The 114,139-nt window shown below is 68.9% G+C and carries 97 protein-coding genes, 4 tRNA genes, 1 other RNA gene, 5 pseudogenes and 1 riboswitch (1 of these 108 running past the window's edge); of the genes and pseudogenes, 49 read left to right on the top strand and 58 right to left on the bottom strand.

Annotation, left to right across the window (positions count from 1 at the left end; all coding sequences use genetic code 11):
• The 6 genes from IAI58_RS09125 to IAI58_RS09100 form a co-directional block, all read right to left on the bottom strand.
• A protein-coding gene (locus IAI58_RS09125; RefSeq protein ID WP_207449566.1) for a branched-chain amino acid ABC transporter permease crosses the window boundary here: on the bottom strand, positions 1-178 show its beginning. 821 nt of this gene lie to the left of the window's left edge; only the first 178 of its 999 coding nucleotides appear in the window; its start codon is at positions 176-178; its stop codon lies off the left edge, out of view.
• A 4-nt stretch (positions 179-182) separates the two neighbouring features.
• On the bottom strand, positions 183-1,055 hold the full coding sequence (locus IAI58_RS09120; RefSeq protein WP_237182583.1) for a branched-chain amino acid ABC transporter permease: 873 nt from the start codon (positions 1,053-1,055) through the stop codon (positions 183-185).
• Between the two features lie 75 nt (positions 1,056-1,130).
• A complete protein-coding gene (locus IAI58_RS09115) occupies positions 1,131-2,369 on the bottom strand; it encodes an ABC transporter substrate-binding protein (protein WP_207449570.1) in 1,239 nt (412 codons plus the stop codon).
• A 31-nt stretch (positions 2,370-2,400) separates the two neighbouring features.
• Positions 2,401-3,105: an ABC transporter ATP-binding protein gene (locus IAI58_RS09110; protein ID WP_207449572.1), complete on the bottom strand. Its 705-nt coding sequence runs from the start codon at positions 3,103-3,105 to the stop codon at positions 2,401-2,403.
• On the bottom strand, positions 3,098-3,892 hold the full coding sequence (locus tag IAI58_RS09105) for an ABC transporter ATP-binding protein (protein ID WP_207449583.1): 795 nt from the start codon (positions 3,890-3,892) through the stop codon (positions 3,098-3,100). Before IAI58_RS09105 ends, IAI58_RS09110 begins: the two co-directional genes overlap by 8 nt.
• A 116-nt stretch (positions 3,893-4,008) precedes the next feature.
• Complete coding sequence (locus IAI58_RS09100) at positions 4,009-4,464, bottom strand: RrF2 family transcriptional regulator (RefSeq protein WP_208776078.1); 456 nt, start codon at positions 4,462-4,464, stop codon at positions 4,009-4,011.
• A 66-nt stretch (positions 4,465-4,530) separates the two neighbouring features.
• Here IAI58_RS09100 and cysK point away from each other — a divergent pair.
• The 3 genes and pseudogenes from cysK (at position 4,531) to IAI58_RS09085 (ending at position 7,454) form a co-directional block, all read left to right on the top strand.
• Positions 4,531-5,501 (top strand): annotated as a pseudogene (gene cysK, locus IAI58_RS09095) (cysteine synthase A).
• Positions 5,502-5,701: 200 nt separating this feature from the next.
• Positions 5,702-6,481, top strand: a complete 780-nt coding sequence (locus IAI58_RS09090; RefSeq protein ID WP_207449012.1) for a prephenate dehydrogenase — start codon at positions 5,702-5,704, stop codon at positions 6,479-6,481.
• 58 nt (positions 6,482-6,539) lie between these two features.
• Complete coding sequence (locus tag IAI58_RS09085; RefSeq protein WP_207449014.1) at positions 6,540-7,454, top strand: NAD(P)-dependent oxidoreductase; 915 nt, start codon at positions 6,540-6,542, stop codon at positions 7,452-7,454.
• 19 nt (positions 7,455-7,473) lie between these two features.
• On the opposite strand, the gene IAI58_RS09080 is transcribed toward IAI58_RS09085, so the two are convergent.
• The 8 genes from IAI58_RS09080 to IAI58_RS09045 form a co-directional block, all read right to left on the bottom strand.
• Positions 7,474-7,698: a hypothetical protein gene (locus IAI58_RS09080; RefSeq protein WP_208775919.1), complete on the bottom strand. Its 225-nt coding sequence runs from the start codon at positions 7,696-7,698 to the stop codon at positions 7,474-7,476.
• A 327-nt stretch (positions 7,699-8,025) separates the two neighbouring features.
• A tRNA-Pro gene (locus IAI58_RS09075) sits at positions 8,026-8,102 on the bottom strand.
• Positions 8,103-8,166: 64 nt separating this feature from the next.
• Positions 8,167-8,631 carry a MerR family transcriptional regulator gene (locus IAI58_RS23450; protein WP_207449017.1) on the bottom strand — a complete coding sequence of 155 codons (465 nt, stop codon included), beginning with the start codon at positions 8,629-8,631 and terminating at the stop codon, positions 8,167-8,169.
• Positions 8,624-8,932 carry an integration host factor subunit alpha gene (locus tag IAI58_RS09065; RefSeq protein WP_207449019.1) on the bottom strand — a complete coding sequence of 103 codons (309 nt, stop codon included), beginning with the start codon at positions 8,930-8,932 and terminating at the stop codon, positions 8,624-8,626. Before IAI58_RS09065 ends, IAI58_RS23450 begins: the two co-directional genes overlap by 8 nt.
• 190 nt (positions 8,933-9,122) lie before the next feature.
• Entirely contained in the window at positions 9,123-10,430 is a 1,308-nt protein-coding gene (locus IAI58_RS09060; RefSeq protein ID WP_207449021.1) for an RsmB/NOP family class I SAM-dependent RNA methyltransferase, read from the bottom strand.
• A gap of 7 nt (positions 10,431-10,437) precedes the next feature.
• Positions 10,438-11,943 (bottom strand): IMP dehydrogenase, encoded by a 1,506-nt coding sequence (guaB, locus tag IAI58_RS09055; protein ID WP_237182548.1) that lies wholly within the window; start codon positions 11,941-11,943, stop codon positions 10,438-10,440.
• 111 nt (positions 11,944-12,054) lie between these two features.
• A complete protein-coding gene (locus IAI58_RS09050; RefSeq protein ID WP_419555854.1) occupies positions 12,055-12,753 on the bottom strand; it encodes an RlmE family RNA methyltransferase in 699 nt (232 codons plus the stop codon).
• Positions 12,754-12,762: 9 nt separating this feature from the next.
• Positions 12,763-13,833: a Ppx/GppA phosphatase family protein gene (locus IAI58_RS09045; protein ID WP_237182549.1), complete on the bottom strand. Its 1,071-nt coding sequence runs from the start codon at positions 13,831-13,833 to the stop codon at positions 12,763-12,765.
• A 204-nt stretch (positions 13,834-14,037) separates the two neighbouring features.
• On the opposite strand from IAI58_RS09045, the gene IAI58_RS09040 reads away from it, so the two are divergent.
• Positions 14,038-14,111, top strand: a tRNA-Gln gene (locus IAI58_RS09040).
• 406 nt (positions 14,112-14,517) lie between these two features.
• Here the strand turns inward: IAI58_RS09040 and IAI58_RS09035 are convergent.
• The 7 genes and pseudogenes from IAI58_RS09035 to IAI58_RS09005 all read right to left on the bottom strand — a co-directional run.
• A pseudogene (locus IAI58_RS09035) lies at positions 14,518-14,691 on the bottom strand (transposase); the annotation flags it as partial.
• A gap of 549 nt (positions 14,692-15,240) precedes the next feature.
• Positions 15,241-15,316, bottom strand: a tRNA-Lys gene (locus IAI58_RS09030).
• Positions 15,317-15,394: 78 nt separating this feature from the next.
• Positions 15,395-16,552 carry a rod shape-determining protein RodA gene (rodA, locus tag IAI58_RS09025; RefSeq protein WP_207449025.1) on the bottom strand — a complete coding sequence of 386 codons (1,158 nt, stop codon included), beginning with the start codon at positions 16,550-16,552 and terminating at the stop codon, positions 15,395-15,397.
• Positions 16,549-18,459, bottom strand: a complete 1,911-nt coding sequence (gene mrdA / locus IAI58_RS09020; RefSeq protein WP_207449027.1) for a penicillin-binding protein 2 — start codon at positions 18,457-18,459, stop codon at positions 16,549-16,551. The genes rodA and mrdA overlap by 4 nt, the downstream gene beginning before the upstream one ends.
• 1 nt (position 18,460) lies before the next feature.
• Positions 18,461-19,000 (bottom strand): rod shape-determining protein MreD, encoded by a 540-nt coding sequence (gene mreD, locus IAI58_RS09015; protein ID WP_207449029.1) that lies wholly within the window; start codon positions 18,998-19,000, stop codon positions 18,461-18,463.
• A gap of 10 nt (positions 19,001-19,010) precedes the next feature.
• The gene (mreC, locus tag IAI58_RS09010; protein WP_207449031.1) at positions 19,011-19,874 is read right to left on the bottom strand and encodes a rod shape-determining protein MreC; all 864 of its coding nucleotides are present in this window, start codon (positions 19,872-19,874) and stop codon (positions 19,011-19,013) included.
• Positions 19,875-19,959: 85 nt separating this feature from the next.
• Complete coding sequence (locus IAI58_RS09005; RefSeq protein WP_208775918.1) at positions 19,960-21,003, bottom strand: rod shape-determining protein; 1,044 nt, start codon at positions 21,001-21,003, stop codon at positions 19,960-19,962.
• 166 nt (positions 21,004-21,169) lie between these two features.
• On the opposite strand from IAI58_RS09005, the gene IAI58_RS09000 reads away from it, so the two are divergent.
• On the top strand, positions 21,170-21,409 hold the full coding sequence (locus IAI58_RS09000; protein WP_207449035.1) for a YMGG-like glycine zipper-containing protein: 240 nt from the start codon (positions 21,170-21,172) through the stop codon (positions 21,407-21,409).
• A gap of 80 nt (positions 21,410-21,489) precedes the next feature.
• Here the strand turns inward: IAI58_RS09000 and IAI58_RS08995 are convergent, their stop codons facing one another.
• Entirely contained in the window at positions 21,490-23,082 is a 1,593-nt protein-coding gene (locus IAI58_RS08995) for a 2-isopropylmalate synthase (RefSeq protein ID WP_207449037.1), read from the bottom strand.
• Between the two features lie 293 nt (positions 23,083-23,375).
• Here IAI58_RS08995 and IAI58_RS08990 point away from each other — a divergent pair, with 293 nt between their 5' ends.
• Positions 23,376-24,503, top strand: coding sequence for an aminotransferase class V-fold PLP-dependent enzyme (locus IAI58_RS08990; RefSeq protein WP_207449039.1), 1,128 nt, complete (start codon positions 23,376-23,378; stop codon positions 24,501-24,503).
• 122 nt (positions 24,504-24,625) lie between these two features.
• Positions 24,626-24,802 (top strand): hypothetical protein, encoded by a 177-nt coding sequence (locus IAI58_RS08985; RefSeq protein WP_207449041.1) that lies wholly within the window; start codon positions 24,626-24,628, stop codon positions 24,800-24,802.
• 48 nt (positions 24,803-24,850) lie between these two features.
• Here the strand turns inward: IAI58_RS08985 and puuE are convergent, their stop codons facing one another.
• Entirely contained in the window at positions 24,851-25,774 is a 924-nt protein-coding gene (gene puuE / locus IAI58_RS08980) for an allantoinase PuuE (RefSeq protein WP_207449043.1), read from the bottom strand.
• A gap of 114 nt (positions 25,775-25,888) precedes the next feature.
• Here puuE and IAI58_RS08975 point away from each other — a divergent pair, with 114 nt between their 5' ends.
• On the top strand, positions 25,889-26,890 hold the full coding sequence (locus tag IAI58_RS08975; RefSeq protein WP_207449045.1) for an SDR family oxidoreductase: 1,002 nt from the start codon (positions 25,889-25,891) through the stop codon (positions 26,888-26,890).
• Positions 26,891-27,048: 158 nt separating this feature from the next.
• Positions 27,049-29,385, top strand: coding sequence for an FdhF/YdeP family oxidoreductase (locus IAI58_RS08970; RefSeq protein ID WP_207449046.1), 2,337 nt, complete (start codon positions 27,049-27,051; stop codon positions 29,383-29,385).
• 13 nt (positions 29,386-29,398) lie between these two features.
• Here IAI58_RS08970 and IAI58_RS08965 read toward each other — a convergent pair whose 3' ends face one another.
• From IAI58_RS08965 to IAI58_RS08955, 3 genes are all read right to left on the bottom strand, one after another.
• A complete protein-coding gene (locus IAI58_RS08965; protein WP_237182550.1) occupies positions 29,399-30,079 on the bottom strand; it encodes a phosphoribosyltransferase in 681 nt (226 codons plus the stop codon).
• 424 nt (positions 30,080-30,503) lie between these two features.
• Positions 30,504-31,427 (bottom strand): metallophosphoesterase, encoded by a 924-nt coding sequence (locus IAI58_RS08960; protein ID WP_207449047.1) that lies wholly within the window; start codon positions 31,425-31,427, stop codon positions 30,504-30,506.
• Entirely contained in the window at positions 31,405-32,475 is a 1,071-nt protein-coding gene (locus IAI58_RS08955; RefSeq protein ID WP_207449048.1) for a zinc-binding metallopeptidase family protein, read from the bottom strand. Before IAI58_RS08955 ends, IAI58_RS08960 begins: the two co-directional genes overlap by 23 nt.
• Before the next feature lie 144 nt (positions 32,476-32,619).
• Between IAI58_RS08955 and IAI58_RS08950 the strand changes: the two genes are divergently transcribed.
• Positions 32,620-34,212 carry an ABC transporter substrate-binding protein gene (locus IAI58_RS08950; protein ID WP_207449049.1) on the top strand — a complete coding sequence of 531 codons (1,593 nt, stop codon included), beginning with the start codon at positions 32,620-32,622 and terminating at the stop codon, positions 34,210-34,212.
• A gap of 54 nt (positions 34,213-34,266) precedes the next feature.
• Here the strand turns inward: IAI58_RS08950 and ilvC are convergent, their stop codons facing one another.
• The 4 genes from ilvC to miaA all read right to left on the bottom strand — a co-directional run bounded on the left by ilvC (position 34,267) and on the right by miaA (position 38,747).
• Positions 34,267-35,283 carry a ketol-acid reductoisomerase gene (ilvC, locus tag IAI58_RS08945; protein ID WP_207449051.1) on the bottom strand — a complete coding sequence of 339 codons (1,017 nt, stop codon included), beginning with the start codon at positions 35,281-35,283 and terminating at the stop codon, positions 34,267-34,269.
• A gap of 38 nt (positions 35,284-35,321) precedes the next feature.
• Complete coding sequence (ilvN, locus tag IAI58_RS08940; RefSeq protein WP_207449052.1) at positions 35,322-35,846, bottom strand: acetolactate synthase small subunit; 525 nt, start codon at positions 35,844-35,846, stop codon at positions 35,322-35,324.
• Between the two features lie 48 nt (positions 35,847-35,894).
• The gene (locus IAI58_RS08935; protein WP_207449054.1) at positions 35,895-37,691 is read right to left on the bottom strand and encodes an acetolactate synthase 3 large subunit; all 1,797 of its coding nucleotides are present in this window, start codon (positions 37,689-37,691) and stop codon (positions 35,895-35,897) included.
• Positions 37,692-37,781: 90 nt separating this feature from the next.
• Positions 37,782-38,747 carry a tRNA (adenosine(37)-N6)-dimethylallyltransferase MiaA gene (miaA, locus tag IAI58_RS08930; RefSeq protein ID WP_207449056.1) on the bottom strand — a complete coding sequence of 322 codons (966 nt, stop codon included), beginning with the start codon at positions 38,745-38,747 and terminating at the stop codon, positions 37,782-37,784.
• 26 nt (positions 38,748-38,773) lie between these two features.
• On the opposite strand from miaA, the gene serB reads away from it, so the two are divergent.
• On the top strand, positions 38,774-39,664 hold the full coding sequence (serB, locus tag IAI58_RS08925; protein WP_207449058.1) for a phosphoserine phosphatase SerB: 891 nt from the start codon (positions 38,774-38,776) through the stop codon (positions 39,662-39,664).
• A 58-nt stretch (positions 39,665-39,722) separates the two neighbouring features.
• Here the strand turns inward: serB and IAI58_RS08920 are convergent, their stop codons facing one another.
• The 3 genes from IAI58_RS08920 to hflK all read right to left on the bottom strand — a co-directional run bounded on the left by IAI58_RS08920 (position 39,723) and on the right by hflK (position 43,663).
• Positions 39,723-41,261 carry a DegQ family serine endoprotease gene (locus tag IAI58_RS08920; RefSeq protein WP_207449060.1) on the bottom strand — a complete coding sequence of 513 codons (1,539 nt, stop codon included), beginning with the start codon at positions 41,259-41,261 and terminating at the stop codon, positions 39,723-39,725.
• A 174-nt stretch (positions 41,262-41,435) separates the two neighbouring features.
• Positions 41,436-42,428 carry a protease modulator HflC gene (gene hflC / locus IAI58_RS08915; RefSeq protein WP_208775917.1) on the bottom strand — a complete coding sequence of 331 codons (993 nt, stop codon included), beginning with the start codon at positions 42,426-42,428 and terminating at the stop codon, positions 41,436-41,438.
• Positions 42,425-43,663: an FtsH protease activity modulator HflK gene (hflK, locus tag IAI58_RS08910; protein ID WP_207449064.1), complete on the bottom strand. Its 1,239-nt coding sequence runs from the start codon at positions 43,661-43,663 to the stop codon at positions 42,425-42,427. The genes hflC and hflK overlap by 4 nt, the downstream gene beginning before the upstream one ends.
• Positions 43,664-43,864: 201 nt before the next feature.
• On the opposite strand from hflK, the gene IAI58_RS08905 reads away from it, so the two are divergent.
• Positions 43,865-45,034, top strand: a complete 1,170-nt coding sequence (locus IAI58_RS08905) for an Mrp/NBP35 family ATP-binding protein (protein ID WP_207449066.1) — start codon at positions 43,865-43,867, stop codon at positions 45,032-45,034.
• Positions 45,035-45,059: 25 nt separating this feature from the next.
• Here IAI58_RS08905 and mbfA read toward each other — a convergent pair whose 3' ends face one another.
• The 6 genes from mbfA to thyX form a co-directional block, all read right to left on the bottom strand.
• Positions 45,060-46,016, bottom strand: coding sequence for an iron exporter MbfA (mbfA, locus tag IAI58_RS08900; protein WP_207449068.1), 957 nt, complete (start codon positions 46,014-46,016; stop codon positions 45,060-45,062).
• Positions 46,017-46,141: 125 nt separating this feature from the next.
• Positions 46,142-46,435: a Dabb family protein gene (locus IAI58_RS08895; RefSeq protein WP_207449070.1), complete on the bottom strand. Its 294-nt coding sequence runs from the start codon at positions 46,433-46,435 to the stop codon at positions 46,142-46,144.
• Positions 46,436-46,488: 53 nt separating this feature from the next.
• A complete protein-coding gene (locus IAI58_RS08890) occupies positions 46,489-47,382 on the bottom strand; it encodes a PfkB family carbohydrate kinase (protein WP_207449072.1) in 894 nt (297 codons plus the stop codon).
• Positions 47,379-47,597 carry a hypothetical protein gene (locus IAI58_RS08885; RefSeq protein ID WP_207449073.1) on the bottom strand — a complete coding sequence of 73 codons (219 nt, stop codon included), beginning with the start codon at positions 47,595-47,597 and terminating at the stop codon, positions 47,379-47,381. The genes IAI58_RS08890 and IAI58_RS08885 overlap by 4 nt, the downstream gene beginning before the upstream one ends.
• A complete protein-coding gene (locus IAI58_RS08880; protein WP_207449075.1) occupies positions 47,597-47,785 on the bottom strand; it encodes a hypothetical protein in 189 nt (62 codons plus the stop codon). The genes IAI58_RS08885 and IAI58_RS08880 overlap by 1 nt, the downstream gene beginning before the upstream one ends.
• 156 nt (positions 47,786-47,941) lie before the next feature.
• Positions 47,942-48,880, bottom strand: a complete 939-nt coding sequence (gene thyX, locus IAI58_RS08875; RefSeq protein ID WP_207449077.1) for an FAD-dependent thymidylate synthase — start codon at positions 48,878-48,880, stop codon at positions 47,942-47,944.
• A gap of 138 nt (positions 48,881-49,018) precedes the next feature.
• On the opposite strand from thyX, the gene IAI58_RS08870 reads away from it, so the two are divergent.
• The 13 genes from IAI58_RS08870 (at position 49,019) to larB (ending at position 60,208) form a co-directional block, all read left to right on the top strand.
• Positions 49,019-50,179 (top strand): M20 aminoacylase family protein, encoded by a 1,161-nt coding sequence (locus IAI58_RS08870; RefSeq protein WP_207449079.1) that lies wholly within the window; start codon positions 49,019-49,021, stop codon positions 50,177-50,179.
• 51 nt (positions 50,180-50,230) lie between these two features.
• Positions 50,231-50,580: a transfer-messenger RNA gene (ssrA, locus tag IAI58_RS08865) on the top strand.
• Positions 50,581-50,672: 92 nt separating this feature from the next.
• Complete coding sequence (locus IAI58_RS08860) at positions 50,673-51,188, top strand: SspB family protein (RefSeq protein WP_207449081.1); 516 nt, start codon at positions 50,673-50,675, stop codon at positions 51,186-51,188.
• A gap of 261 nt (positions 51,189-51,449) precedes the next feature.
• Positions 51,450-53,093 (top strand): fumarate hydratase, encoded by a 1,644-nt coding sequence (locus IAI58_RS08855; protein WP_207449138.1) that lies wholly within the window; start codon positions 51,450-51,452, stop codon positions 53,091-53,093.
• Between the two features lie 4 nt (positions 53,094-53,097).
• Positions 53,098-53,499 (top strand): RidA family protein, encoded by a 402-nt coding sequence (locus IAI58_RS08850; RefSeq protein ID WP_207449084.1) that lies wholly within the window; start codon positions 53,098-53,100, stop codon positions 53,497-53,499.
• Positions 53,499-53,897 carry a VOC family protein gene (locus IAI58_RS08845; protein WP_207449086.1) on the top strand — a complete coding sequence of 133 codons (399 nt, stop codon included), beginning with the start codon at positions 53,499-53,501 and terminating at the stop codon, positions 53,895-53,897. Before IAI58_RS08850 ends, IAI58_RS08845 begins: the two co-directional genes overlap by 1 nt.
• An 85-nt stretch (positions 53,898-53,982) precedes the next feature.
• On the top strand, positions 53,983-54,330 hold the full coding sequence (locus tag IAI58_RS08840; protein ID WP_207449088.1) for a hypothetical protein: 348 nt from the start codon (positions 53,983-53,985) through the stop codon (positions 54,328-54,330).
• A 220-nt stretch (positions 54,331-54,550) separates the two neighbouring features.
• On the top strand, positions 54,551-55,969 hold the full coding sequence (locus IAI58_RS08835) for a class II fumarate hydratase (RefSeq protein ID WP_207449089.1): 1,419 nt from the start codon (positions 54,551-54,553) through the stop codon (positions 55,967-55,969).
• Between the two features lie 7 nt (positions 55,970-55,976).
• On the top strand, positions 55,977-56,198 hold the full coding sequence (locus IAI58_RS08830; protein ID WP_207449091.1) for a ribbon-helix-helix domain-containing protein: 222 nt from the start codon (positions 55,977-55,979) through the stop codon (positions 56,196-56,198).
• Between the two features lie 66 nt (positions 56,199-56,264).
• Positions 56,265-57,563 (top strand): nickel-dependent lactate racemase family protein, encoded by a 1,299-nt coding sequence (locus IAI58_RS08825; protein ID WP_207449093.1) that lies wholly within the window; start codon positions 56,265-56,267, stop codon positions 57,561-57,563.
• Entirely contained in the window at positions 57,560-58,738 is a 1,179-nt protein-coding gene (gene larC, locus IAI58_RS08820; protein WP_207449095.1) for a nickel pincer cofactor biosynthesis protein LarC, read from the top strand. Before IAI58_RS08825 ends, larC begins: the two co-directional genes overlap by 4 nt.
• Entirely contained in the window at positions 58,735-59,535 is an 801-nt protein-coding gene (gene larE, locus IAI58_RS08815) for an ATP-dependent sacrificial sulfur transferase LarE (RefSeq protein WP_207449097.1), read from the top strand. Before larC ends, larE begins: the two co-directional genes overlap by 4 nt.
• Entirely contained in the window at positions 59,528-60,208 is a 681-nt protein-coding gene (larB, locus tag IAI58_RS08810) for a nickel pincer cofactor biosynthesis protein LarB (protein ID WP_207449098.1), read from the top strand. The genes larE and larB overlap by 8 nt, the downstream gene beginning before the upstream one ends.
• On the opposite strand, the gene IAI58_RS08805 is transcribed toward larB, so the two are convergent.
• Positions 60,205-63,102, bottom strand: coding sequence for an AsmA family protein (locus IAI58_RS08805; protein ID WP_207449100.1), 2,898 nt, complete (start codon positions 63,100-63,102; stop codon positions 60,205-60,207). The genes larB and IAI58_RS08805 overlap by 4 nt on opposite strands.
• Positions 63,102-66,761, bottom strand: a complete 3,660-nt coding sequence (locus IAI58_RS08800) for a hydantoinase B/oxoprolinase family protein (RefSeq protein WP_207449102.1) — start codon at positions 66,759-66,761, stop codon at positions 63,102-63,104. Before IAI58_RS08800 ends, IAI58_RS08805 begins: the two co-directional genes overlap by 1 nt.
• Positions 66,762-66,930: 169 nt before the next feature.
• Here IAI58_RS08800 and IAI58_RS08795 point away from each other — a divergent pair, with 169 nt between their 5' ends.
• From IAI58_RS08795 to IAI58_RS08785, 3 genes are all read left to right on the top strand, one after another.
• Positions 66,931-67,686: a TerB family tellurite resistance protein gene (locus IAI58_RS08795; RefSeq protein WP_207449104.1), complete on the top strand. Its 756-nt coding sequence runs from the start codon at positions 66,931-66,933 to the stop codon at positions 67,684-67,686.
• Positions 67,683-68,420, top strand: a complete 738-nt coding sequence (locus tag IAI58_RS08790) for an N-acetylmuramoyl-L-alanine amidase (RefSeq protein WP_272877174.1) — start codon at positions 67,683-67,685, stop codon at positions 68,418-68,420. Before IAI58_RS08795 ends, IAI58_RS08790 begins: the two co-directional genes overlap by 4 nt.
• A gap of 162 nt (positions 68,421-68,582) precedes the next feature.
• Positions 68,583-69,503, top strand: coding sequence for a dienelactone hydrolase family protein (locus IAI58_RS08785; RefSeq protein ID WP_207449106.1), 921 nt, complete (start codon positions 68,583-68,585; stop codon positions 69,501-69,503).
• Positions 69,504-69,516: 13 nt separating this feature from the next.
• On the opposite strand, the gene IAI58_RS08780 is transcribed toward IAI58_RS08785, so the two are convergent.
• Positions 69,517-70,017 (bottom strand): Lrp/AsnC ligand binding domain-containing protein, encoded by a 501-nt coding sequence (locus IAI58_RS08780; protein ID WP_237182552.1) that lies wholly within the window; start codon positions 70,015-70,017, stop codon positions 69,517-69,519.
• Between the two features lie 162 nt (positions 70,018-70,179).
• Between IAI58_RS08780 and putA the strand changes: the two genes are divergently transcribed.
• Positions 70,180-73,770, top strand: a complete 3,591-nt coding sequence (gene putA, locus IAI58_RS08775; protein ID WP_419555853.1) for a trifunctional transcriptional regulator/proline dehydrogenase/L-glutamate gamma-semialdehyde dehydrogenase — start codon at positions 70,180-70,182, stop codon at positions 73,768-73,770.
• Between the two features lie 81 nt (positions 73,771-73,851).
• Here putA and IAI58_RS08770 read toward each other — a convergent pair whose 3' ends face one another.
• Positions 73,852-74,823 (bottom strand): DMT family transporter, encoded by a 972-nt coding sequence (locus tag IAI58_RS08770; RefSeq protein WP_237182830.1) that lies wholly within the window; start codon positions 74,821-74,823, stop codon positions 73,852-73,854.
• Between the two features lie 347 nt (positions 74,824-75,170).
• Between IAI58_RS08770 and IAI58_RS08765 the strand changes: the two genes are divergently transcribed.
• The 5 genes from IAI58_RS08765 (at position 75,171) to IAI58_RS08745 (ending at position 81,092) form a co-directional block, all read left to right on the top strand.
• Complete coding sequence (locus IAI58_RS08765; RefSeq protein ID WP_207449112.1) at positions 75,171-76,751, top strand: aldehyde dehydrogenase (NADP(+)); 1,581 nt, start codon at positions 75,171-75,173, stop codon at positions 76,749-76,751.
• A gap of 157 nt (positions 76,752-76,908) precedes the next feature.
• On the top strand, positions 76,909-78,132 hold the full coding sequence (gene pobA, locus IAI58_RS08760; RefSeq protein WP_207449114.1) for a 4-hydroxybenzoate 3-monooxygenase: 1,224 nt from the start codon (positions 76,909-76,911) through the stop codon (positions 78,130-78,132).
• A 55-nt stretch (positions 78,133-78,187) separates the two neighbouring features.
• Positions 78,188-79,240, top strand: a complete 1,053-nt coding sequence (locus IAI58_RS08755; protein ID WP_207449116.1) for a TRAP transporter substrate-binding protein — start codon at positions 78,188-78,190, stop codon at positions 79,238-79,240.
• A 53-nt stretch (positions 79,241-79,293) separates the two neighbouring features.
• Positions 79,294-79,770, top strand: a complete 477-nt coding sequence (locus tag IAI58_RS08750; protein WP_237182829.1) for a TRAP transporter small permease — start codon at positions 79,294-79,296, stop codon at positions 79,768-79,770.
• On the top strand, positions 79,770-81,092 hold the full coding sequence (locus IAI58_RS08745) for a TRAP transporter large permease (protein ID WP_207449118.1): 1,323 nt from the start codon (positions 79,770-79,772) through the stop codon (positions 81,090-81,092). Before IAI58_RS08750 ends, IAI58_RS08745 begins: the two co-directional genes overlap by 1 nt.
• Before the next feature lie 36 nt (positions 81,093-81,128).
• Here the strand turns inward: IAI58_RS08745 and IAI58_RS08740 are convergent, their stop codons facing one another.
• Together IAI58_RS08740 and IAI58_RS08735 are read right to left on the bottom strand one after the other, a co-directional pair.
• Entirely contained in the window at positions 81,129-82,055 is a 927-nt protein-coding gene (locus tag IAI58_RS08740; protein ID WP_207449120.1) for a helix-turn-helix domain-containing protein, read from the bottom strand.
• Positions 82,056-82,090: 35 nt separating this feature from the next.
• Positions 82,091-83,035 carry a LysR substrate-binding domain-containing protein gene (locus tag IAI58_RS08735; RefSeq protein ID WP_207449122.1) on the bottom strand — a complete coding sequence of 315 codons (945 nt, stop codon included), beginning with the start codon at positions 83,033-83,035 and terminating at the stop codon, positions 82,091-82,093.
• Positions 83,036-83,149: 114 nt separating this feature from the next.
• Here IAI58_RS08735 and IAI58_RS08730 point away from each other — a divergent pair, with 114 nt between their 5' ends.
• From IAI58_RS08730 to IAI58_RS08715, 4 genes are all read left to right on the top strand, one after another.
• Positions 83,150-84,649: a catalase gene (locus IAI58_RS08730; RefSeq protein ID WP_207449124.1), complete on the top strand. Its 1,500-nt coding sequence runs from the start codon at positions 83,150-83,152 to the stop codon at positions 84,647-84,649.
• Between the two features lie 60 nt (positions 84,650-84,709).
• Positions 84,710-85,693, top strand: coding sequence for a hydroxymethylbilane synthase (gene hemC / locus IAI58_RS08725; protein WP_207449126.1), 984 nt, complete (start codon positions 84,710-84,712; stop codon positions 85,691-85,693).
• Positions 85,690-86,760: a ferrochelatase gene (gene hemH, locus IAI58_RS08720; protein WP_207449128.1), complete on the top strand. Its 1,071-nt coding sequence runs from the start codon at positions 85,690-85,692 to the stop codon at positions 86,758-86,760. The genes hemC and hemH overlap by 4 nt, the downstream gene beginning before the upstream one ends.
• Before the next feature lie 174 nt (positions 86,761-86,934).
• Positions 86,935-88,161, top strand: coding sequence for an MFS transporter (locus IAI58_RS08715; RefSeq protein WP_237182557.1), 1,227 nt, complete (start codon positions 86,935-86,937; stop codon positions 88,159-88,161).
• On the opposite strand, the gene IAI58_RS08710 is transcribed toward IAI58_RS08715, so the two are convergent.
• Positions 88,158-89,258: an IS630 family transposase gene (locus IAI58_RS08710; RefSeq protein WP_208775915.1), complete on the bottom strand. Its 1,101-nt coding sequence runs from the start codon at positions 89,256-89,258 to the stop codon at positions 88,158-88,160. The two genes, IAI58_RS08715 and IAI58_RS08710, sit on opposite strands and share 4 nt — an antisense overlap.
• A 218-nt stretch (positions 89,259-89,476) precedes the next feature.
• A riboswitch (glycine riboswitch) is annotated at positions 89,477-89,564 on the top strand.
• Positions 89,565-89,726: 162 nt separating this feature from the next.
• Here IAI58_RS08710 and IAI58_RS08705 point away from each other — a divergent pair.
• A complete protein-coding gene (locus tag IAI58_RS08705; RefSeq protein WP_208775914.1) occupies positions 89,727-90,368 on the top strand; it encodes a trimeric intracellular cation channel family protein in 642 nt (213 codons plus the stop codon).
• Positions 90,369-90,731: 363 nt separating this feature from the next.
• On the opposite strand, the gene IAI58_RS08700 is transcribed toward IAI58_RS08705, so the two are convergent.
• From IAI58_RS08700 to IAI58_RS08690, 4 genes and pseudogenes are all read right to left on the bottom strand, one after another.
• Complete coding sequence (locus IAI58_RS08700; RefSeq protein ID WP_207451453.1) at positions 90,732-91,886, bottom strand: amidohydrolase; 1,155 nt, start codon at positions 91,884-91,886, stop codon at positions 90,732-90,734.
• A gap of 63 nt (positions 91,887-91,949) precedes the next feature.
• Complete coding sequence (locus IAI58_RS08695; protein ID WP_208775913.1) at positions 91,950-93,479, bottom strand: MFS transporter; 1,530 nt, start codon at positions 93,477-93,479, stop codon at positions 91,950-91,952.
• Between the two features lie 127 nt (positions 93,480-93,606).
• Positions 93,607-93,788 (bottom strand): annotated as a pseudogene (locus tag IAI58_RS23445) (IS5/IS1182 family transposase); the annotation flags it as partial.
• Between the two features lie 19 nt (positions 93,789-93,807).
• Positions 93,808-95,137 (bottom strand): annotated as a pseudogene (locus IAI58_RS08690) (IS701 family transposase).
• Positions 95,138-95,254: 117 nt separating this feature from the next.
• On the opposite strand from IAI58_RS08690, the gene IAI58_RS08685 reads away from it, so the two are divergent.
• Positions 95,255-96,061, top strand: coding sequence for an IS5 family transposase (locus tag IAI58_RS08685; protein ID WP_208775912.1), 807 nt, complete (start codon positions 95,255-95,257; stop codon positions 96,059-96,061).
• A 6-nt stretch (positions 96,062-96,067) separates the two neighbouring features.
• Here IAI58_RS08685 and IAI58_RS08680 read toward each other — a convergent pair whose 3' ends face one another.
• Positions 96,068-97,168, bottom strand: a complete 1,101-nt coding sequence (locus IAI58_RS08680) for an IS630 family transposase (protein ID WP_208775911.1) — start codon at positions 97,166-97,168, stop codon at positions 96,068-96,070.
• Positions 97,169-97,228: 60 nt separating this feature from the next.
• Positions 97,229-97,456, bottom strand: a pseudogene (locus tag IAI58_RS23025) (IS5/IS1182 family transposase); the annotation flags it as partial.
• Positions 97,457-97,473: 17 nt separating this feature from the next.
• Between IAI58_RS23025 and IAI58_RS08675 the strand changes: the two are divergent.
• Positions 97,474-97,770: a hypothetical protein gene (locus tag IAI58_RS08675; protein WP_207446462.1), complete on the top strand. Its 297-nt coding sequence runs from the start codon at positions 97,474-97,476 to the stop codon at positions 97,768-97,770.
• Positions 97,771-97,946: 176 nt separating this feature from the next.
• Here the strand turns inward: IAI58_RS08675 and IAI58_RS08670 are convergent.
• Positions 97,947-98,022, bottom strand: a tRNA-Glu gene (locus tag IAI58_RS08670).
• Positions 98,023-98,131: 109 nt separating this feature from the next.
• Entirely contained in the window at positions 98,132-98,416 is a 285-nt protein-coding gene (locus tag IAI58_RS08665; RefSeq protein ID WP_237182828.1) for a DUF6476 family protein, read from the bottom strand.
• On the opposite strand from IAI58_RS08665, the gene IAI58_RS08660 reads away from it, so the two are divergent.
• Both IAI58_RS08660 and rpoH read left to right on the top strand, forming a co-directional pair.
• Positions 98,385-99,416, top strand: a complete 1,032-nt coding sequence (locus tag IAI58_RS08660) for an RluA family pseudouridine synthase (protein WP_207446463.1) — start codon at positions 98,385-98,387, stop codon at positions 99,414-99,416. The genes IAI58_RS08665 and IAI58_RS08660 overlap by 32 nt on opposite strands.
• Before the next feature lie 230 nt (positions 99,417-99,646).
• Entirely contained in the window at positions 99,647-100,537 is an 891-nt protein-coding gene (rpoH, locus tag IAI58_RS08655) for an RNA polymerase sigma factor RpoH (RefSeq protein ID WP_207446464.1), read from the top strand.
• Between the two features lie 72 nt (positions 100,538-100,609).
• Here the strand turns inward: rpoH and IAI58_RS08650 are convergent, their stop codons facing one another.
• A complete protein-coding gene (locus IAI58_RS08650) occupies positions 100,610-101,899 on the bottom strand; it encodes an adenylosuccinate synthase (protein ID WP_207446465.1) in 1,290 nt (429 codons plus the stop codon).
• A 2-nt stretch (positions 101,900-101,901) separates the two neighbouring features.
• Positions 101,902-103,047: an ATP phosphoribosyltransferase regulatory subunit gene (locus IAI58_RS08645; protein WP_207446466.1), complete on the bottom strand. Its 1,146-nt coding sequence runs from the start codon at positions 103,045-103,047 to the stop codon at positions 101,902-101,904.
• A gap of 171 nt (positions 103,048-103,218) precedes the next feature.
• On the opposite strand from IAI58_RS08645, the gene IAI58_RS08640 reads away from it, so the two are divergent.
• The 6 genes from IAI58_RS08640 to IAI58_RS08615 all read left to right on the top strand — a co-directional run bounded on the left by IAI58_RS08640 (position 103,219) and on the right by IAI58_RS08615 (position 112,664).
• Entirely contained in the window at positions 103,219-103,824 is a 606-nt protein-coding gene (locus tag IAI58_RS08640; protein WP_207446467.1) for a hypothetical protein, read from the top strand.
• A gap of 104 nt (positions 103,825-103,928) precedes the next feature.
• The gene (locus IAI58_RS08635; RefSeq protein ID WP_207446469.1) at positions 103,929-107,186 is read left to right on the top strand and encodes a transglutaminase family protein; all 3,258 of its coding nucleotides are present in this window, start codon (positions 103,929-103,931) and stop codon (positions 107,184-107,186) included.
• Between the two features lie 24 nt (positions 107,187-107,210).
• Complete coding sequence (locus tag IAI58_RS08630; RefSeq protein WP_207446470.1) at positions 107,211-109,682, top strand: circularly permuted type 2 ATP-grasp protein; 2,472 nt, start codon at positions 107,211-107,213, stop codon at positions 109,680-109,682.
• A 7-nt stretch (positions 109,683-109,689) separates the two neighbouring features.
• Entirely contained in the window at positions 109,690-110,544 is an 855-nt protein-coding gene (locus IAI58_RS08625; protein WP_208775910.1) for a transglutaminase family protein, read from the top strand.
• An 81-nt stretch (positions 110,545-110,625) separates the two neighbouring features.
• The gene (locus tag IAI58_RS08620; protein ID WP_207446474.1) at positions 110,626-111,810 is read left to right on the top strand and encodes an OpgC family protein; all 1,185 of its coding nucleotides are present in this window, start codon (positions 110,626-110,628) and stop codon (positions 111,808-111,810) included.
• Positions 111,810-112,664 carry an SGNH/GDSL hydrolase family protein gene (locus tag IAI58_RS08615; RefSeq protein WP_207446475.1) on the top strand — a complete coding sequence of 285 codons (855 nt, stop codon included), beginning with the start codon at positions 111,810-111,812 and terminating at the stop codon, positions 112,662-112,664. Before IAI58_RS08620 ends, IAI58_RS08615 begins: the two co-directional genes overlap by 1 nt.
• A 6-nt stretch (positions 112,665-112,670) precedes the next feature.
• On the opposite strand, the gene IAI58_RS08610 is transcribed toward IAI58_RS08615, so the two are convergent.
• Positions 112,671-112,991: a hypothetical protein gene (locus IAI58_RS08610; protein ID WP_207446476.1), complete on the bottom strand. Its 321-nt coding sequence runs from the start codon at positions 112,989-112,991 to the stop codon at positions 112,671-112,673.
• Between the two features lie 54 nt (positions 112,992-113,045).
• A complete protein-coding gene (locus IAI58_RS08605) occupies positions 113,046-114,098 on the bottom strand; it encodes a LacI family DNA-binding transcriptional regulator (protein ID WP_207446477.1) in 1,053 nt (350 codons plus the stop codon).
• Positions 114,099-114,139: the final 41 nt, after the last annotated feature.

The following is a 114,139-nucleotide window of genomic DNA, read 5'->3' as shown; positions in this document are numbered from 1 at the left end:
CGAAGCACAGCAGCTTCATCAGGAAGACCGGGTAGAGCACGAAAGGCCCGATCGCCAGGAAGGCCAGCAGCATCAGGAATGCGATGGACTGCGCCCGGTTGAACCCCAGCGCCTGCAGGCCGGGAAGGCCGCGGATGCGGGAGGTCTCGGGCGGCGCGGTCAGGCTTTCGCTCGGCATGAGGTCATGCCCTTCCGAAAAGGCCGGCGGGGCGCGCCAGCAGGACGACGGCCATGATGACGAAGATCACGGTGGAGGAGGCCTCGGGGTAGAAGACCTTGGTCAGCCCCTCGACCAGCCCCAGGCCGAAGCCGGTGACGACCGAGCCGAGGATGGAGCCCATGCCGCCGATCACCACCACGGCGAAGACAGTGATGATGAGGTTGGAGCCCATCTGCGGATTCACTGAGTAGATCGGCGCCGCCAGCACCCCCGCGAAGGCGGCCAGCGCCACGCCCGCGGCATAGGTCAGCGTGACCATGCGCGGCACGTTGACCCCGAAAGCCTGGACCAGCGCCGCATTCTCCGTCGCGGCGCGGAGATAGGCGCCGAGGCGGGTCTTCTCGATCACCAGCCAGGTGGCGAGGCTCATGACCACGGCGGCCACCACCACCCAGAGCCGGTACTTCGGCAGGAACATGAAGCCGAGATCGACCGGCGGTCCGCTCAGCAGCTCCGGCGGCGCGTAAGGCAGGCCGGAGGAGCCGAACTGGTTGCGGAAGAGCCCTTCGATGATCAGCGCCAGACCGAAGGTCAGCAGCAGGCCGTAGAGATGGTCCAGCTTGTAGAGCCGGCTGATCAGCCCTTTCTCCAGCACCACGCCGAAGGCGCCGACGATCAGCGGTGAGAGGATCAGCGCCGGCCAGTAGCCGATGCCGCCCCAGGCCAGCAGCATCCAGGCCACGAAGGCCCCCATCATGAACTGCGCGCCATGCGCGAAGTTGATGACGTTCAACATGCCGAAGATGACGGCCAGGCCCAGCGACAGCAGCGCGTAGAAGGCGCCATTCACCAGCCCCAGCACCACCTGCGGCAGGCCCAGTTCCAGTTGGAACAAGATATCTTCAAGCACCGGCTTGCGGCCCCGCGTGACAAGGAGAAGGCGGCGGGGCCCTATGGCCCCGCCGGGAGATCAGGCACGGATCAGGCTGCAGCCGCCTTCGGACACCGGGCGCCAGGCTTCCTCGGGCCCCGTGGTCTGCAACAGCTTGTAGTAATCCCAGGCCCCCTTCGATTCGCCCGGCGTCTTCACCTCGAAGAGATAGGCGGGGTGCAGCTTGCGGCCATCGGCGCGGATGGTGCCCTGGCCGAAGCAGTCGTCGTCCGTCGGCATCGCCTTCATGCGGGTCACGACATCTGCGCCGCTGGCCTTGGCGGCGGCGAAGCCCATGTCGTTCACCGCCTTCAGGTAATGCAGCACGGAGGCATAGCAGCCGGCGTGGGACATGGCCGGGTAGTTGCCGCCCAGGCTGCCCTTCACGCGGTTGGTGAAGGCACGGGTGCGGTCGTTCAGGTCCCAATAGAAGCTCTCGGTGCAGACCAGCCCCTGCGCGGCATTCAGGCCCAGCGCATGCACATCGTTGATGAACATCAGCATCACCGCGATCTTGGTGCCGCGGCGCGTGACGCCGAACTCGGCTGCCTGCTTCACGCTGTTGATGGTATCCGTGCCGGCATTGGCCAGGCCGATCACCTTCGCCCGGCTCTGCTGCGCCTGCAGCAGATAGGAGGAGAAATCGGTGGATTGCAGCGGATGCCGCACAGCACCCAGCACCTTGCCGCCGGCGGCCTGCACGAACTTCGTCGTGTTCTTCTCGAGGTCATGGCCGAAGGCGTAGTCGGCGGTGATGAAGAACCAGGAGTCTCCGCCTGTCTTCACCATGGCGGCGCCCGTGGACTTCGCCAGCATGTAGGTGTCGTAGGTCCAGTGGATGGTGTTCGGGCTGCACTGCCCGCCGGTCAGTTCCGTGGTGCCGCCGGTCGAGTTTAAATAAGCCTTGTTCTTCTCACGCACGATGCCGCTGATGGCCAGCGCGACGGCGGAATTCGGCACATCGATGATGACATCCACGCCGTCCCGGTCGATCCACTGGCGGGCGATGGTGGCGCCGACATCAGGCTTGTTCTGGTGGTCGGCCTGCACGACCTCCACATTGATACTCTTGGCGGCGATGCCGGAATCCAAGACGGCCTGCCGCACGCAAGCCGTCGAGGTCGGGCCCGAGACTTCCCGGTACACGCCGGACTGGTCGTTCAGAACGCCGATCTTCAGCGTATTGGACTGTGCCCGGGCACTGGCCGGCAGGCCCACGGCAGGCAGCAGCGAAGCAGCCGCCGCTGTCTTGAGAAGCGTGCGACGATCCTGGGTCATTCTGTTCTCTCCCGTGTTGGTCAGCAGCCGTTCAGACGCCGAGATACTGGTGCAGGCGCTCCGCCGAGCCGGCCAACTCGGCATTGGCGATCTGGTCCACCACCTGGCCGTGTTCGACGACGTAGTGGCGGTCGGCCACGGTCTGGGCGAAGCGGAAATTCTGCTCCACCAGCAGTACGGTGAATCCGCGCTGCTTGATCTGCCGGATGGTGTGCCCGATCTGCTGCACGATGACGGGGGCCAGGCCTTCCGTCGGCTCGTCCAGCATCAGAAGCTTCGCGCCGGTGCGGAGGATGCGGGCGATGGCCAGCATCTGCTGCTCGCCGCCCGAGAGCTTCGTGCCCGGGCTGCGGGCACGTTCCTTCAGGTTCGGAAAAAGCGTGTAGATCTCTTCCACGCTCATGCCACCCGGCCGCACCACCGGCGGCAGCATCAGATTCTCCGTCACGTCGAGGCTGGCGAAAATGCCGCGCTCCTCCGGGCAGAGGGCGATGCCGGCCCGAGCGATGACGTCGCTGCGGGCGGAGATCAGCTCCCTGCCCTCGAAGCGCACGCTGCCGCTGCGGCGGCCGATCAGCCCCATGATCGCGCGCAGCGTGCTGGTCTTGCCGGCGCCGTTGCGGCCCAGCAGCGTCACCACCTCGCCTTCGCGCACCTCGATATCAACGCCGTGCAGCACATGGCTTTCGCCATACCAGGCCTGAAGGCCCGCGACCTTGAGGAGTGGATCAGCCATGGGCGCTGGCCCCCGCGATGCTGGGATCGGTGCCGAGATAGGCTGCCACCACCTCCGGATTGCGCGAGACGGTGGCATAGTCCCCTTCCGCCAGGATACGGCCACGCGTCAGCACGGTGATGGTATCGCAAAGCCCTTCCACCACCTTCAGGTTATGCTCCACCATCAGCACGGTGCGTCCGGTGGCGACGCGGCGGATCAGGTTGACGATGCGGTCCACATCCTCGGCCGTCATGCCGGCGGTGGGCTCGTCCAGCAGCATCATCACGGGGTCCAGCGCCAGGGTGGTCGCGATCTCCAGCGCCCGCTTGCGGCCATAAGGCAGTTCCCCCGCCGGGCGGTGGGTGAAACCGATCAGCCCGACATCCTCCAGCAGTTCCATGGCACGCTCGTCATAGGCGCGCAGCACGCTGTCGGAGCGCCAGAAATCAAAGCTGCCGCCACGGCTGCGCTGGAGCGCGACACGCACATTCTCCAGCACCGTCAGATGCGGGAAGACCGCCGAGATCTGGAAGCTCCGCACCAGCCCCAACCGCGCCACCTCGGCCGGCCTCATACGGGTGATATCGCGACCATCGAACCGGATGCTGCCGCGCGTGGGCTGCAGGAACTTGGTCAGCAGATTGAAGCAGGTGGTCTTGCCGGCTCCGTTGGGGCCGATGAGCCCGTGGATGCTGCCACGGCGCACGCGCAGCGACACATCGCCCACGGCGACGAAGCCAAGGAATTCTTTCGTCAGGCCATCCGTCTGCAGGATGACGCCCGAATCGCGGTTGGTGTCCTGCACCCTTCGCACCCTGCCTTCCTGAACCCCTCACCAAGCCTTTTGCGGCCCGTTGAGGCGGAGCATGACGGTGGGTTGTCAGCGATGCAAGGGTGCTTTGCGGGAAGTGGGATGGTCTCTCAGATAGCGAAGTTGAGGGCTTCTGGTGTGGGGCGTCGCAGGCCCTGTGCGGCGGCGCGGCGCAGCAGTTCGGCCAGCGTCAGCTGCTCCAGGATGGCGGCGAGGCCCGCCTCCAGCTCCGCCCAGAGCGGCACCACCACCGCCTCATTCAGCGGCGAGCCCGCCGCCTCCGCCGCCTCGTCCTCCCCTACTCCGCCGCTCACCGCCGCCACCACCTCCGACAGCCGGATGTCGCGCGCCGCCCGCCCCAGCCGGTAGCCGCCCTTCGGCCCCCGCGTGCTGCCCAGCAGCCCCGCCCGCGACAGCGCCTGCAGCACCGGCTCGATGCCCCGCCGCGCCTCCCCCAGCCGCTCAGCGATGTCGCCCGCCGGCACCACCGACCCGCGTCCCGCGTGGAACCCCACATCCAGCATGATCGAGACCGCCACCATCGCCCGGTCCCGCCGCAACATCATCCCAACCACGCGCCTGCCTTCCCTTTCACCCTGATCCACGCCCCCTCCTCGTGGTATAGCCCTCCCATGCCCGCAGGTCACACCCCCAGCACCGCCCCCCGCCCCGGCCGCCTCCATGACAGCATCCTCGACACCATCGGCCATACCCCGCTGGTCCGCCTGCCCGCATCGAGGCCACTTGCGGCCTCTCCGCCCGCCTCGCGCTCAAGCTCGAATTCTTCAACCCGCTCGGCTCGCTGAAGGACCGCATCGGCCAGGCCATGATCGCCGAGGCCGAGGCCGCCGGCACCCTCACCCCCGGCGCCACCATCGTCGAGCCCACCTCCGGCAACACCGGCATCGCGCTGGCCTTCGCCGCCGCCGCCCGCGGCTACCGCCTCGTCGTCACCATGCCCGACGGCGCCTCCACCGAGCGGCGCAAGATGCTCCGCCTGCTCGGTGCCGAGGTCGTCCTCACCCCCGCCCGCCAGGGCATGGCCGGCGCCATCGCCGAGGCCGAGCGCATCGCCGCCCAGACCCCCGGCGCCTGGATGCCCCGCCAGTTCGACAACCCCGCCAACCCCGCCATCCACGCAGCCACCACCGCCGAGGAAATCTGGGCCGACAGCCACGGCCAGGCCGATGTCATCGTCGCCGGCCTCGGCACCGGCGGCACGCTGACCGGCATCGCCCGCGCCCTCAAGCCCCGCCGCCCCGGCCTCACCCTCGTCGGCGTCGAGCCGGCCGAATCCGCCGTCCTCTCCGGCGACGACCCCGGACCCCACGAAATCCAGGGCATCGGCGCCGGCTTCAGGCCCGGCGTCCTCGAACTCGAACGCATCGACCTCCTCCGCCGCGTCACCGAACGCGAGGCCTTCGCCGCCGCACGCCTCTGCGCCCGCACCGAAGGCATCCCCATCGGCATCTCCTCCGGCGCCGTCCTCCACGCCATGCTCGACCTCGCCGCCCAACCCCAGCACCACAACCAACTCATCATCGGCATCGCCGCCTCCTTCGCCGAACGTTACCTCTCCACCGAACTCTTCCACGGGTTGTGAAAAACGCCCTTGACGGCGGGCGAAATCGGGCGCCTCTCTAGGGCATGAACGCCATCCTTCCTGCCCTGAGCTGGTATTACCGCACGCTCCCATAGCGCGCGGCAGGATCGATCTTTACCGAAACCATGCCGCCGCGAGGCGGCATGTTCGTTTCTGGACCTCCCCCTCGCAGTAGCAGCGCCGCCTGGACGAGGGACTTCATGTTTGACCTGGCCGATATCGCCACGCTGCCGCGCCCCGATCGTGCCCGGCCCCGACCATCATTGGGGCTGATCGGATGCGGGGCCTTCGGCGCTTTCATCCTGCCGCATCTGGAACGCACCTTCGATGTGCTGGTGCATGACCCCGCGCGCGACGCCGCCGACCTGCCCGGCACCACCGCCGGCCTGGCCGGGGTCGGGAAGCAGGAGATCGTGGTGCTGGCGGTGCCGCTTGCGCAGATGCGGGCGGTCGCCACCGCCATCGCGCCGCATCTGCGGCCGGGCACGCTGGTCGTGGATGTCTGCTCGGTGAAGGTCGCGCCGCTGGCGGTGCTGGAGGAGGTCCTGCCGCCGCATGTCGATATCCTCGGCACCCATCCCCTGTTCGGCCCGCAGAGCGGGAAGAACGGCATCGCCGGGCTGCGGATCGCCCTCTGCCCCGGGCGCGACCGCGCGCGCGCGCGGCTGGCGAAGCGCTTCCTGCAACGGGCCTTCGGCCTGGAGGTGGTGGTCACGACGCCGGAGGAGCATGACCGGCAGATGGCCTATGTGCAGGGGCTGACGCACATCATCTCCCGCATCGTGCTGGCCATGGACGTGCCGCCGCTGGAGCTGCGCACCACCACCTTCGACCACCTGACGCGCATGGTGGATACGGTCCGGCATGATTCGGAGGCGCTGTTCCGCACCATCGCCCGCGACAATCCCTTCGCTGCGGAGGTGCGCGAGCGCTTCGCCGAGGCGACCGGCGAGGTGCTGGAGCGGCTGCGCCCGACTTGACGCGCGGCGCCGCCTGCCATCACGTCAGCATCAGCTGGACAGTGGGAGAGGAAGATCCATGCGCGCCGTATTTGTCGATGCCAACCCGACCCTGGGCGCCGTGGCGGAGCGGCTGCGCCGCGCCGATGACGTCGCGCTGCAGGTGAACCTGCAGCCGGACATCAAGCCACCGGCGATCCCGGCCGCAATGGGCGACGCGGAGATCGCCATCATCGACCACACCTACCTGCCGACCGATATCGCGCGGCAATGCGCGGGGCTGAAGCACGTGGTGTTCCTCGGCACCGGGGCGCGCAGCTACATGAGCCCGGAGGAACTGGCGGGGCTCGGCATCGAGGTGCACATCATCAAGGGCTATGGCGATACCGCCGTGGCCGAATGCGCCTTCGCGCTGATGTGGGCCTCAGCCAAGGGGCTGGCGCGGATGGACCGGGAGATGCGCGCCGGCAACTGGCTGCGCACGGACGGCATGCAGCTGACCGGCAAAACCGTGGGGCTGCTGGGCTTCGGCGGCATCGCGCAGGAGATGGCCCGGCTCTCGCTGGGCGCGGGCATGAAGGTGCTGGCCTGGAACCGTAGCCCGAAGACCTGCCCTGGCGTCGAATTCGTCCCGCTGGAGCGGCTGCTGGCGGAGAGCCACATCCTCTCCGTGCATCTGCTCCTGAACGACGAGACGCGGGGCTTCCTCTCCCGTGAGCGGATCGCGATGCTTCGCGACGGCGCCATCCTGATCAACACAGCCCGCGGCGCTGTGGTGGATGAGGCGGCGATGCTGGAGGCGCTGGCCTCCGGCAAGCTCGGGCATGCAGGGCTGGATGTGTTCGACATCGAGCCGCTGCCGGCGGATCACCCGCTGACGCGGATGCCGAATGTGACGCTTTCCGCCCATTCGGCCTTCCGCACGCCGGAAGCCGGCGACAACCTGATCGAGGCGGCGCTGGAACATTGCCGCCGGATCTCCCGCGCCGGGTAACGGCGCGGGCGGGCGGCCCTCAGTGCTCGCTGGCGTCCTGCAGCTCGGCCATCCGGAAGTGGCGGATCACCGCCACATCTTCCGGCGTGACCCGCGCCTCAGCGATGTAGGAGGCCAGCATATCCTCGGCGAGCTCCTGGAGGGGCCCTTCCGGGTAGCGCGAGACGACATAGGCCATCATGCACAGGGCGGTGATGCGCGAATGGAGGTCTCCCTCCTGAATCACACCACCGGTGATCTCCATGGCTTCGTTCAGCTCAGGTAACGATGGCGTGTGATGATAGGGAGACATCGGAAGAGCCTTGTTTTCGTTGGCCGCCCAAGACCAACTCACGTGCTTGTGATGTCGAGAATATGTGGCCCCTCGCGCCAGGTGCAAGACCCAGGAAACAGCCGGCATCATTTTTCATGGAAAAAAGCAGGCGTCGCGTAGCGTGCCGTCGCCAGAGGGGGCGCCGGTAGCGGGGCGAAGATGCGAAAGGGTTGATCCTCGGCAGCCAGGGATCGGCTGCGGCACAACACCCAGGCCCAGAAAGCCGACCGAAGGGGAAGGATCAGATTGTGCGAAAAATGGTCGGAATGGCGGGATTCGAACCCACGACCCCTTGTCCCCCAGACAAGTGCGCTACCAGGCTGCGCCACATTCCGTTGGCCGGGGCATAGCACCGGCCTTCTCCGGCCTCAAGCCCCCATGCCCGTAAATGGTGATGGCTTAGCTCGGAAGGTAAGTGCGGATCAGCGCATGGAGTTCCGCCGAGAGGACCTCCAGCTCCGCCATAGCCTCGCGGAGCGCCATCTGGCCCGGCTCTACGGGCAGGGACTCGGGGGCGGGAAGCTCGGCCTCGGCATCCTGGGGCTCGGCGGCATCGAGCCCGCCTTCGCGCAGCAGGCGCTGGACGCCCTTGATGGTGTAGCCCTGCGTATACAGAAGGTCGCCGATGCGGCGCAGCAGGGCGATATCCTCGGGGCGGTAATACCGACGGCCGCCACCCCGCTTCAGCGGCTTCAGCTGCGGGAACTTGGTTTCCCAGAAGCGCAGCACATGCTGAGGGATGTTCAGGTCCTCGGCCACCTCGCTGATGGTACGGAAGGCCGTCGGCGCCTTGCGAAGGCGCCCCGAGGCCTCGGCTGCGGGTTCCTGTTCCTCCCCCGGGCCGGGCAGGTCTTCGTCACTCATCACTGGCCGGGACCGTCTCGCCGTTCAGCCGGGCTTTCAGCACCTGGCTGGGACGGAAAGAAAGCACTCGCCGGGGCATGATGGGCACCTCGACTCCGGTTTTCGGATTACGGCCGACGCGCAGCCCCTTCTGGCGCACCGTGAAGGTGCCGAAGGCCGAGATCTTCACGGCCCGCCCGCTCTCCAGCGCGGCGGCCACGCGTTCCAGCACATCCTCCAGCAGCTCGGCGCTTTCGTTGCGGGAGAGGCCGACCTGGGCGTAGATCGCCTCGGCCAGCTGCGCGCGCGTGATGGTGTTCATGACCGGTCGCGGCCCATGCCAGAAATCCCTCGCAACCCACTCTACTGGAAAGAAAACCGGCAAGGGCTGCTGGCGTCAACCGCGTCGGGCCATCTGGGCGGTCCTGCCCAGGCTCCAGGCGCATGTAGTCGTTCACCGTGGCAGATTGGCCACAGCGTGTCCCACCCATCACGCTATCGGGATGCTGGAGTCAACTCCGCCTTTGCAGCACGGCGGTAAAGAATCCGTCCGTACCGTGCCGATGGGGCGAGAGCTGCATCCAGGGGCCGTCAACGGCCGGCGGCGGCGTGTCGGTGGCCTCGGCCCAGGCCTGGGCGAAAGGCACGGCCTCGAACTCCTGGTGGCGGGCCAGGAATCCCTCCACCTGCGTGACATTCTCCTCCGGCAGGACAGAGCATGTGGCGTAGACGAGGCGCCCGCCCTTCGCGACCAGGCTCGCGGTGCTCTCGAGGATGTCGTGCTGCTTGGCGGTAAGCTCCGCCACATCGCGCGGCGTGGTGCGGAGCCGGGCATCGGGATTGCGGCGCCAGGTGCCGGTGCCCGTGCAGGGCGCATCCACCAGCACGCGGTCGAACTGCCCGGCGCGGCGTTTCACCCAGCGGTCGCCGGGCGTCAGCAGATGGCGTTCGGCATTGTCCACGCCGGCACGGCGCAGGCGCTTGACCGCGCCTTCCAGCCGGGTCGCCGAAACGTCGCAGGCGACGATCCGGCCCTTGTTGGCCATGGTGGCCGCGACGGCCAAGGTCTTGCCGGCGGCACCGGCGCAGTAGTCGGCGACCCGCATGCCCGGCTTCGCCCCCGTCAGGAGGGCGATCAGCTGGCTGCCCTCATCCTGGATTTCCACCAGCCCATCCGCGAAAGCCTTGCTGGCCAGGATGGGGCGGCGGTCCGGCAGGCGCAGGCCCCAGGGCGAATATGGCGTGGGCTCAGTCTGGATTCTCTCGGCAGCCAGAGCGGCGGCGGCCTGTTCCCGCGTCGCACGCAGCAGATTGACGCGCAGGTCCAGCGGCGCCGCAGCATCCATCGCCTCGGCCTCCGCCGGAAGTTCCTCGCCGAAGCGGGCGCGGAAGGATTCCAGCGCCCAATCCGGCAGGTTTAGGCGGGTAGCCTCAGGCATCTCGGATGAGGCGAGCGGGCGCCCGGCCAGCGCGGCCACGGCCTTGCGCTCCCCTGGGTCCAACGGCGGCGGGTTGAAGCGGCCGCCGGGGAAGCCCTGCTCGACGCCGTCGGGCGTCCAGCCTTCGGCCAACAGCAGATGCGCCATGACGAGGTGGCGCGCATCCGCCGGCAGGCCGACCTTCTCCAGGTGCCAGGTGAGGCGCAGCCGCTGGCGCAGCACGCCCCAGGCCCGCTCCGCCACCGCGCGCCGGTCGCCGCTGCCGATATAGCGGCGGCCGCGGAAGAAGTCGTTGGCCGTGGCATCGGCGGGGCGTCGCGGCGAGGCATCGACATCCGCCACCAGAGCGATGGCGGCGGCGATACGGGCGGAGGGAGTCAAGGTCTGTTCAGCCTTCCTGGCGGTAGTTCGGCGCTTCCCGCGTGATGGCGACGTCATGCACGTGGCTCTCGCGCAGGCCGGCGCCGGTGATGCGGCGGAAGGTGCAGTTCTTCTGCATGTCGGTGATGGTGGCGTTGCCGGTATAGCCCATGGCCGACTTCAGCCCGCCCACCATCTGGTGGATGACATTGCCGACCGGACCCTTGTAGCCGACGCGGCCCTCGATACCTTCCGGCACCAGCTTGAGCTGGTCCTGCACATCGGCCTGGAAGTAGCGGTCGGCCGAGCCACGCGCCATGGCGCCGATCGAGCCCATGCCACGATAGGCCTTGTAGGAACGGCCCTGGTAGAGGAACACCTCGCCCGGCGCCTCGTCCGTGCCGGCGAACATGCTGCCCATCATGGCGCAGTCGGCGCCGCCGGCGATGGCCTTGGCGAGGTCGCCGGAGGAGCGGATGCCGCCATCGGCGATGGCCGGGATGCCCTTCTCATGCGCCGCGGCCGAGCATTCCATGATGGCCGTCAGCTGCGGTACGCCCACGCCCGCGACGACGCGGGTGGTGCAGATGGAGCCGGGGCCGATACCGATCTTGACCGCGTCGGCGCCGGCATCAGCCAGGGCGCGCACGGCGTCCGGCGTCGCCACGTTGCCGGCGATGACCTGCACGGTGTTGGACATGCGCTTCACGCGCTCCACCACCTTCATCACCCCCGCCGAATGACCATGGGCGGTATCGACCACCACCACATCGACCTCGGCCTCGATGAGCAGCTCGGCGCGGCGGATACCGTCCTCGCCCACGCCCGTCGCGGCGGCGGCGCGCAGCCGGCCCAGCGCGTCCTTGGCCGCGTTGGGGTTCGCCTGGGCCTTGTCCATGTCCTTGACGGTGATCAGGCCGATGCAGCGATACTGGTCATCGACCACCAGCAGCTTCTCGATCCGGTGCTTGTGCAGCAGGCCCCGGGCCTGCTCCGGCCGCACATCGGCGGTAACGGTGATCAGGTTCTCCCGCGTCATCAGCTCATAGACGCGGGTATTCGGATCGGTGGCGAAGCGGACATCGCGATAGGTCAGGATGCCGACAAGGCGGTTGCTGCCGGCCTCGACCACCGGAATGCCGCTGATGTGGTGGGCGGCCATCACCGCCTGCGCCTCGGCCAGGGTCTGGTCGGGGTGGATGGTAACGGGGTTCACCACCATGCCGCTCTCGAACTTCTTCACCTGCCGCACCTGGGCGGCCTGCTGCTCGGGCGTCAGGTTCTTGTGGATGACCGCGATGCCGCCGGCCTGGGCCATGGCGATGGCCATGCTGCCTTCGGACACCGTGTCCATGGCGGCGGCGACCAGCGGGATGTTCAGGGAGATATCGCGCGTCAACCGTGTGCGGACATCGGCCTGGGCCGGCAGCACGGTGGAATAGGCCGGCACCAGCAGCACGTCGTCGAAGGCGAAAGCCTCCTCGATCAAGCGCCGGTGCGGCGTCGTTTCAACAGGGGTGGAATCGAGTGCCATGGCGGGGGACCTTCTCGCAGAACCGGGGCGCGTTCCGCTGCCTTGGCGCTGCGTCCTACTCTGGATGGTCCCACCGCCGCAAGCGTCACGACCGTGACGCTTGCGCACCCCTCACCTGCTCCCGTCGCGTGCCCCCTGCCCGCGATAGCCCTGGGCGACCACATACATCTCCGCGCTGTCCTTGCGGCTGGCCGGCGGCTTGGCGTGCTTCACGCTGGAAAAGTCACGCTTCAGACGGTTCAGGATGTCGCGCTCCGTGCCGCCCTGGAAGACCTTGGCGACAAAGCCGCCACCGGGCACCAGCACCTTGCCCGCGAAGTCCAGCGCCAACTCGATCAACCCGAGGATACGCAGGTGGTCGGTGGCATTATGTCCGGTGGTATTGGGCGCCATGTCCGACAGCACCAGGTCAGCGGGCCCATCCAGCGCGTCCAGCACCGCCTGTTCCACCGCCTCGTCCTGGAAATCGCCCTCCAGCAGGATGGCGCCGGCGATCTCATCCATCGGCAGCAGGTCCAGGCCGACCACCTTGCCGGAGTCACCGACCCGCTGCACCGCCACCTGGGTCCAGCCGCCGGGCGCGGCGCCGAGGTCCGCCACCCGCTGTCCCGGGTGGAAGAGTTTGTACTTCTCGTCCAGCTCCAGGATCTTGAAGGCGGCGCGGGAGCGCCATCCGGCGGCCTTGGCGGCGCGGACATAGGGGTCGTTCAACTGCCGCTCCAGCCACTTCTGGCTGGCGGTGGTGCGGCCTTTGGCAGTGCGCAGGCGGGTGGAAAGGCCGCGCCCGGCCTCGATTGGCGGCTTCACAATAACGGTTCCTCAGGAAAGGGGGCGCTGGGCCTGGCGGTGCTGGAAGGAGGGGCGCGTCCGGCTGCCTTCTTCCCGCATCATCCGCTGCAGCATTCCCTCCCGCAGCCCGCGGTCGGCGACCGTGACGCAGGAAGAGGGCCAGACCCGGCGGATGGCGGCATAGATGGCGCAGCCCGGCAGCACGAAATCGGCACGCTCGGGGCCCACGCAGGGGTGGGCGCGCAGTCCTTCGCGGCCGAGCGAGAACAGGTCCCGCAGCGCCTGGTCGGCATCCGCGCAATCCAGCACGCGGCCATCGACCATGGGGCGGGAGTAACGCGGCAGGTCCAGGGCGACGCCGGCCAGGGTGGTGACGGTGCCGCTTGTGCCCATCAGCCGCACACCGCCGGCGCGCATTTCCTGCCCGATGCAATGCACGGCGTCGAAGCGCTGCAAAGCCTCAGCCACCTCATCCACCACGGCCTCGAAGCCCTGGCGGGTAAAGCAGCAGAGGCCGGCGCGCTCGGCCAGGGTGACCACCCCCAGGGGCAGCGAGACATAGCCGATGAGCGAGGCGCCGCCGCCGTCGCGGCGGATCCAGGCGATCTCGGTGCTGCCGCCGCCGATATCGAACAGAAGCGCCCGCCGGTCCCCGGCCCGCAGCAGGGGCATGCAGGACTCCATGGCCAGTTCCGCCTCCTCCCGCGCAGGGATGACGCGTAACGGCAGGCCCGTGGCCTCCCGTGCCCTGGCAACGAAATCGGCGCCGTTGCCGGCCTGGCGGCAGGCCTCGGTGGCCACGGCCAGCACCCGGCGCAGAGGCCGGCGCAACAGCTTCTGGGCACAGGCTTGCAGGGCGGTGATCGCCCGCTCCATCGCATCCTCGGAGAGCAGGCCGGTGGCAGCCAGCCCCTCCCCCAGCCTCACGACCCGGCTGTAGCTATCCACCACCCGCACCCCGCCCGAGGCTGTGGGCGTCCCGACCAGCAACCGGCAGTTATTGGTGCCAAGGTCGATGGCCGCGAATGCCCCCCCGTGATGCGCGGAGGAAGAGCAGGAGCGAAGCGCCGAACCGGCGCGAAGGAGGACAGGTTCTGACATGGCATTATGGTCCGGCGTTCTCCTCAGGCCATCCATCCGGGAGGACCGAGAGAGGCGCAGGCGTGTTCAATGATCCGGCCTGGGAGGCAATGGGGCAAGCGATTTCGCATACCCCTCGAAAATGGGCACTCGACCGGGTTGCATCCACCCCAGGCCGATGCTATTTGCCCGCCACGCAGACAGCAGCCGCCGCTAAGGCGCTGTTGGGGAATAGTTTAACGGTAGAACTCCCGACTCTGACTCGGGCAGTCTTGGTTCGAATCCAGGTTCCCCAGCCAACCTTCTCCTAGAGCATTGTAGTTGCTGGCATCAGTAGATCGGCTTTTGGTCGGAAGCCGCACTTGCCGTCTACAGTCCCACAAAAGTCCCACATCACTCGCAAAAGCGGTATCTACCGCTACCGGCGGCGCCTCCCCCAGCAGCTTGGGCTGGAGGTCGCAATCAGCCTCCGTACGCGCCATTCCGCGAGGCGGAGTTCCTGGCAGGAGTGATGGACCGTGCGTTTGATGGCGCGCGGGCAAGGTCAGCAGTGACAGCAGACAGCGGTGACCTGAACGCCATCTCCGGGCTTACCTGAAGGAGGCCGTGGAGAAGCATTCACTACCTCTATTGGCCCTTCCGGTGCGCTCCCCATGGGGCTGCGGCCCCTCGGCATGCTGGAGATGGAGGCAGCAGATACCGCGACGCCTTCAGCCGCTTGGCTGCCGACACACCAAGACCGCCGTGCTTGGCCTTCCAGGCATAGAAGGTCGCTTCCGGGATCCCGTGCTTGCGGCAGAGACCCGCCGTCTTCAGCCCAGCCTCCTGCTCCCGCAACACCCCGATGATCTGCTCTTCCGTGAACCGTCCGCGCCTCATCTCCGTCTCCAAACGGGTGACGGACTCTACCTCCACTTGGTAGAAATCTCGGGGTTCAGGTCAGCGCGGGTCCAGGTGCTGGCAGTCGCGGCCAAGTCCGAAGAGATGGAGATGCCAGCATAGGATTGGCCGTCCTGCCGGCCTACAAGCTCGGCCACCGGCAGGGCGATGTGCAGGGCCTGACTTTTGGATGGCACTGAACGAGGGCATGCGGGAGACAAGTAAGACACAGGCCGCGGTGCCGCTGGTGCCAGCCACATACCCGAGCTTGCCGCAGCCATCGCAAAGGCGCGCTGCCCGGCGGCTGGCGCCCCCGAACCACATACTGGTCTGCCTGACGGCAGGGCAGCCTTATGAGCACCCACACCCGTCACCTCGCGACGCAGGTTGCGCGGCGCCACACCCGACGCAGGGCTGGGCAGTTCGAGGGTGCCACGGAGAAGCGAGTCAAACCGTGGCGGGAACAGGGCAGGAATGCCTGACGGAACTCGCGGCGGAGCAACTGAACTCAACGTCGGGCGTCAGAAAAACCGAGGATTAAGAAAGAGATGGTGGGCGCTCACGGGCTCGAACCGTGGACCTACTGATTAAGAGTCAGCTGCTCTACCAACTGAGCTAAGCGCCCTTCTCTTCCTCTGGGGCAGCGTGGCCGCCCCGTCGGTGGAGGGGGCTTTTAACGCCTCTGGCGGGATTGGCAACCCCTTCAATCGCGTGCTGCGCCAAATTCTGCATCGCGATGCACATGCACGGACATCAGCAGCCCGAAGCCCAGCATGGTCGTCAGCATGGCGGAGCCACCATGGCTGATCAGCGGCAGCGGCACACCGCCCACGGGGATGCTGCCGCTGACCATGGCGATGTTGACGAAGATATAGAGGAAGAAGTTGACCCCCAGCCCGATGGCCACCAGCCGCCCGAACTGATGGCGGCAGCGGAGGGCCACCATCAGCGCGAAGGCCACCACCAGCGCCAGCAGCAACAGGGTGGTTAGCGCCCCTACCAGCCCGAATTCCTCCGAGATCATGGTGAAGATGAAGTCGGTCTGCTTTTCCGGCAGGAAGTTCAGGTGGCCCTGCGTGCCTTGCAGGAAGCCCTTGCCCCAAAGCCCGCCCGAGCCCAGCGCGATCTTGGACTGGATGATGTTGTAGCCCGCGCCCAGAGGGTCGCTCTCCGGGTCCAGGAAGGTGGTGATGCGGGCGCGCTGGTAGTCATGCAGATGCTCGTAGGCAATCGGCGCCGCCACGCCCGCCATGCCCAGGATGGCGGCGAATTTCCACCAGCGCACCCCCGCTGCCCAGAAAACGGCGCCAGCCACCATCAGCGTGATCAGCCCGGTGCCGAGATTGGGCTGCTTCAGGATCATCCCCACCGGCACCAGCGTCAGCAGAACCGGCGGGATCAGGAAGAGCGGGTTGCCCACCCGCTCCCAGGTCGCGCGGTGGAACCAGGCGGCCAGACCCAGCACCAGCATGATCTTCATCAGCTCGGAAGGCTGAAGCTGGACCGGTCCCAGCTCGATCCAACGCTGCGCCCCCTTCCCCACCTGGCCATGCAGGGCCACCAGCACCAGCAGCCCCACCCCGCCCGCGTAGCCGAGCCAGGAGAGCTTCGCGATCAGGCGGATATCGATCATGGCGATGGAGAGCATCATCACCAGCCCGAAGCCGAAGCGCAGGGCATGCTTGCTGGCATAGGGTTCCGGCGCCCCGCCACCGGCGGAATAGAGGGCGACATAGCCCACCGACGCGACGGCGCAGAGCAGCAGCACGAAGCTCCAGGGAATCAGCCAGAGCTTCTCCAGGATGCCCGCGCCACGGTCGCGGGTCAGCAGGCGGCGCTCGAAGAAGGTGCGGGTCATCATGGGCGGGGGGTTCCGGTGCCGCGCCGGGCCTCGGCGACCTGCGGTGGGGTGGCCTCGGCGGTGCGGCCCGCAGGGGTGGGCGTGGCGCCGGGGCGGAAGCGGTTCAGCACCTCGGCCATCACGTCCCGGGCCAGCGGCGCGGCGGCGCTACCGCCGCTGGTGCCATGCTCGACCACGACGGCGATGGCGTATTGCGGGTCGTCATACGGGGCGAAGGCCACGAAAAGCGCATGCGGCAGCCATTCGCGCGGCATGGTCTCCACCCGGAATCCGCGCTCACGCTGCTCACGGGACACGCGGCGCACCTGGACGGAGCCGGTCTTCCCGGCCAGCACGCCCACCGAACCGGGCAGCCTGCCACCCCGACCGGTGCCGCCCTCCTCGTTCACCACCGCCCACATGCCCTCCCGCATCAGCTTCAGGTCACGTTCGGGGATACCGAGTTCCGGCCAGTCCTCCGCCCTGACACCGCGCAGGGTGCGGCCCTCGATGCTGCGCGTCAGGTGCGGCTGCACCGCGCGGCCGGTGGCCAGGCGCGCCGCCATGGTGGCAAGGGAGAGCGGGGTGAACTGGTAGAAGCCCTGGCCGATGCCATGCACCACGGTATCGCCGAGGTTCCAGGGCTTGCCCTGCTTGATGCGCCAGTCCCGGGTGGGCGAGAAGCCGCTGCGGGTGCCGGGCAGCTCGATCTCCAGGTCCACGCCCATGCCGAAGCGCTTGGCCATGGCGGTGATCCGGTCGATGCCCGTGCGCTTGGCGACCTCGTAGAAATAGACATCGCAGGAATGCTTGAGCGCGCCCCGCATATCCAGGCCGCCATGGCCAAAGCGCCGCCAGCAATGGAAGCGGGTATCGCCGAGGTCGTAGTGGCCGGGGCAGAAGATGCGTTCGCCGGGGGTGATGGTCTTGGCCTCCAGCGCCGCCAACGCCACCACCATCTTGAAGGTGGAGCCCGGGGCATAAAGGCCGTTGGTGGTCTTGTTGATCAGCGGCGTGGAGCGGCTGCGCGTCCATTCCCGCCACTGCGCGGAGGAGATGCCGGAGCTGAAGAGATTGGGATCGAAGCTGGGCTGGCTGGCAAGCGCCAGCACCTCGCCATTGCGGGCATCCAGCACCACCACGCTGGTGCCTTCCTCGATCCTGTCTCGCACCACCTTCTGCAACTCGGCATCGATGGAAATGCCGACATCCTTGCCCCGCACGCCCTCACGCCTGTCCAGCTCCCGGATCACGCGGCCGACGGCGTTGACCTCGAACTCCACCGTGCCGGCATTGCCGCGCAGCGCCTTGTCGTGGAACTTCTCGATGCCGGAACGGCCGACACGGATGCCCGGCAGTTCCAGCAGGGGGTCGCCATCCATATCGGCTTCCGCCGGCGGGGCCACGTAGCCCACCACATGCGCCAGATGATCGGCCCAGGGGTACTGGCGGGTGGTGCCGACATCGATGCTGATGCCCGGCAGGTCCGGCGCATTCACCTCGATCCGCGCCATCTCCTCCCAGCTCAGGAACTCCCGCACCGTCACCGGCACGAAGCGGCGGCGGCGGCGGATCTCGCGCTCGATCCGCGCCCGTTCCTGTTCCGTCAGCGGGATGAGGTTGCTGAAGGTCTCCAGCGTGGCCGCGACATCCTGCGTCTGCTCAGCGGTCAGCAGGGCACGCCAGTTCAGGTCGTTGGCGGCGATGATCCGCCCGGCGCGGTCCAGCACCCGGCCGCGCGGCGGGGCGATCAGCCGGGCGGAGATGCGGTTCTCCTCGGCCATGGTGGCATAGCGCTCACCCTCCTCCAGCTGCAGCTTCTGCAGCCGGTAGCCCAGGAAGCCGAACAGCCCCGCCTGGCCTGCCCCCAGCAGCAGCGCCCGCCGCGTGAAGACGGCGCGACGGCGCTCTTCCTCTTTCTTGCTCATCTCAGGCCAGATCCTCGGCCCGCTGCATGGCCTTGTGCAAGCGTGTCAGCAATGCGGCGGTAGCAGGATAGAACCCCGCCGCCAGCGCCCAGAGGACCACCCCCGGCATCAGGGGCGGCAGCCGCCCCATCAACGCCGACTGCAGCACATAGCCCAGCACCGCCGCGCCCGCCGCGAAGCCCGCGAAACTGAGCCAGACGACCAGGAAGGACTGACGCGCCAACACCCTGCGGAGCCGCAGCACGAGACCATGCACCACCAGCAGCGTCAGGATGCCGCTTCCCAGGGGCGCGAAGCCCAGCAGGTCCTGCAACAGGCCCAGCAGGAAACAGACCGGCGGCGACATGGCCGCCGGGCGGAAGATCGACCAGAAGAAGACGCAGGCCAGCGCCAGGGCCGGCATGGCCGAGGGCAACCCGACCGGCGCCGCGGCCAGCACCATGACCAACGCCGTGGTCACCCCAGGAAATGCGGTGCGCGCCAGCGCATCCAGCCGGCGCAGCAGGCCGGGGGCGGGTTCGGGCCGTCCTTTGATTGACATGGGGCGAGGCTCAGCGCCGCCCGCGTGGCTCGGGCCGGGCCACGGATTCCGGGGGCAGGATGCCGGAGAGGCCGAAATCGAAGATCCGCAGAATGTCCAGACTCTCCAGCCGCGCGAAAAGCTCCACCTCGGCCGTACCGCCCTCAGTCCAGCGCACCACGCCCACCGGCAGGCCCGCGGGGAAGACCGAGGCCTCGGCGCTGGTCACGACCCGCTCGCCTTCCTGCGGTTTGGCGCCTTCGGGCCAGTGCTGCAGGCGCGGGCGGTTTCCATTGGTGCCGGCCATGATGGCGCGCGCGCGGCTGCCCTCCAGCGTCACGGGGATACGGCTGTTCATGTCGGTCACCAGCAGCACGCGGGCGGAGCGGTCGCCCACCTCCGTCACGCGCCCGGCCAGGCCGCGCTCGTCCAGCGCCACCTGGCCCTTGCGGATCTCGACCCCCGGGGCGAGCGCCAGCAGCACGGCGCGGGCATAGGTGCCGCCGGCATCGGCCACCACGCGCGCGGTACGCAGGTTCCAGGGCGCCTCCGGCATGACGTTCAGCTGGCGGCGCAGCAGGTCGTTCTCCGCCTCCAGGGAGAGGGCGGCGGCCTGCCAGCGGTGCAGGCGCTCGTTCTCCTCGCGCAGCCGGGCATTCTCTTCCCGCATGGCCCAGAGCATCCGGGCCTCCTGTGCCGCGTCGCGCACGGCATTCAGCGGCTGCGCCATGACGGCGTAGATGGGGGAGAGCGTGTCGGCCAGCGTCATCCTCGCCCGCTCGACCAGCGAGGTATCCGCCTTGCCGACCAGCATGGCGCCAAAGGCGAGCGCCACCAGCACCGGCAGGGACAAGCGCGACAGGGCCAGGCGCAGCGGGATGCTGAGACGGATCAAGCGCGGCCTTCCTCAGGGACAGGTTGTAGGAAGAACGTCCAGTATAAGGATTCGTCAGCGGGACCCGAGCCTGAGCCCCACTTTTTCAGTACATGGAGGAGAGGACGTGGCGAAGCCGCTTCATCTCATCCAGCGCCCGCCCGGTGCCGAGCGCCACGCAGGCCAGCGCATCCTCGGCCACCGAGACCGGCAGGCCCGTGGAATCCCGCAGCACCTGGTCCAGCCGCTGCAGCAGCGCGCCGCCGCCGGTCAGCACGATGCCCTTGTCCACGATATCGGCAGCCAGCTCCGGCGGCGTGTTCTCCAGCGCCACCTTCACCGCCTCGACGATCTGGCTGACCGGCTCCGCCAGGCTCTCGGCGATCTGGCGCTGGCTGACCACCACCTCGCGCGGCACGCCGTTCATCAGGTCGCGGCCGCGCACTTCCGTCACCGGGCCTTCCTCGCCCCAGTCCGGCAGGGCGGCGGCGCCGATCTCCATCTTGATCCGCTCGGCCGTGCTCTCGCCGATCAGCAGGTTAAACTGGCGGCGGATATAGCTGATGATGGCCTCATCCAGCTTGTCGCCACCCACGCGCACGCTGCGGGCATAGACGATGCCGCCCAGGCTGATCACCGCCACCTCGGTCGTGCCGCCGCCGATATCGACGATCATGGAACCGGAAGGCTCGGTCACCGGAAGGCCGGCACCGATGGCGGCGGCCATCGGCTCCTCGATCAGCAGCACCTTGCGGGCGCCGGCACTCTCCGCGCTCTCCTGAATCGCGCGCCGTTCCACGGCGGTCGAACCGGAGGGCACGCAGACGATGATCATCGGCGAGGTGAAACTGCGGCGGTTATGCACCTTGCGGATGAAGTGCTTGATCATCTCCTCCGCCACCTCGAAATCGGCGATGACGCCGTCCCGCAGCGGGCGGATGGCCGCGATATTGCCTGGGGTGCGGCCGAGCATCTGCTTGGCTTCCTCACCCACCGCCAGCACCTGCTTGCGGCCGCGGATATCGGCGATGGCGACCACGGAGGGCTCGTTCAGCACGATGCCCCGACCTTTCACATAGACCAGCGTATTGGCCGTGCCGAGGTCGATGGCCATGTCGGCGGAGAGGAAGCCGAACAGGCGAGAGAACATGCTAGGAACCTTCCGGGAGATGAAGCCGCACGTCAGGCGGGAAAAGGCGCCGTGGATTACCGCCCGCGGCGCTCTTGCTCAAGCTGCAATCCATGTATGGCTGCAACCCGCTGCTTAAGCCCGCGTTTAGCGGCCATAGATTCCACAACTCCGGGAAACCCAATCCATGCGCAAAACCACCATCGCCCTGCTCGCCATCGCCGGCCTCAGCCTGACGGCCTGCGGCTACTCGACCGGCGATCGTGCGGCCTCCGGCGGTCTGCTGGGCGCTGGCGCGGGCGCCGCGGTTGGCTCCCTCTCCGGCAATGCAGGCACTGGCGCGCTGATCGGTGGCGCGGCGGGTGCCCTGGGCGGTGCCGCGACCAGCCCGAACACCGTCAACCTCGGCCGCCCTGCCTGGCGCTGAACCCATCTGGCCGCCCCGGAAGGGCGGCCACCTGAAACGAAAGACGGCCGGCCCATCGGGACCGGCCGTTTTTCATGGCCTCACCCCGCCTGGGCGGGGGTCAGGATCTCCGGCGGCGCGGTGCGGACGCGCTTGGCCAGCAGCTTGTTCAGCGCATGCACATAGGCGCGGGCGGAAGCCACGATGGTGTCGGTATCGGCGCCCTGGCCGTCCACCAGCTTGCCGTCCTCCTCCAGCCGCACGGTCACGCGCGCCTGGGCATCGGTGCCGCCGGTGACGGACTGCACGGCATAGAGCTTCAGTTCCGCCTTATGCGGCACGACCTGCTGCAAGGCGTTGAAGGTGGCGTCCACGGCGCCATCGCCACCAGCCACGGCCTCGCAACGCTCGCCATCCACTTCCAGCACCAGGCTGGCGGTGGGACGGGTGCCCATGCCGGTGGCAACCGTCAGCGCCAGCAGCTTCACGCGGTCCTTGATGCGGACCACCTCGTCATCCACCAGCGCGACGATATCCTCGTCGTAGACGACCTTCTTGCGGTCAGCCAGGTCCTTGAAGCGGCGGAAGGCGTCGTTCAGCTGGTTGTCGCCCAGCGTGTAGCCCAGCATCGACAGCTTGTCGCGGAAGGCCGCGCGGCCGGAATGCTTGCCCATGACCAGGGAGTTGGTGGTCCAGCCGACGCTCTCCGGCGTCATGATCTCGTAGGTTGCCTTGTCCTTCAGCACGCCGTCCTGGTGGATGCCGCTCTCATGCGCGAAGGCGTTGCGGCCCACGATGGCCTTGTTCGGCTGCACGTCGAAGCTGGTGATCGTGGCCAGCAGGCGGCTGGTGCGCAGGATGTTCTGCGTCACGATGCCGGTGGAGAAGGGAATGACGTCCTGGCGCGTACGCAGCGCCATGGCCACCTCTTCCAGCGCCGCGTTGCCCGCGCGCTCGCCGATGCCGTTGATGGTGGCCTCCACCTGCCGCGCCCCGGCATGCAGCGCCGCGATGGTATTGGCTACCGCCAGGCCCAGGTCGTCGTGGTTATGGGCGGAGAAGATCACGCCATCGGCGCCCGGCACGCGCTCGCGCAGCATGGTGAAGATGCGGGCGATATCCTCCGGCACCGCGTAGCCGACGGTATCCGGGATGTTGATGGTGGTGGCGCCGGCCTTGATGGCGGCTTCGACGCAGCGGCACAGGAAGTCCGGGTCGGTGCGGCTGCCGTCCTCGGCGGACCATTCCACGTCGGCCACGTGGTTGCGCGCCAACTCGACGGACTTGGTGACCGCCTCCAGCACCGCCTCGGGCGTCATGCGCAGCTTGACGCGCATATGCAGGTCGGAGGTGGAGATGAAGGTGTGGATGCGCTGGCGGGCGGCGGGCTTCACGGCCTCCACGGCGCGCAGGATGTCGCCGGGCGCGGAGCGGGACAGGCCGCAGACCACCGGGCCATCCTTGGCGAAGCGCTGCGCGATGGACTGCACGCTCTCGAAATCGCCCTGGCTGGCGATGGGGAAGCCGGCTTCCATGACATCGACGCCCAGTTCCGCCAGGGCCTCGGCCATCCGCAGCTTCTCCTCCAGGTTCATGGAGAAGCCGGGGGACTGCTCGCCGTCGCGCAGCGTGGTGTCGAAGATGATGACGCGGTTGTCGGCGATGGTGCCGAAGCTGGGATGGTTGATGGCCATGATAACGCTCCTTCGATGACTTGCCGTGCAGCGCGGGGGCGCGCGGGCCCCCGGGGGTCCCCCTGAGCGATGCCGGCAGGTCAGCCGGGCGTCACGCCCAGGGGCGGCTAAGTCGAAGGAGGAGGCCGGAAAGCGCGCGTGCGCCGATGCCGGCGGGAAGGCCGGTCAGCAGCGGAGCGTGGCACGCGGCGATGGTCATGCCAGCGACGATAGGGACCCGCGCCGGGTGCCGCAAGGGCGGAATCGCCGGATCACGGCTGGACGATGTGGAAGGGATGTATTCTCATCCCGGAATGAGCCTGACCAGCCAACGCCACCTCTTCGATATCCCGCGCCGGATCGCCTATCTGGACGGGGCCGCCTATTCCCCCGTGCCGCGCAGCGTCCGCGCCGCGGGCGAGGCCGGGATGCTGACCAAGAGCGAGCCATGGGCGCATCCCTCCCGCGCCGCCGAATGGGCCGAGCGCACGCGCTCCGCCGCCGCCCGGCTGATCGGCGCCGAGGCGGGGGATATCGCCATCATCGGCTCCATCAGCCACGGCATGGCCACGGCGGCGCGCAACCTGGAACTGGCCGCCGGCACGCGCCTGTTGCGGGTTCAGGACGAGTTCCCCTCCGTCAGCATGATCTGGGACCGGATGGCGGCTGAGCGCGGCGCGGTGCTGGATGTCGTCCCCCGGCCCGCCGATGGCGACTGGACCAGCGCGGTGCTGGAGGCCATCGCCCGCCCCGGCGCCCCGCCTGTGGGCGTGGCCTGCCTGACGCCGCTGCACTGGTCCGATGGCGCCATCATCGACCTGGACCGCATCGCCCCGGCCCTGCGCGCCCAAGGCGCAGCGCTGGTGGTGGATGCCACCCAGGCCGTGGGCGCCATGCCGGTCGAAGTCGCGCGCTGGCGGCCGGATTTCCTGGCCTTCCCGACCTATAAATGGGTGCTGGGGCCCTACAGCCTCGCCTTCCTCTATGCCGCGCCGCACCGGCAGTCCGGCCTGCCTCTGGAGGAGAACAACGGCAACCGCCCTGGCGGAGACTTCGCCCCCGGCGCCCGCCGCTATGACAAGGGCGAGCGGAACGATCCGGTCAACCTCCCCATGGCCGCCACGGGGATGGAGCTGGTGGCCTCCTGGGGCACCGGGGCCGTGGCGGACAGGCTGCGCGCCCTGACCGACCAGTTGGCCGGGGCGGCGGAGGCGTTCGGCCTCGCCGCGCTGCCACGCCCGCTGCGTGCCCCGCATATCCTGGGCCTGCGTATCCCGGGCGGCATGCCCGCCGGGCTGATCGACGCCCTGGCCGCCGAGGGGGTCCATGCCAGCGACCGGTTGGGGGTGCTGCGGGTCAGCCCGCATGTCTGGGCGGATGCAGAAGATCTTGAGCTTTTCCAGGCGGCGCTAAGCCGCTGTCTGCCCACGCTTCTGGTGTAAAACACGGCAGGAATTCCCCGTTTCAGGCGATCATCACGCAGCTGTTACTACCGTGAGCCTGACACTTTAAGCTTGGGCGGAAGTTATCGAGCGGCATCCCATCCTCAAGGAGGTCCCCGAAGGTGCGTATTCTTCCGACCCTGGCTGTTCTGACCGCATCCATCGGCCTGGCGGCCTGCTCCGTGAACACGGCGCCCCCGACGGTCGTCTCCGCCCCGGCCCCGACGCCGCAGCCCACCACCGTGATGACAACCCCGGCCCCCATGACCACGGGCCCGAGCGTCACGGTCCGTCCGTGATCTGACGCGGGCGGCGGCCCCTCCCGCCGCCCGCAACTCCCGCCGGCCTCAGGCCGGTGGATGTGTGCTGAGCCAGTGCCGCGCTATCTCCTCCCGCGTCGCCACCCAGATGTCCGGGCAGGACTTCACGTAATCCAGCACGCGCGCCAGGGCCGCGGCACGGCCGGGACGGCCCACCAGGCGACAATGCAGCCCGACGCTCATCATCTTCGGTGCCGTCTTCCCCTCCTCCCGCAGCAGGTCCACGGCATCGCGCAGATGCTGCTCGAAACCGTCATTGCCGGAGAAGCCGGGCGGCACGGCGAATTTCATGTCGTTGTTGTCGAGGGTATAGGGAATGATCAGCAGGGGCTTGCCGGCGACAGTGACGTAATAGGGAAGATCGTCGTCATAGGCGTCGCTGTCGTAGAGAAAGCCGCCATGCTCGGCCACCAGCCGGCGCGTCCGCTCGCTGATGCGGCCCGTGTACCAGCCGACCGGGGGTTTTCCCACGGTGCGCGTGATGGTCTCCACGCATTTCGCGATATGCTCGCGTTCCGTCGCCTCATCGACATCCTGGTAGTTGATCCAGCGCCAGCCATGGCTGGCCACCTCATGCCCGGCCTCCGCGAAGGCTCTGCCCACCGCCGGGTTCAGTTCCAGCGCCCGGCCGACGCCATAGACCGTCAGCCTGAGGTCCCGCTGCGCGAACAGGCGTAGCACGCGCCAGACGCCGGCACGGGCACCGTAGTCGAACTGGCTCTCCTTGCCGATGTCCCGCGCCCCGAGCACGGGGTTCCCGCCCGGTGTCTCGTTCAGATAGATCTCGCTACCGGCGTCGCCGTTCAGCACGGTATTCTCGCCGCCCTCCTCGTAGTTCAGCACGAAGGACAGCGCGAGCCTCGCGCCGCCGGGCCATTGCGGGTCCGGCGGGTTGGGGCCGTAGCCCTGGAAGTCGCGGGGATAGCAGCTGTCTGGAGCCAGGATCGTCATGCGGCGAGCTTGGCGGGGCGGCGGCCAGGGCGTCAACGAAAGAGCAGCGGCCTTCGCGAACCTCCATGCTCCATGGCTGTTCAACCCGGGAACGCAGGTCCAGGGAACAGAGACATGGCCGAAGATCACTCCCCCTCTCGCCGGAACGTCTTCCGGGGGATCGCCGCCGCGGGCATCGCCTCGGCGGCGGCGGCCCCGGCCCTGGCGCAGGGGGCGCCGGATGCGGGCGCGGCCCCGGCGCTTTCGAACCCGCAGGACAAGTATCCCAGACCCCCCTTCCCCATGCAGTCCCAGCCCTGGCCAGGGCTACAATCGAGGATGACGCCTGTCCCCGATTGCGGCGAGGCCAGCTACAGGGGCTCAGGCCGGCTTGCGGGGCGCCGCGCGCTGATCACCGGCGGCGATTCCGGCATCGGGCGGGCCGCCGCCATCGCCTATGCGCGGGAGGGGGCGGATGTCGCGATCAACTATGTCCCCAGCGAGGAACCCGACGCGCAGGAGGTCGCGAAGCTGATCCGCGACGCCGGACGCAAGGCCGTGCTGATCCCCGGTGATATCCAGGACGAGGCCTTCTGCCGCAGCCTGGTCGAGCGGGCGGTGCGGGAACTCGGCGGTCTGGATACGCTGGTCAGCAATGCCGCCTATCAGCACGCGCAGACCTCGCTGCTGGATATCTCCACCGAGCAGCTCGACCGGACCATGAAGACCAATGTCTACGCCATGTTCTGGATCGTGAAGGCGGCGCTGCCGCATCTGCCGCCAGGATCGGCCATCATCTGCACTAGCTCGGTCAATGCGCAGACGCCTTCTCCACAGATCCTCGACTATGCCTGCACCAAGGGCGCGATCATGATCTTCGTGCGCGGGCTGGCGAAGCAGCTTGTGGACCAGGGCATCCGCGTGAACGGCGTCGCGCCCGGCCCCTTCTGGACGCCGTTGCAGGTCTCCGGCGGGCAGACGGAGGAAGGGCTGAAAAACTTCGGCAGCACCACGCCCATGAAGCGCCCGGGACAGCCGGTGGAGCTGGCCTCCGTCTATGTTGAGCTGGCCGCCGCTACCTCCAGCTACACAACCGGTCAGATCTACGGCGAGACCGGAGGCGTGGGCTGGCCCTGAGGCGTGAGCTGGACCATTGCTTCCTCAAGATCACGCAATCCCCGGCCATTCCCCGCAGCGCGGCCCCCGGCGGGGCCGCCGGCACGATAGGGCGCGCTGAAACCATCCTCCGCGCCCGGCGTAAGCCCGTGATCAGGGACAGCGACGGGGTCAGTGCCATGCCGAAGGAAAAAGGCACCGTTCACTACGATTCCCCGGCGGGCGGCTGGGGTTCCTTGCGCGGCATCAGCACGATCTTCGGCAAGGAATGGTCGACGCCGCTGGCGATCGAGACACTGATGCGGCAGAACAAGCCGCACGGCTTCATGTGCGTCTCCTGCTCCTGGGCCAAGCCAGCCAATCCCCACCCCTTCGAATTCTGCGAGAACGGTGCGAAGGCAACCCTGTGGGACCTGACCAGCCGCCGCTGCACGCCGGAATTCTTTGCCACGCATACGCTGGCCGAGCTGCGGGAATGGCGGGATTACGACCTGGAGCAGGAGGGGCGGCTGACCCACCCGTTGCGCTACGACGCCGCCACGGACCGCTACGTGCCCTGTGGCTGGGACGAGGCCTTTGCCGCCATCGGCAAGGAACTGCGCGCGCTGGAACCGAAATCCGCCGTCTTCTACTCCTCCGGCCGGGCGAGCCTGGAGACTTCCTACCTCTATGCGCTGTTCGCGCGGCTCTATGGCCACAACAACCTGCCTGACAGCTCGAACATGTGCCACGAGACCACCTCCGTCGCGCTGAAGCAGGTCATCGGGACGAGCGTCGGCACCGTGGTCTTCGACGATCTCTCCAACTGCGATGCGATGTTCTTCTTTGGGCAGAATACCGGCTCCAACAGCCCACGCTTCCTGCACCCGTTGCAGGAAGCCGCGAAGCGTGGCGTTAAGATCATCACCTTCAACCCGGTGCGGGAGCGGGGACTGGAGGTCTTCACCAATCCGCAAAACCCGGTGGAGATGCTGACGGGGCAGGAAACCGCCATCAGCAGCCAGTATCACCAGGTCCGGCCGGGCGGCGACATCGCCGTGATTCTCGGCATCTGCAAGCACGTCCTCGCCGCGGATGACGCCGCGCAGCAGCAGGGGCGGCGCGTGCTGGACGAGGACTTCATCCAGCAGCACACCCATGGCTTCAAGGCCTTCGAAGCAAAGGTGCGTGGGACCGGCTGGGAGGAGATCGAGGCGCAGTCCGGCCTGTCACGGCGGGATATCGAGGCAGCCGCCCAGGTCTATGTCGAAGCCGACCGCGTCACCGCCTTCTACGGCATGGGGCTGACCCAGCATGTCCATGGCTTCGAGAACGTGGCGATGCTGGTGAACATGCTGCTGCTGAAAGGCAATATCGGCCGCGATGGGACCGGCATTTCTCCTGTCCGGGGCCATTCCAACGTGCAGGGGCAGCGCACCGTCGGCATCGCGGAAAAGCCGGAGCTGGTGCCGCTCGACAGGCTGGCGAAGCAGTTCAACTTCAAGCCGCCGCGCGACAAGGGCCTGAACACCGTGGAGGCCTGCGAGGGTATCATCTCCGGCCAAGTGCGTGCCTTTATCGGCCTGGGTGGCAACTTCGTTCGCGCCATCCCGGAACGCGACCGGATGGAAAAGGCCTGGAGCGATATGCGCCTGACCGTACAGGTCGCCACGAAGCTCAACCGCAGCCACCTGGTGCATGGCCAGGTAGCCTATCTCCTGCCCTGCCTCAGCCGCACCGAGGAAGATATCCAGGCCAGCGGTCCGCAGGCCGTCAGCATGGAGGATACCTTCAGCTGCATCCATGGCTCGATCGCCCGCCGCAAGCCCGCCAGTGATCACCTGCGTTCGGAGGTCGCGATCGTCGCCGGTATCGCCAAGGCGACGCTGCCGGTCAACAACCGGGTGAAATGGGACGAATGGGTCGCTGATTACAGCCTGATCCGTGACCTGATCGCCGAGACCTACCTTGAGGAATTCCACGACTTCAATAACCGCATGTTCACTCCCGGCGGCTTCTATCGCGGGAATTCGGCGCGGGAGCGGATCTGGAAAACCAAGTCCGGCAAAGCCGAGTTCACCGTAGCCAAGCCGATGTCGGCGACCGGATTCGAGGATGCGCCGGGCCGCTTCCGCCTCATCACCCTGCGCAGCAACGACCAGTTCAACACGACGATCTATGGCTACAGCGACCGTATGCGCGGCATCGAAGGCACGCGCGACGTGGTGCTCATCAACCCCCTGGAAATGCGGCGCCACAACCTGCGGGAGGGCCAGGTTGTCTCCCTTGTCAGCGATGCAGGAGATGGGGTTGAGCGGAAGGTCAGCGGCCTGAGGGTGACGCCCTTCCGTCTGCCGGATGGCTGCCTCGGCGCTTATTACCCGGAGATGAACCCCCTCATCCCCCTCTCCCACCATGACGAGCAGTCCAAGACGCCAGCCGCCAAGTCGGTTCCGGTGAGGATCCTGCAGGAAGATGGCAGGGAAGATACCGGCAACGGGCGGGAACCCGTGGGCCACGCCACGCATCCGCTGTGACCGCCGCGCGGCGTCATCCGCCTTGCCGCGTGGCCGCGCGGTCGAGCAGGTCGATGACCACCGCGTCCTCGACCTGCGTGAAGTCCTCGTAGAACCGTCCGACAGCGCCGAACGGGTCCGGAAGCGCCAGAAAGACGGCGTCGTCGCAGAGGCCGCGCAGCATGGCGGCGACTTCCGGCGCGGCTACGGGAACCGCCAGCACCACGCGCCGCGCGAGGCCCGCCGCCCTCAGCATTCGCAGCGCGACCCTGGCCGTGGCACCGGTCGCGGCCCCGTCATCGACCACGATGACAGTCCGGTTCTCGACCGGCAGAGGCGGGCGGCCGCGCAGATAGGCGTCACTTCGCCGCGTGATCTCGGCACGCTGCCGGGCGGCTTCCCGCTCCAGATAAGCTTCGGAGATACCGAGTTCGCGGACCACCGCCTCATTAATCACCGTGCCGGGATGGGCACCACCCAGCACGGCACCAGCCGCCAGTTCCGGGAAGTGTGGCGCGCCGATCTTCCGCACCAGCAGGATGTCGAGCGGCGCGCCCAATGCCGCCGCCACCTCGAAGGCCACCGGCACCCCGCCGCGGGGCAGAGCCAGCACCACGGGCGCCGCATCGCGCAGATGCATGAGGCGCGCGGCCAGCGCGCGCCCCGCCGCAGCCCTGTCCTCGAGCATCACGAAGCCTGGTTCCGCATCAGCCATGGGCCCCTGTGGCCCGTGGGCGCCATGGCGCCCATCTCCGTCACCGGGGCTGGACCCGCGGAGAGCCTCCCGGCGAGCCGGGCAGCGGGACCACCGGCGTCGTCGTTCCGACGTCGTTATCCGGCGCGGCCTCCGGCATGTCCGGGTCCACGTCTCCGGGGGGCCGGATGACTCCGTCCCGGGGGCCTTCCGAAGGCAGGCCCGCTGGAGGAGCCGGCCTCTGCGGCTCGATCCGCTCCGGCACGGTAGGCCCAGGTGTATTGGGGGGCACGGGCTGAGCCACCGCCGGCAAGGCTGCGACGGCCGCGGAAAATGCCGTCAGAAAATACCGTTTCATGTGTCAGGAACCCCTTTACCAATCCTGAAAAAACAGCGCCCCCGGCATGAGGTTCCTCCCGGCACCTCACAGGCGGGACCGGCAGTGTCAGGAGAGCCGCACCAGCACCAGTTCCGGCGCCACGCCGAAGCGGATGGGAAAGACGCTGCAACCGAGGCCGCCGGAGACGATCAGCCGCCGCCCCGCCTCCTCCACCAGCCCATAGGCGAAGCGGTTGCCGTAGCGGGAGCCGACGACCGGCGACCAGCCGAGAATCCGCACCTGCCCGCCATGGGTATGGCCGGACAGCGTCAACGCCACCCGGCGCGGCACATTCACGAACTGGTCCGGCTCATGCGCCATCAGGATGGCGGGGGCATCGTCGGCGGCCAGCGGCGCCAGGGCGGCCTGCAGATTGTCGACACCGACGAAGCGGCGCCGCCCCAGGCGGAAGGCCAGCATGCTGTCCGTGCCGCAGAGCCAGACGCCGTCGCCATGCGGCAGCCGAACGGCGCCGTTGGCCAGCAGCGTGAAGCCCGCGCCGCGCAGCAGACCGAACAGCGCCGGCACGCCCCGCCGGGTCAGCTGCACCTCCGGGTCGTCCCACCATTCATGGTTGCCGGGCACGGCGAACTTGCCCAGCGGCGCATGCAGCCCGGCCAGGGCCTCCACCACCTCCGGCATCGGCAGGCGGCGGCGGACCCAGGGGAAATGGCCGGGAATGTCGCCCAGCAGCAGATGCGCGTCGGGCTGCAGCGCATTGGCCGTGGCGACGATGCGGCGGATGCGGTCCAGCGGCATCCAGGGCTCGTTGGCATGAAGATCGGTGATGACGCAGAGGGTCAGCGGCGGCCGCGCGCCCCATCCCGGCAGGGACAGCCGGTACTCCCGCACCGTCAGCAGCAGGCTCGGCTCGATCACCAGCCCGAAGCTGGCCACCGCCACGCCGCCCGCCAGCAATGCCGCGCTGCCTTCCAGCAGGGACCTGCGCGTCAGCAGCGGCCCGCGCTCAGCCGGCAGGGAGCTTGTCATGCACCAGGGACTGGATGAAGCCGAGCTTCGCCACGACGGCGGCGGAGAGCACGAAGGGATAGAGGTCCGGGATACCCATGCTGCGGTTCAGGCTGTTCACCGCCACTGTCAGCGGCACCCAGGCTTCCATCACCGCATGGATATCGGTGATGCGGTAGGGGTCGAAATCCACCCCGGCCGAGAGATCCCCTTCCCTGTCCAGGCGTGGCGCGATGCCGATGCCGAGGGCGCGGGCCATTTCCAGCGTATCGACGATGTGCAGGTAGTGCGCCCAGGTCTCCGCGAAATCCTCCCAGGGGTGGGCAGTGGCATAGGTGCTGACGAAGTTCTCCTGCCAGTCGGCGGGTGTACCATGCTGATAGTGGCGCTTCAGCGCTTCGCCATAGTCCTGGCGGTCGTCGCCGAAGGCCGCGCGGCATTCCTCCAGCCGCCCGCCGTCGCGCACCAGCCGGTCCCAGAAGTAATGGCCGGATTCATGACGGAAATGGCCGAGCAACGCGCGGTAAGGCTCACCCATCGCCGTGCGGCGGCGGGCACGCTCGGCATCATCTGCTTCGGCCAGGGCCAGCGTGATCAGTCCGTTGTCATGGCCTGTCATCACCTGCGGCCCCTGCGGCATATCGGCCAGGAAGTCGAAGGCCAAGCCTTTCTCCGGGTCCTCCGCGCGGGTCGGCATGGGCAGGCGCAGGCGAATGAAGCTGTAGATAGCGCGACGCTTGGCGATCTCGATCTTCTGCCAGTGCTCCTTGTTCACGGGGTCGGAAATATCGGGAATGGTGCGGTTATGGCGGCAGGCCAGGCAGAAGCGGTGCTCGCTCTCGCCGGGCACAAGCCAGTTGCAGGCCTGCTGCCGCGCATTGTCGCAGAAGCGGTATCCGCGCCCCGCCGCCGCGCGGGCGGACCAGAGCGCCTCCTCGCCGCCAACGGGGTCCAGCGCGGAGAGCGTGTTCTGCTCTGGCAGATAGCCCAGTGTCGTGTCGCATTTCACGCAGCGCGTATTCTCGAAATGCAGCACATTGCCGCAGACCTGACATTTGAAGAGGCGCATTGGGGGGAAAGTCCTTTTCAACCGGCGGTGCGGCGTCCGCTAGCAATGCCAGCCCAACTGGCAGGTTGCACTATCCCACGCCCGCCCGGCAGCTTCGTTACGGAGGTTGACGGGTATCGATAAGACATCCATCGTTCGTGTATTATGGGAATTTACGCTCCATCCCGCCGATCCGTCCTCGCCGCAGCACTGGCCAGCGGCATGGCCGCGCCGCGCCTGGGGCTGGCGCAGCGCGCCAAGCCCCTGCGCTTCGTGGCCCAGGCGGACCTGACCATCCTGGACCCGGTCTGGACCCCGGGAATCGTGACCCGCAATCACGCGCTGATGGTCTTCGACACGCTTTATGGCGTGGACACCGCGCTGCGTCCCCAGCCGCAGATGGCGGCGGGACATGAGGTCGAGGACGACGGCCGGCGCTGGACCATCACCCTGCGCCCCGGCCTGCGCTTCCATGACGGGGAACCTGTGCGGGCACGCGACGCGGCGGCCAGCATCCGCCGCTGGGGGGCGCGCGATACCTTCGGCATCGCCCTGATGCAGCTCGTGGACGAGATCTCCGCTGCCGACGACCAGCGGCTGGTCATCCGTCTGAAGCGCCCCTTCCCCATGTTGCCGGATGCGCTGGGCAAACCCGGCACCATGAATGCCTTCATCATGCCGGAGCGTCTGGCGCTGACAGACCCTGGCACGCAGGTGACGGAGATGGTGGGCAGCGGCCCCTATCGCTTCGTGGCCCGCGAATATGTCGTCGGCGCCCGCGCGGTCTATGAGAAGTTCGCCGGCTATGTGCCCCGCGAGGGCGGCGAGCCCAGCCTGCTGGCTGGCCCGAAGGTGGCGCATATCGAGCGCGTCGAATGGCTTTCCATGCCTGACCCCGCCACGGCCGCCGCCGCCCTGCAGCAGGGCGAGATCGACTGGTGGGAACAACCGCCAGCCGATCTCTCGGAGGCGCTGAAGCGCAACCGCAATATCCGGCAGGAGGTGCTGGATACCACCGGCTCCCCCGCCTTCCTGCGCTTCAACCAGCTCCACCCGCCCTTCGACCGGCCGGAGATGCGGCAGGCGCTGCTGGGCGCGGTGGCGCAGGCGGATTTCATGCAGGCGGTGGCCGGCGCCGACCGGTCGTTGTGGCGGGACGATCTCGGCTACTTCCTGCCAGGCTCGCCGATGGCCAGCGACGAGGGGATGGCGGCGCTGACCGGCCCGCGCGACCTCGATGCCGTGCGCCGCGCGCTCGAGGCCGCCGGCTACAAGGGCGAGCGGATCGTGCATCTCCAGCCCACCGACTATCCCTCCGTCAGCGCGCTGAACCTGGTGGCGGCGGATATGATGCGCCGCTGCGGCATCAACGTCGAATTGCAGGCGATGGATTTCGGCACCTTCATCCGCCGCATCGCCAACCAGGATCCGCCGGAGCGCGGCGGCTGGAACACGGTCTGCGTCAGCACGGCGGGGGCGAGCTGGGTCAACCCGGCGGCGCATAACTACCTGCGCGGCAATGGCCGCCGCAGCATCGTCGGCTGGCCGACCAGCGAGCGGCTGGAGGCGCTGCGCGACCAGTGGTTCGAAACCCCGCCCGAGCGCCAGGGAGAGATCGGCCGCGCCATGCAGGCCGCCGCCTTCCAGGACCTGCCCTTCATCCCCGTCGGGCTCTTCTACCAGAACACCGCCTATCGCAGCGACCTGACGGGCATGGTGAAGGGCGCGCCGGTCTTCTGGAACCTGCGGCGCGCATGAAAAAGGGGCGCGCCGGCCAAAGCCGGCGCGCCCCCTTCCCCTGGGCCTGAGGCCTTAGTTCTTGGCCTTGTCCACCAGCGCGCCCTTGGTGATCCAGGGCATCATGCCGCGCAGGCGGGCGCCGACTTCCTCGATGGAGTGGTCGGCCAGCTTGCGGCGGGTGGCCTTGAAACCGGCCTGGTTGACCTTGTTCTCCAGCATCCAGTCGCGGGTGAACTTGCCGGTCTGGATGTCGTTCAGCACGCGCTTCATCTCGGCCTTGGTCTCGGCGGTGATGATGCGGGGGCCGGTGACATACTCGCCGTATTCCGCGGTGTTGGAGATGGAGTAGTTCATGTTGGCGATGCCGCCCTCATAGATGAGGTCGACGATCAGCTTCACTTCGTGCAGGCACTCGAAATAGGCCATCTCCGGCGCATAGCCGGCCTCGACCAGCGTCTCGTAGCCAGCCTTGATCAGCTCGACCAGACCGCCGCAGAGGACGACCTGCTCGCCGAACAGATCGGTCTCGCACTCTTCCTTGAAGGTGGTCTCGATGATGCCGGAGCGGCCACCGCCGACGGCGCAGGCGTAGGAGAGCGCGATCTCCAGCGCATTGCCTGAGGGGTTCTGGTGCACGGCCACCAGGCAGGGCACGCCGCCGCCCTTCTGATACTCGCCGCGCACGGTATGGCCCGGGCCCTTCGGCGCGATCATGAAGACGTCGATGTCGCTGCGCGGCTCGATCAGGTTGAAGTGCACGTTCAGGCCATGCGCGAAGGCCAGCGCGGCGCCTTCCTTCATGTTCTCGTGCAGGTGGTCGCGATACAGGTCGCCCTGGCCCTCATCCGGGGTCAGCACCATCACGACATCGGCCCACTTCGCGGCCTCGGCCGGGGAGAGGACCTTGAAGCCGGCGGCCTCGGCCTTCTTGGCGGAAGGGCCGGGGCGCAGGCCGATGACCACGTCGGTCACGCCGGAGTCACGCATGTTCATGGCATGGGCATGGCCCTGGCTGCCGAAGCCGATGACCGCGACCTTCTTGGCCTTGATCAGGTTCACGTCGGCATCACGGTCGTAGTAGACGCGCATCTCTCGCGCACTCCCCAGTTCAGGACTCGAAAAAAAGCTCAGGGCCGCAGGCTGGCGGTGCCGCGCGCGATGGCGACGGCACCGGTCCGGCTGACTTCCGCCAGCCCGATCGGCCGCATCAGGTTGATGAAGGCATCCAGCTTCTCGCCGCTGCCTGTCATCTCGAAGACGAAGCTCTCGGTTGTGGCATCCACCACGCGGGCGCGGAAGGCATCGGCCAGGCGCAGCGCCTCCATCCGTGACTCGCCCCGGCCAACCACCTTGATCAGCGCCAGCTCCCGCACGAGGTGCGGGCCTTCCAGCGTCAGGTCGGCCACCTTGTGGACGGGCACCAGGCGGTCCAGCTGCGCCTTGATCTGCTCGATCACCATTTCCGTGCCGCTGGTGACGACGGTGATGCGGGAGAGCCGCCCCGCATCATCCACCGGTGCCACGGTCAGGCTGTCGATATTGTAGCCGCGGCCGGAGAAGAGGCCGATGACGCGCGCCAGCACGCCGGCCTCATTCTCCACCAGCACGGCGATGGTCGCCGCGCGCTGCAGGGTGTCGTTCTGGTCAGCCATGGGTCGTTCCAGTCGAAGGAAGAGGGAAAGGTCCGGAAGCCGGCCGGGTCAGACCAGCACCCTTCCCTCATCCGTGACGCCGGCGATGCCGCCTTCCTGACCCGGGGCCAGCAGCATCTCGTTATGCGCGGCGCCGGAGGGGATCATCGGGAAGACGTTCTCCTTCTCATCCACCGCGCAGTCCACGATCACGGGGCGGTCGATGGCGATCATCTCGCGGATCACGCGGTCCAGGTCATCCACGCCCTCGATCCGCATGCCGACGCCATGGAAGCTTTCCGCCAGCTTCACGAAGTCCGGCAGCGCGGAGCTGTAGCTTTCGGAATAGCGGCCACCATGCAGCAGCTCCTGCCACTGGCGCACCATGCCCATGTACTGGTTGTTCAGGATGAAGACCTTCACGGGCAGGCGGTACTGCGCCAGCGTCGCCATTTCCTGAATGTTCATCAGGATGCTCGCCTCGCCGGCCACATCGATCACCAGCGCGTCGGGATGCGCGACCTGCGTGCCCATGGCGGCGGGCAGGCCATAGCCCATGGTGCCCAGCCCGCCGGAGGTCATCCAGCGGTTCGGCTTCTCGAAGCCGAAATACTGGGCGGCCCACATCTGGTGCTGGCCGACCTCGGTGGTGATGAAGGTCTCGCGCCCGCTTTCCTTCGTCAGCTCATAGAGCCGGTGGATGGCGTGCTGCGGCTTGATGATCTTGCCTTCCTGGACATAGGACAGGCACTTCCGGCCGCGCCATTCGTCGATCTGGCGCCACCATGCGGCCAGGGCCTCGCGGTCCTGCTGCGCCGGCTCATCTTCCCAGGCGGCGATCATGGCGCGCAGCACGGCGGCGGCATCGCCCACCACCGGCACCTCGACCTTGACGTTCTTGTTGATGGAGGAAGGGTCGATATCCGCGTGGATCTTCAGCGAGGTCGGCGCGAAGGCATTCAAGCGGCCGGTCACCCGGTCGTCGAAGCGGGCGCCGATGTTGAACATCACGTCGCAGCCGTGCATGGCGAGATTCGCCTCGACGGTGCCGTGCATGCCCAGCATGCCCAGGAACTGCGGGTCGCTGGCGGGATAGGCGCCGAGGCCCATCAGCGTGTTGGTGCAGGGCAGGCCCGCCATGCGGACGAACTTCGTCAGCAGCTCGGAGGCCTCGGGGCCCGCATTGATCACGCCGCCGCCGCTATAGACCACCGGGCGCCTGGCCGATTTCAGCATGGCCACGGCCTTGCGGATGGCCGCCGCATCCGGCTCCACCTGCGGGCGGTAGCTGCGGTGCTCGGCCTTCGGCGCCTCGCGGTAGGGGGCCTTGCCGATCAGGATGTCCTTCGGCAGGTCGATCACGACCGGTCCAGGGCGGCCCGAGCGCGCGACGTAGAAGGCCTCGTGCACCGTCTCGGCCAGCTTGTCAGACTTCTTCACGAGGTAGTTGTGCTTGGTCGCCGGCCGGGTGATGCCGGTCGTATCGGCTTCCTGGAAGGCGTCGTTGCCGATCAGATGCGTCGGCACCTGCCCGGTCAGGCAGACGATGGGGATGCTGTCCATCAGCGCATCCACCAGCCCCGTCACGGCATTGGTGGCGCCGGGGCCGGAGGTCACGAGCACGCAGCCCACCTTGCCGGTGGAGCGGGCATAGCCCTCCGCCGCATGCACCGCCGCCTGCTCATGCCGCACCAGGATGTGACGGATGGCATTCTGGTTGAAGATGGCATCATAGATCGGCAGTACGGCGCCACCGGGATAGCCGAAGATAACCTCTACGCCCTGCTCCTTCAGCGCGCGCAGTACAACCTCGGCACCCGTCATGGACAGGGTGTCGGATGCAGCGGGAAGGGTCTGGGGGGACATGGTGGTTACGGGCTTCCTGACATGGTTGGCCGCGTGCGGCGCAAAAAAGCGCCGGCGGCAGGCCGGTCTAACGCGTCCACCCCAGGCCCGTCAACGGCAGCAATCAATAAAAGTGAAGATTTGGCTCTGCTCACTTTCTGAAAATTGCTCAAGTCCCGCCACACGCGCATGGATCGTATGCGTATGGCTCACATCCGCGAGCGGATGATGGCGGAACCAGGTGGCCTGCCGCTTGGTATATTGCCCGATGGCCAGGCAGGCGCGCCGCCCGGCTTCCTCAATCGGGATCTCGCCGCGCAGCACAGCGGAGATCTCGGGCACCCCATGCGCGCGCATGGCCGGCAGGGCCGGGTCCAGCCCACGCGCCACCAGCGCCCTCACCTCCTCCACCGCGCCGGCATCGATCATCGCCTGCCAGCGGGCGCCGATGGCGGCGCGCAGGGCGTCGCGCGGCGGGTCCAGCCGGATGGCGGCGAAGCGCCAGGGCACCCCGTTCCGCCGCGCCGGCCCCGTGCCTTCCTCCCGCTGCCAGGAGGCCAGCCCCCGCCCGGTGCCGCGCCAGACTTCCCAGGCGCGGGCCAGCCGCTGGCTGTCGCTGGGGCGAAGGCGGGCGGCGGTTTCGGGGTCGGCCTGCGTCAGACGGACATGCAGCGCGGCGGGGCCTTCCGCCGCCAGCAGGCCACGCGCCTCCTCTCGCGCCTCGGGCGGAACGGCCGGGATCTCGCTCAATCCTTCCGTCAGCGCGCGGAAATAAAGCCCCGTACCCCCGCAGAGGATCGGCAGCCGCGCCGCCGCCATCTCCTCCAGCGCCCTGCCCCGCCACCAGGCCACGCTGGCCGCCCGGTCGGGTGGGTGCACGCCATAGAGGCGGTGCGGCACGCGGCCCTCCTCCTCCTCACTGGGGCGCGCGGTCAGCACGCGCAGGCCGTCATAGACCTGCATGGAATCGGCATTGATGACGGTGCCGCCCAGCCTCTCGGCCAATGCCAGCGCCAGCGCTGACTTACCGGAGGCCGTCGGCCCCGCCAGCAACAGCGCGAAAGGTTGATCGCTCATGCCCATGCGGGCATGGTCCCGCCCCGATGTCTCATATTCTCACCCTGATCGCGCCGCCGGGAATCCTGCAGGCGCCTCTCGTCGCGCGGCTGCGCACGGCCCTTCTAGACCTCGGCGGGCAGGTTGGCACGCCGGACTGGCTGGCGGAGGCCGAGGCAGTGGACCTCCCCTTCTCCCTGCTGGCGCCGGAGCAGGCCAGCGCCATCGCCCGCGCCGCGCTGGACGGCGCGCCGGTGGACTGCATCGCGCTACCGGCCGAGGGGCGGCGCAAGAAGCTGCTGGTCGCCGATATGGACAGCACCATCGTCACGGCCGAGACGCTGGACGAACTGGCCGCCTATGCCGGGGTGCAGGACAAGATCGCCGCCATCACCCAGCGCAGCATGAACGGTGAGATCGACTTCGCGACCTCGCTGCGGGAGCGGGTGGCGATGATCCGGGGCCTGGCCCTGACCGCGCTCGAGGAGACCTGGGCGAAGATCGAGCTGATGCCGGGTGCCGAGGTGCTGGTCCGCACCATGGCCGGGCACGGCGCGCATTGCGCCATCGCCTCCGGCGGCTTCACCTGGTTCACCGCCCGCGTGGCGGAGAAGGTCGGCTTCCAGAGCCATCACGCCAATATCCTGCTGGATGATGGCAAGGCGCTGACCGGGCTGGTGCGGGAGCCGGTCTTCGACCGCGATGCCAAGCTGACGATCCTGAAGACGCTGGCGGCCGAGCTGGGCCTGCCGCTCTCCGCCACCGCCGCGGTGGGCGACGGCGCCAATGACCTGGCCATGCTGGGTGCCGCAGGGCTGGGCGTGGCCTTCCGTGCCAAGCCGGTCGTCGCGTCCAGCGCCCGCGCACGGATCGACCATGCCGATCTGCGGGCGCTGCTCTATGCCCAGGGCTATCGGAAGGCCGAATTCCTGGGCTGAGCACCCAAAGAAAAGGGGGGCCGAGGCCCCCCTTTCCGTTCCAGGCGAAGCCTGTGCGTCAGCCCGGGCTGCCGCTCTCCGGGCGCAGGCGCAGCGGCACGAAGCGCTGGCCCTGGCTGGTCTCGATCAGCAGCAGCGCGCTGGGGCGGTTCTGCCGGCGCAGGCGCTCCAGCTGGTCGCGCACCTCCTGCGGCGTGGAGACGCGGTTCTGCTGCACCTCCAGGATCAGGTCGCCAGGGCTGATGCCACGCTCGGCGGCGCTGCTGCCCGGGGCGACCTCGGTCACCACCACGCCACGGGCATCGTCACGCAAGCTGAAGCGCTCCCGCAGCTCCGGATTGACCGGCGAGACCTTCATGCCGAGGCCGGAGAGCTCCATTGCCGCGCCGGGCCGGGTCTGCTCGGGCGCCGCGGTGGCGGCGGCCTGCTGGTCGGCGGGCAGCTCAGCCACCGTCATCTTCAGCTGCTCTTCCTTGCCGCCGCGCCAGACGGTGACGGGCACCTCGGTGCCCACCGGCGTCTCGGCCACGATGCGCGGCAGGGTGCGCATCTCCCGGATGTCCTGGCCATTGAACTTGAGGATCACATCGCCGTTGCGGACGCCGGCCTTGGCGGCCGGGCCGCTCTCCTCGGCCCGCGCCACCAGGGCGCCATGGGCGCCACCCGGCAGTGCCAGGCTCTCGGCGATGTCGTCCGTCACCTGCTGGATGTTCACACCGATCCAGCCGCGCCGGACGCGGCCGCTGTCGCGCAGCTGCGCGACGATGTTCTTGGCCAGGTTCGACGGGATGGCGAAGCCGATGCCGATGGAGCCGCCGGACGGGGAGACGATGGCGGTGTTGATGCCGATCACCTCGCCCTGCAGGTTGAAGAGCGGGCCGCCGGAATTGCCGCGGTTGATTGCCGCATCCGTCTGGATGAAGTCGTCATAGGGGCCGGCGTTGATGTTGCGCCCGCGGGCCGAGACGATGCCGGCCGTGACGCTGCCGCCGAAGCCCAGCGGATTGCCGATGGCCAACACCCAGTCGCCGACCTCCGCCCGGTCGGAATCGCCCATGGACACGGTGGGAAGCGGCTTCTCGGGCTTCACGCGCAGCACGGCCAGGTCGGTGCGCTGGTCCACGCCCACCAGCTCGGCCTTCAGGGTCGTGTTGTCCTGCAGCACGACGTTGATCTCGTCGGCACCATCCACGACATGGTTGTTGGTGACGATGATGCCTGCGGCATCAATGATGAAGCCGGAGCCCTGGCTCTGCGCGCGCCGGGGCGGCTGTCCCGGACGCTGGCCAGGGCGCTGACGCTCCAGGAAATCGCGGAACAGCTCCTCGAAGGGGCTGCCCGGCGGGGCCTGCGGCATCTCCGGCGCATCCGGGCGGTTGGCACGCGCGCCGCCGATGGTCTGGGTGGTCTGGACATTGACCACCGCCGGCAGCAGGCCGCGGACCAGCGGCGCGAAGGTTCCCGGCAGGCTCGTCCGGCTGGCGGCGGGGGGCGTGGCGCTGGGTGCCTGGGCTGCCGCTTGCGCCAGCACCGGCAGGGGTGCCGCCAGCGGAGCAGCGGCCACCGCGGCGGCCAGCATCATGGGGGCGAGACGCATTGGCAGAACCTCGCTTTCGACCAGTATCGGCCGCGTGGACAGAGATTGCGATGGAAATGGGCTTATCGCCGCCCAATGCCAAGGTTGCGAAGGAGAACCATCACGAGAAAGCCCAACTCGGCACGGGCCGCAAGAGATGCGGCCCGCCTCGCAATAATTCGATACGCACCGGCATCAAGGTGCCGGCGTCGCCTCCGGGGCCGGAGCCGGAGCCGGAGCCGGAGCCGGAGCCGCCTGGGGCGCCACCGGGGTCGGCACGGCGGGAGTCGGCCGGACCGGCTCGCTCACCCCGGCCAGCGGGACACCCGGCTGGCTGGAGCGGAAGTAGCGGAAGAACTCCGAATCCGGCGTCAGCACCAGCCGGGCATCCCCTTCCGAGAAGGCCTCCCGGTAGGACTGCATGGTGCGCCAGAACTGGAAGAACTGCGGGTCGCGCTGGAAGGCCTCGGCGAAGATGCGGATCGCCTCCTCCTCGCCCTGGCCGCGCAGCACATCGGACTGCGCCTGGCTCTCAGCCAGCAGCACCGTCCGCTCGCGGTCGGCGCCGGCGCGGACGCGGGCGGCCACCTCGGCACCCTCGGCACGGGCCTCACGCGCCACGCGCTCACGCTCGGACTGCATGCGGTTCAGCACGGCCTGGGTATTCTCTTCCGGCAGGTCGGCGCGGCGGATGCGGACATCCTCCACCATGATACCGAACTGCGTGGCCTCGGCGTTCACCTGCCGCTTGATCTCGTCCATGATCTTCTGCCGTTCGGTGGAGAGAACGGCCAGCAGCGGCTGGTTGCCCAGCACGCGGCGCAGCGAGGACGAGACGATGGAGGACAGCCGGGCCCGGATGCCCGCCTCCTGCGCGCCCGAGGTCTGGAAGAAGCGCAGCGGGTCGGAAATGCGGAAGCGGGTGAAGCTGTCCACGATCAGCCGGCGCTGATCGCCCAGGATGATTTCCTCACCCGGGGCATCGAAGTCCAGCAGCCGCCGGTCGAAGGAGACGACGGACTGGACGAAGGGGATCTTGGCGTGCAGGCCCGGCGTGCTGATGATGCGGATCGGCTCGCCGAACTGGGTGATCATCACCTGTTCGGTCTGCTGCACGGTGAAGAGGGTGGAGGCGGCGGCGGCCACCGCCACGACGGCAACGCCCGCCAGCAGGAGCATACGGTTCATCGGGCGGCTCCCTGGTTCGGGGCAGGCGTGGGCGTGGCGGCCGGACGGGTCGGGCGGTCGATCAGGCCCGGCGGCGCCGGCGGGGCGGCGCGCGGCGTATTGCCGGCACCCTGGGCGGGCCCGCCATCCAGCGGCAGATAGGGCACGATGCCCTGGAGCCGGTCATCCACCACGATCTTCGGGTTGCGGCGCAGGATCTCCTCCATCGTCTCCAGATAGAGGCGGCGCACCGTCACGTCCTGCGCGGTCTGGTAGGCGGACAGCACACTGAGGAAGCGCGCGGCTTCACCGCGGGCGCGGGCGACCTGGGATTCCTTGAAGCCCTCGGCCTCCTGGATCAGGCGCTGCCCCTCACCGCGGGCGCGGGGGATGATGTCGTTGCGATAGGCCTCGGCCTCGTTGCGGGCGCGCTCGCGGTCCGCATTGGCGCGCTGCACGTCGCGGAAGGCGTCGATGACAGCCGGCGGCGGGTCGACCTTCAGCAACTGGATCTGCGTGATCTCGATGCCCGAGCCATACTGGTCCAGGATGAACTGCGTGCCCTGGCGGACCGCCTGCTCGATCTGCGCGCGCGCCTCGGTCAGCGCCGGCTGGATGGGGGTGCGGCCCACCACCTCACGCATCACACTCTCGGCTGCCGACTTCACCGTGGCATCGGGGCTGCGGGTATTGAACAGGTATTCGCCGGCATCACGGATGCGCCAGAAGACCGCGAAGTCGATGTCGATGATGTTTTCGTCACCCGTCAGCATCATGCTCTCCTCCAGCACGTCCCGGGCGGAGACCGGGCGCTGCAGGGGCGAATCATTCGGGGCGCGGAAGCCGATATCGATGCGGTTGATGCGCGTCACGCGGGGCGTCGTCACGCTCTCCACCGGCCAGGGGATGCGGTAGTTCAGGCCGGGCTGGGTGGTGCGGTTGAAGGCGCCGAAGCGCATCACCACGCCCTGCTCGTCCGGCTGAACGCGGTAGATGCCGCTGGCCGCCCAGACGGCGATCAGCGCGACGATGCCCAGGCCGATCCACTTGCCGTTGCCGCCACGGCCACCGCCCGGCAGGATCCGCCGTAGCGCGGCCTGCGCCTGGCGGATCGCGTCATCCAGGTCCGGGCCACTGCCGCCCCCCGGGCCACGTCCGCCGCCACCCTGCGGCGGCTGGCCCCAGGGACCACCTGGGCGCGGATTGCCCCAGGGGCTGCCTCCGGAGTTCGAACCACCATTATTGTTCCAGGGCATCGGCCGGCACATCTCCCGTAGGTGTCACCGCACCATAGCCCAGGCGCGGCAATTCATCTTCCAGCCGCTTGCGCCAGGCAGATGCATGGGCGACAGGGCCAGACCATATGTCGCCCTGTCCGGGCCATGGCGCAATGCGGTTGCATCACGCCGCGGCGAGGGCGTGGCCGATATTGTCCGGATAGAAGAGGTTTTCAAGCGATGTCGGAGACTCTGATTCAGGCCATCCGCGCCGCGCTGGCCGCGGTGCGCGACCCGGAGACCGGCAAGGACGTCGTTTCCTCCGGCATGTTGCAGAGCCTTTCGGCACGGGACGGACTGGTGCAGTTCGCGCTTTCCGTGCCGCGTGAGCGGGCCCGGTCGCTGGAACCGCTGCGAGCGGCGGCCGAGCGGGCGGCGATGGCGGTGCCGGGCGTGCTTTCCGCCACCTGCGTGCTGACCGCGCACCGGGACATCGGCACCGCGCCCGCCCCGCATGAACATGCCGGGCATGGCCATGCCGCACCGCCGCCCGGCGGCCCCGCGCCAGGCACCGCCCGGGCCAGCCGCCCGGCGCCGGGCCAGGGGCCGATGCTGCTGCCGGATGTGAAGGCCATCGTCGCCATCGCCTCCGGCAAAGGTGGCGTCGGCAAATCCACCACCGCCGTGAACCTGGCCGTCTCCCTGGCCGCCGATGGGCTGAAGGTCGGGCTGCTGGACGCGGATATCTATGGCCCCTCCCTGCCCCAGATGCTCGGCACGCGGGAGCGGCCGCGTGCCACCCAGGGCAGGATCATCCCCCTCTCCCGCTGGGGGCTGAAGGCCATGTCCATCGGCTTCCTGGTGGAGGAGGAGACGCCCATGGTCTGGCGTGGCCCGATGGTGATGGGCGCGCTGGAGCAGATGCTGGGCCAGGTGGAATGGGGTGAGCTGGATGTGATGGTGGTGGACATGCCCCCCGGCACCGGCGACGCGCAGCTGACCATGAGCCAGCGCGTGCCGCTGGCCGGCGCCGTCATCGTCTCCACGCCCCAGGACGTGGCGCTGATCGATGCCCGCCGCGGCATCCGCATGTTCGAGAAGGTCAATGTCCCCGTGCTCGGGCTGATCGAGAACATGTCCTACTTCTGCTGCCCCAACTGCAACCACCGGACCGAGATCTTCGGCCATGGCGGGGCGCGGGCGGAGGCGGAGCGGATGGGCGTGGAATTCCTGGGCGAGCTGCCGCTGAAGCTGGCCATCCGGGAGCTGGCCGATGCCGGCACCCCCATCTCCATCGCCCGGCCGGAGAGCGAGGAGGCGAAATCCTACCGCGCCATCGCCGCCCGGCTGCGGGAGAAGCTGCAGCAGGGCGGCGCCGCGCCCGCCGGGCCGCGCTTCGTGGTGGACTGACCCCTCCCGGCGCTGGCGGGCCGCTTCAGGAGCTGCCGATGAAGATGCCCGCCAGCAGCACCAGCACGCCACCCAGCACCACCTGCACCATGGCCGAGAAGATCGGCGTCTCCATGTAGCGCCAGCGCACCCAGGCGATCACGAAAAGCTCCACCGCCACGACCAGGGCGGCGATGGTGGTGGCCAGCCAGAAGTCGGTGATCAGATAGGGCAGCGTGTGCCCCAGCCCTCCCAGGGCCGTCATGACGCCGCAGACGGTACCGCGCAGCCAGGGGTGCCCGCGCCCGGTGATCGCGCCGTCGTCCGATAGCGCCTCGGTCAGCCCCATGCTGATGCCGGCGCCGATCGAGGCGGCGAGGCCCACCAGGAAGGCATCCTCCGAACGGTGAGTGGCGAAGGCGGCGGCGAAGATGGGCGCCAGGGTGGAGATGGAGCCGTCGATCAGCCCGGCGAGGCCCGGCTGCACCACCTGCAGCAGCAGGGCGCGGCGGGCCTCGGCATCCTCGGCGCCACGGGCCTCGGGGGTCAGGTAGGTGGCTTCCAGCTCCTCGGCGCGCTGCTCGTGCCTGGCCTCACTGGCGGCAAGGTCGCCCAGCAGGCGGCGGACCTCTGTGTCATGCACCCGCCCGGCCGCCTGGGCATAGAAGCGGCTGGCCTGCCGCTCCATCAGCGCCGCCTGGCCCCGCACCGTCTCGATCCGCAGGTCCTTCATCAGCCAGACCGGGCTGCGGCGCATGAAGCCGCGCACGTCCTGGCGGGTGATATAGGGCAGCTCCGTGCCGAACTTCTTCTCGTAGAGGCCGAGCAGGCGCTGCCGGTGCTCGTCCTCCTCCACCGCCATATCCTCGAACACCCTGGCCGAGGCGGGATAGGCGCCCCGCAGCCGCAGCGCGAAGTGGCGATAGATCCGGGAATCCTCCTCCTCGCTGGCGACGGCCAGGGCGAGAATCTCGGCTTCGCTCAGTTCCTCAAGGCGTCTCATACGGCAGACCTCCTGCCGCCTTCTTGCCCCGCGCGCCGGGGCGCGCAAGCCGATTCCCGAAAATGTTCCTTTATTTTCAAGAAGATATCGAGAATGAGCCGCGTTCGCAACAGGCCAGGTCTGGCTTACTCCGTCAGGACCTCATAATCGGCGGCCACGCGCAGGTCGCGCAGCGGGCGGACGCGGTCGATGGATTCCTGGTAGGTCGGGTGCGCCTTGAAGGCGGCCAGGGCCGCCGCATCGGCGAATTCGCCATAGACCACCACGTCCACATCATTGCCGATCTGGTCGAGCTTGCTGTTCAGCGTGACCTCGAAGCGGGTGGAATGCGGAATCGTCTTGAGGATGGAGAGTCCCTCCAGCACCGCCGGCACATCCTCGCGCCGCCGGGCGCGGAAGAAGACGATATGGCGGATCATGGCTCTCTCCTCGGCGGTACCGGCGGCGGGATAGAACCTGCCGGCGCCGCTGGCTAGCCGGCGGCGGCCAGCAGCGCCCCGGTCTCCGCCGCGCTGGGCATGGCGGCGGCCGCCCCTTCCCGTCCCACGGCGATGGCCGCCGCGGCCGCGGCCTGCCGCATGGCGGCCGCCAGATCCATCCCGGCATCCAGCCCGGCGGCCAGGGTGCCGCACCAGCAGTCGCCGGCGCCGGTGGTGTCCACGGCCGTAGCCTGGAAGGCCGGCTGGCGCAGCAGGCCGCCGGCGGTGGCGGCCTCCGCACCCTGCTCGCCCCGTGTCACGACCACGTCGATGCCCAGGGCGGAGCGCAGCGCCATGGCATCCGGCGCGGCGCCCGCCTCGGCGGCCAGCCAGGCGGCCTCATGCTCATTGACGATCAGCAGGTCCAGTTGCCCCAGCATGGCGGGCGGCACGGGGCCGGGCGGGGCCAGGTTCAGGATAACGCGAGCGCCGGCCTTCCGGGCACGCTCCACCAGGGGCGCCATTTCCGCCACCGGCACTTCCATCTGCAGCAGCAGCACGGTGGAGGGGCCAAGCGCCGCATCCTCCACCTGCGCGGCGCGCACGGCCATGTTGGCGCCGGAGGCGACGGCGATCTGATTGGCGCCCAGAGCATCGACGCAGATGGCCGCGGCGCCGGTCGGCCGGTCCACCCAGGCCAGCCCCGCCAGGTCCACCCCGGCGGCCCGCATGCCGGAGAGCGCGACCTCCGCCAGGGAATCCGTGCCGACGGCACCGATGAAGGCGGTCCCGGCACCCGCCAGCGCCGCCGCCGTGGCCTGGTTGGCCCCCTTGCCGCCCGGAAGGGCGCGCCACCCCTCACCCAGCACCGTCTCCCCGGAGGCCGGCAGCCTGGGGGTGGTGAAGACGAGGTCGGCATTGGCCGAGCCGAAGACCAGGACGCTCATGCCTGCTGCCGCCTCTTCCCCCAGCCGTAGCCGAGGGCCAGGGCGAGCACGACCAGCAGGGCCGTGCCGGCGTCATGGAACACGAAGGTCAGCACCGCCCAGACCAGCCCCAGCACCGCGCCCGCCAGCCAGAGGCCGAAGGAGAGCGCGGCAAAGAACATCATCAGCGGCAGGCCGAAGACCAGCAGGATCATCAGCATCAGAAACCAGAACATCACGCCTCCCCTTCCCGGCGTTTCGGCGCCTTCGCGCGCAGGGTCCGTCCGGGTATTTCGTGCCGCGCCGTGGCCCGGCCAAGAGCGAAGCCGCCGACTCCCACCAGCAGCAGCAGCGCGCCCAGGTCACCCACCAGCGCGACAGCCAGGGGGATGCCGACCAGCAGCACCGCCACGATCACCGCCACCGCCAGCCAATGCCGCGGCAGCAGGGCCAGCCACAGGCGGAAGCGCCGCCCGCCGCTGCCCGCCGCCTTCCTGGCCCGGCTGGCGCGGGAGGCCGGACGCGGCGTGGCGCGCGCGGCACCGGCCGCGCGGGTCGGGCGGGGCGCGGCGGCCAGGGTTCAGCCCTCCCGCCCCAGCACCGTCATCAGCTCGCGCCATTCGCGCTTGGACAGGCCGCTGCCGGCCTGCTCCACCGCCTCCCCAGCCAGCAGGCGGCGGGTGATCTCCAGCATCTGGGCGGAGAGGGTCACGGCGCCCAGGCGGTAGTCGCGGAAGGCCTCGGCCACCGCCGGCACCCAGGCCTCCAGCACCTTCAGCATGGCCTCCGCATAGACACGGATCTCATACTGCGCGTGGGCATCGGCCCGCAGGCGCAGGAAATGCATGAGGTTGTGGAGGTCGATCTTCCAGTACCACTGCGTATAGGTGTTGAGCGTCAGGTTCATCCGCGCCAGCTCACGCGCCAGTCCCTGGCGGGCCGGGTCGAGCGGGGCACCGGCCTCGTCCTCGTTCAGCATCTCGGCATAATGGTCATAGGCGGTGCCGGCATCCTGGCGCAGCAGGTGCAGCACACGCGCCGCCTCATCGCCCTCCAGCACCTCGCCCCGCCCCTGGCGGTTGCTGCTGGACTGGGCGGCCAGCTGCTCGGGCGCGGGGATGTAGAATTCCCGGTCCATGATGGAATAGCGGGCCGAGTATTCGTTCACATTCGCCATGCGGTGGCGGATCCACTGCCGCGCCACGAAGATCGGCAGCTTCACATGGAACTTGATCTCGCACATCTCGAAGGGCGTGGAGTGCCAGTGCCGCATCAGGTAGCGGATCAGGCCACGGTCCTCCGTGACGGCGCGGGTGCCGCGGCCATAGGAGACGCGCGCCGCCTGCACCACGGCCGAGTCGTCGCCCATGTAGTCGATGACGCGGATGAAGCCGTGGTCGAGCAGCGGAATCGGCTCGAAGAGCAGGGCTTCCAGGGCCGGCACGGTAGGGCGGCGCGTCTCGGCGCGGGCGGCCTTCGCCTCCGCCAGTTCCTGCTGCTGTGCGTCCGTCAGTGCCATCACTCTGCCCCCAAGCCCAAGTCGGCGCCCGTCCTAGCCTAGCCCGGCCCTGCCCGCCAGCGCGACTTCCGTTGGCTTTCCTCGGTGGCGGCGTGGTGCTTGCATAGCTCCAGCCGCCATCTCGCAGAGGATTCCCGCATGTCCGTGATCGACCACATCCGCCGCTATCAGGACGACCTCACCGCCATCCGCCACGACTTCCACATCCACCCCGAGCTGGGGATGGAGGAGCACCGCACCGCCGGCATCGTGGCCAAGAAGCTGGAATCCTGGGGCATCGAGGTGCATCGCGGCGTCGGCAGGACGGGCGTGGTGGGCGTGCTGCGCTCCGGCAAGGGCAACCGCGCCGTGGGGCTGCGGGCCGACATGGACGCCCTGCCCATGACGGAGAAGACGGGCCTGCCCTATGCCAGCCAGACGCCGGGCAAGATGCATGCCTGCGGCCATGACGGCCACACCACCATGCTGCTCGGCGCCGCCAGGTACCTGGCGGAGACGCGGAACTTCGATGGCACGGTGCATTTCATCTTTCAGCCTGGCGAGGAAGGCTGCGGCGGCGCGCTGGCGATGCTGGAGGACGGGCTTTTCGAGCGGTTCCCCTGCGATGCCATCTTCGGCATGCACAACCGCCCGGGCATGCCAGTGGGCGAATACGGCATCCGCCCCGGCCCCACGGCCGCCGGCGGCGCCTTCTTCGACATCACCGTGCGGGGCAAGGGCGCCCATGGCGCGCGGCCGGAGGTCAGCCAGGACCCGGTGCTGGCGGCCTGCCAGATCGCCACGGCCACGCAGTCCATCGTCGCCCGCAACATCTCGCCCTTCGAGCCGGCGGTGATCAGCATCACCAAGGTGCAGGGCGGCGATGCCTATAACGTCATCCCCGATACCGCCGTGCTCTCCGGCACCGCCCGCTTCTTCTCGCGCGAGGTCGCGCAGCAGATCGAGGCCGGGCTGAAGCGCGTGGCGGAGGGCGTGGCCGCCGGCATGGGCTGCGAGGCGGAGCTGGATTTCCGCCTGATCTTCGCCCCCACCGTCAACGACCCCGAGCTGACCACCGCCTATGCCGATGCCGCGGCCAGCCTGGTGGGCGAAGGCCAGGTAGCGCGGAACAAGGAGCCCGGCATGGGCTCGGAGGATTTCAGCTTCATGATGGAGAAGGTGCCCGGCGCCTATATCCATGTGGGCAACGGCCCCGGCGCCACGCCGCACAATCCCGCCTACAACTTCAACGACGAGGCGACGCCCTATGGCGCCGGGCTCTATGCGCGGATCGTCGAGACCATGCTGCCGAAGGGCTGATTCCACCCATAACCCCGGAAGGGAGGGAAATCGGCGTGGAAGGGGCTCACCCCCCTCGATTTCCTGCTGAGCTTCGCCTATATAGGCCGGGCTCACCTTCGGGTGGCTATGGCGATAAACGGTGCGTGAAATAAGCATTGCGGACCCGGGGGCAGTGCCCGGCGTCTCCACCAATCCGGCCCCGCGAGGGGCCATCCCGCCAGGGATCGTATGGCGGGGCGGTATGGGGACGACACAGCTTCGACGCGTGCGGTAAAGACGTATCTTTTGCCCGGCATTGTACCGCCGTTATCGGGCTATATCACAAGTGCCAACGATAACAGCCGCGAGGCTGTGGCGCTCGCTGCCTAAAAATAGGTAAGCGCGGCCCGGGGGGAGCCGGGCAACAGAATCCCCCCACTTCGCTCGAGGTAAGTTGGCGTTTTAATCCGCGCCCCTCTTTCCGCACTGCCGCACGATCTATTACTGTGGTCCCGCTGCGGGGATTGCATGAATGACGAATGAAATAAAGCAGGTCGAAAGCCTTCTACCTTACGACCGCTGGACGGAAGACGCGATGCGCGAGGTCGCCTTGCGCGCGCTGGATTACGCCGGCAGCCATGGCCTGCCAGGCGAGCACCATTTCTACCTGACCTTCCGCACCGACCATCCCGGCGTGGCCATCCCTGGCCATCTCAAGGCCCGCTACCCGGAAGAGATGACGATCGTCATCCAGCACCAGTTCTGGGACCTGAAGGTGGACCGGGTGGCGCAGACCATCTCGATCGGGCTTTCCTTCGGTGGCGTGCCGGCCAAGCTGATGATCCCCATCGCCGCCATGACAGCCTTCTGGGATCCTCATGTCCGTATCGGGCTGCGGTTCGGCCCTCCCGAGGATCAGCAGGAGCCGGAGGAGGCAGCCTCTGAGGCGACCGCTGCCACGGAGCCCGAGGCGCAGCAGGAGGAAGCCGAGGCACCTGCCCAGGTGGTCAGCCTCGACGCCTTCCGGCGCCGTCCCACCCGCGAATAAACCCAGGCGGACGAGCGCAGAGCGGGGCTGGCATGCCAGCCCGGGCATGGCCCGAGGTCCAGGCCCACCCCCTTTCCCCGTTGGCTTGGGGGCTCCTCTGCGCTACCTGCCTCGTAAGCGACGCCGTGACCTGCCGGTATGCGGCGCCGGGACCCCATCGCCCCGCCGGAGCGCCCGATGACCTCTGCTCTCGATAATCCCGCGGCCGCACAGGCCGCAGCGCCGCTGGCCGATACGCCCATCCAGGAAACGGATGCCGGCATGCCGGTTTCCCAGCGCAGCCAGGGCTTCACCTATTCCCCCATGCTGCCGCTTGGGGAGGACAGGACGGTCTGGCGCAAGCTGGACATCGATGGCATTCGCACGGTCGAGGTCGAGGGCAAGACCGTCCTGAAGATCTCCCCCAAGGCGCTGGAGGAACTGGCCTTCACCGCCTGCCGCGAGGTCTCCCACTACCTGCGCCCCGGCCATCTGGAGCAGCTGGCCAAGATCCTGAAGGACCCCGAGGCGAGCGCCAATGACCGCTTTGTGGCGCTGGACCTGCTGAAGAACGCCTCCATCGCCGCCGGCGGCGTGCTGCCGATGTGCCAGGACACCGGCACCGCAATCGTCTTCGGCAAGAAGGGCCAGCGCGTCTGGGTCGAGGGCGATGAGGAGGAGGCGCTCTCCTACGGCGTCCACCGCACCTATACCGAGACCAACCTGCGCTATTCGCAGATGGCGCCGCTGACCACCTTCGACGAGGTGAACACCGGCAACAACCTGCCGGTGCAGTTCGACATCTATGCCTCCCCCGGCGACCATCATGCGGATGAGTTCCACATGATGTTCGTGCTGAAGGGGGGCGGCTCGGCCAACAAGACCTTCCTGTTCCAGCAGACCCGCGCGGTGCTGAACAAGCCGAAGCTGCTGGCCTTCCTGGAAGACAAGATCAAGTCGCTGGGCACCAGCGCCTGCCCGCCCTACCACCTGGCCATCGTCATCGGCGGCACCTCGGCCGAGACGACGCTGAAGACGGTGAAGCTGGCCTCCACCCGCTACCTGGACGAGCTGCCGACCCAGGGCAGCAAGGCCGGCCACGGCATCCGCGACCCGGAGCTGGAAGCCGAGATCCACAAGCTGACGCAGAATATCGGCATCGGCGCCCAGTTCGGCGGCAAGTATTTCTGCCACGACGTGCGCGTCATCCGCCTGCCCCGCCATGGCGCCAGCCTGCCCATCGGCATCGGCGTCTCCTGCTCGGCCGACCGGCAGGTGAAGACCAAGATCACGCCCGAAGGCGTGTTCATCGAGGCGCTGGAGCACGACCCCGCCCGCTTCCTGCCCGAGGCGACGGATGAGATCCTGGGTGGCGAGGTGGTCAAGATCGACCTGAACCAGCCGATGGACGCCATCCGTGCCACGCTGAGCCAGCATCCGGTCAAGACCCGCGTCTCGCTGACCGGCACCATCGTGGTGGCGCGCGACATCGCCCATGCCAAGCTGCAGGAGCGGCTGGACCGTGGCGAGGGCCTGCCGCAATACATCAAGGACCACCCGGTCTATTACGCTGGCCCCGCCAAGACGCCGGAAGGCATGCCCACCGGCAGCTTCGGCCCCACCACGGCCGGGCGCATGGACAGCTATGTGGAGGCCTTCCAGGCGGCTGGCGGCAGCCTCGTGATGCTGGCCAAGGGCAACCGCAGCAAGGCCGTGCGGAATGCCTGCAAGACCTATGGCGGCTTCTATCTCGGCTCCGTCGGCGGCCCCGCCGCCCGGCTGGCGCAGGACTGCATCAAGAAGGTCGAGGTGCTGGAATATCCGGAACTCGGCATGGAAGCCGTCTGGCGTATCGAAGTGGAGGACTTCCCCGCCTTCATCGTGGTGGACGACAAGGGCAACGACTTCTACGACGGGCTGGAGTAGGCCCATGGCCCGCCGCCTGATCAGCTCCGGCAGCCCGTTCGAGGAGCAGATCGGCTATTCCCGCGCGGTGGTGGACGGGGACTGGGTCTTCGTCTCCGGCACCACCGGCTACGACTACGCCACCATGAGCATCGCCGATGACGTGGTGGCGCAGTGCGAGCAGTGCTTCCGTAATATCGACGCGGCGCTGCGGGAGGCCGGGAGCGGCATGGGTGACGTGGTGCGCGTCACCTATTTCCTGCCTCACAGGGCGGATTGGGAACCCTGCTGGCCCGTGACCCGCAAATGGCTGGGCGATGTCCGCCCGGCCGCCACGCTCATCCATGCCCAGTTGATGGATGATGCCATGAAGATCGAGATTCAGGTCACCGCCCGGCTGCGCCGGCCGCAGGGGGATGCTGTCTGATGCGCTTTTCGGTGGATCGGCTGGACCATCTGGTCATCACCTGCCGGGACGTGGAGATCTCGGCCTCCTGGTACCAGCGCGTGCTGGGCATGGACCGCGAGGCCTTCGGGGAGAAGCGGCGCACCGCCCTGCGCTTCGGCGGGCAGAAGATCAACCTGCGCCCGGCGGCCGCCGACCAGGAGGACTGGTCCAGCAGCCGCAACGCCCAGGTCGGCACGATGGACCTCTGCTTCGTGGTGGCCGTCTCGGGCGAGGATATCGTGACGCATCTGCGCGAATGCGGGGTGGCGATCGAGGACGGGCCGGCCCCGAAGGTTGGAGCGCTGGGGCCCATCATGTCCGTCTATTGCCGCGACCCTGACGGGAACCTGATCGAGATCTCGACCTACAGCCGGTGACACCGGTCACGGATTGACCTCGAGCTTGCCATAATCTGGCGCAAATCCCATCTATACTGGCGTCCAGAGAGCCCAGGAGGGTGACATGACGAAGAGCCTTCGTGCCTTGGCCCTGGCCGGCCTGACCGCCGTGGCGCTGATGTCCACCCCATCCGCCGCCGAGGCGAATGGCTGGCACCGCCACCGTGGCCCCAGCGGCGGCGCCGTTGCCGCCGGCATCATCGGTGGCCTGGCAGTGGGCGCCCTCGTGGCCGGCGCCGCCCAGGCGGCCCCGCCGCCGGTCTATTACGCACCGCCCCCGCCGCCCGTGGCTTATTACGCCCCGCCGCCGGTCTATTACGCGCCGCCCCCACCGGTGGCCTATTATGCTCCCCCGCCGCCGCGGCATTATTACGCGCCCCCGCCGCCACCGCGTCCATATTACGCCTGGTGAGACCAGAACCCCCGGAGGCACCCGCCCCGGGGGTTTTCACTATGGCCCGGGGCTGTCACTTTGGGATGACGCGGTTCTCTCCCCCTCGACGGCCCGCCCCAAATGCCCCACGACCGGGGTGCTGAGGCTCCGGCGCGCGATGGCGGCCGGAGACGCAGCCCTGCCTGCCCCACGGATCCGGCGTGGCCAGGCGCATCAGCCTCGGGGAGTTGCCTGTCCCATGACCACCGCCACCCGCACCGAAACCGACAGCCTCGGCACCATCGAGATCGAGGAAGGCCGCTACTGGGGCCCGCAGACGGAACGCGCCCGGCGGCTGTTCCGAATCGGCACCGAGCGCTTCCCGCCCGTGCTGATCCGCGCCGTGGGCCTGCAGAAGCAGGCCTCGGCCGAGGCCAACAAGGCGCTTGGGGAACTGCCGGCCGAGATCGCCGATCCCATCATCGCCGCCGCGGCCGAGATCGTGGCGGGCCGGCGGAATGACGATTTCCCCCTTCCCGTCTGGCAGACCGGCAGCGGCACGCAGACGAACATGAACGCGAACGAGGTCATCTCGAACCGCGCCAATGAGATGCTGGGCCAGCCGCTGGGCACGCGGAAGCCGGTGCATCCCAACGACCACGTGAACCGCGGCCAGTCCTCCAACGACAGCTTCCCCACCGCCATGCATATCGCGGCGGCCGAGGCCGTGACGGGCCGGCTGGTGCCGGCGCTGCGGGTGCTGCACGGCGCGCTGTCCAGGCGGGCGGAGGAATGGAGCGGCGTCGTCAAGGTCGGCCGCACCCATCTGATGGATGCGGTTCCGGTGACGCTGGGGCAGGAATTCCACGCCTGGGCCAGCCAGATCGCCCATGGCATCGAACGTGTCGAAAGCACCCTGCCCCGCCTGCTGCGGCTGCCCCAGGGCGGCACCGCCACCGGCACCGGCCTGAACACCCATGCCGGTTTCGACCGCGCCTTCTGCGAGCGGGTCAGCGCCCTCACCGGCCTCGCCTTCACCGCCAACCCCGACAAGTTCGAGGGGATGGGCGCGCACGACGCCTTCGTCGAGCTGCACGGGGCGCTGAACGTGCTGGCGGTCTCCTGCAACAAGATCGCCAATGACATCCGGCTGCTCGGCAGCGGCCCGCGCAGCGGCTTCGCGGAGCTGTTCATCCCGGCGGATGGCCTCTCCTCCTCCATCATGCCCGGCAAGACCAACCCGACGCAGTCGGAGGCGCTGACCATGGTCTGCGCCCAGGTGATGGGCAACCAGACCACCGTCACCGTCGCCGGAGCCCAGGGGCATCTGGAGCTGAATGTCTTCAAGCCCGTCATCATCCAGGCGGTGCTGCAATCCACCACGCTTCTGGCCGACGCGGCCGAGAGCTTCGCCCACAACATGGTGGAGAAGCTGGAGCCCAACCTGCCCCGCATCGCCGAGAACCTGGCGAAGTCGCTGATGCTGGTGACGGTGCTGAATCCCCGCATCGGCTATGACAAGGCCGTCGCCATCGGGAAGCTGGCGTTGCGCGAGAACCTGACCCTGCGCGACGCGGCCGCGCAGCTGGGTTACGTGAAGCCTGACGATTTCGATGCCTGGGTGAAGCCCGAGGAGATGGTCGCCCCCGGCGCCAGCCTGCCGGGCGGGGGCGGCTGATTCCGCGGTGACCGGCGCGCATCTGGAGAAGCGCTCCTTCACCCTGGCCGGGCACCGCACCAGCGTGGCGCTGGAGCCTGCCTTCTGGCGCGCGCTGGAAGCCCTGGCCAGTGCCGAGGGCCGCAGCCTGGCCGCGCTGGTGCAGGCGGTGGACGGGGCGAGGCTGGAGGCGGAGATGCCGCTGGCCAGCGCGCTGCGGGTGCATGCGCTGGAACACCGGCCGGGCTAGCCCCCAGGGCTGGAGGCGCCACCAAAGCGGGCTATAAGATTCGCTGGCGAGGAAACGAAAGGCGGAATGATGTCGGGCGAATCCATCAGCGTCGCATTCGGCCGCGGCCACCTGCCCCTCCGGCTTGACGAGGCGCGTGACGTGACGGTCATCCGCAAGGCCGTGCTGCCCAAGCTGCCGGACCAGAAGGCGGCCATCCTCCAGGCCTTCCGGAACCCCGTCGGCGCCGCGCCGCTGGCCGAGCTGGCGAAGGGCAGGCGCAGCGCCTGCATCCTGATCTGCGACATCACCCGCCCCGTGCCGAACCGGCTCTTCCTGCGGCCGATGATCGAGACGCTGGTGGAGGGCGGCATCCCGCTGGACCGCATCACCGTGCTGGTCGCGACCGGCCTGCACCGCCCGAATGAGGGCGAGGAACTGGCCGAGCTGATCGGCGACTCCTGGGTGCTGGCGGAGGTGCGGGTGGAGAACCACTTCGCCCGCGACGACGCCGCGCATGTCGATCTCGGCCATACCCCTACGCGCGGCACGCCGGTGAAGATCGACCGCCGCTTCGTCGAGGCTGATCTCCGCATCGCCACCGGCCTGGTGGAGCCGCATTTCATGGCCGGCTGGTCCGGCGGGCGAAAGGTGGTGGCACCGGGCGTGGCTGGGCATGAGACCATCCGCACCTTCCACTCCGCGCGCTTCATGGAAGATCCGCTGGCGGTGCAGTGCAACCTCGTCGGCAACCCGCTGCATGAGGAGCAGCTGGAGATCGTGCGGATGATCGGCGAGATCCACGCGCTGAACACCGTGCTGGATGAGGACCGCGACCTCGTCCATGTCACCTTCGGCGAGATCATCGGAAGCCATCTGGCGGCGGTGGATTTCATCAGCGGCGCCACGCGCATCCCGGTGCCGCGCCGCTTCAGCACTGTCGTCACCTCCTCCGCCGGTTATCCGCTGGACAAGACTTACTACCAGACCATCAAGGGCATGGTGACGCCGCTGGATATCCTGGAGCCCGGCGGCACGCTGATCATCGCCTCCGAATGCTCTGAGGGCTTCGGCTCGCCCGAGTTCCGCGAGGCGCAGACGCGGCTGGTGGAGATGGGGCCGCAGAAGTTCCTGGCCATGATCAGCGCCAAGACCCTGGCCGACGTGGACGAGTGGCAGACGGAGATGCAGCTGAAGCCCATGCGGGTCGGCAAGGTCGTGCTCTACACCACCGGGCTGGACACGCGGGAGCGTGAGATCACGGGCGTCGAGATTTCGACATCCATTGATGCCAGCATCGCCGAAAGCCTGCGCCGTGGCGGCGATGGCGCCGTCGCGGTGATCCCGGAAGGTCCCTATGTCGTGCCGGTCTACCAGCCGGCATGACGGTGCCGGGGCATATCCATCTCGACCCCGTCGGGGGCATCGCCGGGGACATGTTCGTCGCCGCGATGCTGGATGCCTTCCCGGAGATCCGGGACCGCGTGCTGGCCGATCTGGCCCGCATCCTGCCGCCCGAGGCCGGGCAGCCGCGCCTGAGCGAAGGCCGCAGCGGCGCGGTGCGGGCGCTGCGCCTCAGGCTGGAGCCGCCGCCTTCCGCGCATCGCCATCATCACGCCCATGGCAGCTACCGGGAGATGGTGGAGCGGATCGGCGCCGCCGGGCTCAGCGAAAGCACGGCGGAACATGCCGCCGCCATCCTCACGCATCTCGCCCGTGCCGAGGCGCGCATCCATGACGTGCCGCTGGACGAGGTGCATTTCCACGAGATCGCGGACTGGGATTCGCTGATGGATGTGGTAGCAGCCGGCTCCATCGCCGCCGCCCTGCCCGGCGCGGGCTGGAGCGTCGCGCCCCTGCCCCGTGGCCATGGGCTGCTCCGCACCGAGCATGGAATGCTGCCGGTGCCCGCGCCCGCCACCGTCGAGATCCTGCAAGGTTTTTCCTGGCGCGACGACGGAATCGGCGGGGAGCGCGTGACGCCGACCGGCGCCGCCATCCTGAAGCACCTGGTGACGCAGGATGCGAAGGCGGAGGGCCGCCTCCTCGCCTCCGGAACCGGGGCCGGGACGCGGGAGCTGAAGGGCATGCCGAATATCCTGCGCGTGCTGGCCTTCGAGACCGCGCATCAGGGGCGCGAGCGGATCGCCGCGCTCTCCTTCGACGTGGACGACATGACGGGCGAGGAGATCGGCATCGCCGCCGAGCGTCTCCGGGAGATGCCGGGCGTGCGTGACCTCGCCATCGCCACGCTGATGGGCAAGAAGGGCCGCCCCATGCAGGGCTTCCGCCTGCTGGTGGAGCCGCAGGCGCTGGAGGCGGTGAAGACCCGCTGCCTCATGGAAACCTCCACCATCGGCTTGCGCTGGCACCTGGAGGAACGCGAGGTGCTGGACCGCCACGGCGCGGAACGGCGCGACGGCGGGCGGACCCTGCGCGTGAAATATGCCGCCCGCCCCGGTGGTGCCACGGCCAAGGTGGAGAGCGACGACCTCGCCGGCCTCGGCAGCTTCCGCGAGCGCCGAGCGGCGGGGCGGCGGCTGGAGGAGGCGCCGGAATGACACCGCCGCCCGAGGACCGGCTGCGCGAGGCACTGGGCGCCTATCCCCGGCTGACCATCGCCATCTCCGGCGGGGTGGACAGCATGACGCTGGCCTTCCTGGCGCATCGCTGGAATCCGGCGGGCATCTCCATGTTCCATGCCGTCTCCCCCGCCGTTCCGGCCTCGGCCACCGAGCGGGTGCGGCGTCATGCCGCGCGCCATGGCTGGGTGCTGGAGGTCGGGGATGCCGGCGAGTTCCAGGATGGCCGCTACCGCGCCAACCCGGTGGACCGCTGCTATTTCTGCAAGACCAATCTCTATGACCGCATCCGCGGCATGGTCGCGGGCACCATCGCCTCCGGCGCCAATCTCGACGACCTCGGCGACTACCGCCCTGGGCTGAAGGCGGCGGCGGAGCGGCGGATCGTGCATCCCTTCATCGAGGCGGGGATCGGCAAGGCCGATGTCCGGGCCCTGGCGCGGCGGCACGGGCTGGAGGATCTGGCGGAACTGCCGGCCCAGCCCTGCCTCTCCAGCCGGATCGAGACCGGCATCGCCATCGACGCCGGGGACCTGGCCTTCGTCGAGCTGGCCGAGGCCATGCTGGCCCGCCTGCTGCCGCCGGGCGCCACGCTGCGCTGCCGCGTGCTGCGCGAGGGCATCGTGGTCGAGGTGGATGCGGCGCATCTGGCCCTGCCTGGATTGCGGACGCGGGCGGAACATGCCTGCGCCGAGGCCGGGCGCGTCTTCGCGGGGTTGCGGCCTTATGAGCGGGGCTCCGCCTTCATCGGCAAGCCGGCCGTGCTGCATGCCTGATTTCGTGCTCGATTTCGGGCGGCGCGCCCGGACCGGCACGGCGGAGGCTATCCTCTGCGGCCACAAGACACCGGCGCAGATCGACGCCATTCTCGCCGCCGCCGCTCAGGCCGGGCAATCTGTGCTGCTGACGCGGCTGGACCCAGCCTGCTTCTCGGCACTCGACCCCGCGCACCATGCGCGGCTTTCCTACGACCCGCTGTCGCGTACCGCCGTGCTCGACGAGCCGGCGGCACCCGCCGTCCCGCAGCCGGGCATCGGCATCGTCACCGCCGGCACCTCGGACCTCGCCGTGGCTGGGGAAGCAGCGCGGACGCTGCGCTTCCATGGCTTCGACGCCCCCGTCATCGCCGACATCGGCGTGGCCGGGCTCTGGCGCCTGATGGAGCGGATCGAGGAGATCCGCCGCTTCCGCGTGGTCATCGCCATCGCCGGCATGGAGGGCGCGCTGTTCAGCGTGCTGGGCGGGCTGCTGGCGGCGCCGGTCATCGCGGTGCCCAGCTCGGTCGGCTACGGCGTCTCGGCCGGCGGGCGCGCGGCGCTGGATTCGGCGCTGTCCACCTGTGCGCCCGGCGTGGTGGCGGTGAATATCGACAACGGCTTCGGCGCCGCCTGCGCCGCCATCCTGGTGCTGCGGGCCGGCGGGCCGGCGCCGCAGCCGCAGGCCCCCTAAGGCCGCTCCGCCCGCCAGCGCAGCCAGTCCGCGAGGTCCGGCACCAGCCGGGGCTGGCGCAGCGGCCCGGCCATGCGCAGGCCGAAGGGCGGCCCCTCCGGCGGCATCAGCGTCAGCACGAGGTCGACGCCGCCATGGGCCAGGTCGATCTCGCCCGCGACACCGGCCGCTGCCTGATCGTTCAGCATCAGGCTGCCTTGTTCCACTTCAGCCCGGCCGGCGCGCAGGCGCAGCATGGCCTCCAGCCGGTCGAAGCCCGTGGCGCCGTTCAGCAAGGCGTGGCGCAGCTCCTTCTCGGCGGCATCGGGCTGGGAGGCCACCCTCAGCGCCGAGGCCAGGTCAGCCCCGGTCATCACGCCATTCCGCACCCCCAGCCGCGCCGCGCCTTCCAGCGTGGAGAGCATGGCCGCCGGGCTATGTCCGGTGGCCTTCAGGGAAACGTCACCCTCCAGCTGGCCGGTGCTGATATCCAGCGGCGTCCCGGCCAGCGGTCCGCCAAGGCCGATGCCTCCCAGCCGCGATTGCAGGTCCAGCATGGGGGGCACCGCCGTACTGTCCAGCGTGGCCGCCCCTTCCCATTGGCCGCCCCGCAGCATGGCCTGTGCCTGGTCCAGTTGCAGCACGCCGCCATTCAGCCGCAGGCTGCCGGTGAACTGCTGCATCGGCGGCAACCACGGCGCCAGCAGCTGCGCCGCGGTCACGGTCAGGTCGGCGTCCACCCAGCTCAGCGGCCAGAGGGGCAGCGGCTCCTCCCCGCCCTTCGGGGCCGGCAGGGGCAGCCGCTCCGCCTGCAACCGCCCGGTCAGGCGCGGGCGGGCGGCGGGGGCCAGGGCCAGTGTCAGCTGCCCGCCCAGCCGCGCCTCGCCGGCCACCATGTCGAAATGATCGGCCTGCGCGCCGCCCCTGCCAATACTGATGCCGGAGATGACGGAGAAGGAACCCTCCCCCAGCCAGAGCGGCAGCGGCAGGCCCAGCATCTCCGAAATCAGGCGCTGCGCGCCTGGGTGGCGCAGGGTCAGGGAGCCGGCATAGCGCGGCGCCAGCGCATCCAGCGTGCCATTGGCTTCCAGCCGGGCCTCGCCCAGGTCCAGCCCCGTCCGCAGCGCCAGGGCGTTCAAGGGACCGTTGGCGGAGACGCGCAGCGCCAGCGGCTGGTTCGTGATGGGGGCCGTCTCGTCCCAGGTGCCGGGCATGAAGGCCAGCAGCGGCCGCGCCACCGGGGCCGTCGCCTCCAGCGCCATGTCGGTCAGGCGGGCGGGCGCGCCGGAGGCGCCGGGGGCCATCGTGCCGCTCAATGCCAGATCGGCGCCCGCGATCCGCGCCGCGACACGGCGCGCCGTCAGCCGCCCACCCTCCAGTGCCGCATCGACGGACAGCCGCTCCATGGAGACGCCGCGCCACTGGGCCTGTTCGGCGGCCAGCCGCAGATTCGCGTCCCAGCCAGGGTTGCCGGTGGCCAGGGACAGCAGGTTCACCTGCTCCGGCAGCCAGCCATCCAGGTCCAGGTGGTCGAAATTCAGCCCCAGGCCCAGGGCCGGCCTCGCGCCGAAGCGCAGCACGCCCGCGCCGGAGACACGCGCGCCATCGATGGTGGCGACGAACTCGGGCATGGCGGCCTGGCTTTCCTCCAGCACCAGCCGCATCCGCCCCTCGCCCTGCCGCAGCAGCGTCGGATCGGTGGCATCCAGCCGCAGGCCCAGCGCCAGCAGCGTGGCGCGCAGCGCCGTGCCGTGGAAGCGGATGGCCATCTCCAGCTTGCGTCCCGCACCGCCAGCAGCAGGCAATCCCACCGTGGTGACGCCGGACATCTCGACCTCGGTATCGCCGGGCAGGATGGCGCTGATATCGGACAGCGTCAGCCTTTCGCCCTCGACGAAGGCGGCGGCGCGCAGCCGGCGGAGGGTGATGCCATGCAGCGTCGCGGCCTCGGCCGAGAGGTCGATGCCGAAGGGCAGCCGGGGTGCCGAGGCATTGCGGAGCGCCGCCACCCAGGGGTCCAGCACCACCCGCCCCGTGACCAGCGCCACGTCCAGCCGCGGCACCGGGGCCAGCCGCAGCGTGGCCGCGCCGCGCACCGGGCTGCCGCCGAGGTCCATGGTGAGTTCGCTGGCCGTCAGCAGGTCGGCGGTGGCGGAGAGCTTGCCGCGCAGCCGGAAGCTGCCGCCCGGCCCTGGCAGCAGCGCCGCCAGATCACTGCCGCCGCCCTGGATGCTGCCCTCGAAGCCGCCCTCCGGCAGCAGCACGCCGCTGGCCGAGAGGGAGGCACTGGCGGCCGAGACCGTCAGGTTCAGCGGCGCCGCGTCATCCCAGCCCGGACGGCCGATGGTGGTGCGGAAACTGGTATCCAGCCCGCGCCAGCGGAAGCGGCCGTCGATATTCAGCGCATCGGTGGCGCTGCCGGCGGCCAGTTCCGCCGTCACGTCGTCCAGCATCACGGAGCCGATGGCGATGCGGCTGTCCTCGATCCGGCCGCGCAACTCGGTCAGCCAGGGCGGCGGACGGAAGGACTGGCCGGAGGTAGGAGGCCAGGGCAGCCGGATCTCGGCGCCGACCAGCACCACCTCGCGCGGCTCCAGTTGCAGCCGCAGCAGCGCGCCCAGGTCCAGCCGCAGCCGCAACGCCTCCGCCTGGATGGAGATGCCGCCATCCGGCGCGCTGCCCTGCGCGCCGCCGATCGTCACGCCGCCGGCTTCCAGCATGGGCTGCGGCAGCAGGGTCAGCTTGACCGGGCCGGTCAGCATCACCGGCTGGCCCAGCCGGCCGGCAGCCAGGATGGCCAGCCGGTCGCGGTGCTCGTTCCAGTCGGTCATGCGGGGCACGAACCACAGCGCCGCCGCCAGCAGCAGCGGCAGTGCCAGCAGAAGCCCGAGCGCGATGCGGCGAAGCCAGGACATCAGGCGCCGGAAGCCTTCCCGCGCGCGGAAGCGGGGCCCCAGCCACCGCCGCCGGGGGTCTCCAGACCCAGCACCTCGCCCGCCGCCAGTTCGGCCCGGTCGCGGCCGCCCATCTCATGGAGGCTGCCGTCCAGCCGCTCCACCCACTGCCGGCCCGGCGCGCCGGGGGCGCCGCCATGGAGCCCATGCGGCGGCACCTCGCGGCGGGAGGCGACGATGATCGCCTGCATCGGCCGCAGGAAGCGGATGCGCCGCCGCGCGCCATCCCCGCCCCGCCACTGGCCGGCGCCGCCGGAGCCGCGGCGGATGGAGAATTCCTCCAGCCGCACGGGGTAGCGCAGTTCCAGGATCTCCGGGTCGGTCATCCGGGTATTGGTCATATGCGTCTGCACGGCCGATGCGCCGTCGAAGCCCGGGCCGGCACCGGTGCCGCCGCAGACCGTCTCGTAATACTGGTAGCGGTCATCTCCGAAGAGCAGGTTGTTCATGGTGGCCTGGGCGCTGGCGCAGACATCCAACGCCGCCAGCAGGGCATTGCAGACGGCCTGCGAGACCTCGGTATTGCCCGCCACCACGGCGGCGCCGGGGCGCGGCGAGAGGAAGGTGCCTTCGGGCAGCACGATCGCCAGCGGCACCAGGCAGCCGTCGTTCAACGGAATGTCGCCGCCCACCAGGCAACGGAAGCAGTAGAGCACCACGGCGCGCAGCACCGCCGGGGGCGCGTTGAAATTGCCAGGGCTCTGCTCGCCGGTGCCGGTGAAGTCGATGGTGGCGCTGCGGCGGGCACGGTCCACCCGCACGGCGACCCGCAGGGGGCGGCCGTCATCCATGGTATAGGCGAAGCTGCCGTCGGAGAGCTTCTCGATGGCCGAGCGGACGCTTTCCTCCGCATTGTCCATCACGTGGCGCATATAGGCGCGCACCGTCTCCAGCCCGAAATCGCGCACGGCGCGCTGCAATTCCTGCACGCCGGTCTCGTTGGCGGCGATCTGCGCCTTGATGTCGGCGATGTTCACATCCGGGCTGCGCGCCGGATATGTCGCGCCTTCCAGCAGGGCACGGAACTCGGCCTCGCGGATCGTGCCACCATCCACCAGCAGGAAATCGTCGATGACGACGCCCTCCTCCTCCAGCGTTCTGGATTCGGGCGGGGTGGAGCCTGGAGTCAGCCCGCCGATATCGGCATGGTGGCCGCGCGAGCCGACGAAGAACAGGATTTCCTTTCCATCCTCGTCGAAGACCGGCGTGATGACGGTGATGTCAGGAAGATGCGTGCCGCCGTTATAGGGGTTGTTCAGCGCCACCACGTCGCCGGGCTTCAGGGTGTCGCCGCGCGTGCGGATGACGGTGCGGACGCTCTCCCCCATCGCGCCCAGATGCACGGGCACATGCGGCGCATTGGCCACCAGCCGGCCCTCGGCATCGAAGAGCGCGCAGGAAAAATCCAGCCGTTCCTTGATATTCACGGAAAGCGAGGTGTTCTGCAGCACCGTGCCGGTCTGCTCGGCGATGCTCATGAAGAGGTTGTTGAAGAGTTCCAGCAGCACCGGGTCCGGCTTGCTGGCATCGGCCACCACGGCATTGGCGCGGGCGGCGGTGCGGCGCAGCACCAGGTGGTTCAACGGCGTGACCTCGGCGGTCCAGCCGGGCTCCACCACCGTGGTGGCGATGGCCTCGCGGATCAGCGCCGGGCCGGGGATGCGGTCGCCGGCCAGCAGGGCGTCGCGGTCGAAGACCGGGGCGGCATGCTCGGCGCCCGCGGTGAAGAGCGGCACGGTGGCCAGGGGCGCGGGGCTCTCGCCCGCCGGGCGCGGCGGCAGCGCGGGCTCAGCCATGGCCTCCCCGGCCGCGATGCTTTCCACCACGCAGGCTTCCACCACCACCGGGCGTTCCGGCGTGGCGAATCCGAAGCGGCGGCGATGCGCTTCCGTGAAGGCCTCCAGCACCGCGTCATGCTCTCCGAAGGGCACGGGCAGGAAGCTGTCGGTGCCGGCGTAGCGCAAGTGCAGCCGGCGCTCGGCGCGCAGGCGGGCGGCGTCGTTGCCCTGCGCCAGCAGGTCGGCGCGGCCCTGCTCGGCCAGGGCGTCCAGCCTGACGGCCAGTTCCGCCATGCCCTCGGGCCGCAGCGGGGTTTCCACCGCCGCCTCGCCGATCACGCTCTGGTCCGCCAGCCCCATGCCATAGGCGGAGAGCACGCCGGCGAAGGGATGGATGAACACCGTCTCCATCCCCAGCTCATCCGCCACCAGGCAGGCATGCTGGCCGCCGGCGCCGCCGAAGCACTGCAAGGCGAAGCGGGTGGCGTCATGCCCCTTCTGGATCGAGACCTGCTTGATGGCATGCGCCATATTGGCCACGGCGATGCGCAGGAAGCCCTCGGCCACGGCGCGCGGGTCCTGCGGCGCCTCGCCGGTGGCGGCGGCGATCTCCGCCGCCATGGCGGTGAATTTCTCCCGCACCACATCGGCATCCAGCGGCTGGTCGCCGCCGGGGCCAAAGATGGCGGGGAACTGGGCGGGCTGGATCTTGCCCACCATCACATTGGCATCCGTCACCGTCAGCGGCCCGCCGCGGCGGTAGCTGGCGGGCCCCGGCACCGCGCCCGCGGAGTCGGGGCCGACACGGAAGCGGGCGCCGTCGAAATGCAGGATGGAACCGCCGCCGGCCGCGACGGTGTTGATGGCCATCATCGGCGCCCGCATGCGGATGCCGGCCACCACCGTCTCGAAGGCGCGCTCAAAGGCACCGGCATAGAGCGCCACGTCGGTGGAGGTGCCGCCCATGTCGAAGCCGATGATGCGGTCGAAGCCTGCCATGGCCGCTGTGCGCGCGGCGCCGACGATGCCGCCCGCCGGGCCGGAGAGGATGGCGTCCTTGCCCTGGAACTTCTCCGCCAGTGTCAGCCCGCCGGAGGACTGCATGAAATACAGCCGCGCGGCCTCGCCCCCGGCTTCCGGGCGCAACTCGCCCGCCACCTGCTCCACGTAGCGGCGCAGGATGGGAGAGAGGTAGGCATCCACCACCGCCGTGTCGCCGCGCGGCACGATGCGCGGCAGCGGGCTGGCCTCGTGGCTGAGGCTGACCTGGGTGAAGCCGACCTCGCGCGCGATCTCGCCCAGCCGCTGCTCATGCGCCGGGTTGGTCCAGGCATGCATCAGCACCACGGCCACGGCGCGGATGCCGGCGGCGAAGCCGGCCTCCAGCGCCGCGCGGGCGGCGGCCTCGTCCAGCGGCGCGATCTCGGCGCGATCGGGGCCGATGCGGCCGCCGATCTCGGCCACCCGCTCGTGCAGCAGCTCCGGCAGCTTGATGTCGAGGTCGAAGAGCCGGGGCCGCGCCTGGTTGCCGATGCGCGCCATGTCGGCGAAGCCCTGGTTGACCAGCATCAGCACCCGCTCGCCCTTGCGCTCCAGCAGCGCGTTGGTGGCGACGGTGGTGCCCATCTTCACGGCCTCCACCACCCCCGGCGGAATGGCGGCGCCTTCCGGCAGGCCGAGGCAGGCGCGGATGCCCGCCACCGCCGCGTCGCGGTAGCGCTCCGGGTTCTCGGAGAGCAGCTTGCGGGTGGAAAGACGACCCTCGGGGTCACGGGCCACGATATCCGTGAAGGTACCGCCCCGGTCGACCCAGAACTGCCAGCCAGCCGCGCCCATCGTCATCTCCCGCCGTCTCGGTGCTGCGGGTGTGGCGCCGCCCCGCCCGGCATGCAACCCGTTTCCGTGGAGCGTATGCACGGCTTTGCGAGCAGCGCGGCACAGCCCGCCATGGCAGGCGGGCACGCGGCATGGTAGGGGGCTTGGGAATGACGCGGCAGGGAGCGGTGCGGGCTTGAGCCTCTGGGGCAAGATCATCGGCGGCGTGGCGGGCTTCGCGATGGGCGGGCCTTTCGGGGCGGTCATGGGGGCGGCGCTGGGCCATGCGGCCGAGACCAGCAGCCGCGCCCCGGATCTGGACCCGCGGCCGGAGCTGGCGGCGCAGATCCGCAACAAGGACCAGCTCTTCTCCATCGGCGTCATCGTGCTCTCCGCGAAGCTGGCCAAGAGCGATGGGCCGGTGAAGCGAGTGGAGATCGACGCCTTCAAGCGCGTCTTCCGCATCCCCGATGAGAATATGCGCGATGTCGGCCTGCTCTTCGACCGGGCGCGGGAGGAAGTGGGCGGCTACGAGCCCTTCGCCGCGCGGATGGGCGCGGTCTTCGCCGACCAGCCGCAGATGCTGGAGGAAGTGCTGGCCGCCCTGCACCATATCGCCAGGGCCGACGGGCCTCTGACGCGGGGCGAGGCCAATTTCCTCGCCCGCGTGCGGAGCGCCTTCCGGCTGGACGAAGCCGCGGCCGAGCGTGCCAGCGCCGGACGCCCCCGCACCGCCGAGCCGATCGGGGTGGACCCCTATTCCGTGCTGGGCGTGCCCGAGGGCTCCAGCGATGAGGAGGTGCGCCTGGCCTGGCGTAAGCTGATGCGGGAGCACCACCCCGACAGCCTGGCCGCCCGCGGCGTGCCGGAGGAGCTGATGCGCGGCGCGACCCGCAAGGTGGCGGAGATCAATGCCGCCTGGGACCGCATCAAGCGGGCCCGCAACCTGTGAGGGCGCCCCCCGGCATCCGGGAGCGCCTGAGCCCCAACCTGGATGAGCGCCCGGCCGGCACGCCCATCGACATGCTGGTGCTGCATTACACGGGCATGCAGTCCGCCGGGGCGGCGCTGGACCGGCTGTGCGACATCGCCCCGCCCGCGCCCCTGCCCCGCGTCTCCTGCCACTACCTGGTGGAGGAGGATGGGCGGGTCTGGCGCCTGGTGCCGGAGGAGAAGCGCGCCTGGCATGCCGGCATCTCCTGCTGGCGGGGGCATGAGACGCTGAACGGCCGCAGCATCGGCATCGAGATCGTCAATCCCGGGCATGAATGGGGCTACCGCCCCTTCCCCGCGCTGCAGATGGCCGCCGTGGCCGATCTCTGCCTGGAGATCCTGGCGCGGCACCCGATTCCGGCCCGCAACATCGTGGCGCATAGCGACATCGCGCCCGACCGCAAGCAGGACCCGGGCGAGTTGTTCGATTGGGAAGGCCTGGCGGCCAATGGCATCGGCTTCTGGCCCAGGGACGTGGACGGCAGCGACAATGACTGCCCGCCCGGCGGCATGGAACGCGCCGCCGCGTTGATGGCGCGAATCGGCTATCCGGTGGACCCGGCGCGGCCGGATCTGGCGCTGGTCGCCTTCCAGCGCCGCTTCCGCCAGGAACGGGTGGATGGCCGGGCCGATTCCGGCACCCTGGCCCGGCTGGAGGCCGTGCTCCGGCTGGCGGAGAGCGCCCCGGCCTGAGCGCCGCCACGGCATCGGCAGCCCTGGCCCATGCGACAATTGCCCATGGGGCGGATCGCTGGATAGTCTCACCTCATCAGGCAGGTAACCGACGGCCGGCCGGATCCGGTGATGATGCGCTGCCAAGTCGGATGAACGCAGCTCCAGCGAGGGATGCCGAGGATGTCTGATCTCCAGGATGCCGGGACGCCGCCCCCTGAGCACGGGGTGCTGACGCAGATCGAGATCGACCAGCGGGTCTTCGATCTCTACGACGAATATTGTCATGGCCGGATCGACCGCCGCACCTTCCTGCAAAGGGCCACCGTGGTCACCGCCGGCGGGCTCGCCATGGCCCAGGCGCTGCTGCCACGCTACGTGCAGGCGCAGACCGTTTCCTTCACGGATGAGCGGATCAAGGCCAATTATGTGACCTACCCCTCGCCCGGCGGCAATTCCGGCACGATGCGGGGTTATCTCGTGCAGCCGAGCGGGGCCGGGCCCTTCCCGGCGGTGCTCGTCATCCATGAGAACCGGGGCCTCAACCCCTATATCGAGGATGTCGCCCGGCGCCTCGCCATCGCAGGCTTCCTGGCACTGGCGCCCGACGGGCTCTTCCCCGCCGGCGGCTATCCCGGCAATGACGATGACGGGCGGGAGCTTCAGGCGAAGCTGGACCAGGCCAAGCTCCGGACGGATATGCTCAACAGCGCCCGCTATCTGAAGGCGCATCCGCTTTCCACCGGCAAGCTGGGGGTCACGGGCTTCTGCTGGGGCGGCGGCACCACGAACTTCCTCGCCACGGCCATGGGAGCCGATCTGAACGCGGCGGTGCCCTTCTACGGCGCGGCGGCGGAGACGGCCTCGGTGCCCGCCATCAAGGCGCCGCTGCTGGTTCATTACGCCGATAATGACGAGCGGATCAACGCCATGTGGCCGGGCTATGAAGCGGCCCTGAAAGCCGCTGGCGTTCCCTACGAGATGCGCCGCTATCCCGACACGCAGCACGGGTTCCACAACAATTCCACGCCGCGCTACAACGAAGCCGCCGCGAAGGAAGCCTGGGACCGGAGCGTCGCTTTCTTCAGACAGAATATCTCATGACCGCCATTCCCGGTCAGGCCCGCTTCGGGTCTGACCGGAGCCTGGCACCATGGATCGGCAGGAGCCCGTCCGTCTTCACCTCTTCCATGACCGCGTAGGTGCGCGTCTCCCGCACCCCGGGCAGGCCGAGCAGCACGTCACCGAGGAAGCGGCGATAGGCCGCCATGTCCTGGACACGGGTCTTGACCAGATAGTCGAAGCCACCCGCCACCATGTAGCATTCCAGCACCTCGGGCGCCCGGCTCACGGCCTCGGCGAAGCGGTCGAAGACATCGGGGGTGGTCTTGTCCAGCAGCACCTCCACGAAGACCATCAGGCCGAAACCCAGCCGATGCGGGTCCAGCCGGGCCCCGAACCCCGTGACCAGCCCTTCCTTCAGCAGCCGCCGCATCCGCTCGCTGGTGGCGGTGGGGGAAAGGCCGATGCGATCGGCGAGTTCCAGGTTGGTAATCCGCCCCTCGCGCTGGAGAATGGCCAGGATCATCCGGTCTAACTGGTCTATACCCTGCATCATTCACTATCCAGCCTGCATTCCGCCGGGTTTTCCACGGCAACCCGGCCGGAATAGCCTATACTCATCGCCCAGGCCCATCCCTAGATTCCGGTTAACCGGCCCTGATGCCGTCCCCGCCCGGAACCTGCCACGATGAGCCTCGATACCCTTCCCGCCGCAACCATGCCGCAGCCATTCCAGGCCTTCGCCGACAGCCTGCATCCGCAGTCGCCGCTGCGCGCCGCCGTCACCGCGGCCTATCGCCGGCCGGAAGAGGAATGCCTCCCGCCCCTGCTCGAGGCCGCGACGCCGGCACCGCGGGAGGATGAGGCCGCCACCGCCCTCGCCCGCCGCCTGATCACCGCCCTGCGGGGCAAGCGTGCCGGCGGTGGGGTGGAGGCGCTGGTGCAGGAATTCTCCCTCTCCAGCCAGGAGGGCGTGGCCCTGATGTGCTTGGCCGAGGCCCTGCTGCGGATCCCCGACCGCGCGACGCGCGACGCGCTGATCCGCGACAAGATCGGCGGCAGCGACTGGCGCGCGCATCTCGGCCAGTCGCCCTCCCTCTTCGCCAATGCCGCGACTTGGGGGCTGGTGGTCACGGGCCGGCTCTCCTCCACCCGTAGCGAGGCCGGCCTGAGCGCCGCGCTGACGCGGCTGATCGCCCGCGTGGGGGAGCCGGTGATCCGTCGCGGCGTGGACCTGGCCATGCGGATGCTGGGCGAGCAGTTCGTCATGGGCGAGACGATCGAGAAAGCCCTGGCGCGCAGCCGGGTGATGGAGGCCAAGGGCTTCCGCTATTCCTACGACATGCTGGGCGAGGCGGCGGCCACGGCCGAGGATGCCGCGCGCTACCTGCGCGACTATGAGGCGGCCATCCATGCCATCGGCCGCGCCGCCGCCGGCCGGGGAATCCTCAACGGCCCGGGAATTTCCATCAAGCTTTCCGCCCTGCATCCCCGCTACGCCCGCGCGCAGCGGGAGCGGGTAATGGCGGAGCTGCTGCCGCGCCTGGTGGAACTCGCCGCCCTTGCCCGTCGCTACGACATCGGCCTGAACATCGATGCCGAGGAAGCGGACAGGCTGGAACTCTCCCTCGACCTGCTGGAAGCGCTTTGCCATGACGGGCGCCTGGCGGGCTGGGATGGTGTCGGCTTCGTCGTGCAGGCCTATCAGCGCCGTGCGCCTTTCGTGATCGACTTCGTGATCGACCTCGCCCGCCGCACGCGCCGGCGCATGATGGTGCGGCTGGTGAAGGGTGCCTATTGGGACAGCGAGATCAAGCGCGCCCAGATGGACGGCCTGCCGGACTTCCCGGTCTTCACCCGCAAGATCCACACGGATGTCTCCTACCTCGCCTGCGCGCGGAAGCTGCTGGCGGCGCCGGATGCGATCTTTCCGCAATTCGCCACGCATAATGCGCGAAGCCTGGCTTCCATCCACGCCATGGCCGATCCGGCCACCTGGGCGCCTGGCCAGTATGAGTTCCAGTGCCTGCACGGCATGGGCGAGCCGCTGTATGAGGAAGTCGTCGGCCCCGACCGGCTTGACCGCCCCTGCCGCATCTACGCGCCCGTGGGCACGCATGAGACGCTGCTGGCCTATCTGGTCCGCCGTCTGCTGGAGAACGGCGCGAATTCCTCCTTCGTCAATCGCATCAACGACCCCGACGTGCCGGTGGAGGAGCTGGTACGCGACCCCGTGGCGGAGGCGCGCGCCCTTTCCCCGCTTGGCCGGCCGCATGACGCCATCGCCCGGCCGCGCGCGATGTTCGGCGGCGAGCGGCCGAATTCCGCCGGGCTCGACCTGACGGACGAGAACCGCCTCGCCTCGCTGGCCGGGACGTTGCGTGAGGGCAGCGCGCCGCTGCCGGGCGCTGCCGCCGCGCGCGAGATCCGTAACCCCGCCGACCGCCGCGACCTCGCCGGTCATGTGGTCGAGGCCAGCGAGGCGGCGGTGGACGAGGCGCTCGCCGGGGCCGAGGCCGCCGCGCCGGGATGGGCCGCCGTTGCCCCTGCCGAACGTGCCGCCATGCTGGAGCGCGCCGCCGACCTGATGGAAGCACGCATGGATGCGCTGCTGGGCGGCATCGTGCGGGAGGCGGGCAAGTCCCTGCCCAATGCGGTCGGCGAGGTGCGGGAGGCCGTGGACTTCCTGCGCTACTACGCCACCCAGGCGCGCGGCTTCACCGCCGCGCACCGGCCGCTCGGCCCCGTGGTCTGCATCTCCCCCTGGAACTTCCCGCTGGCCATCTTCACCGGCCAGGTGGCGGCCGCGCTGGCGGCCGGCAATACCGTGCTGGCCAAGCCGGCCGAGGAAGTGCCGCTGATCGCCGCGCAGGCCGTGGCGCTGCTGCACGAGGCCGGGGTGCCGGCCGCCGTTCTCCGGCTTCTGCCCGGCGACGGCACGGTGGGCGCGCGGCTGGTGGGCGACGCGCGCAGCCAGGGCGTGATGTTCACCGGCTCCACCGAGGTGGCGCAGCTGATCCAGCGGCAGCTCGCGGGGCGCCTCAGCCCTGCGGGCAGGCCCATCCCGCTGGTCGCGGAGACGGGCGGGCAGAATGCGCTGGTGGTGGATAGTTCCGCGCTGGCGGAACAGGTGGTCGCGGATGTCATCGCCTCCGCCTTCGACAGCGCGGGCCAGCGCTGCTCTGCGCTGCGGCTGCTCTGCCTGCAGGAGGATGTGGCGGAGCGGGTGCTCACCATGCTCCGGGGCGCGCTGGCGGAACTCTCCGTGGGCAACCCGGACCGGCTTTCCACGGATATCGGCCCCGTCATCACGGAGGAAGCCGCGGCCGGCATCCAGCGCCATATCGAGGCCATGCGCGCGGCGGGCCGCCCGGTGCATGCCCTGCCCCTGCCCGCAGCCTGCCGCCATGGCAGCTTCGTCGCGCCCACCATCATCGAGATCCAGAGCGTCGCGGAGTTGAAGCAGGAGGTCTTCGGGCCCGTCCTGCATGTGCTGCGCTTCCGCCGCGAGGCGCTGGAAGCCCTGATGCGCGACATCGATGCCACCGGCTATGGCCTGACCTTCGGCGTCCATTCACGCATCGACGAGACCATCGACCGCCTGGCGGCCCTGTCCGGGGCCGGCAACATCTACGTCAACCGCAACCTGATCGGCGCGGTGGTGGGCGTGCAGCCCTTCGGCGGCCATGGCCTCTCCGGCACCGGCCCCAAGGCGGGCGGCCCGCTCTATCTGCGGCGCCTCCTCTCCGTCTCCCCCGCCGAACCGCCGTTGCCTGCCCAGCCGCTCGATCCCGCCGCGCAGGCCCTGGTGGACTGGCTGCGCGCGCAGGGCAGCACCGAACTGGCAGAACGTTGCGCCGCACAAGCCAAGGCCGGGCGCGTGGGGCTGGAGATCGACCTGCCGGGGCCGGTGGGCGAGTTGAACCGATACAGCCTGCACTCCCGCGGTACGGTGCTGTGCCGCGCGGATACGGCGGAAGAGTTGCTGGTGCAGGTCGCGGCCTGCCTGGCGACGGGGAACATGGCCTGTGTCCAGGGTCCCGCCATGCTGCCGGAGGGGCTGCCGCCCACGGTGACGGCCCGGATTGCCGGCGGCAAGGGCATCGATGACTGCGACGCGGCGCTGTTTCACGGCTCCCGGGAAGCACTGTTGCAACTGGCGCGGTCGCTCGCGGCTTCGGAAGGCCCGATCCGCCCGGCCATCACGACGCAGGAGGGCCTCTATCCGCCCGACATGCTGATGGCCGAGCGTTCCATCAGCATCAACACCGCCGCCGCGGGCGGCAATGCCAGCCTGATGAGCCTCTGACCGCCAGGGATGCGGGGCCATCCGGCAGGACGGACCCGCATCCCGTTCACGGCGCTGGCGGGCGGATCATGAAGCAGCCCTTCATGATGACGGCGCGGGGCGCGCCGCCAGGAGGAGCCCGAGGACGATGCCCCCGATGGCCAGGGCCTCCGTGGGCGAAGGCCATTCGCCGAGAGCGGGAATGGCCAGCAGCGATGCGGCGGCCGGCACCAGGGCGATCATGGCCGTCGCCGCGCCCGGGCCGAGCAGGGACACGGAGCGGTTGAAGGCGATGAGGGCGACGCCGCTCATCAGCGCACCCTGGTAGACGGCCTGGATGGCAATCTCGGCCGGTGGCGCCTGGGCAAGGCGGCCGAGCCCCAGCAGCAGGTAGGCGGGCAGGAAGAGTATCGCCGACCAGGCGCAGATGAGCGCCGCGGATTGCAGCGGGGTCAGCCCGCCACGGCGGAACAGCAGCGTATAGACGGCCCACATGGCCGCCGCGAGGATCAGGGCGCCGACGCCCAGCGGGCTGGCCGTGCCATGCGTGGCGGCGCCGGCCGCCACCAGGGCGCAGAGGCCGGCGACGATGAACAGATAGCCCGCCCAGCGCATCCGCCCCTGTCTTTGCCGCAGGAAAAGGGCTGCGAAGGCACCGGCGAAAACCGGCATCATGGTCGGCGTGATCGAGGCCGCCTGCGCCGCCGAGGTCAGTTGCAGGCCCAGCGCCACCAGCAGGACGAAGGGCAGCCCCCAGAGCAGGCTGAACAGCAGCCCTTCCCTCCAGGCCCTGGCACGCGGCCGGGAGCCCGGCAGGAACAGGATGGGGGAGAGCAGCACGGCGCCGACGCCGAAGCGCAGCAGCGCGACATCCCAGACGGTGAGCACGCGGGTCACGCTGAACCGCGTGACGACGAACCAGCCGGAAAAGATCGCCACCGCCAGGGCCGCCCAGGCGAAGCCGGCGAGGATGGCCCGCAGCCGCCCGGCCAGGGGCGCGCGGCGCTCCTCAGGAATCTGGACTGAGGGGGTCGGCTGCCTTGTCCGCGTCTTCGCCTCCTCTTTGCCGGGCACGGGTGCATCATGGCCGGCCGCTGGGAACCCCCGCATGCCTGGCGGCCGCGCCGGACGGCCCGATTGTCAGATACCACGGCGGCAGCCGCAATCCGCGTGGCAGCCGCGATGCTCCGGTGCCAGCCGGAAGGCCATTCCGGCTGGCACCGTGGATGCGCGTCATGCTGACGATCCCTTGATCCTCGCTCCCCGGCTTCGCATGCGACGCTGCGATGTCGGCCACCCCGGTCTTCCGGGCCGATGTTGATACGGTGGGAGAACCGTATCATGCTGACCGGCCGCCCCTGGCTCCCGGTCAGGCGGCGCGACGGTGGCTGCCGCAACAATAACGCCTTGAGGAAACACGCATGACCATTTCAGGCGAGATGCTGATCGGCGCCTCCGCGCTGCGGGGCAGTGAGCGCGAGATCCGCGCCGTCAATCCCGCGACCGGGGAGAAGATGGAGCCCGGCTATGCCGGGGGCGGCGCCGCTGAGGTGGACCGCGCCTGCGCCCTGGCCGCCGAGGCCTTCGACAGCTATCGCGAAACCACGCCCGAGCAGCGCGCCGGCTTCCTGGAGGCCTGCGCCCAGGCCATCATGGATATCGGAGACGAGCTGATCGAGCGCGCCTGCGCCGAAAGTGGCCTGCCACGCGGCCGGGTCGAGGGCGAGCGCGGCCGCACCGTCGGCCAGCTCCGCCTCTTCGCCGGCGTGGTGCGGGAGGGAAGCTGGCTGGAGGCGCGGATCGACCCCGCCATGCCGGAGCGCCAGCCGCTGCCGCGCTCCGACCTGCGGCAGCGCCATATCGCCCTTGGACCTGTCGCGGTCTTCGGCGCCAGCAACTTCCCCCTCGCCTTCTCGGTGGGCGGCGGCGACACGGCCTCGGCCTTCGCGGCGGGCTGCCCGGTGGTGGTGAAGGCGCATTCCGCGCATCCCGGCACCTCCGAACTGGTAGGCCGCGCCATCCAGTCGGCCGTCAGGACATGCGGGCTGCATGAAGGCGTGTTCAGCATGCTCTTCGGCAGCGGCGGCACGGTCGGCAGCGCGCTGGTGGCGGACCCCCGCATCAAGGCGGTGGGCTTCACCGGGTCCCGCAGCGGCGGCACGGCGCTGATGAAGATCGCGGCGAACCGGCCGGAGCCGATCCCCGTCCATGCGGAGATGAGCAGCATCAACCCCGTCTTCCTGCTGCCGGGCGCCATGGCCAGGCGGGCAGAGGGCATCGGCAAGGGCTTCGTCGGCTCCCTCACCATGGGCGCGGGACAGTTCTGCACCAATCCCGGCCTGGTGCTGGGTGTGGAGGGCGCGCAACTCGATGCCTTCCTCTCCTCCGCCAAGGCGGCGCTGGAGGCCAGTGGGGCACAGACCATGCTGACCCCCGGCATCTATGACGCCTATACCCAGGGCGTCTCCCGCCTCGCCAACAACAACCGGGTGGAGACGGTGGCGCAAGGCCAGACCGGCCCGGGCCCATATCAGGGCCGCCCCGCCCTCTTCACCACCACCGCCGCGCATTTCGCCGAGGACGAGACGCTTCTCGAGGAAGTCTTCGGTGCCTCCTCCCTGGTGGTGCGCTGCCCGGACGTGCAGACCATGCTGGCGGTGGCCGAGCGGCTGGAAGGCCAGCTGACCGCCACCATCCAGATGGAGCCTGACGACCTGGAGATGGCGCGGCAACTGGTGCCGGTGCTGGAGCGCAAGGTCGGGCGCATCCTGGTGAACGGCTATCCGACGGGCGTGGAGGTCGGGCATGCAATGGTGCATGGCGGCCCCTATCCCTCCACCTCGGACAGTCGCACCACCTCGGTCGGCAGCCTCGCCATCCGCCGTTTCCTGCGCCCTGTCTGCTACCAGGACTTCCCGCAGGAACTGCTGCCGGAGGCGCTGCGCGACGGCAATCCGCTCGGCCTCTGGCGGCGGACGGATGGGCAGCTCGGCCGGAACTGAGGCGGGCCTTGGGGTGCCGGGCCGCAAGGCTGGCCCGGCACCCCCGCCGCAGGCGCCACCGGGCGAAAAGTCCAGAACTCTGCGCTGTTTGTCTATTGAGGTCAGGAATTTCTGCGTGGTCTGATGCCCGGAAATGTCCAAGTGAAGATACGCTCTCATGCTGCATCGCACGCAGGTCGTCATCATCGGCGCGGGACCGGCCGGGTTGCTCCTGTCCCAGCTTCTCCATCGCGCCGGCATCGACTGCGTGGTGCTGGAACGGCGCAGCCGCGCCTATGTGGAGAGCCGCATCCGGGCCGGGGTGCTGGAGCATGGCACGGTGGCATTGCTGGAGCAGGCCGGCGCCGCCGAGCGGCTGCACCGCGAGGGCCTGCCCCATGACGGTTTCAGCCTGGCGCTGGATGGCGAGACCTTCCGCATCGACGTTCGTGCCCTGACGGGCGGCCGCACCATCACCGTCTATGGCCAGACGGAGGTCACTGCCGACCTGATCGGCCTGCATGTCGCCCGCGGTGCGCCGCTGATCTTCGAGGCTGAGGATGTCGCCCTGCATGGCGTCACCGGCAGCCAGCCGAGCGTCACCTACCGCCACCAGGGTCAGGCGCGGGAACTGGCCTGCGACTTCATCGCCGGCTGCGACGGCTTCCTCGGTGTCAGCCGCAGTGCCATCCCGGAAGAACGGCGGCAGGAATTCCAGCGTGTCTATCCCTTCGGCTGGCTCGGCATCCTGGCCGATACGCCGCCCTGCGACCATGAGCTGATCTATTCCAACCACGCGCGCGGCTTCGCGCTGGCCTCGATGCGCTCGCCCCAGCGCAGCCGCTACTATATCCAGGTTTCCATGCAGGAGCGGCTGGAGGAATGGCCGGATGAGCGGCTCTGGGACGAGCTGGCCATCCGCCTGGGGCCTGCCGCCGCCGCGCGCATGACCCGCGGCCCGGCGATCGAGAAGAGCATCGCCCCGCTGCGCTCCTTCGTGTCGGAGCCGATGCGCCATGGGCGGCTTTTCCTCGCCGGGGATGCCGCGCATATCGTGCCGCCCACGGGGGCCAAGGGCCTCAACCTCGCCGCCGCCGATGTCGGCCTGCTGGCCGAGGCACTGGCCGAGCATTACGCCGGTCACGGGGACAGCGGGCTGGATCACTACTCCGAACGGGCACTGGCGCGCGTCTGGAAGGCGGAGCGCTTCTCCTGGTGGTTCACCCACCTGACGCACCGCCTCCCCAATATGGACGGCTTCGCCCTGCGGATGCAGATCAGCGAGATGATCTATCTTCGCGAATCGCGCGCCGCGCAGACCGTGCTGGCCGAGAACTATGCCGGCCTGCCCATGGCCGCAGCCGGCCACGGGTATGGCGCCCCGCCCGCGGCGGCGTCATGAGGAGCCGCGCTTCCGCCCGGCCCGGCGACGATACGAACACAGGGAGAGAAGGTCCATGATCGCACGACGTCGCCTGCTCCAGGCCAGCCCCGGCCTGCTGGCCGCGCCAGCCCTGCTGCGCCCATCAACGGCGCGCGCGCAGGAGGTGACCCTGCGGCTGCACCACTTCCTGCCGCCGATGGCGAATGTGCCGCGCCATTTCCTGACGCCCTGGGCGCGGAAGGTGGAGAAGGATTCGGACAACCGCATCCGCGTGCAGATCTTCCCCTCCATGCAGCTCGGCGGCGCGCCGCCGCAGCTCTACGACCAGGCGCGGGATGGCGTGGCGGACCTGATCTGGACCCTGCCCGGCTATACGCCCAACCGCTTCCCCCGCCTGGAAGCCTTCGAGCTGCCTTTCGTGGCTGATTCCCGCGCGGCGGTGAATGCCCGCGCCGCCCAGGAATTCGCCGAGGCGCATCTGGCCGAGGAGCTGCGCGAGGTGCGTCCCATCGCCGTCTGGGCGCATGACGGCGGGTTGATCCATGCCAACCGCCCCGTGGCGACCATGGAGGATCTGCGCGGGTTGAAGCTGCGCTTCCCGACCCGCATGGCCGGCGAGGCGCTGACGGCGCTGGGTGCCTCCCCCATCGGCATGCCCGTGCCGCAGGTGCCGGAGGCGTTGAGCCAACGCGTGCTGGATGGTGCCGTGGTGCCCTGGGAAGTGGTGCCGAGCATCAAGCTGCAGGAGCTGGTGCGCTATCACACCGCCATCCCCGGCAGCCCCACCTTCTACAGCGCCACCAACATCCTGGCGATGAACCGGGCCAGATATGAATCCCTGCCCGCCGAGCTGCGTCAGGTGATCGACCGGAACAGCGGCATCGAGGCCGCCGCCGCCGCCGCACTGCCCTATGACGAGCAGGCGCGCAGCGTGGAGGAGATGGCCCGCAAGCGCGGCAATCAGATCGGCACCATCAGCGAGGCGGAGAAGAAGCGCTGGATGGAGGCCACGCAGCCCGTCACCGATTCCTGGATCAAGGGCATGGACGCGCGTGGCATCGACGGCGCGGCGCTGTTGGCCTCGGCCCGCGCCCTCATCGCCAAGCACGCCGCGGCGCTCGGGTGACGGCGGCGCCGCATCCGGAACCTCCCGGGTCCGCGCTTCCATCCGGCCAGCCGGTGCCGCGTGGCGCGGTGGTCCACCTGGCCACCGCGCTGGCGATGGCCGGCGGCGTCATCCTGCTGCTGGCCGCCGGGCTCAGCACGGCCAGCGTGCTCCGGCGCTGGCTGACGAGCCAGTCGATTCCAGGAGATTTCGAGCTGATCTCCATCGGCTCCGGCCTCGGCGCCTTCGGCTTCCTGGCCTATGGCACGCTGGCGCGCTCCAACATCCTGGTCGATACCGCCACAACCTGGCTGCCCCGGCGCGTCAACCGCGCCATCGACGGCTTCTGGACACTCATCTGGGCCGTGGTGCTGCTGGTACTGGCCGAGCGCATGGCGCAGGGCGCGCTGGAGACCCTGCGCTCCGGCACCACCACCATGGTGCTGGGCCTTTCCACCTGGTGGGCCATCGGCATCGGCGCCGCCTGCCTGGGTGCCACGGCGCTGGTGGCGCTGCGCTGGGTGGGCTGGCTCTGGCGGGGCCAGGGCTGATGGCGCCGGAGTTCCTCCTCGCCGGCACCGGCTTCCTCATCATGCTTGGGCTGATCGCGCTGCGGGCGCCGATCGGCATCGCCATGCTGCTGACGGGCGCGGGCGGCTATTACTCCATCGTCGGCCTGTCGCCGCTGCTGAACTACCTCAAGACCACGCCCTGGCATCTCTTCGCCAATTACACGCTCTCCGTCATTCCGCTCTTCATCCTCATGGGCAGCCTGGCGGAGCGCGGCGGGCTGGCGCGCGACCTCTTCGCCGCCGCCAATGCGGTGGTGGGGCAGCGGCGCGGCGGACTGGCCATGGCGGTGATCGGCGCCTGCGCGGCCTTCGGCGCAGTCTGCGGTTCCTCGGTCGCCACCACCGCCACCATGGGCCGCGCCGCCCTGCCGGAGCTGCGGCGCTTCGGCTACGAGCCCGGCTTCGCCACCGGGGCCATCGCCGTGGGCGGCACGCTGGGCGTGCTGATCCCGCCCAGCGTCATCCTCGTCGTCTATGGCATCAGCACGGAGCAGAATATCGCGAAGCTCTTCATGGCGGCCTTGCTGCCGGGGCTGATCGCGGTCGGACTCTATCTGCTGGCGGTGGCGGTCACCACGCGGCTGTGGCCCGCCCTGGCACCGCTGCATCCGCCGGCCCCGGCGGCCGATCGGCGGGCGGCGCTGATCTCCGTCCTGCCGGTGCTGCTGATCGCGGTGGTGGTGATCGGCGGCATCTATGGCGGCGTCTTCACGCCCACGGAAAGCGCCGCCGTGGGTGTCATCGCCACCCTCGCCGTCGGCCTCGCGCGCGGCACGCTGAACCTGCGCGCCATCGGCGAGAGCATCCGCGCCAGCGCCGAGACCAGCGCGATGATCTTCGTCATCCTGCTGGGGGCCGAGGTCTTCAATGCCTTCCTCGCCCTGTCCCAGGCGCCGGACCTGCTGGCGATGTGGATCACCGACCAGGGCTTCCCGCCCTACGGCGTGCTGGCGGCGATGCTGCTGGCCTATATCGCCCTGGGTGCGGTGATGGATGAGCTGGCGATGATCCTGCTGACCCTGCCGGTCTTCTTCCCCGTTGTCACGGCGCTGGATTTCGGGCTGGACAGCACGGAGACGGCGATCTGGTTCGGCATCCTCGTGCTGATCGTCGTCGGCATCGGCCTGACGGCGCCGCCGATCGGGCTGAATGTCTTCGTGGTCTCCTCCCTCGCGCCCGATACGCCCATCGCCCGCACCTATCGCGGAGTCATGCCCTTCCTGGCGACGGATCTGGTGCGGCTGGCCCTGTGCATGGCCTTCCCCGGCATCAGTCTCTGGCTGGTGCGGCTGTTGAGCTAAGGCTGAGGCGCATCAACCCGGCGGCAAAAATCCCGTTCATGGCTCCCCCTCCTCCCCATGCATGGCGCGGCGGAAGGCGATGGGGGAGACGCCCTCCCGCTTCGTGAAGAAGCGGGAGAAATAGGCGGGCTCGAAGCCCAGGGCATAGGCAACCTGGGAGATGCTCATCGAGCTGTAGCTGAGCATCCGCCGCGCCTCCAGCATCAGCCGTTCATGCGCCAGCTCCAGGGGCGAGCTGCCGGTCACGGCACGGCAGGCCCGCGCCAGGGTGCTGGGCGCGACGCCCAGATGCTGGCAATGCATCCGCAGGCTGCCATGCTCGGTGAAGCGATCCTCCAGATGCCGGCGGAAGCGGGCCACCAGCTCCGCCTGCGGGGAATGCGGACGGCGGGCGGAAGCCTCGGCCGCCGCGCCGCGCTGGAGCAGCGAGAGGATGAGCAGGACATGGCCGGTGATGGCCGTGTTGCGGCCCGCGCCGCTCCAGCGGAATTCCCGCTCCAACTGCGTGAAGACCATATCCAGCGCCTTGCACAGCGGCTCCCGCCGCCGAAGGCTGAGTTCCAGGCCATCGCGCGGATGCCAGGCCTCCTGCGTCAGCTTCCGGCAGCTGTCCAGGAAGGCATCGGTCAACGTCAGCACATAGCCGCTGCTGGGTGAGGCGTAGCGGAAGCCATGCACCGTGCCGGCCGGCATCAGCAGCAGGAAAGGCGCCTCGAAAGAGAATTCCCGCCGCTCCACCTGCATCTGGCCGCTGCCCTGCTGGACCCAGAAGACCTGGTGCAGGGTGCGGTGGCGGTGCGGGCGGATAGTCCAGTCATGCCGCTGGCTGCGCGTGAAGAGCGCTTCCAGATGCACCGGGTCCAGTCGGGCACGCGCCTGCGCCTCGCCGTAGAGGTCATAGGCGGGAATGCCGCTGGGGAAGAGCGGTATCTGCGCCGGCTTCGTGGCCCGGGTGGTGCCCAATATCCTCTCCGCTTCAAGCCTCCGGGCGCGCCATCCTAGGCGGGATCGGCCGTGACGGCACGTGTTCCCGGAGGCGTGGCGCCGCGCAGGAACTCCGCCAGCTCCCGGAAGGCCGGCGCCCGCGCATCGGTACGGCGCCAGGCCAGGCCGATGCGGCGCCCGACATCCTCGGCATGGGAGAGGTCACGCACCCGCACCAGCCCGTCCAGCTCCGCCCGCTCCTGCGTGGCCAGCAGCGGCAGCAGCGAATAGCCTTCCCCGGCGGCTATCATGTGCCGGAGCATCTCCAGGCTGCTGGCGAAGCGGGCGTCCCGCCCAGGGCGCGCGGCACTGCACAGGGACAGGGCCTGGTCGCGCAGGCAATGCCCCTCCTCCAGCAGCAGCAACCCCTCCCCGGCCAGGTCCTGCAGGCTGAGTTCCGGTTGCCGCGCCAGCGGATGGTCGGCTGGCAGGACGACGCGGAAGGGTTCGAAGAACAGCGGCTCCGCCACCAGGCCCTCGGCCGGCAGCGGCAGGGCCAGCAGCAGCAGGTCCAGCTCCCCGGCGCGGAGAGCGGCTGTCAGCGCGTCCGTCTGCCCTTCCTGCAAGCGCAGCTCCAGCTTTGGGTAGCGCGTCCGCACCTCCCAGAGCAGGCCGGGCAGGTAATAGGGGCCGAGCGTGGCGATCACCCCCAGGCGCAGCGGCCCGGCCAGGGGCTCGGCGCGGCTGCGGGCCATGGCCAGCAGCAGGCGCGCCCCGGCCAGCACCTCCCTCGCCTGCCGCAGCAGCACCTCTCCTGCCGGGGTCACGGTGATACGGCGCGTGGTGCGCTCGAAAAGCGCGGTGCCCAGCAGGCTCTCCAGTTTCCGCACCTGCTCCGACAATCCGGCCTGGCTGACGCCGCAGCGCTCCGCCGCGCGGCCGAAATGGCCAAGCTCGGCGACGGCGACGGCATATTCCAGGTCACGAAGGGAGAGGCCCGCGAGGCTGTTGGGGATCATGTTTGATAGGTAGGGTCGAATAATCTTCCCGAAAAGATCGATTTAACCTTAGGCGCCCAATAGGCCAAGTTCCGGCTGTGCCCTTCGGGGCGGATGCAGAGTGATGAGGAACCGATGGCAGAGACCATACGTCCGGTACTGACCAGCACGGCGGGCGCGCCGGTCGCGGATAACCAGAACAGCGTGACGGCAGGGCCGCGCGGGCCGGTCCTGCTGCAGGATTTCCAGCTGATCGAGAAGCTGGCGCACCAGAACCGCGAGCGCATCCCCGAGCGCGTGGTGCATGCCAAGGGCTCCGGCGCCTATGGCACGCTGACCATCACCGGCGACATCACCAAGTATACCCGCGCCAAGGTCTTCCAGCCCGGCAAGGTGACGGAGACGCTGCTGCGCTTCTCCACCGTGGCCGGTGAGCGTGGCGCGGCCGATGCCGAGCGCGACGTGCGCGGCTTCGCGCTGAAGTTCTACACGGAAGAAGGCAACTGGGACCTGGTGGGCAACAACACGCCCGTCTTCTTCATCCGCGATCCCATGAAGTTCCCTGATTTCATCCGCACCCAGAAGCGCCACCCGCGCACCAATATGCGCAGCGCGACGGCCATGTGGGACTTCTGGTCGCTCTCCCCCGAGAGCCTGCATCAGGTAACGATCCTGATGAGCGACCGTGGCCTGCCACAGGGCTACCGCTTCATGAACGGCTATGGCAGCCACACCTATTCGCTGTGGAACGATGCCGGCGAGCGCTACTGGGTGAAGTTCCACTTCAAGTCCATGCAGGGCATCAGGACCTGGACGAACGCGGAAGCGAATGCCGTGATCGCCGGGGATCGCGAGAGCGCCCAGCGCGATCTTTACGAAGCCATCGAGCGCGGCGAATGCCCGAAGTGGCGCGTCTGCGTGCAGATCATGCCGGAGGCCGATGCCGACAAGCACTGGTACAACCCCTTCGACCTGACCAAGGTCTGGCCGCATGGCGACTATCCGCTGATCGAAGTGGGCGTGCTGGAGCTGAACCGGAACCCCGAGCATTACTTCGCGGAGATCGAGCAGGCATCCTTCTCGCCGTCCAACGTCGTGCCGGGCATCGGCTATTCGCCGGACAAGGTGCTGCAGGGCCGGTTGTTCGCCTATGCGGACGCGCATCGCTACCGCGTCGGCACGCATTACGAGGTGCTGCCGGTGAACCGCCCGCGCTGCCCGGTGAACCACTACCACGCCGATGGCGCCATGCGCTTCGACGCGCCGCGCGGCACGGATGCCTATTACGAGCCGAATTCCTTCAACGGCCCGGTGGAAGCCTCCTTCGCCAAGGAGCCGCCGCTGCGCATCAGTGGTGACGCGGACCATTACAGCCACCGCGACGGCAACGACGACTACCGCCAGCCCGGCGACCTGTTCCGGCTGATGACGCCGGACCAGCAGAACCGGCTGTTCGAGAACATCGCCGGTGCCATGCAGGGCGTGCCGCGCTTCATCATCGACCGGCAGCTGGAGCACTTCCGCCGGGCTGACCCAGCCTATGCCGCCGGCGTGGAGGCCGCGATCCGGCGCATCCATACCGCACCGGCCTCGGCGCCCACCACGGCCGCCGACGTCGCGCCCGCGGCGGAATAACGACGGGACGGGGCCGGTGCAGGCCGGCCCCGCCACCACTCGCAGAGGGAAAGTTCAACGATGTCCGCCGTCCTGTCGCCACCACCCCTCCCCCGCCATCCGGCGGCGCGGCCCGCCGCGCTGCGCCTGGGCACGCGCGGCTCCGCCCTGGCGCGGGTGCAGGCGGGGATGGCGGCGGCGGCGCTGGCAGGATTGCGCCCGGACGTCCCCCTGCGCGAGACCGTCATCGCCACCGCCGGCGACCAGGTGCAGGACCGCCTCCTGGCCGATTTCGGGGGCAAAGGCCTCTTCGCCAAGGAAATCCACGAGGCGCTGCTGGATGGGCGCGTCGATCTCGCCGTCCATAGCCTGAAGGATCTGGAGACCGAGCTTCCCGCCGGCATTTCCATCGCCTGCGTCCTGCCGCGCGAGGACCCGCGCGATGCCCTCGTGCTCGCCCCCTGCTGCCCTCTGGCCGAGCGCGCCCTGCCCTTCCCGGTCCTGCCTGAAGCCGGACGCATCGGCACCGCCTCCGCGCGCCGTCAGGCGCAGCTTCTCCACGCGCGGCCGGATCTGCGCATGGGGTTGATGCGCGGCAATCTCCGCACGCGGCTGCAACGGCTGGAGAGCGGCGATTTCGTCGCCACGCTCCTGGCCGTCGCAGGATTGAAGCGGCTGGGGCTGACGGAGCGCATCGCCATGGTGCTGGAGCCGGAGGTCATGCTGCCCGCGGCTGGCCAGGGCATCCTTGCCGTTACCGCGCGCAGCGGCGATCACCGCATGCGCGCGCTGCTGGCGCAACTGGACGACCCCGCCGCCCGTGTCGCAGCCGAGGCCGAGCGTGCCGTGCTGCGCGCGCTGGATGGTTCTTGCCACACGCCGATCGGCGCCTTCGCGCGCATGCTGCCGGGCAACGAGCTTCTGCTGACCGGCATGGTCGCGCGCGGCGACGGCGCCTTCGTGCTGCGTCGCCAGCTTCGCGGGGCGCGCACCGATGCGGGCCGGCTCGGCGCGGAACTGGGCGCGGCCCTGCGCGCCGACACCCCCCGGGACATCCTGTCATGAGCCGCGTGAACCGCGAGAGCGAGCGGCCGGCGGAGAGGAACTGGTCCGCCCCGCAACGAAAGGAGCAGCGCATCGGCGTGCTGCTGGTGAATCTGGGCACGCCGGATGGCACGGGCTACCGGGCCATCCGCCGCTATCTCTCGGAATTCCTCTCGGACCGCCGGGTCATCGAGAGCAACCCGCTCTGGTGGCAGCCATTGCTGCAGGGCGTGATCCTGACCAGGCGCCCCTTCCGCACCGGCGCGGCCTATCGCGAGATCTGGAATCGCGAGGAGGATGAATCGCCGCTGCGCACCTATACGCGCGCCCAGTCGGAGAACCTCAGCACCCTCTGGCCCGAGGCGGAAACGGGCGTGGTGGTGGACTGGGCCATGCGCTACGGCCGCCCCTCCATCGCGGAGCGGATGCAGGCGCTGGCGGACCGTGGCTGCGACCGCATCCTGGTGGTGCCGCTCTATCCGCAATACAGCGCCACCACCACGGCCACGGTCAATGACGCCGCATTCCGCGCGCTGATGCGGATGCGCCGCCAGCCCGCGATCCGCACCGTGCCGAGCTTCCCGGACCACCTGGCCTATATCCGCGCCATGGCGGGGCAGATCCGCGACTCGCTCTCCGGCCTCGGCTGGCGGCCGGACCTGCTCATCGGCTCCTTCCACGGCCTGCCGCGCCGCTATGTGGAGGCCGGTGACCCCTATCCGCGTGAATGCGAGCGCAGCATGGCGGCCCTGCGGCGGGAACTCGGCCTGACCGAGCCGGACTTCCGCATGACCTTCCAGTCCCGCTTCGGCAGCGAACCATGGCTGGAGCCCTATACGGACGAATACGTGACCGCCCTGGCCCAGCAGGGCGTGGAAGGGATCGCCGTGGTGGCGCCAGGCTTCCTCTCCGACTGCGTGGAGACGCTGGAGGAACTGGGCAGCCAGCTGCGAGAGCAGTTCCTGAAGGCCGGGGGCAAGCACTTCCACCTCATCCCCTGTCTGAACGACAGCGCGGGGATAACGAATTTGCTGGACCAGATCCTCCGCGAGGAACTGGCCGGCTGGCTGGACGGCGCCGCGCGCTGATCCCTGAGCGCGGCCCGTACGCGCCCCCTGATCTTCCCCCGAGGGTCAGGGGGCGCTGCCTTGCCGGGCTTGACCCTGGCCGCTACCTTCCCAGGCATAAGGCTACGGTGAAACCGGGAGGGGACATGGCCCGCCAGAGCCATGGCTAAGGCGAGTGATCCTGCGCGCGTGCCGATGCTGGCACCCTTCCAGAGCCGCAGCTACCGCTTCCAATGGCCAGCCGACCTCGCGACCTCCTGGGCCTTCGAGATGGAGACCCTGGTCCTCAGCTGGTACATCCTGATCGAGACGCAGTCGGTCCTGCTGCTGACCCTGGTCGCATCCCTGCAATATCTCGGCACCCTGGTCGCGCCCGTCTTCGGGCTGATCGGCGACCGGATCGGGCACCGCAACACGCTCTGCGTGATGCGGGCCTCCTATATCGTGCTGGCCGCGCTGCTGATGCTGCTGGCCATGACGGATACGCTCAGCCCGGTGGCTGTGTTCGGCATCGCCGCGGTGGCCGGGATCGTGAAGCCCTCCGACCTGCAACTCCGCAACGTGCTGATCAGCGAGATGATGGCGCCCAGCCGGCTGCTCGGCGCCATCAGCCTCTCCCGCATCACCGCGGATACGGCCCGCGCCGCCGGCGCGCTGGCTGGCGCAGGCGTGGTGGCGGTGCTGGGCATCGGCTGGGCCTATCTCGTCATCCTCGGCCTTTACGCCGTCAGCTGCCTGCTGAGCCTCGGGATCGCGCAGCGGCCGGTGGAGGCCATGGCCCCCGGTACCCGCCGCGCCACCCCCTGGCAGGAGCTGCGCGAGGCTGCCTCGGCGGTCTGGACGATGCCGGAGCAGATGGCGGCGCTGAGCCTGGCCTTCCTGATCAACCTGACTGGCTATCCCTTCATCACGGGGCTGCTGCCCTACCTGGCACGGGACGTCTACCACACCGACCAGACGGGCCTGGGCTATCTGGTGGCCGGGGCGGCATCGGGCTGCATCGCGGCCTCCCTGCTGCTCAGCCGCCTCGGCGCCCGGATGCTGCCCGCGCGCGTGATGATCGGCGCCAGCCTGGTCTGGCACCTGATGATCCTGCTGCTGGCCCATAGCGGGTTCGTGGCCAGCGGCATGGCCATCCTGGTGGTGGCGGGCCTGTCGCAGGGGCTGTGCATCGTCCCCATGTCCGTCCTGCAACTGCGGAACGCCCCGGCCGCCCTGCGCGGCCGGATCATGGGCCTCCGCAGCATGGCCATCTATGGCCTGCCGCTGGGCCTGCTGATCTCCGGCAGCATGATCGACGTCATCGGCTTCACCGCCACGGCGACGGCCTTCGGCCTGGTGGGCGTGGGCGGCACGCTGCTGATCCTGCTTCACTGGCGTGACCATCTGTGGCCGGCGCATACGGCAGCGAACCGGCGCTAGTGTCCTGATTCTGTAGTTCCTCCGATCTGCTGGGTGCGCTGGCAGAAGCGCTGTATGGCACCGAGGATGTCGTCGGCGGACTTGGTCCAGCGGAACGGTCTGGGATCGACGTTATGGGCTTCGATGAAGGCACGGATGTCGCGCTCGAGCGCCTGGGTGGAACGATGGATGCCGCGCCGGATCTGCTTGTCGGTGATGAGGGCGAAGAAGCGTTCGACCTGGTTGATCCAGGAGGCGCCGGTGGGCGTGAAATGGACATGCCAGCGCGGGCGCTTGAGCAGCCAGTCGCGGATCGGCTTGGTCTTGTGGGTGGCGTAGTTGTCCATCACGAGATGGACGTCGAGATCCTGGGGCACGGCTTTCTCCACCTGATCCAGGAACTTCCGGAACTCGGTGGAGCGGTGCTTAGGGTAGCAGTGGCCGATCACTGTCCCGGTCGCGATGTCGAGCGCTGCGAACAGCGAGGTAGTGCCGTGGCGGGTATAGTCGTGCGTGCGCCGCTCCGCCTGGCCGGGACGCATCGGCAGCAGGGGCTGGGTGCGGTCGAGCGCCTGGATCTGGGACTTCTCATCCACGCACAGCACCAGCGCGCGGTCCGGCGGTGCCAGGTAGAGCCCGACGATGTCGCGCACCTTCTCGACAAAGAGCGGGTCATTGGAGAGCTTGAAGGTCTCGCTCCGGTGCGGCTGCAGCCCGAAGGCCCGCCAGATGCGGTGGATGGTCGATGGCGCATACCCGACGGTCCGGGCCATGGAGCGCAGCGACCAATGCGTCGCACCTGGCGGCGTTGTTTCCAGCGTCAGCCGGATGGTATCGGCGATCGCGTCATCGCCGATCGTGCGCGGCGTGCCTGGTCTGGGCTCATCGAGCAACCCGTCCAGGCGATGCACGGCGAAGCGCCGACGCCACTTTGAAACCGTGTTGGCGTCCGCGCCGACCTCAGCGCTGATCGCCTTGTTCTCCAGACCCGCGGCGGCGGCCAACACAATGCGGGCCCGGCGCGCCATCGCCTGTCCGGTCTTGTGAGCCCGAGCCAGGGATTCCAGTTCCCGACGTTCGGCCTCACTCAGCCTAATCGTCACCGCCGGTTTGCCCATCGCGGCTCTCCCTACGATTACCTGCATGATCGTAGGAATTTCGCGATCAGGATACTAGAGCAATTTCCGTTCGCCCTGGCTCACTTCAACTGCTCTAGGCTTTTGTTTTTGTGAGCATCTTCACCCGATCAGGTGATTCCACCTGATCGGGATCTGCTCTAGGCCCTGGGCCGCGCCGGCCGGCGGTTGACAGGCCGGCGAGCACCAACCGATAAATACCCTCCTCTGCGGGAGAGAGAGGCACCTGCCTCCGCCGAAGGCGCAAACTCCCATAATCGCTCAGGCATACTGAACCGCAGGGAAATTGTGTGCCGTCTGGAGAGAGACCGGAGCGCCTGCTTCGCGCGTTCAGGTCCACCGAAGGGGCAGGCTCCTGCCGGGGCCGAAACTCTCAGGTAAAAGGACAGCGGGAGAGGCACACCAGGATCCGCAAGGGAGCGTGTTCTGGCTTTAACCGGAGCATCTCCCATGTACCCGTTCCTGCCTTCGGAATCCCTGCTGTTCGTCATCTATCTGATCGCTATCACCGCCGAGGCGATGTCCGGTGCGCTCGCGGCCGGTCGCCGCAACATGGATATTTTCGGCGTGGTCGTCATTGCCTTCGTCACCGCGCTGGGTGGTGGCACCATCCGGGACCTGACCCTCGGCCGTTTTCCCATCGGCTGGACCCAACACCCGGAATACGTCTACCTCGTGATCTCCGCCGGGCTGCTGACCACGGTGATCGCGCCGTTCCTGCATAATCTGAAGCGGCTTTTCCTCGTGCTCGACGCCATGGGGCTGGTCGCCTTCTCGCTGATCGGCTGCAGCGTCGCATTGACGATGGATTACCCGACCATCGTCGTCATCATGTCCGGCATGATCACGGGAATCTGCGGCGGCATCCTGCGTGATGTGCTCTGCAACCAGGCGCCTGTGGTGTTCCGCCGAGAACTCTATGCGAGCGTCTCATTAGCCGTCTGCGCCCTTTTCCTCAGCCTGCGCGCGCTTGGCATCGATGCCGACCTGAATACCGCGGTCAGTTTCACGGCCGGCCTGATGCTGCGCCTGCTGGCTATCTGGAGAGAATGGAAGCTGCCGACCTTCTCCTACGGGCAGCACTGGGAATAGGGTGGCAGGTGACCCTTGTCCCGCGGACAGTCATCCCGCCGGGCAGCAGCGGCCTGCACCGACGTCCCGGCAGGAGGGTCCGATCCAGGTGAGCTGTCAGGATGCGCCCGCGCACCCACTCGGCGACTGCGTTGATCCTGGCTTCTGGTGGACTACGCCGCGGTATCCTCATCGCCCCGCTCCACCGCAAGCATGGCAAGCAACTCGCCGACCGAGATTCTGATCGTCGCTTCGTCATCCGAAGGCGGTGAACGGCTACCGATGCTGTCCAGCACGATAGCCGCAGCTGTCAGGCCCTTCTGGATCCCAAGAATACCGCCAGCCGCGCGGCTTGCCCGCCCGGTCCCGCTCACATTTGGCGGGTCAGCGCAGATAGCCTTCCACCAGCGCGACCCAATAGGCCGCACCGACGGGCAAGATTTCCTCGTCGAAGGCATATTCGGGATGGTGCACCATCTTGCCGGGACCGCTACCAAGGAAGCAATAGGTGCCCTTCTTCTTCTGCAGCATGAATGCGAAATCCTCAGACGCAAGGAGGGACGGGCCGGGATTGACAACCTGATCCTCGCCGAAGGCTGCTTGCGCAATCTTCGCGGCCTTGTCGGTCTCACCCGCGTCATTTACCAGCACCGCGCCGGGAATGCCCTCGCGGATTTCCGAAGTGCAGCCGAAGGACTCTGCCTGGTGGCTGACGATGCGACGGATGTTGCCCAGGATCATCTCGCGGTCCTCAGGCGTGGTCGAGCGAATGGAAAAGCGCAAGATAGCCTTTTCAGCCACCACATTGCCTGCGTTGCCCGATAGGAAGGCGCCGATGGTCACCACCGCGCGATGGGCTGGGGCGACATTGCGCGATATGATCGACTGAATCGCCATGACGACGGACGAGCCCGCCACCACTGGGTCAATGGTAAGTTCGGGGATTCCGCCATGGCCACCCTTGCCGATGATCTCGACTTCCCAGTTATCGACGGCCGACATCATCTCACCCGAGTGGAAATAGAACTTGCCCTTCTCGAGACCGGGGAGGTTGTGCATGCCAAAGACGGCATCGACGGGGAAGCGCTCGAACAGGCCATCCTTGATCATCGCCGGACCGCCCTCCATGGTTTCCTCGGCGGGCTGGAAGATCAGCCGGACGGTGCCATTGAAATTCCGGGTTTCCGCCAGATACTTTGCCGCGCCAAGCAGCATGGCGGTATGGCCATCATGCCCGCACAGATGCGCAACCCCCTTGACCGTGGATTTATAGGGCAGGTTGTTTTCTTCCTGGATCGGCAGGGCGTCGAAATCGGCGCGCAGGCCGATCACCTTGTCTCCGTCACCCACCTTGAGCGTGGCGACGATCCCATGCTTGCCGATGCCGGTCGCGATCTCAAAGCCGCCGATGGCGCGAAGCTGCTCGGCGATGTACTGGGCGGTGCGTTCCTCGTGCATGGACAGTTCGGGGTGGCGATGCATATGCTCGAACCATCCCTTCATCGCGATGCTATCCACATGCTTCACGATGGCGTTCATGTCATTTCTCCTGAGGATCAATGGATGCCGCCCCGCCATGTGGCAGGGCGGTAGCCGCCAAAGTCAACGGTCGCCGGTCTGCTTGCCCTTAGGGACCGTCATGACGATGGACAGGATGGCGACCGCCACCATCACCAGATTGGCCATGAAGGCGACCAGGGCCGCCTGGCGTGTGGCAAGGTTTTCCTGATTGCCGATGAAGGTGATCACGCCCGCGATCCATTCCACGCCGCCGGCGGTACCCGCGATCGCCGTATAGATCGTGGCGGAAATCGCGATGCCGAAGGACCCGCCCAGGGACGAGGCCATCTTGTAAATCCCCGCGCCCGCACCGGCCTGATCTTCGGGCAGGTTCGACAGCGCCGCATCGGTCGAAGGCGTGGCATAGAAGGCCAGCCCGATCCCGAACAGCGAGAAGGCGATCACGGTCAGCACCGTATAGGTGCCCAGCAGGAGGTTGGTGGGCATCAGCAGCAGGATGGACAGCCCGACAATAAGGCAGCCCCAGATCATCGGCTTGCGCGGGCCGAAGCGTTGCAGCAGCTTCTCGCCCACCCGGATGAAGGCAAGGATGGTAACGGCATAGCCGATGGTCAGAAGGCCGGCTCTCTGCGCCGTCATGTTGCCGCCCTGCTGCAGCACCAGCATGGCGACCATGATGATCCCCGCCGTGCCGTTCAGCAGCAGGTTCGAGATCGTTGCTCCGGTGAAGGTCAGGTTCCTGAACAGCCGGAACTGAACGAAGGCGTTCGGGTTGTTGCTTTCCAGCCGATAGAAGATGAAGCCGAAGACCACCGCCACTGCCAGCAGCACCAGCGAGGGCAGGCTGGTCCAGCCCATCTTGGATCCCTGGGTCGCGAAGATCTGCAAGGCGACCATGGCGATCATGAAGGTCAGCACGCCCGCGAGGTCGAACCTGTAGCCGGGCCTTGGCGGAGCCTTGCTCTCCGGGGTGCCGCGCACCAGCATCATGCCGATGAACGAAACCACCGCGGCGATAATGAAGATCGAGCGCCAGCCGACGTTCTGGGCCATCAGCCCACCGAATAACGCCGCGAAACCCGAACCGCCCCAGGAGCCCATGGACCACAGCGAGATCGCCCGCTGACGCCCGGCGCCCTCCCAATAGGCTTTCACCAGAGCCAGCGAGGACGGCATGATGAAGGCCGCCGAAAGACCCTGGCAGATGCGGCCCAGAATCAGGAACAAGCCGCCATTGCCCCCTGCAGGGGCCAGCCCGATCAGCAGCGACCCCACAATGGAGAACACGAAGCCGAACATCATGATCTTCACCCGCCCGACCCGATCAGCCAGGCCGCCGATGACGACGATGAAGATGCCGGAAAACAGCGCCGTGATTGACACGGCGATATTCATGAAGGTCTGTTCGACCTGAAGATCGGCGGCCATGGTTGGCGCGATGTTCAGTGTCGTCATGGCAAATAGCCAGAACGCCAGGACCCCCAGAATAATCCCGAACAACAGCCGGTCATTACCGCGATAGGTTTCGGCTGTAGCTGCTCTTTCCATGACCGCCTCTTTCGTTGACAACCGCCTGATTGTGACGCTAAAGAAAGGAAAAGGTTTCGTCATGGAAATCAAGAAAGATCAAGATAGTTTCAGAGGCATAATACACGACGTCTACTTAAGCTTTGCATTAAAACCAGTGACGACAACTTTCTGATCCGGCGCGGGAAGATGACGGTATCAGCGAGTGTTGTCAGGCGGGGTTGAGGTCAGCAAGACGTTCATAGCGGATGGTCAGGCGCCGGACTGGTTCAACCTGGCGAAGCTGCGCTCCACAACCCAGCGAAGACGGCCCAGCGGTGCACTGCTCTCAATACCTCGCCGAGCAATACGTGGGATGCGCGCACGACGCTCACTTCGGCAGCAGCGATGATCCTATCACTACCTGGGCATTTTATGATGAGGTGACAGGAACCTGCGTCGGCAGTGCGGACATCGGATCGGCGTGACGAGATGGCTGAACAGGCGGTCGAGAATGGCGCGTCGCACGGCGGGCAGGCTTGGTGAGGGTGGCGGGCCCGGCATTGGGGGCCGCATTTTCCCCCCGCCTCGTCCGGCGGTGCGCGGCGAGGCGGAGGTGCTGCAGGTAGGCACAGGCGATGCAGCTCATCAACGCGTGTCGGTGCAGGCCTGTCCAGGACCGTCCCTCGAAGTGGCCGAGCCCGAGTTCCTGCTTCAGCTGCTGGTGCGCCTGTTCGCAGATCCAGCGTCCTTTGATGGTGGCCGCCAGCGCCCGCAGCGGTGTGTCGGCGGACAGGTTGCTCAGATAGTACTTCCGCTCGCCGCTAGAGCGCCATTCGCCGACCAGCCAGGCTTCATCACCCGGCAGATGCCGGTTGTTGCCCCAAACCGCGCCGTCGCCCACCCGGATGCGCGCCGCGGCGAACCGGGCCGCCAATGCGCCCTTGGTACCCTGCCGCCAGGCGATGCGGCGCCAGGTTTGCGAGGCCAACACCCTCTCCGCCTCTGCTGGCTCTTCGTTCGGCACTGGCTTACGAGCCCGTCCCTGCGGCGGCACCAGCTGCACGGCGGCGCTGTAGACCTTCTGGTTGCGCGGGATGCCCACCGCCCAGCGCAGATCCCGAGCATCCAGGCCCTGCCGGAACGCCGCACTTGCGCCATAGCCCGCATCGGCCAGCACAGTGCCGAACCGCACGCCCGCCGCCCTCACGGTCGAGTTCGTCCAGTGCGATTTCGGCCTTGGTTCGCGGCGCCATCGCCGCCTCCGGCACGCCTGCCTGGGCACAGCGTGCAGGGTCATCGGTCCACTTCTCCGGCAGGAACAGCCGTAGACCGACCGGAACAGGCACCTCGCCCTGTGCCAGGGTGAGCGACACCAGCGATTGGCAATTGGCCTTCTTGCCGAGTTGGCCGCAGTACTGCGGCAGCACGCCGACTGACATCGTGCCTTTCTTAGGCAGCGCCGTGTCATCGATCACCAGCCAAGCCTGCGGACCGCCGACCAGCTTGTCGGCCTGCTGCGCCAGCACCGACCACAGCGGCGCATCATCCCAGGCGGGGCTGGCGATGAAGTGCTGCAGCTGGTCGTGGCCGCCCAAGCCAAGCCGGGCGGCCATCGGCTGCAGGCTCTTGCGCTCGCCGGGTCCGAGCAGACCCCGCAGGTAGAGCGGTGCCCAGGTGCGGCGGGTCTTGCGCCCCAGAACCTCCAGGAACGGCGCTAGCCAGCGATCCAGATCTGCTCCACCACCAAGGATGCTCGTCATCATCGTCGCCTCCAGCAGGAGGCGTCGCACACCATCAGATCATACGCAAACAAAATGCCCAGGTAGTGATAGAGGTTGTTATGGACCTCTGGGCTGGTAACGACCAGGTTGCGGGGCATGAGTTCCCGCAAGCCGTATCCATCCGATGTATCTGATGAAGAATGGGCGCTGGTCGCGCCCTATCTGACGCTCTTGCCGGAGCAGGCTGGGCAGCGGGAGCATCCCCTGCGCGAAGTGTTCAACGGCTTGCGCTACGTGGTGAAGACCGGCGCGCCCTGGCGCTGGATGCCGAATGACCTGCCACCCTGGGCGGCGGTGTACCAGCAGACGCAGCGCTGGCTGACGGCAGGCTGCTTCGAGGCACTGGCCGAGGACCTCCGCACCGTGCTGCGGCTAGCTGCCGGACGGAAGGCGCAGCCCACCGCTGCCATCCTGGACAGCCGGACCTTGCGCTCCACGCCAGAGAGCGGCGAGCGGGCGGGCTACGATGGCGCCAAGCGCAAGAAGGGTTCCAAGCTGCACCTGGCGGTGGACACGCTGGGGCATCTGCTGGCGCTGCACGTTACGCCTGCCAGTGCCGACGACCGCGCTGAGGTTGGGCGGCTTGCCCAAGCCGTGCAGGCCTCGACGGGCCAGAGCGTCGATCTGGCCTATGTCGACCAGGGCTATACCGGCCAGAAGGCGGCCGACGCTGCCAAGGCGCATGGCATCGAGTTGGAGGTGATCAAGCTGCCGGAGGCCAAGCGCGGCTTTGTGCTGCTGCCGCGACGCTGGGTGGTGGAACGCTCCTTTGCTTGGGCTACTCGCTTCCGCCGTTTGGTGAAGGACTATGAGCGCTATGCCAGCACCCTTGCCGACCTGCACCTCGTCGCCTTCACGTGCATCATGCTCAAGCAGGCTGCTCAACTGGCCGCAGGTCCATAACAACCTCTATTGTCCTGATTCTGTAGTTCCTCCGATCTGCTGGGTGCGCTGGCAGAAGCGCTGTATGGCACCGAGGATGTCGTCGGCGGACTTGGTCCAGCGGAACGGTCTGGGATCGACGTTATGGGCTTCGATGAAGGCACGGATGTCGCGCTCGAGCGCCTGGGTGGAACGATGGATGCCGCGCCGGATCTGCTTGTCGGTGATGAGGGCGAAGAAGCGTTCGACCTGGTTGATCCAGGAGGCGCCGGTGGGCGTGAAATGGACATGCCAGCGCGGGCGCTTGAGCAGCCAGTCGCGGATCGGCTTGGTCTTGTGGGTGGCGTAGTTGTCCATCACGAGATGGACGTCGAGATCCTGGGGCACGGCTTTCTCCACCTGATCCAGGAACTTCCGGAACTCGGTGGAGCGGTGCTTAGGGTAGCAGTGGCCGATCACTGTCCCGGTCGCGATGTCGAGCGCTGCGAACAGCGAGGTAGTGCCGTGGCGGGTATAGTCGTGCGTGCGCCGCTCCGCCTGGCCGGGACGCATCGGCAGCAGGGGCTGGGTGCGGTCGAGCGCCTGGATCTGGGACTTCTCATCCACGCACAGCACCAGCGCGCGGTCCGGCGGTGCCAGGTAGAGCCCGACGATGTCGCGCACCTTCTCGACAAAGAGCGGGTCATTGGAGAGCTTGAAGGTCTCGCTCCGGTGCGGCTGCAGCCCGAAGGCCCGCCAGATGCGGTGGATGGTCGATGGCGCATACCCGACGGTCCGGGCCATGGAGCGCAGCGACCAATGCGTCGCACCTGGCGGCGTTGTTTCCAGCGTCAGCCGGATGGTATCGGCGATCGCGTCATCGCCGATCGTGCGCGGCGTGCCTGGTCTGGGCTCATCGAGCAACCCGTCCAGGCGATGCACGGCGAAGCGCCGACGCCACTTTGAAACCGTGTTGGCGTCCGCGCCGACCTCAGCGCTGATCGCCTTGTTCTCCAGACCCGCGGCGGCGGCCAACACAATGCGGGCCCGGCGCGCCATCGCCTGTCCGGTCTTGTGAGCCCGAGCCAGGGATTCCAGTTCCCGACGTTCGGCCTCACTCAGCCTAATCGTCACCGCCGGTTTGCCCATCGCGGCTCTCCCTACGATTACCTGCATGATCGTAGGAATTTCGCGATCAGGATACTAGGCTTTGTCGGCGTGCAGCTTGCCTGGTCCGCGGTGTGGCCGCGCTTGATGCTTGGCCCGCACATTCGGCAAAGCGTCGGACATCGGAAGGAGCAGGCGGCTGTCAGGGCAATTGGCTCCGCTCAGCGTCAGGCCAAGCGGCGGGCCTTGCACATCCGTGGCGAGATCTCGCTTCGTGCCGGGCCTGTCGCGGTCCGTCGGGTTCGGGCCAACCGCCACACCTCCCTTTCGCAGCCACGCCGCTTACCGTGCTCAGCCAGGGCAAGAAATTCGCCTTCCGGTATGACGCCGGCCACGCCGGCAACATCGTCGGCGGCAGAGCCGTCCGCTTCATGGACCAGGGCGAGTGGGCCGCCACGCATTCCTCGGCCACCCGCCACAAGCTGTCGCAGGACGGCCATGGGCGCCGGCTGATGTTCCTCGAAGCGAGCATCATCACGCAGGCCACGGAAGAAAAGTTCGCAAACTGCGGGGTTTTGCGCCCCCAATGCACGACGGGCCGGTTCTCCTCACCTCAGCAGAGAACGCCGCCACGGCCGCAATAACCGCAGCCGGCTGGCTTATTGCTGGCCTGGAGCTTGGGCTGAAGGTGGACGCCCCATAGGGCGCTTCTGATCAGAAGCAGGGCAGCCAGAGCGGGTCTTTTCCGCCTCGTAATACTGCCACGATCAGCCTGTCTGGGACGCATCCAACGTGCTGAAAGCGTTCGCTTTCAGTCCAATGGCGTCCCCTAGGGGATTCGAACCCCTGTTACCGCCGTGAGAGGGCGGTGTCCTAGGCCTCTAGACGAAGGGGACTTCGTTGGGCGTGGCGGGCTTCTAACCGCGCTGCCTCCGCCGATCAAGGCACCTTTGGCAGGTTAGAGAAGAAAATTTCATTTTGCTTCTCCTGCCCGCCCTCAGGGGCCTACTGGCCCAGGCGCAGCTCTCCGGTCTGGCGCAGGTTGCGGGGGTCCAGCAGCAGCACGCGGCCACCATCGGGCCGCTCCACCCAGACGGCCAGCTGACCGTTCAACGCAGCGATGCCGGCGATGCGGCTGCCGGCGGGCTGCGTCAGCACCATTTCCGTGTTAGCAACCGCCACACCCTGGGCGGCTTCCCCCATGCGCTGGATCAACAGCACCACCAGCGCCACCGTGGCCACCACGATGAGCGCGCCCATGACGGACACCAGGATCTTGAGCGCGCGCACCGACACCTCCGAAGCAAATCAGTTACCAGCCGAGACCTTCACCCTGCCCGCCGGCCCGGCCGAGGCGGGGCAGCGGGTGGATCGGTTCCTGGCGGCGGCGATAGGCACGCTCTCCCGCTCCCGCGTCAAGGCGCTGATCGAGACCGGGCGGGTCTGGCGGGACGCAGCGCCGGTCGCCGACCCGTCGGAGACCGTGCGTGCCGGCGCCACCTACCGGGTGGAGGTACCGCAGGCCGTGCCCGCCACGCCGGTCGCGCAGGATATTCCGTTGACCATCCTCTTCGAGGACAAGCACCTGATCGTGCTCGACAAGCCCGCCGGGCTGGTGGTCCATCCCGCGCCGGGCAACCAGGACGGCACGCTGGTCAATGCCCTGCTGGCCCATGCGGGGGACGACCTGGCCGGCATCGGCGGCGAGAAGCGCCCCGGCATCGTCCACCGGCTGGACAAGGACACCTCCGGCGTCATGGTTGTGGCCAAGACGGAGCGGGCTCATCAGGCCCTCTCCGCGACCTTCGCCAGCCGGGAAGCGCTGGAACGCTCCTACCTCGCCCTCGCCTGGGGCGTGCCAAGCCCCCCCCGCGGCGAGATCTCGGCCGCCATCGGCCGGCATCCGACCGACCGCAAGCGCATGGCCGTCGTCACCCGCAACGGCAAGGATGCGCTGACCCGCTATGGTACCGAGCGTGCCTGGGGCACCGCCTGCGCCCTCCTGCGCTGCCGCCTCGCCACCGGCCGGACGCATCAGATCCGCGTGCATCTGGCGCATATCGGGCATCCGATCGTGGGCGATCCGGTTTACCTGAAACGCATGCCTGCCAGCGCGCGATCCCTGCCGACCCTTGCGCGGGATGCATTGCTGGCCTTCCCCAGACAGGCGCTACATGCCGAATCGCTCGGCTTCCCCCACCCCGTCACGGGAGAAATATTGCGTTTCACCGCGCCGTTGCCGGAGGATTTCAGGATGCTTCTTGGGTTGCTCGACGGTAACGGGAGGTAACCCGACTATTACAGTCGGGATTTCCTTGCGCAACTCCGCGCCCCTTGATAACGTTGGTTCAGTCGCCAACGCCGGGTGCCACAGCAACGGCGCAGCCACCCAGACCGTCCTGTCGTGACGGCGGGGCGGGTGGCGCGTCAGGGCCCGTGCGGGGGGCGACCCGGACCGTTTGGCCGTCCGGGGCTCGCCGTCACAGGGGCGCCCGGAAGGTGCAGGAGGCAGATGCGACCATGGCTTCCACTACGTCTTCGATGATCCCGATTGCCCCGGAGGGCAATCTCTCCCGCTACCTGCAGGAGATTCGTAAATTCCCCATGTTGACGCCGGAGGAGGAGTTCCGGCTTGCCAAGGCATGGAAGGATGCCGGCGACCAGAAGGCCGCCCACCGCCTTGTTACATCTCACCTGCGCCTCGTTGCCAAGATCGCCATGGGCTACCGCGGCTACGGCCTGCCGGTGGGCGAGCTGATCAGCGAGGGCAATGTCGGCATGATGCAGGCAGTGCGCCGCTTTGATCCCGACCGGGGCTTCCGCCTGGCCACATACGCCATGTGGTGGATCCGCGCCGCGATCCAAGAGTACATTCTGCATTCCTGGTCCCTGGTAAAGATGGGCACCACGGCGGCGCAGAAGAAGCTGTTCTTCAACCTGCGCCGGCTGAAGGGCCAGATGGCCGCCCTCGAGGAGGGCGACCTGCAGCCTGAGCAGGTGCAAAAGATCGCCCATGTGCTGCAGGTGCCGGAACAGGACGTCGTGTCCATGAACCGTCGCCTCGCCTCGCCCGACAATTCGCTGAACGCGCCTGTTCGCGCCGACAGCGAGGGTGAGTGGCAGGACTGGCTGGTGGATGAGAGCGAGAGCCAGGAAACCGAGATCGCCGAGCGGCAGGACATGTCCAACCGCCGTGAGCTGCTCGGTGAGGCGCTAAAGACGCTCAATGAGCGTGAGCGCCACATCCTGATCGAGCGCCGCCTGAAGGACGAGCCGACGACGCTGGAGGAACTCTCCCAGCAGTACAACATCAGCCGCGAGCGTGTGCGGCAGATCGAGGTCCGCGCCTTCGAGAAGCTCCAGAAGAGCATGAAGGCGCAGATCGCCGAGCGCCGGCTGACGGTGGACTGACCCACCGCGCCGCGGACATGAAAAAAGGGGCGCGGCCTGCGAAGGCCGCGCCCCTTCTCTTTTCAGGCCGCCTCAGCCCGCGAAGGGGTCGCTGACCAGGATGGTGTCGTCACGCTCCGGGCTGGTGGAGAGCAGCGTCACCGGCGCCTCCACCAGTTCCTCGATGCGCTTCACATACTTGATCGCGGTAGCCGGCAGCTCGGCCCAGCTCCGCGCGCCCTGGGTGGACTGGGACCAGCCCTCCAGCACCTCATAGACAGGCTCGGCCTTGGCCTGGGCGCCCAGGGCGGCCGGCAGGCGCTTCACGATCTCGCCGTCGATACGGTAGCTCGTGCAGATCTTCAGCTCGGTCAGGCCGTCCAGCACGTCCAGCTTGGTCAGGGCCAGGCCCTGCACGCCACCGACCTTCACTGCCTGCCGCACCAGGCAGGCATCGAACCATCCACAGCGGCGCGGGCGGCCGGTCACGGTGCCGAACTCGCGGCCCCGCTCGCCCAGGCGCTTGCCGACGTCATCGAACAGCTCGGTCGGGAAAGGGCCGGAGCCGACGCGGGTGGTATAGGCCTTGGCGATGCCCAGCACCGTACCGATCTGGTGCGGCCCGACCCCCGCCCCCGCCGCCGCATTGCCGGCCACGGTGTTGGAGGAGGTGACGAAGGGATAGGTGCCGTGGTCCACGTCCAGCATCACGGCCTGTGCGCCCTCGAAGAGCACGCGCTTGTTGCTGTGGCGGGCCTCGTCCAGCCGCTCCCACACCGCCTCGGCATAGGGCAGCAGCTTGGGCGCCAGGGCGACCAGCTTGTCCAGCAGCACCTGCTTCTCGAAGGTCTCGGCACCCAGGCCCTTCAGCAGGGTATTGTGGTGCAGCAGCAGCTCGTCGAGCTTGGTCGAGAGCGTCTCTGGCTCGGCGAGATCGCAGAGGCGGATGGCGCGGCGCGCCACCTTGTCCTCATAGGCCGGGCCGATGCCGCGGCCGGTGGTGCCGATCTTGTTCTCGCCGCGCGCAACCTCGCGCGCCTTGTCGATGGCGGAGTGCAGCGGCAGGATCAGCGGCGTGTTCTCGGCGATCCGCAGGTTGTGCGGGCCGACATCCAGCCCCTGCTCCCGCACGCGGGAGATCTCGGCCAGCAGCGCGTCCGGGTCCAGCACCACGCCATTGCCGATGACGCCCAGCTTGCCGCGCACGATGCCGGAAGGCAGCAGCGACAGCTTGTAGGTCTGGTTGCCCACCACCAGCGTATGGCCGGCATTATGGCCACCCTGGAAGCGCACAACGATATCGGCCCGGCTGGCCAGCCAGTCGACGACCTTGCCCTTGCCCTCGTCGCCCCACTGGGCGCCGATGATGGCGACATTGGCCATGGCTACGCGTTCTCCTCGATCGGCGCGGCTGCGGCCCCGCGCAGGATGTGGCTGCACCGCAGGCTCTGCGGTGTATCGGTGGCGGACAGCGCCGCCACGGTGAAGAAACCCCGGGCCCGCAACGCGGCGGCGGCGGCGGCATCGGCGCCGCGCGGGATGAAGACCCGGGCGGGCAGCGGGCGCACCGGCGCGGCGCGGCCTACGGCATCGGGGTAGAGGGTCATGCCGGTCGCCGGCTCCTCCCCGCTCATGTAGCGGCCGCCGCGTGCCAGCTCCCCGGTATGGCCGGGACCATAGAGCGTGAAAGCCACACCAACATGGTACTGCAGGCCCCGGAACTCCACGGGGTCAAGCGTAATACGCAGTCCCGGCGCGCGGGCGCGGATGGCGGCGATGATGGCGGCGGCATTGTCGGCAATCGCACGGGCGGCCTGCGGCAGGTCGGCCGCCTTCAGCGCGGCCAGGGCGCCATCGGCCGGGCCGGCCGCGGTCAGCAGCGCCGTCAGCCCGACGGCGGGCGGGCCGGCGATGGCGGCCAGCTCCGTCACGGCAGCGGCGTCCTTGCGGTCCAGCGCGCGGGCCAGCTTGCGACGCAACTCGCCTTCCACCCCGGCGGCATCCAGCAGCGCGGGCGCCATGGTCGGCAGTGTGATGTCCAGGCTGGGCGCGGCGATGCCGGCGGCGGCCAGGGCCTCGACGCCCAGCAGCGCCACCTCGGCATCGGCTTCGGCGCAATCGGTGCCGATCAACTCGATGCCGACCTGCGGGATCTGCCGCTCCGGCGCCAGCTGGGTGCCGCGCACCCGCAGCACCTGCCCGGAATAGGAAAGCCGCAGCGGGCGCGGCACGGCGCCCAGCCGGGTCGCGGCGATGCGCGCCACCTGGGGGGTGATGTCGGCGCGCAGGCCCATCATGCGCTGGCTGTCGGGGTCCATCAGCCGGAAGGTCTGCTCCGCCACGGCGGCGCCGGAACCCGCCAGCAGCGAATCCTCGAATTCCAGCAGCGGCGGCTTCACGCGCTCATAGCCATGCGCGGCGAAGACGGCATGCATCGCCTCGACCAGCGCAGCCTCCTGCGCTGCCTCGGGGGGCAGCAGGTCGCTCAGGCCGGAGGGCAACAGGGCGGGGCTTGGCAGATCTTCGGTCATGATCCCAGGCAAAGAGGCACGTGGCGGCGGCTGTGTGGCAGCGCGAGGCGGCGGGGGCAAGGGCGGATCGCGCTATGCTGTCCTTCATAGCACCCCTTCGTGGTCCGGACGGGCGCTTGTATCGACACCGTCACAACCCAGATGCTCCATATCAGCTTTCTGGTGCGAGCCATGACAAAGCGCTTATTCCTCCTCTCCGCCCTGGTCGCCCTGCCGGTGCTGGCGGGCTGCAACCAGCCCGGCACGAACACGGGCATGTGGGACGGCTATATCGGGCAGCAGCCCTATCTGGCCGGCGCCGGGGACCCCCTGCGTGCCGCCGCGCTGGAGGCCCCCTTCACCTTCGGCGACCTGAACGCCCAGCGCGGCCAGCCCGCGCGGGTTGCCCTCTCCCTCGCGCAGCTGGAATACCTGACCTGGCGCCTGGAGAATGACCCCGGACGCGCGAGCAACTTCCCCGGCACCACCCTGCTTCAATTGCAGGCCGGCCGGGCGGAGGCGCGGCGCGCCTTCGGCATTGCCCCCAATGCGCCAGCGCCGCAGGTCATGGACGCGCTGCAGCGCGCCGCGCGGGAGCTCCAGAGGGGTAACACCGCCGCCGCCCAGGCCGCGCTCTCGGGCCCCGATTTCCCGCTGGGGGGTGCCGAGACGCTGCGACGGCTGTCCAACCCACCCTCCCCGCTCCTGCAGGTCCAGGCAGCGGCCGGAGCCATCAATAACAACGTGATGGACGACAGCGGCTTCCAGCAGCCCAGCGGCGCGCCTTTCATACGCTGAGCCAGACTGCCTGACCGTGGCGCGATACGTCCTGAGGCAGGGCGTATCGCGCCACGGCATGCGGAGGCTATGCTGCTCCCCGAACGAGGTCGTCGGGAACCCGCATGTCGATTCACGCCGCGGTGACGCATCATACCCGCTACCAATACGACCGGCCCGTGTCGCTGGGACCGCAGACCATCCGGCTCCGGCCCGCGCCACATGCGCGCACCCCGATCCTCGCCTACACGCTGACGATCGATCCCCACCCGCATTTCCTGAACTGGCAGCAGGACCCGCAGGGCAATTTCCAGGCCCGCGTGGTGTTTCCCGGGCCTGTGACGCATTTCGACATCACCGTGGACCTCGTGGCCGATATGGCCACCATCAATCCCTTCGACTTCTTCCTGGAACCTGAGGCCGAGACCTGGCCCTTCAGCTACGACCCCGTGCTGGAACATGAGCTGGCGCCCTTCCGCCGCGCCGACCCGCCGGGACCGCTGCTCTCCGGCCTGATGGAGCAGGTGCCGAAGCCGCCGGCGGAGGGTGGGCTGGGCACGGTGTCCATGCTGCTGGACATCAACACCCTGGTGAACCGCAGCATTCCCTACGTCGTGCGGATGGAGCCGGGCGTCTGGTCGCCGGAGGAGACGCTGGAGCAGGGGAAAGGTTCCTGCCGCGACAGCGCCTGGCTGCTGGTGCAGCTGCTGCGGAACCTCGGCTTCGCCGCGCGCTTCGTCTCCGGCTACCTGATCCAGCTGGTGGCGGATGAGAAGCCGCTGGAAGGCCCGCAGGGCCCCGGCGCCGATTTCACGGACCTCCATGCCTGGGCGGAAGTCTATCTGCCCGGCGCCGGCTGGGTGGGGCTCGACGTCACCTCAGGCCTCCTGGTGGGCGAAGGCCATATCCCCCTGGCCGCGACGCCCGAGCCGCAGTCGGCCGCCCCGATCAGCGGGCGGATGAGCGAGGCCGGGGTGGAGTTCGACTTCGGCATGTCCATCCAGCGGGTGCGCCAGACACCGCGCGTCACCAAGCCCTATGAGGACGCCGCCTGGCAGGAGATTCTGGCCTCCGGACAAGCGGTGGACCAGCAGTTGGAAACGGGCGCCGTGCGCCTGACCATGGGAGGGGAGCCGACCTTCGTCTCGGCCAGGGACCAGGATGCGCCGGAATGGAATACCGCCGCGCTGGGGCCCACCAAGCGCAGTCTCGCCGGCCGGCTGCTGAAGCGGCTGATGCCACTTTGGGCACCGGGCGGCGTGGTGCAATACGCCATGGGCAGGCATTATCCGGGCGAGCAACTGCCGCGCTGGCAGCTGAATGCCCATTGGCGCGCCGATGGGCAGCCGGTCTGGCGGGATGCCGCCCTGCTTTCGGACGACGACCATACCGATACCGCCGATGCCGGGGATGCCGCCGATTTCGCCGCCGCGCTGGCGGCGCGGCTGGGCGTGGACCCCGCGCTGGTGAACCCGGCTTTCGAGGACAGCCACTACTACCTCTGGAAGGAAAAGCGCCTGCCGGCAACCGGGCCGGACGAGGATGCCAGACCGGGCGACCCGCTGGAGCGGGCAAGGCTGGCCAGGATCTTCGCCCAGGGCCTGGGTTCCAGCGTCGGCTCGGTGCTGCCGCTACGCCATGGCCGGGATGGCTGGGAATCCGGCAGGTGGTTCTTCCGGGATGACGCGCTGTTCCTGGTCCCCGGCGATTCCCCCATCGGCCTCCGCCTGCCGTTGGACAGCCTGCCCTGGGCCGACCCCGCCGCCGCGCACGGCGCCTTGTTCCCCGGCGGGAGTCTGCATGCCGCCACGGGGGGCGGTGACGGCGTCCTCCTGCGGCACCAGCGGATGCCGGAAGCACGGGGAGAGGCGCCCGATCCGATCCGTACGGCCCTGACGGTCGAGGCGCGGGAGGGGAAGCTGACTGTCTTCTTCCCGCCCCTGGCGGAGATCGGGCATTGGCTCGAACTCTGCGCCGCCGTTGAGGACACCGCCGCACAGGCCGGCCGCCGCGTGGTGCTGGAAGGCTATGCCCCGCCGCGCGACCCGTGCGTGCCAGGCTTCTCCATCACCCCCGCCCCTGGCGTGATCGAGGTGCTTCTCCATCCCGCCACCAACTGGGAGCAGCAGGTGGAGCGGACGGAGCAGCTCTACGAGGCCGCCCGCCAGGAAGGACTGGCGGCCCAGAAGTTCATGCTGGATGGCCGCCATGCCGGCACGGGCGGCGGCAACCATGTGGTGATGGGCGCGGCCAGGCCGGCCGACAGCCCCTTCCTGCGGCGCCCGGATCTGCTGAAGTCGCTGCTGGGCTTCTGGCACAACCATCCCAGCCTCAGCTTCCTCTTCGCCGGGCAGCTCATCGGCCCCGCCAGCCAGCACCCGCGCATCGATGAGGGGCGGCAGGATGTGCTGAACGAGCTGGAGATCGCCTTCCAGCAGATCAGCCCCTTCGAGGAGAAGGCGCCCTGGGTCACCGACCGGCTCTTCCGCAACATCCTCGCGGACATGACCGGCGATACCCACCGCGCCGAATTCTCCATCGACAGGCTCTATCCGCCGGACAGCGGCAGCGGACGGCTGGGGCTGGTGGAGTTCCGTGCCTTCGAGATGCCGCCAAACCCGCGCATGGCCGCTGCCCAGATGCTGCTGATGCGTGCCGCCGTCGCCGCCTTCTGGAACCGGCCCTACGAACGGCGGCTGGTGCGCTGGGGCACCCGGCTGCATGACGATTTCATGCTGCCCCACTATGCCGTGCAGGACCTGCGCGACGCCATCCGGGAACTTCGCGAGCTCGGCGCCCCGCTGCGGGTGGAATGGTTCGAACCCCATGTCGAATTCCGCTTCCCCCAGGTGGGTGAGGTGACGCTGGAGGGCATCCGGCTGGAGCTGCGGCAGGCGCTGGAGCCCTGGCATGTGCCGGGCGGGGAAAGAACGGGCACCGGCGCCGCCCGCTCCGTCGACAGCAGCACCGAGCGGTTGCAGGTGAAGGCGCAGGGCTTCGTGCCGGAACGCTTCATCCTCGCCGCCAATGGCAAGGCGCTGCCGATGTGGGCCACCGGCAACACCGGCGAGTTCGTGGCGGGGCTTCGCTTCAAGGCCCGGGCGACGCCCTCCGCCCTGCACCCGATGATCCCGGTCCAGGCCCCGTTGACCTTCGACCTCTGGGACAGGTGGACCGGCCGCAGCCTGGGCGGCTTCACCCATCATGTCGCGCAGCCCGGCGGCCGGAACTACGAGCACTTCCCGGTCAATGCCAATGAGGCCGAGGCCCGGCGCCGCGCCCGCTTCCTCCCCTTCGGACATACGCCCGGCCCGATGCCGGAGCCTCTCCGGGTGGAAAGCACGGAACTCAGCCGCACCCTCGACCTGCGCCGCTTTGCGTGATAGCGGGCGCCGCGTGAGACGCCCGTGAGTACTCAACCCCCACGCGATGAGATGGCCGACGGCAGCGGCCATCTTCGCCCCCATTGGCGGAGTGTCATGGCCGGGCTGGCGGAGCTTTCCGCCATGGGCATGGGAGAAGCTGCGCGGCGGGTGGAGCGGGTGGCCGAGGAGGGCATGACCTCCCTGCTGCCCGGGGAGATGCCAAGCGCCCAGGCCGGATGGCGCTGCGATCCCATACCCCTGGTGCTGCCGGATGAGGAGTTCAGCCACCTCGCCGCCGGGCTGGCCCAGCGGGCGCGGCTGATGGAAGCCATCCTGGCCGACCTCTACGGCCCGCAGCATCTGCTGACGGAAGGCCTGGTCCCACCCGCCCTGGTCTATGCCAACCCCGCCTTCCTGCGCCCCTGCCGGGATGCCGGCCCGGCCGCCACGCGGCACCCTTTCCTGCACTGTTATGCCGCGGACCTGCTGCGCGCGCCGGATGGCCGCTGGCATGTGGTGGCGGACCGCACCAGCCGTGCCGGCGGCATCGGCCAGACGCAGGAGAACCGGCGGATCCTGGCCCGTGCCCTGCCGGGCCTGTTCCGGGGCCATGCGCTGCGCCCGCTGCGCCCGTTCTTCGAACTGTGGCAGGACGCGCTGCAACGCCTCGCCCCGCCGCGCGCCGCGCCGGGGCAGGATGGGCCCAGCGTGGCGCTGCTGACCCCCGGCGTGCATCACCGCCTCTGGTTCGAGCATGTGCTGCTGGCGCGCGAACTCTCCTGCGCGCTGGTGGAACCGGGCGACCTGTCCGTGCGCGGCGGCGCCGTCTTCATCAAGACGCTGAAGGGCCTGCGGCCCGTGGATGTGCTGCTGCGCCGCGTGCCCGGCCGGGGCCTGGACCCGCTGGAGATGGACGGGCCGGGCCAGGGGGTGCCGGGCCTGCTGGATGCCGCGCGGCACGGCACGGTCAAGATCGTCAACGAGCCAGGCGCCGGGCTGGCCGAGACGCCGGGCCTGATGGCCTTCCTGCCCGCCCTGGCCCGCCGGCTGCTGGGGGAGGAGCTGCTGCTGCCGCAGCCGGAGCCGCGCTGGCTGGCCGATCCCGCCGCCCTCTCCATGGTGCTGGCGGAGCGGCCGGGCTGGACCATCCGCCCCGCCATCGGCGGGCATCCCGGCCGCCCGCCGGATGCCGCCGGGCTGGACGCGCGCATCGCCGCCCGCCCGGGCGAGTACATGGCCAGCCGGGTGCTGACTGGCTCCGTCGCGCCCTGCCTGCAAGGCGAGCGGCTGGAGCCCCTGCCGGTGCGGCTGCGGATGTTCCTGGTGCAGGACGGCGCCCGCTGGCACGCCCTGCCCGGCGGCCTGGCGCGGGTGGAGGCGGGTGGAACCACCCTGACCAAGGATGTCTGGGTGCTGCATCAGGAGGATGCCCGCATCGCCGGCCCGCCGGCGCAGCAGCAGCCGCCGCTGGCCATCCGCCGCGCGGCCGGTGAGCTGCCTTCCCGCGTGGCCGACAACCTCTTCTGGCTCGGCCGCTATGCCGAGCGGCTGGAAGGCGCGGCACGGCTGATGCGCGCCACTCTCGGCCGGCTGGACCGCGGCCCGCTGCTGCCGCGCGAGGTGGCGGAACTCTCCGCCCTCGCCCTCTGCCTCCGCCATGCCAGGCTGGTCGGCGCGGAGGACCTGCCCAGCGGCGGCGCCACCGCCACGCTGCGCGATGCCCTGCTCCGCACCACCCAGCCGGAAGGCGAGGTGCTGGTGCTGCTCAGCCAGGTGTCGCGGCTGGTGGAGGCCCTCCGGGACCGGCTGACCGCCGATATGTACGCCGCCTTCGCCCAGCCACTGCGAACCCTGCGGGCCGAGGCCGCGCAGCCGCGCGAGCCGGCCCGGCCCTTGCAGGAGCTGGAGCGGCTGCTGGGCGGCGTGCTGCGCTATGTCGCCGGGATGGCCGGCATGGCGGCGGAGAACATGGTCCGTGCCGGCGGCTATACCTTCCTGGACCTCGGGCGCCGGGTGGAGCGGGCGCAGAGCATCGCCGCGCAGCTGCATTTCGCGCTGGCACAGCCGCCCACACGGGTGGAAGGCGGGCTGCGGCTGGCGCTGGAACTCTGCGATTCCGTCATCACCTACCGCAGCCGCTACCAGAGCGTGCTGCAACCGGCGCCAGCGCTGGACCTGGTGCTGGCCGACCCCGGCAACCCGCGTGGCCTCGGCTTTCAGCTGCGCGCCATCCATGCCCTGCTGGCCGAACTGGCGGCGGATGGCGACCCCGCCCTCGCCGGCACCGCCGCCGCGCTGCTGGCGGAGGTGGAGGCGATGCCCGGCGGCGTGCTGGCCAGCCCGGAGCAGGCCGTGGCCACCACCGCCCTGGCGCCCGTCCTGCGCCGGATCGAGGGGGATATCGCCAATCTCTCCGGCGCCATCACCCGCCGCTACTTCGCGCTGCTGCCGGCCACGCAGGCGCTGGGCGTGCAGCCCGCCGCCGGCGAGCCCGCCCTGGCCGGCGGCTTCTGAGGTTTCCATGAACTGGCGCGTCCGCCACGTCACCACCTACCGCTACGCCGAGACGGTGGACCTGGCGACCCACATGCTCCATCTGACGCCGCGCGCCCTGCCCGGCCAGCGCATGCTTGCGGAGGAGATCCGCTGCACCCCCACCCCGGCAAGGATGACGCGGGGCCTCGACCATTTCGGCAATTCCGTCACCTGGCTCTTCATCGACCAGCCGCACAGGCGCTTCGAAGTGGTAGCCGAGGCCATGGTGGAAGCCGCCTTCCCCCCACCGCCGCCGGCAGCCGAGACCCCGCCCTGGGAGCAACTGGCCGCCGCCCCCGCGCCCGATGCGGTGGAATTCACCTTCCCCTCCCCCATGCTGCCGGAGAACGCCGCGGCGCGGGATTACGCGCGCGCCTCCTTCCCGCCGGGGCGGCCTGTGCTGGCGGGACTGCTCGACCTGAATGCGCGCATCCGGCGGGATTTCACCTTCCAGCCGGGCGTCACGGGCGTCTCCACGCCGGTGTCCCAGGTGCTGGCGCAACGGGCGGGGGTCTGCCAGGACTTCACCCACCTGATGTTGAACGGCCTGCGCGGCCTCGGCCTCGCCGCCCGCTACGTCTCAGGTTATATCCGCACCCGGCCATCCCCTGGCGGGGTGGCGCGACAAGGGGCCGACCAGTCCCATGCCTGGGTCAGCGCCTGGCTCGGCCCGGCGCATGGCTGGGTCGGACTGGACCCCACCAACAACCTGGTGGTGGCCGGGGAGCACGTGGTGCTCGGCTGGGGGCGTGATTTCAGCGACATCTCGCCGCTGCGGGGGATCATCCTGGGAGGTGGCCGGCATCGGCTGGATGTCGGCGTTGACCTCACCCCTGCCTGAGTAAGGCAACCTCCTCCCCGCCGCCCTCGTTTTTGCCTCGCGGCGCCGCCCCTGGCGGGCGCGGCAGGAGGAGGATCGACCATGGCGCCGACAGTATCGCCCACCGCGCTGGCAGGCGGCGTGGCCCGCCCGGCCCCGCCGGGGCGGGATACAGCGCTGGATGTCTGGCGTGGCTTCGCGCTGGTTTCCATCTTCATCAACCACGTCTCCGGCAATGTGCTGGAGGACTGGACGCACAAGAATTTCGGCTTCTCCGACGCCGCGGAACTCTTCGTCCTCTTCGCCGGCTATGCCGCCGCCTGTGCCTATTCACGCCGCTACAACAGCGATGAGGGCGACCGCTTCAACGTGTCGCTGCGGGTCATGAGCCGCGCGGCAGGGCTCTACACGACGCATCTGGCCATGGTGGTGCTGGGCGGCGCCGTCTTCGCCTGGGCCGTGCTGCGTACCGGCGATGCCGGGCTGTTCAATGTGGTGGCGTTGGAGCCTCTGCTGCTGGATCCGTTGCAGGCCCTCGTCTCGGCCGTGACGCTCCGGTACCAGCCGGGCTATCTGAACATCCTGCCGCTCTATTTCGTGCTGATTGCCATATTGCCGCTGCTGCTCTGGATCGGCCGGCGCAGCCTTTCGGCCCTGCTGATGATCTCCGCCATGATCTATGCCCTGGCGGGGCTGGAACGCATCAACCTGCCCAGCTACCCGATGGAAGGCGGCTGGTTCTTCAATCCCCTCAGCTGGCAGTTCCTGTTCACCATCGGCTTCGCGCTGGGCTGCAGGCGGGAGGTCATGGGCGCCGCCATGCCCTATCACCGCCCTGCCTGGATGCTGGCGCTGGGGTTCCTGATCTTCTCCATGGTGATCACCTGTTTCCATCTGGCGCCGGAGGCGGAGGGCGTGATCCTGCGCGACTTCCTGCTGGTGCCGGAGAAGCAGTATCTCTCCATCCCTCGCCTCGTGCATGTCCTGGCGCTGGCTTATGTCGTCGCCTACTCCCCCCTGCAGGCCTGGGCCCTGACGCGCCCGCTCACGCATCCCCTGGCCATGATGGGCCGGCATTCCTTGCCGATCTTCTGCACGGGTCTCGTCATCAGCATGACCGGCGTGACGCTGAAGCAGACTGGCCATGAGAGCGCGGGATTTGATATCGTCTACGTCACGATGGGCATTTCCGTACAGATCCTGGCCGCATGGCTGCTGACCCTGGCGGAGACGCGCCGGAGCAGCCGCGCTCCCGCGATCGCCGGCACGGCGGCGCTGCGTCCCTGATGCGGCGCGCCTTCCTCCTCTCCGGAGTGGCGGCGCTGGGCCTGGCGAAGCTGGGCCGGGCGCAGACCGCTGTCCGCACCCCCCCGCCGCCATCCATGCCGATTCCGGCGGCCGCCCCCCTGCTGGTGCCGGCGACACCGCATTTCGGCCCCGGTCCGGCAGCGGAACTGCCCTCCGGCTGCATGGTGCCGGAGGAATTGCAGAATCTGCGCTTCGCCCTGCCGCGCATGACGACCCTGGTGCAGGAGGGCGAGGCCGTGCGGATCCTGGCCATCGGCTCATCCTCCACCGCCGGGGTGGGCGCCACCGCGCCGGGCCATGCCTATCCGTCACGCCTGCAGGATGCGCTGCTTCGCCTGCTGCCGGGCGCGAAAATCACGGTGCGGAACGACGGCATCGGCGGCGAGGTCGCTTCCACGACCCTGATCCGCATGCGGAAGGCTATAGAGGACTGGAAGCCGGACGTGGTGCTCTGGCAGCTCGGCACCAACGATGCCGTGCGCCACATCACGCCTGAGGCGTTTTCCGAAACCATGCGTCAGGGCGTGGACTTCGTGCAGGAACGCGGGCTGGACCTCGTGCTGATCGACCCGCAATTCTACGCGGGCCAGGGCGGCGAGGATCTCTACCGCCTCATCGTCCAGACCATCGAGCGCGTGGCGGCCGAGAAGCAGGTTCCGCTGATGCGGCGCTATGCCATCATGCGCTACTGGGACGCGGCGCCGCAGAAGGCTTCCATGCTCTCGGCCGATGGCTTCCACATGAACGATCTCGGCTATCTCTGCATGGCCGAGACACTGGCCGGCGGCATGGCGCAGCGCCTGATGCGCAACACCATCGCCGCCCGGCCATGAGCGGGTTCAGCGCACGGTAAAGCGGCTGATCTCGCAGACATTGACGTTGCGCCGCTCGACCTTGCGACCACCGTCCAGCACCGCCAGGAGGTCGAAGTTGCAGGCGCCGGAACCGTCATCGATGACGATGGACTCGCCCGGCGGCAGCACATCCTCGCCCAGGATATCCTCTTCCCAGGAGCTGCGCTTGGCGTTGGAAGCGTAGAATTCGCGCAGTTCCTGCTTGGAGGCATTCACCACCTCCACCCGGCGGTCGGCCGCCTGAGCGATGGAGGGGGCCGAAAGGGCAGCCAGCAGAGCAGCGGCGGCGATCAAGGCATGACGCATGGAGCGGTTCCCGGGTTGGAGCTGCCCTTTAATTTAATTCGATAAGCTTAACAATTACGCAATTGGAACTGAATTCCGGTCAATCACGCGAACCGAGCCGCGCACGATCAGCTTGCCGCGCAGCGTGACGGTTTCATCCGGCAGGCCGGGATCGGTCATGCGGGCAGCCAGCAGATCCAGCCCCCGGCGCACCATGGCCCCCAGCGGCTGCGCCACGGTGGTCAGGTCGTAGATCGGCCATGCGGCCTGGGGAATATCGTCGAAAGCCACCACCGAGATATCCTGCGGCACCCGCACGCCCCCCAGCCGCAGCGCATCCAGCACGCCCATGCCGATGATATCGCTGACGGCGAAGATGGCATCCGGCCGGCGGCGCGCTGGCAGGGCGACGATCTGTCGCCCGGCCTCGAAGCCGCCGTCATAGGTGGACTGCCCGTCCAGCCGCAGCATCAGCTTCTGGCCCGCCTTCTCCAGATGCTCGACGAAGCCCTGCTCGCGTTCCAGCGCCGTTGAAGTGCGGTTGGAGGTATTGACCAGGCCGAAGCGACGATGCCCGTGCGCGATCAGCAATGCCGCCAGTTCCCCGCCACCGGCACGGTTGTCGCAGGCCACCGCAGAGGAATGTTCCCGCGCCACGCGGTTGACCATCACCACCGGCACCCCGTTGGCCGAGCAGATATGGGCGGCGCGGGAGGAAAGCTCGGCCGAGGTGATCAGGCAGCCATCCACCTTGTACTGCAGCAGGGCTTCCGCCGTCTTGTCCTCGATCGGCCCGGCGCCGGCATGGATCATCAACATGCGCATCCCCCGCTCGCCGGCCTGGGCCACCGTCTCGTGCAGGATCTCCGTATAGATCGGATGGGTGGACGGCCCGAGCACCAGCCCGATCAATCCACTGCGGCCGGATGAGAGTGTGCGTGCCAGGGCATTGGGTGTGTAGCCCAGCTCCTGCGCCAGCGTGGCGATCCGCGCCCGCGTTTCCGCCGAGATGCGGGTGTCCCCCTTCAAAGCGCGGGAGATGGTGGAAGGTGCCACGCCCGCCAGGCGGGAGAGCGTGACGATGGTGGCACGCTGGCGAAAGGCGGCGGGCGGCGGGACGTCATTCATGCCGGCAGTGTAGCACGCATCTCCTGCGCCACCGTTCGCGC

The sequence above is a fragment of the Roseomonas marmotae genome (assembly GCF_017654485.1).
Lineage (GTDB): Bacteria > Pseudomonadota > Alphaproteobacteria > Acetobacterales > Acetobacteraceae > Pseudoroseomonas > Pseudoroseomonas marmotae.
Note: the sequence above shows the minus strand (reverse complement) of the source record. Positions and strands in the feature narration are given on the sequence as shown.

Coding starts and splice junctions, on each gene's coding strand:
- IAI58_RS08845 (WP_207449086.1), top strand. CDS start 53,499: ATGCGCTTTTCGGTGGATCGGCTGGACCATCTGGTCATCACCTGCCGG.
- IAI58_RS08685 (WP_208775912.1), top strand. CDS start 95,255: ATGAGTTCCCGCAAGCCGTATCCATCCGATGTATCTGATGAAGAATGG.
- IAI58_RS08650 (WP_207446465.1), bottom strand. CDS start 101,899: ATGGCCAATGTCGCCATCATCGGCGCCCAGTGGGGCGACGAGGGCAAG.
- larC (WP_207449095.1), top strand. CDS start 57,560: ATGACGGTGCCGGGGCATATCCATCTCGACCCCGTCGGGGGCATCGCC.
- IAI58_RS08860 (WP_207449081.1), top strand. CDS start 50,673: ATGACGAATGAAATAAAGCAGGTCGAAAGCCTTCTACCTTACGACCGC.
- IAI58_RS08615 (WP_207446475.1), top strand. CDS start 111,810: ATGCGGCGCGCCTTCCTCCTCTCCGGAGTGGCGGCGCTGGGCCTGGCG.
- IAI58_RS09100 (WP_208776078.1), bottom strand. CDS start 4,464: ATGATGTTGCGGCGGGACCGGGCGATGGTGGCGGTCTCGATCATGCTG.
- IAI58_RS08605 (WP_207446477.1), bottom strand. CDS start 114,098: ATGAATGACGTCCCGCCGCCCGCCGCCTTTCGCCAGCGTGCCACCATC.
- IAI58_RS08625 (WP_208775910.1), top strand. CDS start 109,690: ATGAACTGGCGCGTCCGCCACGTCACCACCTACCGCTACGCCGAGACG.
- IAI58_RS08855 (WP_207449138.1), top strand. CDS start 51,450: ATGCCGGTTTCCCAGCGCAGCCAGGGCTTCACCTATTCCCCCATGCTG.
- IAI58_RS08610 (WP_207446476.1), bottom strand. CDS start 112,991: ATGCGTCATGCCTTGATCGCCGCCGCTGCTCTGCTGGCTGCCCTTTCG.
- ilvN (WP_207449052.1), bottom strand. CDS start 35,846: ATGGCTGACCAGAACGACACCCTGCAGCGCGCGGCGACCATCGCCGTG.
- larE (WP_207449097.1), top strand. CDS start 58,735: ATGACACCGCCGCCCGAGGACCGGCTGCGCGAGGCACTGGGCGCCTAT.
- IAI58_RS08890 (WP_207449072.1), bottom strand. CDS start 47,382: ATGAGCGTCCTGGTCTTCGGCTCGGCCAATGCCGACCTCGTCTTCACC.
- IAI58_RS08995 (WP_207449037.1), bottom strand. CDS start 23,082: ATGGCCATCAACCATCCCAGCTTCGGCACCATCGCCGACAACCGCGTC.
- IAI58_RS09115 (WP_207449570.1), bottom strand. CDS start 2,369: ATGACCCAGGATCGTCGCACGCTTCTCAAGACAGCGGCGGCTGCTTCG.
- serB (WP_207449058.1), top strand. CDS start 38,774: ATGTCTCATATTCTCACCCTGATCGCGCCGCCGGGAATCCTGCAGGCG.
- IAI58_RS23450 (WP_207449017.1), bottom strand. CDS start 8,631: ATGAGTGACGAAGACCTGCCCGGCCCGGGGGAGGAACAGGAACCCGCA.
- IAI58_RS08840 (WP_207449088.1), top strand. CDS start 53,983: ATGACGAAGAGCCTTCGTGCCTTGGCCCTGGCCGGCCTGACCGCCGTG.
- IAI58_RS09080 (WP_208775919.1), bottom strand. CDS start 7,698: ATGGAGATCACCGGTGGTGTGATTCAGGAGGGAGACCTCCATTCGCGC.
- IAI58_RS08970 (WP_207449046.1), top strand. CDS start 27,049: ATGCCGAAGGAAAAAGGCACCGTTCACTACGATTCCCCGGCGGGCGGC.
- IAI58_RS08955 (WP_207449048.1), bottom strand. CDS start 32,475: ATGCGCCTCTTCAAATGTCAGGTCTGCGGCAATGTGCTGCATTTCGAG.
- IAI58_RS08680 (WP_208775911.1), bottom strand. CDS start 97,168: ATGGGCAAACCGGCGGTGACGATTAGGCTGAGTGAGGCCGAACGTCGG.
- IAI58_RS09065 (WP_207449019.1), bottom strand. CDS start 8,932: ATGAACACCATCACGCGCGCGCAGCTGGCCGAGGCGATCTACGCCCAG.
- IAI58_RS08755 (WP_207449116.1), top strand. CDS start 78,188: ATGATCGCACGACGTCGCCTGCTCCAGGCCAGCCCCGGCCTGCTGGCC.
- rpoH (WP_207446464.1), top strand. CDS start 99,647: ATGGCTTCCACTACGTCTTCGATGATCCCGATTGCCCCGGAGGGCAAT.
- IAI58_RS08700 (WP_207451453.1), bottom strand. CDS start 91,886: ATGAACGCCATCGTGAAGCATGTGGATAGCATCGCGATGAAGGGATGG.
- IAI58_RS09005 (WP_208775918.1), bottom strand. CDS start 21,003: ATGTTCTCTCGCCTGTTCGGCTTCCTCTCCGCCGACATGGCCATCGAC.
- IAI58_RS08895 (WP_207449070.1), bottom strand. CDS start 46,435: ATGATCCGCCATATCGTCTTCTTCCGCGCCCGGCGGCGCGAGGATGTG.
- IAI58_RS09045 (WP_237182549.1), bottom strand. CDS start 13,833: ATGTCAGAACCTGTCCTCCTTCGCGCCGGTTCGGCGCTTCGCTCCTGC.
- IAI58_RS08765 (WP_207449112.1), top strand. CDS start 75,171: ATGACCATTTCAGGCGAGATGCTGATCGGCGCCTCCGCGCTGCGGGGC.
- hflK (WP_207449064.1), bottom strand. CDS start 43,663: ATGCCCTGGAACAATAATGGTGGTTCGAACTCCGGAGGCAGCCCCTGG.
- IAI58_RS08730 (WP_207449124.1), top strand. CDS start 83,150: ATGGCAGAGACCATACGTCCGGTACTGACCAGCACGGCGGGCGCGCCG.
- IAI58_RS09000 (WP_207449035.1), top strand. CDS start 21,170: ATGCGCAAAACCACCATCGCCCTGCTCGCCATCGCCGGCCTCAGCCTG.
- thyX (WP_207449077.1), bottom strand. CDS start 48,880: ATGGCACTGACGGACGCACAGCAGCAGGAACTGGCGGAGGCGAAGGCC.
- IAI58_RS09085 (WP_207449014.1), top strand. CDS start 6,540: ATGCGCGCCGTATTTGTCGATGCCAACCCGACCCTGGGCGCCGTGGCG.
- IAI58_RS08850 (WP_207449084.1), top strand. CDS start 53,098: ATGGCCCGCCGCCTGATCAGCTCCGGCAGCCCGTTCGAGGAGCAGATC.
- hemC (WP_207449126.1), top strand. CDS start 84,710: ATGTCCGCCGTCCTGTCGCCACCACCCCTCCCCCGCCATCCGGCGGCG.
- rodA (WP_207449025.1), bottom strand. CDS start 16,552: ATGATGACCCGCACCTTCTTCGAGCGCCGCCTGCTGACCCGCGACCGT.
- mbfA (WP_207449068.1), bottom strand. CDS start 46,016: ATGAGACGCCTTGAGGAACTGAGCGAAGCCGAGATTCTCGCCCTGGCC.
- IAI58_RS08620 (WP_207446474.1), top strand. CDS start 110,626: ATGGCGCCGACAGTATCGCCCACCGCGCTGGCAGGCGGCGTGGCCCGC.
- IAI58_RS08745 (WP_207449118.1), top strand. CDS start 79,770: ATGGCGCCGGAGTTCCTCCTCGCCGGCACCGGCTTCCTCATCATGCTT.
- hemH (WP_207449128.1), top strand. CDS start 85,690: ATGAGCCGCGTGAACCGCGAGAGCGAGCGGCCGGCGGAGAGGAACTGG.
- mreD (WP_207449029.1), bottom strand. CDS start 19,000: ATGTCAATCAAAGGACGGCCCGAACCCGCCCCCGGCCTGCTGCGCCGG.
- IAI58_RS08920 (WP_207449060.1), bottom strand. CDS start 41,261: ATGCGTCTCGCCCCCATGATGCTGGCCGCCGCGGTGGCCGCTGCTCCG.
- IAI58_RS08710 (WP_208775915.1), bottom strand. CDS start 89,258: ATGGGCAAACCGGCGGTGACGATTAGGCTGAGTGAGGCCGAACGTCGG.
- mrdA (WP_207449027.1), bottom strand. CDS start 18,459: ATGAGCAAGAAAGAGGAAGAGCGCCGTCGCGCCGTCTTCACGCGGCGG.
- IAI58_RS08905 (WP_207449066.1), top strand. CDS start 43,865: ATGTCGGAGACTCTGATTCAGGCCATCCGCGCCGCGCTGGCCGCGGTG.
- IAI58_RS08735 (WP_207449122.1), bottom strand. CDS start 83,035: ATGATCCCCAACAGCCTCGCGGGCCTCTCCCTTCGTGACCTGGAATAT.
- IAI58_RS09090 (WP_207449012.1), top strand. CDS start 5,702: ATGTTTGACCTGGCCGATATCGCCACGCTGCCGCGCCCCGATCGTGCC.
- puuE (WP_207449043.1), bottom strand. CDS start 25,774: ATGACGATCCTGGCTCCAGACAGCTGCTATCCCCGCGACTTCCAGGGC.
- IAI58_RS08950 (WP_207449049.1), top strand. CDS start 32,620: ATGGGAATTTACGCTCCATCCCGCCGATCCGTCCTCGCCGCAGCACTG.
- IAI58_RS08715 (WP_237182557.1), top strand. CDS start 86,935: ATGCTGGCACCCTTCCAGAGCCGCAGCTACCGCTTCCAATGGCCAGCC.
- IAI58_RS08695 (WP_208775913.1), bottom strand. CDS start 93,479: ATGACGAAACCTTTTCCTTTCTTTAGCGTCACAATCAGGCGGTTGTCA.
- IAI58_RS08635 (WP_207446469.1), top strand. CDS start 103,929: ATGTCGATTCACGCCGCGGTGACGCATCATACCCGCTACCAATACGAC.
- IAI58_RS08660 (WP_207446463.1), top strand. CDS start 98,385: ATGACGGACACCAGGATCTTGAGCGCGCGCACCGACACCTCCGAAGCA.
- pobA (WP_207449114.1), top strand. CDS start 76,909: ATGCTGCATCGCACGCAGGTCGTCATCATCGGCGCGGGACCGGCCGGG.
- IAI58_RS08640 (WP_207446467.1), top strand. CDS start 103,219: ATGACAAAGCGCTTATTCCTCCTCTCCGCCCTGGTCGCCCTGCCGGTG.
- miaA (WP_207449056.1), bottom strand. CDS start 38,747: ATGAGCGATCAACCTTTCGCGCTGTTGCTGGCGGGGCCGACGGCCTCC.
- IAI58_RS08785 (WP_207449106.1), top strand. CDS start 68,583: ATGTCTGATCTCCAGGATGCCGGGACGCCGCCCCCTGAGCACGGGGTG.
- IAI58_RS08990 (WP_207449039.1), top strand. CDS start 23,376: ATGAGCCTGACCAGCCAACGCCACCTCTTCGATATCCCGCGCCGGATC.
- IAI58_RS08705 (WP_208775914.1), top strand. CDS start 89,727: ATGTACCCGTTCCTGCCTTCGGAATCCCTGCTGTTCGTCATCTATCTG.
- putA (WP_419555853.1), top strand. CDS start 70,180: ATGCCGCAGCCATTCCAGGCCTTCGCCGACAGCCTGCATCCGCAGTCG.
- larB (WP_207449098.1), top strand. CDS start 59,528: ATGCCTGATTTCGTGCTCGATTTCGGGCGGCGCGCCCGGACCGGCACG.
- IAI58_RS08965 (WP_237182550.1), bottom strand. CDS start 30,079: ATGGCTGATGCGGAACCAGGCTTCGTGATGCTCGAGGACAGGGCTGCG.
- IAI58_RS08805 (WP_207449100.1), bottom strand. CDS start 63,102: ATGTCCTGGCTTCGCCGCATCGCGCTCGGGCTTCTGCTGGCACTGCCG.
- IAI58_RS08960 (WP_207449047.1), bottom strand. CDS start 31,427: ATGACAAGCTCCCTGCCGGCTGAGCGCGGGCCGCTGCTGACGCGCAGG.
- ilvC (WP_207449051.1), bottom strand. CDS start 35,283: ATGCGCGTCTACTACGACCGTGATGCCGACGTGAACCTGATCAAGGCC.
- hflC (WP_208775917.1), bottom strand. CDS start 42,428: ATGAACCGTATGCTCCTGCTGGCGGGCGTTGCCGTCGTGGCGGTGGCC.
- IAI58_RS08780 (WP_237182552.1), bottom strand. CDS start 70,017: ATGATGCAGGGTATAGACCAGTTAGACCGGATGATCCTGGCCATTCTC.
- IAI58_RS08870 (WP_207449079.1), top strand. CDS start 49,019: ATGTCCGTGATCGACCACATCCGCCGCTATCAGGACGACCTCACCGCC.
- IAI58_RS08975 (WP_207449045.1), top strand. CDS start 25,889: ATGGCCGAAGATCACTCCCCCTCTCGCCGGAACGTCTTCCGGGGGATC.
- IAI58_RS08935 (WP_207449054.1), bottom strand. CDS start 37,691: ATGTCCCCCCAGACCCTTCCCGCTGCATCCGACACCCTGTCCATGACG.
- guaB (WP_237182548.1), bottom strand. CDS start 11,943: ATGGCACTCGATTCCACCCCTGTTGAAACGACGCCGCACCGGCGCTTG.
- IAI58_RS08800 (WP_207449102.1), bottom strand. CDS start 66,761: ATGACGATGGGCGCGGCTGGCTGGCAGTTCTGGGTCGACCGGGGCGGT.
- IAI58_RS08885 (WP_207449073.1), bottom strand. CDS start 47,597: ATGTTCTGGTTTCTGATGCTGATGATCCTGCTGGTCTTCGGCCTGCCG.
- IAI58_RS09110 (WP_207449572.1), bottom strand. CDS start 3,105: ATGGCTGATCCACTCCTCAAGGTCGCGGGCCTTCAGGCCTGGTATGGC.
- IAI58_RS08645 (WP_207446466.1), bottom strand. CDS start 103,047: ATGACCGAAGATCTGCCAAGCCCCGCCCTGTTGCCCTCCGGCCTGAGC.
- IAI58_RS08835 (WP_207449089.1), top strand. CDS start 54,551: ATGACCACCGCCACCCGCACCGAAACCGACAGCCTCGGCACCATCGAG.
- IAI58_RS08825 (WP_207449093.1), top strand. CDS start 56,265: ATGATGTCGGGCGAATCCATCAGCGTCGCATTCGGCCGCGGCCACCTG.